The 109348-nt window shown below is 64.7% G+C and carries 121 protein-coding genes, 1 tRNA gene, 1 pseudogene and 1 riboswitch (2 of these 124 cut by a window edge); of the genes and pseudogenes, 62 read left to right on the forward strand and 61 right to left on the reverse strand.

Features of this window, described 5'->3' with window-relative positions; all coding sequences use genetic code 11:
- The 3 genes in view from HAP40_RS10545 to HAP40_RS10555 are tightly spaced (each overlapping or abutting the next) and all read right to left on the reverse strand, a layout consistent with a single transcriptional unit that may run on beyond the window.
- Positions 1-485, reverse strand: partial view of a YfbR-like 5'-deoxynucleotidase gene (locus HAP40_RS10545; RefSeq protein WP_166817864.1) — the 5' portion only. 133 nt of this gene lie to the left of the window's left edge; 485 of the gene's 618 nt are visible here — the first part of the coding sequence; the start codon lies at positions 483-485; its stop codon lies off the left edge, out of view.
- Positions 482-1108 (reverse strand): DNA-3-methyladenine glycosylase I, encoded by a 627-nt coding sequence (locus HAP40_RS10550; protein WP_166817863.1) that lies wholly within the window; start codon positions 1106-1108, stop codon positions 482-484. Before HAP40_RS10550 ends, HAP40_RS10545 begins: the two co-directional genes overlap by 4 nt.
- Entirely contained in the window at positions 1105-1986 is an 882-nt protein-coding gene (locus tag HAP40_RS10555; protein WP_166817862.1) for a YgfZ/GcvT domain-containing protein, read from the reverse strand. Before HAP40_RS10555 ends, HAP40_RS10550 begins: the two co-directional genes overlap by 4 nt.
- Before the next feature lie 101 nt (positions 1987-2087).
- Here HAP40_RS10555 and HAP40_RS10560 point away from each other — a divergent pair, with 101 nt between their 5' ends.
- The 5 genes from HAP40_RS10560 (at position 2088) to HAP40_RS10580 (ending at position 6180) form a co-directional block, all read left to right on the forward strand.
- Positions 2088-3422 carry a dihydroorotase gene (locus HAP40_RS10560; protein WP_166817861.1) on the forward strand — a complete coding sequence of 445 codons (1335 nt, stop codon included), beginning with the start codon at positions 2088-2090 and terminating at the stop codon, positions 3420-3422.
- 155 nt (positions 3423-3577) lie between these two features.
- Positions 3578-4447, forward strand: coding sequence for a sulfurtransferase (locus HAP40_RS10565; RefSeq protein ID WP_166817860.1), 870 nt, complete (start codon positions 3578-3580; stop codon positions 4445-4447).
- A gap of 94 nt (positions 4448-4541) precedes the next feature.
- Entirely contained in the window at positions 4542-5231 is a 690-nt protein-coding gene (locus tag HAP40_RS10570) for an RNA polymerase sigma factor (RefSeq protein WP_166817859.1), read from the forward strand.
- Positions 5232-5316: 85 nt separating this feature from the next.
- Positions 5317-5850, forward strand: coding sequence for a DUF4142 domain-containing protein (locus tag HAP40_RS10575; protein WP_166817858.1), 534 nt, complete (start codon positions 5317-5319; stop codon positions 5848-5850).
- A gap of 9 nt (positions 5851-5859) precedes the next feature.
- Complete coding sequence (locus tag HAP40_RS10580; RefSeq protein WP_166817857.1) at positions 5860-6180, forward strand: cupredoxin domain-containing protein; 321 nt, start codon at positions 5860-5862, stop codon at positions 6178-6180.
- Between the two features lie 175 nt (positions 6181-6355).
- On the opposite strand, the gene HAP40_RS10585 is transcribed toward HAP40_RS10580, so the two are convergent.
- The 4 genes from HAP40_RS10585 to HAP40_RS10600 form a co-directional block, all read right to left on the reverse strand.
- Positions 6356-6622 (reverse strand): hypothetical protein, encoded by a 267-nt coding sequence (locus HAP40_RS10585; protein ID WP_166817856.1) that lies wholly within the window; start codon positions 6620-6622, stop codon positions 6356-6358.
- Positions 6623-6832: 210 nt separating this feature from the next.
- The gene (locus HAP40_RS10590) at positions 6833-7210 is read right to left on the reverse strand and encodes a TIGR02301 family protein (protein WP_166817855.1); all 378 of its coding nucleotides are present in this window, start codon (positions 7208-7210) and stop codon (positions 6833-6835) included.
- Positions 7211-7256: 46 nt separating this feature from the next.
- The gene (locus HAP40_RS10595; protein ID WP_166817854.1) at positions 7257-7691 is read right to left on the reverse strand and encodes an NUDIX hydrolase; all 435 of its coding nucleotides are present in this window, start codon (positions 7689-7691) and stop codon (positions 7257-7259) included.
- Positions 7692-7694: 3 nt separating this feature from the next.
- Positions 7695-8195 (reverse strand): hypothetical protein, encoded by a 501-nt coding sequence (locus HAP40_RS10600; RefSeq protein WP_166817853.1) that lies wholly within the window; start codon positions 8193-8195, stop codon positions 7695-7697.
- A 63-nt stretch (positions 8196-8258) separates the two neighbouring features.
- Between HAP40_RS10600 and HAP40_RS10605 the strand changes: the two genes are divergently transcribed.
- Positions 8259-9023 carry an SOS response-associated peptidase gene (locus HAP40_RS10605; protein WP_166817852.1) on the forward strand — a complete coding sequence of 255 codons (765 nt, stop codon included), beginning with the start codon at positions 8259-8261 and terminating at the stop codon, positions 9021-9023.
- 103 nt (positions 9024-9126) lie between these two features.
- Here the strand turns inward: HAP40_RS10605 and HAP40_RS10610 are convergent, their stop codons facing one another.
- The 8 genes from HAP40_RS10610 to HAP40_RS10645 form a co-directional block, all read right to left on the reverse strand.
- On the reverse strand, positions 9127-10320 hold the full coding sequence (locus HAP40_RS10610) for a CaiB/BaiF CoA transferase family protein (RefSeq protein ID WP_166817851.1): 1194 nt from the start codon (positions 10318-10320) through the stop codon (positions 9127-9129).
- 36 nt (positions 10321-10356) lie between these two features.
- Positions 10357-11286, reverse strand: a complete 930-nt coding sequence (locus tag HAP40_RS10615; RefSeq protein WP_166817850.1) for a glycine reductase — start codon at positions 11284-11286, stop codon at positions 10357-10359.
- Between the two features lie 178 nt (positions 11287-11464).
- Positions 11465-11854: a hypothetical protein gene (locus HAP40_RS10620; protein WP_246741131.1), complete on the reverse strand. Its 390-nt coding sequence runs from the start codon at positions 11852-11854 to the stop codon at positions 11465-11467.
- Entirely contained in the window at positions 11851-12030 is a 180-nt protein-coding gene (locus tag HAP40_RS10625) for a hypothetical protein (RefSeq protein WP_166817849.1), read from the reverse strand. The genes HAP40_RS10620 and HAP40_RS10625 overlap by 4 nt, the downstream gene beginning before the upstream one ends.
- Positions 12031-12246: 216 nt before the next feature.
- On the reverse strand, positions 12247-12828 hold the full coding sequence (locus HAP40_RS10630) for an NUDIX domain-containing protein (RefSeq protein ID WP_166817848.1): 582 nt from the start codon (positions 12826-12828) through the stop codon (positions 12247-12249).
- Between the two features lie 10 nt (positions 12829-12838).
- Positions 12839-13300: a GNAT family acetyltransferase gene (locus HAP40_RS10635; protein ID WP_166817847.1), complete on the reverse strand. Its 462-nt coding sequence runs from the start codon at positions 13298-13300 to the stop codon at positions 12839-12841.
- Entirely contained in the window at positions 13297-14724 is a 1428-nt protein-coding gene (locus HAP40_RS10640) for an FAD-binding oxidoreductase (RefSeq protein ID WP_166817846.1), read from the reverse strand. The genes HAP40_RS10635 and HAP40_RS10640 overlap by 4 nt, the downstream gene beginning before the upstream one ends.
- 23 nt (positions 14725-14747) lie before the next feature.
- Positions 14748-15737: an L-threonylcarbamoyladenylate synthase gene (locus HAP40_RS10645; RefSeq protein ID WP_166817845.1), complete on the reverse strand. Its 990-nt coding sequence runs from the start codon at positions 15735-15737 to the stop codon at positions 14748-14750.
- A 68-nt stretch (positions 15738-15805) separates the two neighbouring features.
- Between HAP40_RS10645 and HAP40_RS10650 the strand changes: the two genes are divergently transcribed.
- A tRNA-Pro gene (locus HAP40_RS10650) sits at positions 15806-15882 on the forward strand.
- 314 nt (positions 15883-16196) lie between these two features.
- Positions 16197-16442, forward strand: coding sequence for a hypothetical protein (locus HAP40_RS10655; RefSeq protein WP_166817844.1), 246 nt, complete (start codon positions 16197-16199; stop codon positions 16440-16442).
- Between the two features lie 9 nt (positions 16443-16451).
- Here HAP40_RS10655 and HAP40_RS10660 read toward each other — a convergent pair whose 3' ends face one another.
- Together HAP40_RS10660 and HAP40_RS10665 are read right to left on the reverse strand one after the other, a co-directional pair.
- On the reverse strand, positions 16452-16778 hold the full coding sequence (locus HAP40_RS10660) for a hypothetical protein (RefSeq protein WP_166817843.1): 327 nt from the start codon (positions 16776-16778) through the stop codon (positions 16452-16454).
- Between the two features lie 125 nt (positions 16779-16903).
- Positions 16904-17128: a hypothetical protein gene (locus tag HAP40_RS10665; protein ID WP_166817842.1), complete on the reverse strand. Its 225-nt coding sequence runs from the start codon at positions 17126-17128 to the stop codon at positions 16904-16906.
- 259 nt (positions 17129-17387) lie between these two features.
- Between HAP40_RS10665 and HAP40_RS10670 the strand changes: the two genes are divergently transcribed.
- The 5 genes from HAP40_RS10670 to HAP40_RS10690 all read left to right on the forward strand — a co-directional run bounded on the left by HAP40_RS10670 (position 17388) and on the right by HAP40_RS10690 (position 22282).
- A complete protein-coding gene (locus HAP40_RS10670) occupies positions 17388-18344 on the forward strand; it encodes an N-carbamoyl-D-amino-acid hydrolase (RefSeq protein ID WP_166817841.1) in 957 nt (318 codons plus the stop codon).
- A 1230-nt stretch (positions 18345-19574) separates the two neighbouring features.
- A complete protein-coding gene (locus tag HAP40_RS10675) occupies positions 19575-20129 on the forward strand; it encodes a TetR/AcrR family transcriptional regulator (RefSeq protein ID WP_246741130.1) in 555 nt (184 codons plus the stop codon).
- 52 nt (positions 20130-20181) lie between these two features.
- Positions 20182-21375: an MFS transporter gene (locus HAP40_RS10680; protein WP_166817839.1), complete on the forward strand. Its 1194-nt coding sequence runs from the start codon at positions 20182-20184 to the stop codon at positions 21373-21375.
- A 139-nt stretch (positions 21376-21514) separates the two neighbouring features.
- Positions 21515-21934 (forward strand): DUF4118 domain-containing protein, encoded by a 420-nt coding sequence (locus HAP40_RS10685; protein ID WP_166817838.1) that lies wholly within the window; start codon positions 21515-21517, stop codon positions 21932-21934.
- Between the two features lie 138 nt (positions 21935-22072).
- The gene (locus HAP40_RS10690; RefSeq protein WP_166817837.1) at positions 22073-22282 is read left to right on the forward strand and encodes a hypothetical protein; all 210 of its coding nucleotides are present in this window, start codon (positions 22073-22075) and stop codon (positions 22280-22282) included.
- A gap of 210 nt (positions 22283-22492) precedes the next feature.
- On the opposite strand, the gene HAP40_RS10695 is transcribed toward HAP40_RS10690, so the two are convergent.
- Together HAP40_RS10695 and HAP40_RS10700 are read right to left on the reverse strand one after the other, a co-directional pair.
- A complete protein-coding gene (locus HAP40_RS10695; protein WP_166817836.1) occupies positions 22493-24883 on the reverse strand; it encodes a TonB-dependent receptor in 2391 nt (796 codons plus the stop codon).
- A 378-nt stretch (positions 24884-25261) separates the two neighbouring features.
- Positions 25262-26239, reverse strand: coding sequence for a LysR family transcriptional regulator (locus tag HAP40_RS10700; protein ID WP_166817835.1), 978 nt, complete (start codon positions 26237-26239; stop codon positions 25262-25264).
- Positions 26240-26358: 119 nt separating this feature from the next.
- Here HAP40_RS10700 and HAP40_RS10705 point away from each other — a divergent pair, with 119 nt between their 5' ends.
- The 9 genes from HAP40_RS10705 to HAP40_RS10750 all read left to right on the forward strand — a co-directional run bounded on the left by HAP40_RS10705 (position 26359) and on the right by HAP40_RS10750 (position 35809).
- Positions 26359-27396 carry a class 1 fructose-bisphosphatase gene (locus HAP40_RS10705; protein ID WP_166817834.1) on the forward strand — a complete coding sequence of 346 codons (1038 nt, stop codon included), beginning with the start codon at positions 26359-26361 and terminating at the stop codon, positions 27394-27396.
- A gap of 12 nt (positions 27397-27408) precedes the next feature.
- On the forward strand, positions 27409-28284 hold the full coding sequence (locus HAP40_RS10710; protein ID WP_166817833.1) for a phosphoribulokinase: 876 nt from the start codon (positions 27409-27411) through the stop codon (positions 28282-28284).
- Between the two features lie 28 nt (positions 28285-28312).
- Positions 28313-30331, forward strand: coding sequence for a transketolase (gene tkt / locus HAP40_RS10715; RefSeq protein WP_166817832.1), 2019 nt, complete (start codon positions 28313-28315; stop codon positions 30329-30331).
- A 12-nt stretch (positions 30332-30343) separates the two neighbouring features.
- Positions 30344-31426, forward strand: a complete 1083-nt coding sequence (fba, locus tag HAP40_RS10720) for a class II fructose-bisphosphate aldolase (RefSeq protein WP_166817831.1) — start codon at positions 30344-30346, stop codon at positions 31424-31426.
- Between the two features lie 38 nt (positions 31427-31464).
- Positions 31465-32925 carry a form I ribulose bisphosphate carboxylase large subunit gene (locus HAP40_RS10725; RefSeq protein WP_061849207.1) on the forward strand — a complete coding sequence of 487 codons (1461 nt, stop codon included), beginning with the start codon at positions 31465-31467 and terminating at the stop codon, positions 32923-32925.
- An 11-nt stretch (positions 32926-32936) separates the two neighbouring features.
- A complete protein-coding gene (locus HAP40_RS10730; protein ID WP_166817830.1) occupies positions 32937-33344 on the forward strand; it encodes a ribulose bisphosphate carboxylase small subunit in 408 nt (135 codons plus the stop codon).
- Between the two features lie 97 nt (positions 33345-33441).
- Positions 33442-34374, forward strand: a complete 933-nt coding sequence (cbbX, locus tag HAP40_RS10735; protein ID WP_166817829.1) for a CbbX protein — start codon at positions 33442-33444, stop codon at positions 34372-34374.
- Positions 34371-35108, forward strand: a complete 738-nt coding sequence (gene rpe, locus HAP40_RS10740) for a ribulose-phosphate 3-epimerase (RefSeq protein WP_166817828.1) — start codon at positions 34371-34373, stop codon at positions 35106-35108. Before cbbX ends, rpe begins: the two co-directional genes overlap by 4 nt.
- Positions 35109-35596: 488 nt before the next feature.
- The gene (locus HAP40_RS10750) at positions 35597-35809 is read left to right on the forward strand and encodes a hypothetical protein (RefSeq protein WP_166817827.1); all 213 of its coding nucleotides are present in this window, start codon (positions 35597-35599) and stop codon (positions 35807-35809) included.
- A 21-nt stretch (positions 35810-35830) separates the two neighbouring features.
- Here HAP40_RS10750 and HAP40_RS10755 read toward each other — a convergent pair whose 3' ends face one another.
- Together HAP40_RS10755 and HAP40_RS10760 are read right to left on the reverse strand one after the other, a co-directional pair.
- A complete protein-coding gene (locus HAP40_RS10755; RefSeq protein WP_166817826.1) occupies positions 35831-37198 on the reverse strand; it encodes an NAD(P)/FAD-dependent oxidoreductase in 1368 nt (455 codons plus the stop codon).
- A gap of 40 nt (positions 37199-37238) precedes the next feature.
- Complete coding sequence (locus HAP40_RS10760) at positions 37239-38042, reverse strand: GntR family transcriptional regulator (protein ID WP_246741129.1); 804 nt, start codon at positions 38040-38042, stop codon at positions 37239-37241.
- Between HAP40_RS10760 and HAP40_RS10765 the strand changes: the two genes are divergently transcribed.
- Positions 38041-38928: a transporter substrate-binding domain-containing protein gene (locus HAP40_RS10765; RefSeq protein WP_166817825.1), complete on the forward strand. Its 888-nt coding sequence runs from the start codon at positions 38041-38043 to the stop codon at positions 38926-38928. The two genes, HAP40_RS10760 and HAP40_RS10765, sit on opposite strands and share 2 nt — an antisense overlap.
- Before the next feature lie 21 nt (positions 38929-38949).
- On the opposite strand, the gene HAP40_RS10770 is transcribed toward HAP40_RS10765, so the two are convergent.
- Positions 38950-39786, reverse strand: a complete 837-nt coding sequence (locus HAP40_RS10770; protein WP_166817824.1) for a universal stress protein — start codon at positions 39784-39786, stop codon at positions 38950-38952.
- A gap of 208 nt (positions 39787-39994) precedes the next feature.
- Here HAP40_RS10770 and HAP40_RS10775 point away from each other — a divergent pair, with 208 nt between their 5' ends.
- The gene (locus HAP40_RS10775; protein ID WP_166817823.1) at positions 39995-41539 is read left to right on the forward strand and encodes a Do family serine endopeptidase; all 1545 of its coding nucleotides are present in this window, start codon (positions 39995-39997) and stop codon (positions 41537-41539) included.
- 271 nt (positions 41540-41810) lie between these two features.
- The gene (locus HAP40_RS10780) at positions 41811-42173 is read left to right on the forward strand and encodes a hypothetical protein (RefSeq protein ID WP_166817822.1); all 363 of its coding nucleotides are present in this window, start codon (positions 41811-41813) and stop codon (positions 42171-42173) included.
- Positions 42174-42179: 6 nt separating this feature from the next.
- On the opposite strand, the gene HAP40_RS10785 is transcribed toward HAP40_RS10780, so the two are convergent.
- Both HAP40_RS10785 and HAP40_RS10790 read right to left on the reverse strand, forming a co-directional pair.
- Positions 42180-42464, reverse strand: coding sequence for a DUF6496 domain-containing protein (locus HAP40_RS10785; RefSeq protein ID WP_166817821.1), 285 nt, complete (start codon positions 42462-42464; stop codon positions 42180-42182).
- A gap of 87 nt (positions 42465-42551) precedes the next feature.
- Entirely contained in the window at positions 42552-42746 is a 195-nt protein-coding gene (locus HAP40_RS10790) for a DUF3072 domain-containing protein (RefSeq protein ID WP_166817820.1), read from the reverse strand.
- A 116-nt stretch (positions 42747-42862) separates the two neighbouring features.
- Between HAP40_RS10790 and HAP40_RS10795 the strand changes: the two genes are divergently transcribed.
- From HAP40_RS10795 to HAP40_RS10805, 3 genes are all read left to right on the forward strand, one after another.
- Positions 42863-43084, forward strand: a complete 222-nt coding sequence (locus HAP40_RS10795; RefSeq protein ID WP_166817819.1) for a hypothetical protein — start codon at positions 42863-42865, stop codon at positions 43082-43084.
- 18 nt (positions 43085-43102) lie between these two features.
- A complete protein-coding gene (locus HAP40_RS10800) occupies positions 43103-43312 on the forward strand; it encodes a hypothetical protein (RefSeq protein WP_166817818.1) in 210 nt (69 codons plus the stop codon).
- A gap of 73 nt (positions 43313-43385) precedes the next feature.
- Positions 43386-43556 (forward strand): hypothetical protein, encoded by a 171-nt coding sequence (locus HAP40_RS10805; protein ID WP_246741128.1) that lies wholly within the window; start codon positions 43386-43388, stop codon positions 43554-43556.
- Between the two features lie 56 nt (positions 43557-43612).
- Here the strand turns inward: HAP40_RS10805 and HAP40_RS10810 are convergent, their stop codons facing one another.
- Positions 43613-43855: a hypothetical protein gene (locus tag HAP40_RS10810; RefSeq protein WP_166817817.1), complete on the reverse strand. Its 243-nt coding sequence runs from the start codon at positions 43853-43855 to the stop codon at positions 43613-43615.
- A gap of 96 nt (positions 43856-43951) precedes the next feature.
- Positions 43952-44209, reverse strand: a complete 258-nt coding sequence (locus HAP40_RS10815) for a hypothetical protein (protein ID WP_166817816.1) — start codon at positions 44207-44209, stop codon at positions 43952-43954.
- 139 nt (positions 44210-44348) lie between these two features.
- Here HAP40_RS10815 and HAP40_RS10820 point away from each other — a divergent pair, with 139 nt between their 5' ends.
- Positions 44349-44570, forward strand: coding sequence for a hypothetical protein (locus HAP40_RS10820; protein ID WP_166817815.1), 222 nt, complete (start codon positions 44349-44351; stop codon positions 44568-44570).
- Positions 44571-44658: 88 nt separating this feature from the next.
- Here HAP40_RS10820 and HAP40_RS10825 read toward each other — a convergent pair whose 3' ends face one another.
- Both HAP40_RS10825 and HAP40_RS10830 read right to left on the reverse strand, forming a co-directional pair.
- Positions 44659-46143, reverse strand: a complete 1485-nt coding sequence (locus HAP40_RS10825) for an HWE histidine kinase domain-containing protein (protein ID WP_166817814.1) — start codon at positions 46141-46143, stop codon at positions 44659-44661.
- A 13-nt stretch (positions 46144-46156) separates the two neighbouring features.
- A complete protein-coding gene (locus HAP40_RS10830; protein WP_166817813.1) occupies positions 46157-52462 on the reverse strand; it encodes a HAMP domain-containing protein in 6306 nt (2101 codons plus the stop codon).
- A gap of 262 nt (positions 52463-52724) precedes the next feature.
- Between HAP40_RS10830 and HAP40_RS10835 the strand changes: the two genes are divergently transcribed.
- Positions 52725-53009, forward strand: a complete 285-nt coding sequence (locus HAP40_RS10835; RefSeq protein ID WP_166817812.1) for a hypothetical protein — start codon at positions 52725-52727, stop codon at positions 53007-53009.
- A 6-nt stretch (positions 53010-53015) separates the two neighbouring features.
- Here HAP40_RS10835 and HAP40_RS10840 read toward each other — a convergent pair whose 3' ends face one another.
- Positions 53016-53528, reverse strand: coding sequence for a DUF4142 domain-containing protein (locus HAP40_RS10840; RefSeq protein WP_166817811.1), 513 nt, complete (start codon positions 53526-53528; stop codon positions 53016-53018).
- A gap of 94 nt (positions 53529-53622) precedes the next feature.
- On the opposite strand from HAP40_RS10840, the gene HAP40_RS10845 reads away from it, so the two are divergent.
- From HAP40_RS10845 to HAP40_RS10855, 3 genes are all read left to right on the forward strand, one after another.
- On the forward strand, positions 53623-53826 hold the full coding sequence (locus HAP40_RS10845) for a hypothetical protein (RefSeq protein WP_166817810.1): 204 nt from the start codon (positions 53623-53625) through the stop codon (positions 53824-53826).
- Between the two features lie 99 nt (positions 53827-53925).
- Entirely contained in the window at positions 53926-54057 is a 132-nt protein-coding gene (locus tag HAP40_RS10850; protein ID WP_256380444.1) for a hypothetical protein, read from the forward strand.
- A gap of 78 nt (positions 54058-54135) precedes the next feature.
- Positions 54136-54339, forward strand: a complete 204-nt coding sequence (locus HAP40_RS10855) for a hypothetical protein (protein WP_166817809.1) — start codon at positions 54136-54138, stop codon at positions 54337-54339.
- A 141-nt stretch (positions 54340-54480) separates the two neighbouring features.
- On the opposite strand, the gene HAP40_RS10860 is transcribed toward HAP40_RS10855, so the two are convergent.
- The 8 genes and pseudogenes from HAP40_RS10860 to HAP40_RS10895 form a co-directional block, all read right to left on the reverse strand.
- The gene (locus HAP40_RS10860) at positions 54481-54729 is read right to left on the reverse strand and encodes a hypothetical protein (protein ID WP_166817808.1); all 249 of its coding nucleotides are present in this window, start codon (positions 54727-54729) and stop codon (positions 54481-54483) included.
- A 494-nt stretch (positions 54730-55223) separates the two neighbouring features.
- Positions 55224-55694, reverse strand: a complete 471-nt coding sequence (locus HAP40_RS10865) for a hypothetical protein (RefSeq protein WP_166817807.1) — start codon at positions 55692-55694, stop codon at positions 55224-55226.
- The gene (locus HAP40_RS10870; protein WP_166817806.1) at positions 55694-56041 is read right to left on the reverse strand and encodes a DUF3147 family protein; all 348 of its coding nucleotides are present in this window, start codon (positions 56039-56041) and stop codon (positions 55694-55696) included. Before HAP40_RS10870 ends, HAP40_RS10865 begins: the two co-directional genes overlap by 1 nt.
- Positions 56038-56625: a phosphatase PAP2 family protein gene (locus HAP40_RS10875; protein ID WP_166817805.1), complete on the reverse strand. Its 588-nt coding sequence runs from the start codon at positions 56623-56625 to the stop codon at positions 56038-56040. The genes HAP40_RS10870 and HAP40_RS10875 overlap by 4 nt, the downstream gene beginning before the upstream one ends.
- Positions 56626-56709: 84 nt before the next feature.
- Positions 56710-57600 (reverse strand): SDR family oxidoreductase, encoded by an 891-nt coding sequence (locus HAP40_RS10880; RefSeq protein ID WP_208024790.1) that lies wholly within the window; start codon positions 57598-57600, stop codon positions 56710-56712.
- 202 nt (positions 57601-57802) lie between these two features.
- Entirely contained in the window at positions 57803-58354 is a 552-nt protein-coding gene (locus HAP40_RS10885) for a DUF4142 domain-containing protein (protein WP_166817803.1), read from the reverse strand.
- An 86-nt stretch (positions 58355-58440) separates the two neighbouring features.
- Positions 58441-58668 (reverse strand): hypothetical protein, encoded by a 228-nt coding sequence (locus HAP40_RS10890; protein WP_166817802.1) that lies wholly within the window; start codon positions 58666-58668, stop codon positions 58441-58443.
- Between the two features lie 116 nt (positions 58669-58784).
- Positions 58785-58979: pseudogene (locus HAP40_RS10895) on the reverse strand (thiamine pyrophosphate-binding protein); the annotation flags it as partial.
- A gap of 59 nt (positions 58980-59038) precedes the next feature.
- Between HAP40_RS10895 and HAP40_RS10900 the strand changes: the two are divergent.
- The 4 genes from HAP40_RS10900 to HAP40_RS10915 all read left to right on the forward strand — a co-directional run bounded on the left by HAP40_RS10900 (position 59039) and on the right by HAP40_RS10915 (position 62555).
- Positions 59039-59413: a PRC-barrel domain-containing protein gene (locus HAP40_RS10900; protein ID WP_166817801.1), complete on the forward strand. Its 375-nt coding sequence runs from the start codon at positions 59039-59041 to the stop codon at positions 59411-59413.
- A 23-nt stretch (positions 59414-59436) separates the two neighbouring features.
- Positions 59437-59595, forward strand: a complete 159-nt coding sequence (locus HAP40_RS10905) for a hypothetical protein (protein WP_166817800.1) — start codon at positions 59437-59439, stop codon at positions 59593-59595.
- Positions 59596-59784: 189 nt separating this feature from the next.
- Entirely contained in the window at positions 59785-60939 is a 1155-nt protein-coding gene (locus HAP40_RS10910) for an HlyD family secretion protein (RefSeq protein ID WP_166817799.1), read from the forward strand.
- The gene (locus tag HAP40_RS10915; protein ID WP_166817798.1) at positions 60936-62555 is read left to right on the forward strand and encodes a DHA2 family efflux MFS transporter permease subunit; all 1620 of its coding nucleotides are present in this window, start codon (positions 60936-60938) and stop codon (positions 62553-62555) included. The genes HAP40_RS10910 and HAP40_RS10915 overlap by 4 nt, the downstream gene beginning before the upstream one ends.
- A 132-nt stretch (positions 62556-62687) precedes the next feature.
- On the opposite strand, the gene HAP40_RS10920 is transcribed toward HAP40_RS10915, so the two are convergent.
- The gene (locus HAP40_RS10920; RefSeq protein WP_166817797.1) at positions 62688-63152 is read right to left on the reverse strand and encodes a winged helix-turn-helix transcriptional regulator; all 465 of its coding nucleotides are present in this window, start codon (positions 63150-63152) and stop codon (positions 62688-62690) included.
- A 167-nt stretch (positions 63153-63319) separates the two neighbouring features.
- Between HAP40_RS10920 and HAP40_RS10925 the strand changes: the two genes are divergently transcribed.
- From HAP40_RS10925 to HAP40_RS10945, 5 genes are all read left to right on the forward strand, one after another.
- Positions 63320-64057 carry an SDR family oxidoreductase gene (locus HAP40_RS10925; protein ID WP_166817796.1) on the forward strand — a complete coding sequence of 246 codons (738 nt, stop codon included), beginning with the start codon at positions 63320-63322 and terminating at the stop codon, positions 64055-64057.
- Positions 64058-64121: 64 nt separating this feature from the next.
- Complete coding sequence (locus HAP40_RS10930) at positions 64122-65123, forward strand: NAD(P)H-dependent flavin oxidoreductase (RefSeq protein ID WP_166817795.1); 1002 nt, start codon at positions 64122-64124, stop codon at positions 65121-65123.
- A gap of 109 nt (positions 65124-65232) precedes the next feature.
- The gene (locus HAP40_RS10935) at positions 65233-65652 is read left to right on the forward strand and encodes a hypothetical protein (RefSeq protein WP_166817794.1); all 420 of its coding nucleotides are present in this window, start codon (positions 65233-65235) and stop codon (positions 65650-65652) included.
- 114 nt (positions 65653-65766) lie between these two features.
- Positions 65767-67341, forward strand: coding sequence for an alkaline phosphatase D family protein (locus HAP40_RS10940; protein WP_166817793.1), 1575 nt, complete (start codon positions 65767-65769; stop codon positions 67339-67341).
- A 267-nt stretch (positions 67342-67608) separates the two neighbouring features.
- On the forward strand, positions 67609-68427 hold the full coding sequence (locus HAP40_RS10945; RefSeq protein WP_166817792.1) for an aldo/keto reductase: 819 nt from the start codon (positions 67609-67611) through the stop codon (positions 68425-68427).
- A 71-nt stretch (positions 68428-68498) separates the two neighbouring features.
- Here the strand turns inward: HAP40_RS10945 and HAP40_RS10950 are convergent, their stop codons facing one another.
- Positions 68499-68732, reverse strand: a complete 234-nt coding sequence (locus HAP40_RS10950) for a hypothetical protein (RefSeq protein ID WP_166817791.1) — start codon at positions 68730-68732, stop codon at positions 68499-68501.
- A 153-nt stretch (positions 68733-68885) separates the two neighbouring features.
- Positions 68886-69338: a hypothetical protein gene (locus HAP40_RS10955; protein ID WP_166817790.1), complete on the reverse strand. Its 453-nt coding sequence runs from the start codon at positions 69336-69338 to the stop codon at positions 68886-68888.
- Positions 69339-69497: 159 nt separating this feature from the next.
- Between HAP40_RS10955 and HAP40_RS10960 the strand changes: the two genes are divergently transcribed.
- The gene (locus HAP40_RS10960; protein WP_018648688.1) at positions 69498-69770 is read left to right on the forward strand and encodes a helix-turn-helix domain-containing protein; all 273 of its coding nucleotides are present in this window, start codon (positions 69498-69500) and stop codon (positions 69768-69770) included.
- A 3-nt stretch (positions 69771-69773) separates the two neighbouring features.
- Here HAP40_RS10960 and HAP40_RS10965 read toward each other — a convergent pair whose 3' ends face one another.
- The gene (locus HAP40_RS10965) at positions 69774-71006 is read right to left on the reverse strand and encodes a PLP-dependent aminotransferase family protein (protein WP_166817789.1); all 1233 of its coding nucleotides are present in this window, start codon (positions 71004-71006) and stop codon (positions 69774-69776) included.
- Between the two features lie 447 nt (positions 71007-71453).
- On the opposite strand from HAP40_RS10965, the gene HAP40_RS10970 reads away from it, so the two are divergent.
- From HAP40_RS10970 to HAP40_RS10985, 4 genes are all read left to right on the forward strand, one after another.
- Positions 71454-73184 (forward strand): cation:proton antiporter, encoded by a 1731-nt coding sequence (locus HAP40_RS10970; RefSeq protein WP_166817788.1) that lies wholly within the window; start codon positions 71454-71456, stop codon positions 73182-73184.
- Between the two features lie 174 nt (positions 73185-73358).
- Positions 73359-74435, forward strand: a complete 1077-nt coding sequence (gene ribB, locus HAP40_RS10975) for a 3,4-dihydroxy-2-butanone-4-phosphate synthase (protein ID WP_166817787.1) — start codon at positions 73359-73361, stop codon at positions 74433-74435.
- Between the two features lie 187 nt (positions 74436-74622).
- Complete coding sequence (locus HAP40_RS10980) at positions 74623-75837, forward strand: acyl-CoA dehydrogenase (RefSeq protein WP_166817786.1); 1215 nt, start codon at positions 74623-74625, stop codon at positions 75835-75837.
- A 137-nt stretch (positions 75838-75974) separates the two neighbouring features.
- Entirely contained in the window at positions 75975-76892 is a 918-nt protein-coding gene (locus HAP40_RS10985) for an MBL fold metallo-hydrolase (protein WP_166817785.1), read from the forward strand.
- A gap of 116 nt (positions 76893-77008) precedes the next feature.
- Here the strand turns inward: HAP40_RS10985 and HAP40_RS10990 are convergent, their stop codons facing one another.
- Together HAP40_RS10990 and HAP40_RS10995 are read right to left on the reverse strand one after the other, a co-directional pair.
- Positions 77009-77863, reverse strand: a complete 855-nt coding sequence (locus HAP40_RS10990; RefSeq protein ID WP_166817784.1) for a DUF1499 domain-containing protein — start codon at positions 77861-77863, stop codon at positions 77009-77011.
- A 209-nt stretch (positions 77864-78072) separates the two neighbouring features.
- Entirely contained in the window at positions 78073-79701 is a 1629-nt protein-coding gene (locus HAP40_RS10995) for a fatty-acid--CoA ligase (protein WP_166817783.1), read from the reverse strand.
- Between the two features lie 65 nt (positions 79702-79766).
- Between HAP40_RS10995 and HAP40_RS11000 the strand changes: the two genes are divergently transcribed.
- A complete protein-coding gene (locus HAP40_RS11000; protein ID WP_166817782.1) occupies positions 79767-80855 on the forward strand; it encodes an extensin family protein in 1089 nt (362 codons plus the stop codon).
- A 37-nt stretch (positions 80856-80892) separates the two neighbouring features.
- On the opposite strand, the gene HAP40_RS11005 is transcribed toward HAP40_RS11000, so the two are convergent.
- Positions 80893-81582 (reverse strand): L,D-transpeptidase, encoded by a 690-nt coding sequence (locus HAP40_RS11005; protein WP_166817781.1) that lies wholly within the window; start codon positions 81580-81582, stop codon positions 80893-80895.
- 325 nt (positions 81583-81907) lie between these two features.
- On the opposite strand from HAP40_RS11005, the gene HAP40_RS11010 reads away from it, so the two are divergent.
- On the forward strand, positions 81908-82885 hold the full coding sequence (locus HAP40_RS11010) for a magnesium transporter CorA family protein (protein ID WP_166817780.1): 978 nt from the start codon (positions 81908-81910) through the stop codon (positions 82883-82885).
- Positions 82886-83090: 205 nt separating this feature from the next.
- Positions 83091-83309 (forward strand): hypothetical protein, encoded by a 219-nt coding sequence (locus tag HAP40_RS11015; protein WP_166817779.1) that lies wholly within the window; start codon positions 83091-83093, stop codon positions 83307-83309.
- An 81-nt stretch (positions 83310-83390) separates the two neighbouring features.
- Here HAP40_RS11015 and HAP40_RS11020 read toward each other — a convergent pair whose 3' ends face one another.
- From HAP40_RS11020 to pdxH, 3 genes are read right to left on the reverse strand one after another with little or no spacing between them, the layout of a single operon-like run.
- A complete protein-coding gene (locus HAP40_RS11020; protein WP_166817778.1) occupies positions 83391-84161 on the reverse strand; it encodes a class I SAM-dependent methyltransferase in 771 nt (256 codons plus the stop codon).
- Between the two features lie 21 nt (positions 84162-84182).
- Entirely contained in the window at positions 84183-84935 is a 753-nt protein-coding gene (locus tag HAP40_RS11025; protein ID WP_166817777.1) for an SDR family NAD(P)-dependent oxidoreductase, read from the reverse strand.
- Between the two features lie 26 nt (positions 84936-84961).
- Entirely contained in the window at positions 84962-85603 is a 642-nt protein-coding gene (gene pdxH, locus HAP40_RS11030) for a pyridoxamine 5'-phosphate oxidase (protein WP_166817776.1), read from the reverse strand.
- A 119-nt stretch (positions 85604-85722) separates the two neighbouring features.
- On the opposite strand from pdxH, the gene HAP40_RS11035 reads away from it, so the two are divergent.
- On the forward strand, positions 85723-86124 hold the full coding sequence (locus HAP40_RS11035) for an RT0821/Lpp0805 family surface protein (RefSeq protein WP_334271022.1): 402 nt from the start codon (positions 85723-85725) through the stop codon (positions 86122-86124).
- A 165-nt stretch (positions 86125-86289) separates the two neighbouring features.
- The gene (locus tag HAP40_RS11040; RefSeq protein WP_166817774.1) at positions 86290-87255 is read left to right on the forward strand and encodes a DnaJ C-terminal domain-containing protein; all 966 of its coding nucleotides are present in this window, start codon (positions 86290-86292) and stop codon (positions 87253-87255) included.
- Between the two features lie 320 nt (positions 87256-87575).
- Here the strand turns inward: HAP40_RS11040 and HAP40_RS11045 are convergent, their stop codons facing one another.
- Both HAP40_RS11045 and HAP40_RS11050 read right to left on the reverse strand, forming a co-directional pair.
- Positions 87576-88349, reverse strand: coding sequence for an anti-sigma factor family protein (locus HAP40_RS11045; RefSeq protein ID WP_166817773.1), 774 nt, complete (start codon positions 88347-88349; stop codon positions 87576-87578).
- A gap of 103 nt (positions 88350-88452) precedes the next feature.
- Complete coding sequence (locus HAP40_RS11050; RefSeq protein ID WP_008551322.1) at positions 88453-88941, reverse strand: sigma-70 family RNA polymerase sigma factor; 489 nt, start codon at positions 88939-88941, stop codon at positions 88453-88455.
- A gap of 171 nt (positions 88942-89112) precedes the next feature.
- On the opposite strand from HAP40_RS11050, the gene fabI reads away from it, so the two are divergent.
- The 6 genes from fabI (at position 89113) to HAP40_RS11080 (ending at position 94665) form a co-directional block, all read left to right on the forward strand.
- Complete coding sequence (gene fabI, locus HAP40_RS11055) at positions 89113-89928, forward strand: enoyl-ACP reductase FabI (RefSeq protein WP_166817772.1); 816 nt, start codon at positions 89113-89115, stop codon at positions 89926-89928.
- A gap of 12 nt (positions 89929-89940) precedes the next feature.
- Complete coding sequence (locus HAP40_RS11060; protein ID WP_166817771.1) at positions 89941-90540, forward strand: histidine phosphatase family protein; 600 nt, start codon at positions 89941-89943, stop codon at positions 90538-90540.
- Between the two features lie 121 nt (positions 90541-90661).
- Complete coding sequence (gene aroC, locus HAP40_RS11065) at positions 90662-91750, forward strand: chorismate synthase (RefSeq protein ID WP_166817770.1); 1089 nt, start codon at positions 90662-90664, stop codon at positions 91748-91750.
- 62 nt (positions 91751-91812) lie between these two features.
- The gene (locus tag HAP40_RS11070; protein ID WP_166817769.1) at positions 91813-93003 is read left to right on the forward strand and encodes an adenylate/guanylate cyclase domain-containing protein; all 1191 of its coding nucleotides are present in this window, start codon (positions 91813-91815) and stop codon (positions 93001-93003) included.
- Positions 93004-93172: 169 nt separating this feature from the next.
- Positions 93173-93451, forward strand: coding sequence for a hypothetical protein (locus HAP40_RS11075; RefSeq protein ID WP_166817768.1), 279 nt, complete (start codon positions 93173-93175; stop codon positions 93449-93451).
- Positions 93452-93537: 86 nt separating this feature from the next.
- Complete coding sequence (locus HAP40_RS11080) at positions 93538-94665, forward strand: radical SAM protein (RefSeq protein ID WP_246741126.1); 1128 nt, start codon at positions 93538-93540, stop codon at positions 94663-94665.
- Between the two features lie 31 nt (positions 94666-94696).
- Here HAP40_RS11080 and clpS read toward each other — a convergent pair whose 3' ends face one another.
- From clpS to HAP40_RS11095, 3 genes are all read right to left on the reverse strand, one after another.
- Complete coding sequence (gene clpS / locus HAP40_RS11085) at positions 94697-95002, reverse strand: ATP-dependent Clp protease adapter ClpS (RefSeq protein ID WP_166817766.1); 306 nt, start codon at positions 95000-95002, stop codon at positions 94697-94699.
- Positions 95003-95203: 201 nt separating this feature from the next.
- On the reverse strand, positions 95204-95587 hold the full coding sequence (crcB, locus tag HAP40_RS11090; protein WP_166817765.1) for a fluoride efflux transporter CrcB: 384 nt from the start codon (positions 95585-95587) through the stop codon (positions 95204-95206).
- 28 nt (positions 95588-95615) lie between these two features.
- Positions 95616-96824 (reverse strand): MFS transporter, encoded by a 1209-nt coding sequence (locus tag HAP40_RS11095; protein WP_166817764.1) that lies wholly within the window; start codon positions 96822-96824, stop codon positions 95616-95618.
- A gap of 101 nt (positions 96825-96925) precedes the next feature.
- Positions 96926-97003, reverse strand: a riboswitch (Fluoride riboswitch).
- A gap of 229 nt (positions 97004-97232) precedes the next feature.
- Here HAP40_RS11095 and HAP40_RS11100 point away from each other — a divergent pair.
- Positions 97233-98111 (forward strand): DUF1194 domain-containing protein, encoded by an 879-nt coding sequence (locus HAP40_RS11100; protein ID WP_166817763.1) that lies wholly within the window; start codon positions 97233-97235, stop codon positions 98109-98111.
- Between the two features lie 177 nt (positions 98112-98288).
- A complete protein-coding gene (locus HAP40_RS11105) occupies positions 98289-98924 on the forward strand; it encodes a hypothetical protein (protein WP_166817762.1) in 636 nt (211 codons plus the stop codon).
- 7 nt (positions 98925-98931) lie between these two features.
- Here the strand turns inward: HAP40_RS11105 and HAP40_RS11110 are convergent, their stop codons facing one another.
- A complete protein-coding gene (locus HAP40_RS11110) occupies positions 98932-99705 on the reverse strand; it encodes an enoyl-CoA hydratase/isomerase family protein (protein WP_166817761.1) in 774 nt (257 codons plus the stop codon).
- A 16-nt stretch (positions 99706-99721) separates the two neighbouring features.
- On the reverse strand, positions 99722-100549 hold the full coding sequence (locus tag HAP40_RS11115; protein ID WP_166817760.1) for a nucleotidyltransferase domain-containing protein: 828 nt from the start codon (positions 100547-100549) through the stop codon (positions 99722-99724).
- Between the two features lie 216 nt (positions 100550-100765).
- Here HAP40_RS11115 and HAP40_RS11120 point away from each other — a divergent pair, with 216 nt between their 5' ends.
- The gene (locus tag HAP40_RS11120; protein ID WP_166817759.1) at positions 100766-101149 is read left to right on the forward strand and encodes a glyoxalase superfamily protein; all 384 of its coding nucleotides are present in this window, start codon (positions 100766-100768) and stop codon (positions 101147-101149) included.
- Positions 101150-101177: 28 nt separating this feature from the next.
- Here HAP40_RS11120 and HAP40_RS11125 read toward each other — a convergent pair whose 3' ends face one another.
- Entirely contained in the window at positions 101178-102236 is a 1059-nt protein-coding gene (locus HAP40_RS11125; protein ID WP_166817758.1) for a class I SAM-dependent methyltransferase, read from the reverse strand.
- Between the two features lie 222 nt (positions 102237-102458).
- Between HAP40_RS11125 and HAP40_RS11130 the strand changes: the two genes are divergently transcribed.
- A complete protein-coding gene (locus tag HAP40_RS11130) occupies positions 102459-103061 on the forward strand; it encodes a hypothetical protein (RefSeq protein ID WP_166817757.1) in 603 nt (200 codons plus the stop codon).
- Here HAP40_RS11130 and HAP40_RS11135 read toward each other — a convergent pair.
- From HAP40_RS11135 to HAP40_RS11160, 6 genes are all read right to left on the reverse strand, one after another.
- Positions 103058-104305, reverse strand: a complete 1248-nt coding sequence (locus HAP40_RS11135; protein WP_166819550.1) for a class I SAM-dependent RNA methyltransferase — start codon at positions 104303-104305, stop codon at positions 103058-103060. The two genes, HAP40_RS11130 and HAP40_RS11135, sit on opposite strands and share 4 nt — an antisense overlap.
- On the reverse strand, positions 104298-105032 hold the full coding sequence (locus tag HAP40_RS11140; RefSeq protein WP_166817756.1) for a TlyA family RNA methyltransferase: 735 nt from the start codon (positions 105030-105032) through the stop codon (positions 104298-104300). The genes HAP40_RS11135 and HAP40_RS11140 overlap by 8 nt, the downstream gene beginning before the upstream one ends.
- 27 nt (positions 105033-105059) lie before the next feature.
- Entirely contained in the window at positions 105060-105614 is a 555-nt protein-coding gene (locus HAP40_RS11145) for a nucleoside 2-deoxyribosyltransferase (protein ID WP_166817755.1), read from the reverse strand.
- 249 nt (positions 105615-105863) lie between these two features.
- Positions 105864-107792, reverse strand: coding sequence for a 1-deoxy-D-xylulose-5-phosphate synthase (dxs, locus tag HAP40_RS11150; protein ID WP_092259983.1), 1929 nt, complete (start codon positions 107790-107792; stop codon positions 105864-105866).
- 607 nt (positions 107793-108399) lie between these two features.
- The gene (locus HAP40_RS11155; protein ID WP_166817754.1) at positions 108400-108651 is read right to left on the reverse strand and encodes an exodeoxyribonuclease VII small subunit; all 252 of its coding nucleotides are present in this window, start codon (positions 108649-108651) and stop codon (positions 108400-108402) included.
- A gap of 74 nt (positions 108652-108725) precedes the next feature.
- Positions 108726-109348 carry the 3' portion of a histone deacetylase family protein gene (locus HAP40_RS11160; RefSeq protein ID WP_166817753.1) on the reverse strand. 307 nt of this gene lie beyond the right edge of the window, so the window shows 623 of its 930 coding nt (coding positions 308-930); its start codon lies beyond the right edge, outside the window; it ends in the stop codon at positions 108726-108728.

The raw sequence follows: 109348 nt of genomic DNA on the forward strand, positions 1-109348 counted from the left end.
TCGCTGAAGCCGGCAAGCTCGGTCGCTTCTAGATAGGCCGCGCCGCGATCGGCGGCCTTGATGGCTTGCGTGATCTCGTCCGGCAGTTCCGGCGGCAGGCCGAAGCGGATGTGGATGGCCCCGAGCAGGCGCTTCTCGACCGCCTTGTAGTGGCCATCGAGCACGGCCTTGAACGGCGAGATCATGTCGCCGATCACATATTCGGGCGCATCGTGCAGCAGTGCGGCAAGCCGCACACGTTGATCCACGCGCGGCATCTCGTGCCGCATCACGGTCTCCACGAGGAGCGTGTGCTGCGCAACCGAGAAGATGTGCGCGCCTGTCGTCTGCCCGTTCCAGCGCGCGACCCGTGCGAGGCCGTGTGCGATGTCGGCGATCTCGACGTCGAGCGGGGAAGGATCGAGCAGGTCGAGCCGCCGGCCGGACAGCATGCGCTGCCAGGCGCGGGACCGCGCATCGCGCGCCGTCTTCTTTCCGGATGTCATTTGGCCTTGAAGCGCGGCTTGCGCTGCGTCTTGCCGCAGGTCGCGTGGCAATGGCAGTCGACGAGATGGTCGTTGACCATGCCGGTCGCCTGCATGAAGGCATAGACGATGGTCGGGCCGACGAACTTGAAGCCGCGCGAGGACAGCTCCTTGGAGACCTGCACCGACAGCGGCGTCGAGGCCGGCACGCTCGCAGTGGTCTTGAAATGGTTGACCTTGGGCTTCCCGTCCATGAAGTCCCACAGCAGCTTCGAGAAGCCTGGTCCCTTCTCCATGATCTCGAGATACGACTTCGCGCTCAGGATCGCACCATCGATCTTGGCCTTGTTGCGCACGATGCCGGCGTCGTTCATCAGCGCATGAACCTTCTTGTCGCTGTAGCGCGCGATCTTCTCCGGCTGGAAATCGTCGAAGGCTTTGCGGAAATTGTCGCGCTTGCGCAGGATCGTGATCCAGGACAGGCCGGCCTGGAAGCCGTCCAGGATCAGCTTCTCGTAAAGCGCGCGGTCGTCATATTCAGGCACGCCCCATTCGGTGTCGTGATAGGCGACATAGAGCGGATCTTCGCCGGGCCAGGGGCAGCGCGTCTTTCCGTCGGGATGCAAGCGAGGGGCGCGGCTCATGCGGTGGGTTGCTTGGTTGGAATGCGCACGACTTCGGGTTCTGCCAGCGTCAGCTCAAGGCCGCCGGCGGTGAGCGGCTGGCCGGCATCGAGCGCATCGGCGACGCGATCGATGCGCACCAGCGCGATGCCCTTACCGCCAGCCGTCGAGCCGATGGTGCCAACCGGCTTGTCGCCGGCGAGAATGGTGGCGCCGGCCTCGGGCGACGGGCCGTCGAGCAACACCTTGACGCTGCGGGTACGCGCGGTGCCGCGATGCTGCATACGCGAGACGACCTCCTGGCCGACATAGCAGCCCTTGTCGAAATCGACGCCGGCAAGCCGGTCCATGTTGGTCTCGTGCGGGAACGCATCGCCGTACATGAAATCCAGCCCGCCGCGCGGCGCGCCGAGCGCGATGCGGTGGGATTCGTATTCGGCGGCATCGACGAGCTCGGCGCCGATGAGGTCGGACAGTTTCTGCTTGAGATCTTCCGGAATCAGGATGCGATAGCCGAGCTCGCCATTGCGCGGATCGGCAAAGGCGAGGTCCGGCTGCGCCGCGAGTGGGCCGCCCCAGGCCGCAAGTACGCCGAGACTGTCGGACAGGTTCTCCACCGTGACCTTGGCGCGCAGCTTGTAGAATTTCAGCTTGGTGGCGAGGCTCTCGGCCAGCGCTTTCGGGCAGTCGATCAGGAACCCGCCGCCATGGCCGGCGGGCGCCTCGGTGATCAGGAAATCGACGATGATCTTGCCCTGCGGCGTCAGCAGCGCACCGAATCGGCCCAGCCCCGGCTTGAGCCTGTCGACGTCGGTGGTGATGAGGCCGTTGAGGAAGTTGCGTGCATCCTCGCCGGCGACCTTGATCACGCCCCGGTCGGGAAGAAACGCTGATTTCATGCGAAAATCTCTTGCGACATGTTGCTCCGGAACGTAAGCCCGCAAGGCAAAAACGACAAGACCTCGAGCCCTGCGCTTGGGGATGACGGAGGCCTTTTGCCATGACCCAGCGTTTCGACGTGATCCTCAAAGGCGGCACCGTGGTCAACCAGGACGGCGAGGGCCTGCGCGATATCGGCGTCACGGGCGGCCGAATCGCCGAGATCGGTGCATTGTCGCAAGCCAGCGCCGCGGAGGTGATCGACTGCAAGGGCCTTCACATCCTGCCCGGCGTGATGGACACGCAGGTGCATTTCCGCGAGCCCGGGCTGGAGCAGAAGGAAGACCTCGAGACCGGCTCGCGCAGCGCCGTGATGGGCGGCGTCACCGCCGTGTTCGAGATGCCGAACACGTCTCCATTGACCGTGACCGAGGCCACCTTCACCGACAAGGTGAAGCGCGCCCACCACCGCATGCATTGCGATTTCGCCTTCTTCATCGGCGGCACCCGCGAGAACGTGCAGGATTTGCCGGTGCTCGAACGGGCGCCGGGCTGCGCCGGCGTCAAGGTGTTCATCGGCTCCTCGACCGGCGCGCTCCTGGTCGAGGACGACGAAAGCCTGCGCCGCATCTTCAAGGTGATCCGCCGCCGCGCCGCGTTCCATGCCGAGGACGAATACCGCCTCAACGAGCGCAAATCGCTGCGCATCGAGGGCGATGCGCGCTCGCATCCGGTCTGGCGCGATGAGACCGCCGCGCTGATGGCGACGCAGCGCCTCGTCAAGCTGGCGCACGAGACCGGCAAGCGGATCCACGTGCTGCACATCTCGACCAAGGAGGAGATCGAGTTCCTGCGCGATCACAAGGAAGTCGCCTCCTGCGAGGCGACGCCGCATCATCTCACGCTGGTCGCGCCCGAATGCTACGAGCGGCTCGGCACGCTGGTGCAGATGAACCCGCCGGTGCGCGGCGCCGATCACCGCGCCGGCATCTGGCGCGGCATCGAGCAGGGCATCGTCGACGTGCTCGGGTCCGACCACGCGCCGCATACGCTGGAAGAGAAGTCGAAGACCTATCCAGCCTCGCCCTCGGGCATGACCGGCGTGCAGACGCTGGTGCCTGTTATGCTCGATCACGTCAACGCGGGCCGCCTGTCACTGGCGCGGTTTGTCGATCTCACCAGCGCCGGTCCCGCGCGGCTCTACAACATGGCCTGCAAGGGCCGCATTGCCGCCGGCTACGACGCCGACTTCACCGTTGTCGATCTCAAGCGCAGCGAGACCATCACCAACAAATGGGTGGCGTCCAAGGCCGGCTGGACGCCCTATGACGGCGTCCGCGTACAGGGCTGGCCCGTCGGCACCTTCATCCGTGGCCGCCGCGTGATGTGGCAGGGCGAGCTGGTGACGGCGTCGCAAGGCGAGCCGGTGCGGTTTCTGGAGACGCTGAAGCAGTAGGGGATGTACGGGGACGCATAGTGCTTCCCCAGGCGTCATTGCGAGCGCAGCGAAGCAATCCAGAATCCCTCCGCGGTGGCAGTCTGGATTGCTTCGCTGCGCTCGCAATGACGAGGGGAGAGGTCTAACTTCCTCTCGAACGGGAGAGCAGTCCGATGACCCAGCCAAATCCCCTCATCACGACCGAGCAGCTCGCCGCGATCCTCGGCGATCCCAATCTGCGCCTCTACGATTGCACGACCTACAACGAGCCGGTGCCGCCGGGCAGCGACGTGCCCTATCGCGCCGTGCCGGGCGACAAGACGTTCATGGCCGGCCACATCCCGGGCGCCGATTTCCTCGATCTGCAGGGCGAGTTCTCCGACGTCGCGGCAGAGCAGTTCTTCATGATGCCCGATGTGGCCCAGCTGGAGGCTGCGTTCGGCCGGCACGGCCTCGATGCGTCCAGGACCGTCGTGCTCTACAGCATCGGCACGATGATGTGGTCGACGCGGTTCTGGTGGATGCTGCGCTCGCTTGGCGTCGATGCGCGGGTGCTCGACGGCGGCTTCGACAAATGGAAGGAGGAGGGGCGGCCGGTCGAGACCGGCGCGCCCAAGGGCTATCCGGCGACGACACTCAAGGCCACGCCGCGCGCGGGCTTCTTCGTCGACAAGAACACGGTGATGTCGCGGATCGGCGATCCCGGGACGGTCATGGTCAACGCGCTGGGGCCGCAGTTTCACCGCGGCCTCGAGCCGAGCCGTTACGGCCGGCCCGGCCGCGTTCCCGGCAGCGTCAACGTATCGGCCGCGAGCCTTACCAATCCCAACAAGACGCTGACGACGCTGGCGGACGCCGAGGCGAAATTCGCGGCCCAGGGCGTCACGCGCGACAAGAGCGTGATTCTCTATTGCGGCGGCGGGATCTCGGCGACGATCGATCTGCTGCTGCTGACGCAACTCGGCTACGACAAGCTGACGCTGTACGATGCTTCGATGGGGGAGTGGGCGAGGGATCCGGCACTGCCGATCGAGACGGACTAGGGGCACCAAACCTCCAGGAAAGGTCAGGAAGGCCGGGAACCTTTCCCGTGGCGGCGCATCCAATGTCTGGACGAGCGGAAACAGGTGATCGCCCATGCAACGGACCACAGCCGGCCTCGCCGCCGATGTCAGAACACTGGAAGCCGCGCTGATCGACCGCGCGCGGGGCCGGGACGAGGCCGCGCTGCGCGAGATCATGCAAGCCAACAACCGCAGGCTCTACCGCCTCGCGCGCGGAATCCTGCGCAGCGACAGCGAAGCCGAGGATGTGGTGCAGGAAACCTATGTCCGCGCCTTTACCCATCTCGACGGCTTCCGCGGTGAATCCGGATTGTCGACCTGGCTGTCACGCATTGCCATCAACGAGGCGCTTGGCCGGGCGCGCAGCGCCAGGCCGCAGGTCGAGCTCGGCTCGGTGCCGGAAGCCGCGCTCGAGGCGCAGATCATCAAGTTTCCCGTTTCTCCCGCAGGCGATCCGGAAAGGACCATGGCCCAACGTGAAATCCAGCGCGTCGTCGAGCGCGCCATCGACGAGCTGCCGGACGTCTTCCGTATGGTGTTCGTCGCGCGCGTCATGGAGGGCATGAACATCGAGGAGACTGCCGAACTGCTCGGCGTGAAGCCCGAGACCGTGAAGACGCGGCTGCATCGTGCCCGCACCATGCTGCGCGAGAACGTCGAGAAGGAAATCGGCCCGGTGATGATGGATGCGTTCCCGTTCGCCGGCTGGCGCTGCGAGCGCTTGACCGCGTCAGTGCTGAAGCGGCTCGGCATCGGCGGCTGAAATTGTCGGGAACGTTTGCGCGGCGATTCCATCCAACGCCTGTGGAGCCACGCCGGAACGGTCCGGCAGCACAGGAGTGTCAAACATGTTTACCCGATGGAATGCGGCGATCGCCGCGGCAATTCTATTGTCCAGCCCCGTGCTGCTGCAAGGCGCCGAGGCTGCTGACAAGCCCACCGATCCGCAGATCGCGCACATCGCCTACACCGCGGGCGTCATCGACATCAATGCGGCCAGGCAGGCGCAGAAGAAGGCCCGGAACAAGGACGTCAAGGCGTTCGCGAAGGATATGCTGCGCGACCACGAGGCCGTGAACAAGCAAGCACTCGCGCTGGTCAAGAAGCTGAACGTCACGCCTGAAGACAACGACACCAGCAAGGCGCTGTCGAAACAGGCGAGCGACAAGCTGGCCGAGCTGGACAAGCTGAGCGGGGCGGCGTTCGACAAGGCCTATGTTGCCAATGAAGTCGCGTACCACAAGGCGGTCAACGCCGCGCTGGAGACCCAGCTCATTCCGTCGGCGACCAATGCGGAGCTGAAGAGTCTGCTGCAGACCGGCCTGAAGATATTCCAAGGCCACCAGCAGCACGCCGAGCACGTCGCGGCCGAGCTGAAATAGGAGCGCAAGATGAGACCAGGACGCATCGCGGCGACCGCGCTTGCGGCCGTCTTCCTGCCGATGGCCGTCCCGGCGCACGCCGCGACCATCGAGATCACGATGGAGAACCTCGTGATCTCGCCGGCGGAGGTAACGGCGAAGGTCGGCGACACCATCTCATGGATCAACAAGGACGTCTTTGCGCACACCGCCACGGCGAAGAACGGCGATTTCGACGTGACGCTGCCGGAGAAGAAGTCGGCGACATCAATCCTGAAGAAGGCCGGAACGGTCGAGTATTACTGCCGCTATCATCCCAACATGAAAGCGATGCTCAAGGTCGAGCCGTGAGGAGGGCGCGTTCCCGGCACCGTCGGGAACATGTCCCGGTCATCGCGAGATTAATGCTCGTCTGCGTTCGAACGCTTCCGTGCGATAAAGGCGGCAGACTTCGCGACGCCTTTCGCAAAGTCATTCATCCGTAGACTGGCCCCGCCCGTGTGGCGGGGTCATTTTCGAGGCGGGCTTATTGCCTTGCGATGCTGACCGAGAATTCGCCGTTGCGGATGCGGCCGGGAAAGCCCTCGACGAATTTCGCCACCGCGTCCTCGCCATAGGTGCCGACGAGCTCGGCAAAGGCCGCGAACAGGCTCGCCTGTGCCAGGCAGTCGCCGTCGACGCCGTCATGGCGCGCTTCGGCCCAAGCCTCGTTGAGATAGGTCAGTGCGGCCTGTTTCTGCTCATGATCGGGCAGCGGCGCGCGGGCGGGGGCGTAGGAAATCGGCTGGCTCATGAAACTCGGTCAGGGCTGGGGCGCGATCCACGGCGATGCGCTGTGCGAGAGGTGTAGCACGGGTGTTAACGACCGCTAGGCCACATCTTTAGGAACGGTTAACGGCTGTGAACAAATTCGATGACAGGGTTCCAGCCGGGCGGGCCCGCGTCGACCCGCACCTGTCATTCCGGGGCGCGGCGAAGTCGCGAGCCCGGAATGACGGCGAGCTCAGTTCGCGTAACGCGCCGTCAGGTCGCGCGAGATCTTCGAGCCTTCCTCGATATAGCGGCGGATCGCCACCGTCGCCGCCGGCGTGCAGCTCCGGTAGGTCTGCTGAAAGCCGTTATAACCGCGGTTGAAGGCGGCGGTCATGCGGGTGCGGCGCTCGCCGGAGGGCGTTTCGGCGTCGATCAGCGCCTGCATCTCGCTGCGCCATTTGTTGCCCTCGTTGGACCCGCAGATGCCGCGCAGATAGTGCAGCCCGCCGAGGATCTCCGCCAGCCGCTGCAAATCGCCGTCAAACGGCGCCGCCACGTCCTGGGCCCTCGTAGGCACAGAGGCGCAGGCGAGAATTACGGCAAAAATGGCCAGAAATCGCGTGGACATCGGCGGGGTGTATGCCTCCTCGGGGCGATGGACGCAAGGCGGGGCGTCAGTGTCCGGCCAAGCGCGCGGCCGACTGGATGATCTCCTCCAGCCCCCCGGTCAGCTTGAGGTCGCCGAGGCCGGCGATGGCATCCGGGGCAATCCAGCGGTAGTCGTCGAGCTCGTCGTTGAGAGCCGGCTCCCTGGCCACCCAGCGGGCGGCAAAGGACATGATCAGGTAATGGCCGGCTCCGGCCGCAGCCGGCAGCACCTCGCGCCACCCGGCAAGGCCGACGATGTCGATGGCGAGCCCGGTTTCCTCGTCGACCTCGCGCAGCAGGGCCTGGTGCAGCGATTCGCCGAACTCGACCCGGCCTCCGGGCAGCGAATAGAACCCTTTTGCCGGCGAGCGGGCGCGGCGGGTCAGAAGCACCTTGCCATCGCGGAAAATCGCGGCACTGACCGCGATCTGGGGATGGGTGGGCTGGGCTGCCGACACCACGGCTCAGTTCGCCATGATGGAGTCGATGTCGGCTTCCGCGCCGCCATTGATGATGCCGCCGCAGGCCGCGATCAGCGGCTTGACCCAGGCCGTGGCCTGCTCGGCGAGCCGGATGCGGGTGGTGTCCTTCTCGACCTCGCGCATGGCCGAGCCGACCGCGGTCAGGATCGAGGTCATGGTGTCGGTGATGTGGTCGAACTGGGCGCGCACGCCGGGATCGGCCTTCTCATAGGCCTCGATCGCCAGATCCCGCGCCTTGAAATTCGACGCCGTGAAATGCTCGGCATAAGACAGCGGCGACCAGGTCAAGAAGTCTTCCGCGCATTCGGGCATGTCGGGGACCATTTCCAGCAGCATCACGGCTTCATTGAAATGGTTGAGATAGTCGGTGGCAAGCCCGGTCCGCGGGTTGATGTTGGCCACGCGCAGCCGTTCGGCCCAGGCAGCCGCCTCGGGGCCCGTCTGTACATGCGTCCGCGCGGGTTGGGAGGCCATTGAGCTCATCTGCCGCAGTGTTAACGTTCGGGGTTAAAAGGACCTGAACGGACCCTATATAGACGCTCTGGGATGTGTGGACGCTTCGTCATAACTTCGGCCCCCGCGGCTTTGCGGCAACTGTTCGGCTATGTCGAGCAGCCGAATTTCCCGCCTCGGTACAATGTCGCTCCGACACAACCGATTCCGGTCGTATGGGTCGAGAACGGCGCGCGTCATTTCCGCCTGATGCGCTGGGGCCTGTTGCCCACCTGGGTCAAGGACCCGCGCGGGTTCACGCTCCTGATCAACGCCCGTTCCGAAACGATCCTCGAGAAGCCCGCTTTCAAAAAGGCGATTCGCCGTCGCCGTGGACTGATTCCGGCGGACGGTTATTTCGAATGGAAGGCGGAGGGCGGCCGCAAGCAGCCATTCTTCATCCACCGTGCCGACGGCGCGCCGCTCGGTTTCGCTGCGGTGTTCGAGACCTGGATCGGACCGAACGGCGAGGAGCTCGACACGGTTGCGATCGTCACGGCGGCCGCCGGCGAGGATCTCGCCGCGCTGCATGACCGCGTGCCGGTCACCATCGGCCCGCGCGATTTCGAGCGCTGGCTCGACATTCGCGGCGACGAGGTCGATGCGATTCTTCCGCTGATGACAGCCCCGCGCATTGGCGAGTTCGCCTGGCATCCGGTCTCCACCCGCGTCAACCGCGTCGCCAATGACGACGAGCAGCTGTTGTTGCCGATCAGCGCGGAGGAGATCGAGGCGGAGGCAGCGGCGGCAAAGCCGAAGAAGGCGGCGCGGAAGGTTGCGGCGAACCCGGCGGATGACGGGCAGGGGTCATTGTTTTAGCTGCTGTCGAAATTCGACTGCGCCATTTGCTCCGCCGTCGTCCCGGCCCCCGTGCGCAATTGCGCACTACGCCGGGACGACACTGAGTGTGTGGCGCCGCCTTTCACACAATCTCCCTTGCCCTCAACGCCGCGATCTCGGCCGCATCGAATCCCAGCTCCCCCAGCACCGCATCCGTATCTGCGCCCAGCGCCGGCGCCATCCGGTCCAGCTTGCCGCCGCCATGCGCGAGCTTGAACCCGCTGCCGGCAAATCGGAGCCGGCCATAGGGTGTGTCCAGCTCCTGAATGGCTCCTCGCGCGGCAATCTGCGGATGGTCGATGATCTCCTCGACCTTCCAGATGCTGGCGCAGGGTGCGCCGGCGTCTTCCAAAATCGTCTCCCATTCGCGCGCCGGCTTTGCCGCCAGCGCGTCCTCGATGATGGCCCGCAGCGCCGGCTCGTTCTCGTTGCGGGAGAACCAGTCGGCGAAGCGCGGATCGGTCAGCGTGTCCTCGCGGCCGAGCGTCGACATCAGCGCGCGGTACTGCTTCTCGTTGTTGACGGCGAGCAGGATGTGGCCGTCGCCGCATTTGAACAAATTCGCCGTGGTCCTGCGGCTCACCGCCTGATTGCCCGACAATTGCTGGCGATGGCCGGCGACCGACCAGTCCGCGATCTGGCCGGAGAGGAATGCCATCGTCGCCTCCAGCATGGAGACGTCGATGAGCTGGCCCTTGCCGGTGCGGTCGCGCTGGTAGAGCGCGCTGGAGACGCCGAAGGCAGCCGTTGCGCCCGACAGCACGTCGCAGACCGCAAAGCCCGCGCGCGTCGGTCCGGTCTCGGGGTGGCCGGTGATCGCCATGATGCCCGACAGCGCCTGCATCTTGCCGTCATAGCCGGGCCGCAGGCGGTCCGGGCCGGTCTGGCCGAAGCCGGAGACCGCGCAATAGATCAGCTTCGGATTGATCGCCGACAGCGCCTCGTAGCCGATGCCGAGCTTGTCCATCACGCCGGGCCGGAAGTTTTCCATGACGACGTCGACCTGGGCCGCGAGCTTCTTCACGATCGCGATGGCGTCGGGTTTTTGCAGGTCCAGCGTCAGGCTTCGCTTGTTGCCGTTGATGGCCTGGAACGCAGGCGCGAGCCCGCGCTCGGCCCATTCGCGTGACAGCGGCGTGCGGCGCATGTCCTCGCCCTCGCGCCGCTCGACCTTGATGACATCGGCACCGAGGAGCGCGAGCTGGTAGCTCGCATAGGGGCCGGCCAGCACTTGCGTGAAGTCCAGGATCTTCACGCCCTCGAACGGTCGCGTCACGTCGCTCTCCCCTCTTGTTTTGGTTGTTGGAGGACGTCAGGCGGCGCGGTTGCCGCGCGCGATCTCCTTCTGCTTGTCGAATTCGGCGCGGCGGCGCGCCAGCTCTTCAGGGCTGAGCTGCGCGACGTTGTTGTAGTCGAGCTTCCAGGAGGCGTCCTCGCTCCAGCGCAGCGGCGATTGCATCGTGGTCTGCGGGCCGCTCGCGGTCTCCAGCAGCGTGAGCGCCAGCTCGAGCGTCTGAGCCTGCGAGGCGATGTCGTGCGGCTTGCCGGCGGCATTGCCCAGCGGGAAGTCCGAGAACAGGAAGCGCGGCACGGCCGCATGCTCGATGATGTCCTTGGCGCAGCCCATGATCACGGTCGGAATGCCGTTCCGCTCCAGATGCCGCGCCACCAGCGCGGTGGTCTGGTGGCAGACCGGGCAGTTCGGCACCAGCAGCGCGACATCGACGTTGTCGGCAAGGCAGCGCGCCAGGATCTCCGGCGCGTCGGTGTCGAGCGTGACGCGATGGCTGCGGTTGGTCGGCGCGCCGAAGAAGCGCGGGGCGACCTCGCCGATCCGCCCCGCAGCGCTCGCCTTCAAGAGCTGCGGCAGCGGAAACCAGGTGCCGTTGTCGGTCGCGCTCGTATGCTTGCGGTCGTAGCCGATGTGGGAGATGCGAAGGTCGTGCTGCTTCGACGTGTCGCCGTCATAGACCTGGTAGAATTTCGCGCCGCCATTATACGCCGCGCCGGGCCCCTGGTCGCCCTTGGCCGGATCGAACGGCGCAGCGGTGGTGATGATCGTCACGCGCGACTGCGAAAGCGGCTTCTTCAGCGGCTGAAACGGCGCCTCGCTGTAGTGCGCCCAGCGATACGGCGTGGTGTAGCCGATCGCCGCGTAATAGTCGCGCGTGCGCTGCATGTAGGGGACGGGGGAGTCATGGTCGGGCGCAAAGCCGAATTCGTCGTCGCGCGGAGCGGACATGGGCGCGTCTCCTGGTTCTTGGTTGAGGCCAGACTAGAGATAGTTGTCGGGTTGCTCAACGGGGGGCAGGAGGACGCAGGACAGAATTGCAGATGCGAATGGTGCGGCGTCGGCGCTGCGCTGCTTCGCGAACTGATGGTAGGGAGTCCTCACCGACGACAAGCCTGATGCAGGATCGCTAGTTACGAGTATCGATCAGTTGCGTTCGTTGGCCGGATATCCTGGCACGCCATCGCTGTTCAAAGGTGTCAGCTTCTTCCAGTGCCAACGCTTGCGCATCCAAGGGATTGCCGGGTTTGCCTGCCATGACAACGCCATCAGCTTTTCCGCGAGAACTGGGTTCGGGGGAGGCCTCTGTAGACCACGCCAGCAATGATTTCGAGAGCATGGGCTTGCCCGCGTACCAGCACTTTCGCCCGTCGATGAGACGATAAGACCACCATTGCCCTTGCGGATTTGCCGGCATTGCGGCGGCGCATGGTTGCTTGGCATGCACGCTTGTCATTTCGAATGATGCGAGCGCAGCAGTGCAAACGACCAGAGCAAACGATTGAAGCGGCCTGCTCATGGGCAACTGCCTTGTTGCCGCAATCGACCTACAGCAACAATCAAGGCGGGGCATTCGAGAACTTCCACCAATTTTTCGAGAATGCGCGCATCATCCTTGTGGCGGGGCTGAAGGTATTCTTCCAGTATGAGTTGCGCTTCGCTAATCGCTTGCAGTGCTAATTGCTGATCAGTCATCGCTGCTTACTCATCAATTAGTTGCGCTACGTGCATAGCGAAGGCAGAGATCAAGTCAGCTTTGCGGATTATCCCCGCTATTTTCTTCACTTTTTGTTTCAATTTCCGGCGTGCTGCGGTGGTAATGTACCGCGCGGCCTCGATCAAAACGCCGCCGCGGTAGGGGACACCGGCCTCCACCTTCTCCAAGGAAAGAAGGGAAGTGGCAGCCCGCGGCTACTTGAAAATATGCAGCGCCGCGTACTGCAGCAGCATGATCGCCTTGGCGTCGATGATGCGGCCGTCCGCGATCATCGCCAGCGCCTCGTCGATCGGGAGCTCCAGCACCTCGATGTCCTCGCCCTCATGCTCGAGGCCGCCGCCGTCGCTGACGCGCATCTCCGGCTCGTATTCGGCGACGAAGAAATGCAGCTTCTCGGTGATGGCGCCGGGGCTCATGAAGGCCTCGAACACCTTGTGGACGTGGTGCAGGCGATAGCCGGTTTCCTCCTCGGCCTCGGCGCGGATGCGCACCTCGGGCGCGGCATCGTCGAGCACGCCGGCGGCCGCCTCGATCAGGAGATCGTCGTAGCCGCGAATAAAGGCCGGCAGGCGGAACTGGCGCACCAGGATCACCGTGCGCCGTGCGCGGTTGTAGGGCAGCACCGCGGCGGCGTTGTCGCGCTCATAGGTCTCGCGGTGCTGCGTCTGCCACTCGCCATTGGTGCGCCGGTACTCGAGCGTGGTGTTCTTCAGGGTCGTCCAATTGTCGGAGAGCACGCGAACGTCCTTGATGCGGACGCGGTCGGAAATGGTCATGAGCGGGATCTCAATTGCTTGGCGTGGTCGCGCGGCCGTCGAGCCACTTCTGGAACATCACGGAGGCCGACAGCTCGAAGCCCAGCGATCCGTAGAACGCGTTGGCCTGCGCGTTCTCGCGCCGGACCAGGAGCTGAAGCTTGAGAATTCCTTGCTCGCGCAGCCAGTCCTCTGCGGCCGCCATGATGACGCGGCCATAGCCGCGCTTCTGGCAGCCAGGGTCGACGGCGACGTAATAGACCCAGCCGCGATGGCCGTCATGGCCGACCATGACGCTCGCGACGATCGCGCCATGGTCGCGGCCGAGCAGGATCGTGGAGTTGTCGCGCCGCCGCGCCAGCGCGATGTCGGCGTGAGGATCGTTCCAGGGACGCGTCAGGCCGCAGCGCTGCCACAGCGCTACGACGCCCTCGACGTCGGCATCGGCGATGGCGCCGATCGCGAGCGGAGCAGGCGGGGCCGACGCGCTCACAGCACCTTCCCCGGATTCATGATGCCGTGCGGATCCAGCACCGCCTTGATCGCGCGCATCAGCTCGATGGCGGTCTTGTCCTTTACTTCCGGCAGCTCGTCGCGCTTGAGCACGCCGATGCCGTGCTCGGCCGAGATCGAGCCGCCCATGCGCAGCACGATCGCGAACACCACCGCGTTCACATCGTGCCAGCGCGCCAGATAATCGGCCGTGTCGGCGCCGACCGGCTGGCTGACATTGTAGTGCAGATTGCCGTCGCCGAGATGGCCGAACGGCACCGGCCGCGCGCCGGGGATCAGCTTGACCACGGCAGCGTCGGCCTCGGCAATGAATTCAGGCACGGCGGCGATCGGCACCGAGATGTCGTGCTTGATTGAGCCGCCCTCGGGCTTCTGCGCCGCCGACATCTCCTCGCGCAGCTTCCAGAAGTCGTTGCGCTGGGTGAGGTTGGCCGCGATCACGGCGTCGTCGACGATGTCCTCCTCCATGGCGCGGGTCAGGATCGTCTCCAGCGGCGTGCGGGCGTCCTCGCCGGGGGAGGACAGTTCCATCAGCACGTACCAGGGATGCTTCTCGGCGAGCGGATCGCGCACGTCGATGCCGTGGCGGACCGAGAAATCCACCGCCATTTCCGACAGCAGCTCGAAGCTCGTCAGGGCATTGGCGGCTTCGCCTTGCGAGATCGTCAGCAGCTTCAAGGCCGCGGCCGGCGATTTCAACCCGACGAAGGCGGTCTCGATCGATCGCGGCTTCGGAAACAGTTTCAGCGTCGCCGCCGTGATGATGCCGAGCGTGCCTTCGGCGCCGATGAAGAGGTTGTGCAGGTTGTAGCCGGTGTTGTCCTTCTTCAGCTTCGACAGCACGTTGAGCACGCGCCCGTCGGCGAGCACGACTTCCAGCCCCAGCGCCATCTCGCGCGCCACGCCATAGGCGAGCGCGGCGGTGCCGCCGGCATTGGTCGAGAGATTGCCGCCGATGGTGCAGCTGCCTTCGGCGCCCAGCGACAGCGGAAACAGCCGGTCGACCTCGGAGGCCTTTGCTTGCGCGATCTGCAGCACCACGCCGGCCTCGCAGGTCATGGTGTTGGACGCGGTGTCGACCTCGCGGATCTTGTCGAGCCGGCGCAGCGACACCACGACCTCGCCATTGTGCGGCGTCTGGCCGCCGACGAGGCCGGTATTGCCGCCCTGCGGCACCAGCGCGATGTTGTGCGCGGAGGCGAGCTTGCAGATCTCCGAGACCTCCGCGGTCGAGCCCGGGCGCAGCACCAGCGGCGAGCGGCCGTGGAAGAGGTTGCGCTCCTCGGTGACATAGGCCTCGATGTCGGCGGCGTCGGTGATCGCGTGGCGCTGGCCGACGATTTTGCGGAATTGTTCGATCAGCTCGGGCGCGAGCGGCGGGATCGCGGATTTATTGATGTTCATGTCGTCTTCCTTCATTCCGCTTTCTAGCGCGCCACGGCCGCCCGGCGCAGCCGGTCGTTGATGGCTTCGCCAAGCCCTTCGTCGGGAATCGTCATGACGGCAATCGCCCGCGGTGCTCTCGCGTCAAGGGCGCGAAGATAGCCGAACAGATTGGCGGCGGCTTCATCGAGATCACCGGCGGGCGACAGGTTCATGACGGTCGTGATGGCTTCAATGCCGGGCAGGCGCGCCGGGCCGAACGCCAGCAGCGCTTCGCCCGGTGCCACCTCGTGCGCATCGAGCCGCACGCTCGCGCGTGGCGCATAATGCGAGGCCAGCATGCCCGGTGCCAGCGGCTGGCTGTCGTCGCTCCCGGCCTCCGCGGGGGGCCGCTCGAGGGGGGCGCCGAGCACCGTCTCGATTCGATCGCGCGAGAGACCACCGGGGCGGAGCAGCATGGAGGTCTCGAAGCAGCCGACAATCGTCGATTCGACGCCGACCTCGACCGGCCCGCCGTCGATGATCAGGTTGATGCGCCCGGCAAGGTCGCTTTCGACATGGGCCGCCAGCGTCGGCGAGACATGGCCGGAGATGTTGGCCGACGGTGCCACCACCGCCCCGCCAAAGACGCGCAGGATCGCCTGCGCGACCGGGTGGGCGGGAATGCGGATCGCGACCGTGTCGAGGCCGGCGGTGGCAAGATCCGCCACCGGGCAATCGTCCGTCTTCGGCAGCACCAGCGTGAGCGGCCCCGGCCAGAACGCCTTCGCAAGCGCCTGGGCGCGCGCATCGAACCGCGCGATTCGCCGCGCGGCGGAGAGGTCCGCGACATGGGCGATCAGCGGATTGAACGCCGGCCGCCCCTTGGCGGCGTAGAGATGGGCGATCGCGGTGGCATTGGCGGCGTCCGCCCCGAGCCCATAGACCGTCTCGGTCGGAAACGCGACCAGCCCGCCGGCCGCGAGCGCCCGGGCCGCGGCGGTGGCGGCAGCCTCGCCGGCCGGTAAAATCAGCGTTTCAAGACCTGTTTTCACAGGGATAAAATTCCTCAACTCGGCCGCTTGCGGTGCGCCAAACCCGACGCTATAAGCCGCCTTCTTGTCGGAGTGTGGCTCAGCCCGGTAGAGCACTGCGTTCGGGACGCAGGGGTCGCAGGTTCGAATCCTGCCACTCCGACCATTCTTCCAAAATCGACGTCTTCCTAAAGGCTTGGCGGGCCGGCCGCCGGCGCCTTGGCGCCGCCTTTCTGCAACGATTTTCGGGGCGGGTCCACGGTGGATTTGGTCCGGGCAGGGACGTCTGTGCGCGTGGCATGGCTCGCGCCAACCGATCCGTTCTTGCCAGCCTTGCCGGTTGTGATCGACGCCTGTGCAGGCCGCGCGCGATTGCGCAGGTTGGCGCATCTGCCTCGCCCGCCCTCTGGCACTCCGTTTGCTCAGTCAGGACCAAAGGCAGCCCCTAGCGGAGGGACTGTTTCAGGTTGAGGCAGACAAATGAAAGAAGTGTCCCGTTTCGGCTCCGATGGAGAGCTCCGGCTCAGCGCCCTGATTGCGGATCTGTGGTGGCGCGTTCAGCTGATGAATTCCGACATCCTCGAGGAAGAGGCCAAGGCCGGGGTGTTCGACAGGCGGGACCCGTCCTACCCTTTGCTCGCGACAAACCTTCGGGTGCGACGTGAGAACCTGGTCTCGACGATCAACGCGCTGGAGCAACGCGCGAAGCTGGCCCGCGCCGCTTGAAACGCGGCTTTACCGCCGCGCCACCAGCACGCCGACCAGGAACGCCACCATCAGCGATGGCAGCGGCGCCTCGCGCACCATGCCGCGGACGATGTCCGGCCAGTGCTGGTCCGGGACGAGTCCTGGTGACCTGACGTCGGCGAGCGGCGCCATGCCCCATTCCGAGGCAAGGCCGGTGATCTCGCGCGCGGCAAGGCGCGAGCCGTCGCGGACGCGGAAGATGGTGGCGTCGGATCGCTCGTGCGGCGCGAGCGCCATCAGCGTGGCGATCGCGGTGCGCAACGTCATCTCGCCATAGCCTTGCAGCCTCACCGATTCCTCGGGGTCGGACGTCATGCGCGATCCTCACAGCACGATGGCGCGCGATGGCGAATGCCGCCGCCGTCGCTCCATGTTCAGCATGGAAATGGTGGTGTGCGACGTTGGTTCCCTGCGGGATCAGCGAATCGCGAAAGTCCCGGTTACTTCCGCAACAGCTCGCTCAGGGCTGCCGTCGCCTCGGCGCAGCGAATATCGTCGATCTCGCGCGACAGGCTGAGCGCGCTCGATTTAAGTTCTTCGACCTTCCAGCTCTCCGGATGCTGGGTTTCGAGCTGGCCGAGCCGCTTGTTCAAATCATCCAGTCTCGACTGGAGCTGCCCGATGCTGGCGGCCCCATTCACTTTCCAAACGCGCTGTGCACGCATCGTAGTTCCCCTGCTAGTCTCACGGCGTTGTGAGAGCGGTTCGTGGCCGGATTGGGAGTTTCTTTTGTCCGGCTTCAGATCGCGGGGAACCGTTGCAGATTGGCAACTAGTTCGAGCTATTCGGCCTGCAGCGGGCCGACGCGACATGATGATACCCCGCAGGTACGGAATTTGAATGAGCGCCAGCGCGGTGCGCTGTCCGGGCAGTGCTGCGCCAGATAGGCTCTGCTGGACAGTTCGGCGAACGAAGGAAAAGCGCGTGGCAAGATTTGTGAATGTTGCGGCCGGCCAGCTTGGTTCGATCGCGAGAAGCGAGACGAGGACCGAGGTCGTGGCGCGGCTGATGGCCATGATGCGCCGCGCGCATGCCAGCGGCTGTGACCTGATCGTCTATCCCGAGCTTGCGCTGACCACGTTCTTTCCACGCTGGTATTTCGAGGATCAGGCCGAGATCGACGCATTCTTCGAGCGCGAGATGCCGGGGGCGGAGACGCGCGCCCTGTTCGACCTCGCGCGCGAGCTCGGCATCGGGTTCTATCTCGGTTATGCCGAGCTGACGGTCGAGGCCGGGATCGTCAGACGCTACAACACCTCCATCCTGGTCGACCGCAGCGGCGCGATCGTCCTGAAATATCGCAAGGTCCATTTGCCCGGCCATGCCGAGCACGAGCCGTGGCGCAAATTTCAGCATCTGGAGAAGCGCTATTTCGAGCCCGGCGCGGGCTTCGGTGTGACCAGCGCCTTCGGTGGCGTGATGGGCATGGCGATCTGCAACGATCGCCGCTGGAGCGAGACCTACCGGGTGATGGGCCTGCAGGGCGTCGAGATGGTGATGATCGGCTACAACACGCCGGTGCACAATCCGCCCGCACCGGAGCACGACGATCTCTCGCTGTTTCACAATCATCTGGTGATGCAGGCCGGCGCCTATCAGAACGGCACTTTCGTGGTCGGCGTCGCCAAGGCCGGCATCGAGGAGGGGGTGGACCACATCGGCGGAAGCTGCATCATTGCGCCCTCGGGCGAGATCGTTGCGAGATGCACGACGAAGGGGGACGAGATCGCGCTGGCCCGCTGTGACCTCGATCTCTGCAATTCCTACAAGCGCACGACGTTCAATTTCGACGTTCACCGCCAGCCGCAGACCTATGGGATGATCGTCGAGCGGAAGGGCGTGGCCACCAGGGCGGACGGAACGCCGGTGCCGCCGAGCTGACGCTCTTGCAGCCCGGGTGAGCGCAGCGACACCCGGGGCAATCATCCGCGTAACATCCCGGATGTCGCTGCGCTCATCCGGGCTACGGGGACCGATCATTGCCCGACGGGCAAAACACCCTGGTAGGTGTCAAGTCGCCGCTTGAAAATATTCCACTTTACCGAAATTCGGAAACGGCGTATGTGTCGTCCATCCCGGCTCGCCCTTGAGGGGCGGTCATGTGTCGTGTGATCGCAGAGCCGGGCTTGCGGTGGACGCAGCAGCGTCGTGCGCGAGAGGCGTGGGCAGGGCGGATTGCTCTCCGTGAGCCCAGGGCTTCGCGTGGACGAGCGGCGCTGTCAGGTTCGTCGCGTCACATTCCGATGGCAACGTGCACAACGCCGTCGGACCCTGTGGCGCCAACGGGCCGTGCGTACGGCAAAACCGTGTGGTCCTGGCCGTCGTTGCTACGGTCAAGCCCTGGCGGATGCGGCGCTCGCGTCAACCGGCGCGGTGCCGGCGACTTTCGCCGGGGTGAGGGAGGCCAGAAGGAATTCGGCTCCCGGGAGAGCACGGCATAAGCCGTCCGACCATCGCGCGGGGAAGGCCGTGTGTTGGGCTTCACCTGTATGCTGCTGTGCGGTTCTTCCTGCGTGTGCCTTTCGCGCAGTGGACCGCGGGTGCCGCCGGCACCCGGCCTTCCCTGCGCCCTCTTGGTTAGGGCGAAGTGACGAAGCAAAGCTCGGGCGAAATCAGTCGCGAGAACGGGAAGCCGTGTCTGTAGCCACGCACGCGCTGTCATCGTCCGGCTTGACCGGACGATCCAGTATTCCGAGGCGGCAGTGATTGCATCGAGACGCCGCGGCGTACCGGATTCCCCGCTCCAGTGCGCAATTGCGCACAAGGCGGGGAATCCAGTGGAGATTGGGCAGCCAACGATCGCCTCATACTCCGTCATTGCGAGCGCAGCGAAGCAATCCAGAGTCTTGCAACGGTGGGATTCTGGATTGCTTCGTCGCAAGGGCCCCTCGCAATGACGACTGCGGAGGCAGTGATGCGCGCCACGCCGCTCTCGCGCCCCGGACGCAGCGCGGCGCGTGCGGGACCCGAGAGCTGCCGGACCTCATTTCCCCATTCACAACCACGTGTCTTTATTCGGAAACGGTCATTCCCTATCATGCCGCGATGCACAAAACCGCTCTCAGATCTCAGTCCGCCGCCCGTCCGCCCGGCCGTCCCCGGGAGTTCGACATGGACACCGCGCTCGACAGGGCGGTGCGGGTGTTTCGCGAGCGCGGTTATCATGCCACCTCGATCGGCGACCTCACCGCGGCGATGCGGCTGGCGACGGGGAGCGTTTACAAGGCCTTTCGCGACAAGCATGCCGTGTTCCTCGCCGCCTTCGAGCGCTACACCAGTCTGCGTCAGGAGCAGACGCGCAGCGCAGCGGCGCGTGGCACGAACGGCCGCGAGCAAATCCGCAATGTGCTCTTGTCCTATGTCGCGCATTCCCAGGGCAGCGAGGGGCGGCGCGGCTGCCTCGTCGTCGGCAGCGCGGTCGAGATGTCCGCGCTCGATCCGGTCGTCGGCGCCCGCGTCAATGCGCAGCTCAAGGCCAACGAAAGCTTCATCGCGGGGCTCATCCGCGATGGGCAGGCCGACGGCTCGATTCCCAGCCATGTGGCGGCCGACGACACCGCGCGGCTGATGATCTGCATCACGCAAGGCCTGCGCGTCGTCGGCAAGGCACGCCTGCCGCTCGACGGCGACCGTCTCGTCGCCGTCGCCATGAAGCTGCTCGCCTGAATTTTTTGTCATAATAGGGAATGGTCATTCCCTATATCTGGAGTTTCTGTGAATGACGATGAATGCCACGATCGAGGCCGCGCCCGAACCGGATGCGATCTCGCAGCGCCTGACCCTCGTGCTTGCCGCGGCCTGTGGCATGGTCGCCGCCAACATCTACTATGCTCAGCCGCTGATCGCCCCGATCAGCGCCGTGCTCGGCCTCTCGCATGCGGCCAGCGGGCTGATCGTCACCATGACGCAGATCGGCTACGGCACCGGGCTCCTGCTGATCGTGCCGCTCGGCGATCTCGTCGAGAACCGCACGCTGATCTGCTCGGTGATCGCGCTCGGCGCCGCGTCGCTGCTTGCCGCTGCGTTCGCAACTCATGCGCTGCCGTTCCTGATCGCCTCGCTGTTCATCGGGCTCGGCTCGGTCGCGGTGCAGATCATCATCCCCTATGCCGCGCATCTGGCGCCGGAAGCCATTCGCGGCCGCGTCGTCGGCAACGTCTCCACGGGTCTGATGCTTGGCATCATGCTGGCGCGCCCGGTGTCGAGCTTCGTCACGGCGGCGCTGTCGTGGCATGCGGTGTTCTTCTGCTCGGCCGCGCTGATGATCGTGCTCGCAGCCGTGCTCTGGATGACGCTGCCGAAGCGCAGGCCGGTCGCGCGCATGCATTACGGCGAGTTGCTGCTGTCGATGCCGCAACTGGTGCGCACGACGCCGCTGCTGCGCCGCCGCGCGCTCTACCAGGCGAGCCTGTTCGGCTGCTTCACGCTGTTCTGGACGGTGGCGCCGCTGCAGCTCGCGAGCGAGTTCGGCTTCACCCAGCGCGGCATCGCGCTGTTCGCGCTTGCCGGCGTCGCGGGCGTGTTCGCCGCCCCGATCGCAGGACGGCTCGCCGATCGCGGCCATAGCCGCATGGCGACCCTGGTCGCGATGCTGCTCGCGGTCGCGGGATTCCTCATCACGCATATCGGCGCGGCCGGATCGGTGCTGAACCTCGCCTGTCTGGTCGCGGCCGCGATCGCCATCGACATCGGCGTTCAGGGCAACGTCGTGCTGGGCTTTCGCGCCATCTTCGTGCTCGGACACGAGCACCGCAGCCGTCTCAACGGACTCTACATGGCGACGTTCTTCACCGCCGGCGCCGCCGGATCCGCGCTCGGCGCCTACGCCTTCGCGCAAGGCGGCTGGACGCTGGCATCGGCCATTGGCCTTGCCCTGCCGGTGGCTGGCCTCGCTTATGCGGCGACCGAGTAGCCGCCGGCAGGGTCGAAAATTGTGCGATGCGAGCCGTTTACCACCCCCGCGAGGATGCAATTTCCGGCTCGCGGTCCGTTCGCCGCTGTAGTATTTTGGTCGCAAGCGACCTGGTTAACGGGGCGGCAAGGGGAGGCAGATGAGGCGTGCGGGGCTGTTTGGCGTACCGTGGGTACGGCCATGGTCATGGCGGGCGTTTCTGCTTGGGCCGGTCGTCGTTACGATGTCGGCCGTGCTCCAGGGGATATGCGTCGCGTTCGGCGCAAAACTCTATTTCGCGGCGTTCCTGCCCGGCCTGTTCGTGCTCGCGCTGGTCGCGGGCGTGCCGACAGCGGCGCTCGCTGCGCTCTTGACCATTCCACTGGTGTGGTGGGCGTTCATGCCGCCCTTCTTCGCGTTCAGTGCGCTGACCAGCGAAAATGCCGATTCCATCAACCTGTTCTGCCTGCTCGCGGTGCTGGTGATCGGCCTTGCCGATCTTTGCCGAGAGACGATGGCGATCGTCAGCCGCGGCGGGCTGAAGCACTCGGGCGAGAGCGCCGCAACGAATCCGCGATAAATCGGCTGTGCGCGGCGACGCGCGTTGCGCGCGCGCAACAGTTCGGCAACCATCCGCGAGCTTGCCGCGCGCCGCTAACTTTTCGAAAAAGATTTGGCCGCAGTTTCTCCCCCGGGAATGACGAGGGAGTTTTCGGACATGAACGGCCACATCACCGGTCACGCCATCTTGGAGAACGTGCGCCGTTACCGCGGCATCGCATCGCTCTATCGCCAGACCGCTGCATTCCGCCCGGGCCAGAGCTGGTCGCTGCTGGAGCAGGCGAAGGATTGGGAAGCGCGGGCCCTGTCGGAGCTGGAAGCCTATTTCGCGGCGCGCGCGGATTGCGCCGGCCCGCTCGCGGCCTGATCGTTAACCATCGCTCACGCGTTGATCATCAGATCCGCGCGGACAGCCCGCCCAGCCGAACCTCCGCCAGCTGGTCGATGACTTCGTCCTTCGGATTCCGGGCCGCCGATGTCCGCCGTCTCCAGAACGTGACTGCGGACGTGCCGGCCATCGGGTTCGAGGCCGGCACGGACCGCAATCTCGCCTGGTGGATCGATCGCCTCGCCCCCGTCAGAACCGGTAGCTCGCCTGAACCCTCATGGTGCGGCCCTGGCCGGGCGAGATGTTGTTGTTGCCGTCGGCGGATGCCCAATAGCCGCGGTTGAAAATGTTTTCGATCGTGAGCTGCGCGCGCCAGTTGGCGTCTATGGTGGCGTAAACGCCAGCATCGAAGCGCACGAAGCCCGGTAGCCTCACGGTGTCGTCCGACGATGCAAAGGAATCGCCGAAGTAGATGATGCCGAGCGCGGCCGCCCACATCGGCGTGAACTGATACTTGTTCCACCAGGCGAATTGATTGTACGGCACGAGCTGCACGCGATTGCCGGGCACGACGGTCGCCGAGGTCGCGCTGGTGATCTTCGCGTCGGTATAGGCGTAACCGAGCGAGGACTGCCATTGATCGGTGACGTAGCCGACGAGGCTCGCCTCGAAGCCGCGCGTCAGCGTCGCCCCGGACGGCAGGAAGAAGCCGGGATTGTTGCCGTCGGCGATCGGCTGGTTGGTGCGGTTGAGGTTGTAGATCGCGGTCGAGAACAGCAGCCTCGGGTTGATGTTCCACTTCATCCCGACCTCGGTGTTCTCGAACTTCTGCGGCTGGAGGATCAGGGTGCCGTCGTTGAGCGAGGAGAACTGGTCGCCGGAGGCGGGCAGGTACGAGATGCTGTAAGCCGTGTAGACCGACATCGCCTCCATCGGCTTGACGACCACCGCCGCCTGCGGCGACACAAGGTTATCGGTCCGGTTGCGGTTGATGTTGGTGTTCATGTCCAGCGCCGACATTTCGAAGCGGTCGAACCGCGTGCCCACGATGAGCTGGAGCGCGCGGGAAAACTCGATCGTGTCGCGCAGATAGCCGGACTCGACGTTCAGGCGGTATCTGCTGTTGGAGTCCGGCGTCGTGACGCCATCGCCATTCACGCCGGTGAAGTGGTGGATGAAGGTCACGGGCCCAAAATAGGTCGGCGCGAACGGGTTCTGGACGATGGTGTTGGTGCCGTTGGGGAAGATGCCGGTGTTGCGGATGTCGACGCCGGTCTGACGGCCGAACTCGGTGCCGAAGCCCACGGTGTGCGCGACCGGTCCGGTCCAGCCCTTGTAGGTGAAGTCGGTCTGGTTGAAGACGTTGTCGCGGTTGGTTGTGTGCTGGTAGGCACCGAGATTGACCGCCGTGTCGGCCGCGTTGACAGCGCCGGCGAGCGGCCCGCCGGTCGGATAGACGTTCTGGTAGAACTTCTGGTAGTCGGCCGCGATCGTGCCGTTGCGCACCGACAGCCCGTTCTGGAAATCGTGCTCGATGATCGCCATGCCGGTCTGCACCGTCGCCTGCGCGGTATTGAGGCTCGGGCTGCCAAAGAAGGTCTGCAGATTTCCGTTCGGCGCAAACGGCGTCGTCGGGTTGAAGCGGGTGACGCCGCCGGGAAGGCTCTGGGAAGGGTTGCCGCGATCTGCGGTGCGGCCGTCGTGATAATATTCGTAAGAGAGCTTGATCCTGGTGAAGTCGTTAGGCTTCAGCGTGACGGTCGGGTTGATGCCGTAGCGTTCGAGACGGTTGAAGTCGCGGAACGCATCGCTGCCCTCGTAGAACACGTTCAATCGCGCCGCCACGTTCTCGTTGACGGCTTGCCCTGCGTCGAGCGAGACGCGGCGATCGCCCCATGATCCCGTCTGCGCGGTCGCTTCGTAGATGCGGGTGCCGTCGGCCTCCTTGAGGGTGCGGTTGAGGACGCCGCCACCGGCGCCGCGGCCGAACGTCAGCGCGCTCGGGCCCTTCAGCACCTCGATGCTCTGCGCGTTGTACATATCGCGGAAATATTGCACGTCGTCGCGAAAACCGTTGACGAAGAAGTTCGCGCTGGAATCGACCCCGCGGATGACGAGCTCGTCGCGATTGCCTTCGCCCTGGTGGACGGCAACGCTCGGCACGTAGCGGGTGACGTCGGTCAGGCCCTGGTAGTTCTGGTCGCGGATCTGCTCATGGGTGATGACGGCCAGCGACTGCGGGATGTTGACGATCGGCGTGTTGGACTTGGTGGCGACGGAGGTGCTGTTGGCGAAATATCCTTTTGTGCCGGTGCGGGCGTCCTGCGACTGCGCGAAGGGTTTTGGCTCCGCCGCAGTTTCGGGCCGCCGCGCGGTCTGGCTCCGACGCGTCCGTGTGCCGCTCGACCGGCGCGCCGGCGAGATCGGATTGGAGTGGCGCTGCGTCTTCGGCGCGGTGACGGTGACCGACGGAACCGTCACGCTTGGTGCAGACGGTGACTGTGCCAAGGCCTGCGGGTTGCCGAAGAACGCGGCCGACGCCATCAGCGCGGTCATCACGCCTCCGATCCCCGGAATCTTGCGCATGGAATTGTAGTTCGCGGCAGACAAAAGCTTCCCCGCGGCGGCGATGTGGTTCATCGCGCCCTCCCTCGACTCTTTCAAAACTCGCCCGAATTCCCCATTGCGCGGCCAGATGCGGGGCAAGGCGCATCCGTGCACGCGAAGTCACTGTGTGGATGAACACAGCGAGCGTGCGACCATTCCGCGCAGGAAGCTTTGAATCGTTCGAAACTTGTTGGGTTCCAGCAGCGGCTGCGCGCCGGTGCTTTCGTGGCGACTACGGAGTTACCCTGACATTTGCTTGTGATAGCAACGTGCCCGTCCAGACATCTGATTCCGGCCGGGGCAAACGATGACCGCTTTCAACCGCATCTTCACGACTGAGCGTCTGCTCCAGATCATCGTCATTCTGGCGGCGACGGTCGCGATGAAGCTGATGGCCTGAAGGCCGGCCGGCTATCGCTCACCGAAGTCGGGCACGTCGGGCAGATAATTCGACCCTTCCGACCCCAGGAAATCGAACATCGCCTGCGCCGGCGGCAGCAGCACCTTGTCGCTGCGGCGGATCACGTACCATTGCCGGACGATCGGCAGACCGGCGACGTCGAGCACGACGAGCCGACCCTCGGCAAGCTCGTGCGCCACGGTGTGGGCGGAGATGAAGGCGATGCCGAGGCCGGCAATCACCGCCTGCTTGATGGTCTCGTTGCTGCTCATCTCCATGCCGATGATCGGCTCGAGATCCGTCTTCTGGAACATGCCCTCCATCAGTGTTCGCGTGCCCGAGCCGGGCTCGCGGGTGAGGAAGGTCTCGTGCACGAGGTCGGTCAGGTTGAGACCGGAATCCTTCTCCAACCAGTGTCCCTTGCGGGCGACGATGATGTGCGGATTGCGCCCGAGCTGGCGGACGTCGACCGTGACGTCGGCCGGTGGCCGACCCATCACCGCGAAATCGAGGTCGTAGCCGTGCATGGCCTCGCGAATCTCCTCGCGATTGCCGATGGTGAGCTTGATCTCGATTTTTGGATGCCGCTTCGAGAACGCCGCGATCGCATGCGGCACGAAATATTTGGCGGTCGAGACCGCGCCGAGATGCACCGTGCCGCCGGTCCGCCCCGCGAGCAGGTCGAGTGCGCCCTGACAGTCCATGATGGCGGCCTCGACGCGCTCGGCCAGCGCCAGCACCTCTCGGCCCGCCTCCGTCAGCAGCATGCCGTCTCCGGTCCGCTGCACCAGCGGCAGGCCGGCGAGGTCCTGAAGCTGCCGCAGCTGCTGGGTCACGGCGGGCTGCGTCAACCCGAGCTGGCTCGAGGCCGCCGTGACGCTGCCCTTGGCCGAGAGCGCCGCAAGCGAGCGGAGCTGCCGGATCGTCAGATGCCGGAGCTGGGCCGCCCCATGGCCGGGGGCATTATAAGAAAATTCTTTGGCGCTCATTATGAATAGAAATTTTCCTTATTAGACCGGGCCTGTCAATCTCAATCGTGCCGGGACTGACCGCATCGACCTCCATGGGGAGGGAAACGAATGCGGCGCCCGCAAGGGGATGGACGCAGATGACCGGGCAACTCAGGCTGGACGACCACCTTCAGCGGTATTCCGAGACCGCACCCCATGCGCTCGCCGTGGCGGCCGCCGTCGATGCCATCGCGGTAGCGGCGGTCGAGATCGCCGATCTCATCGCCTCGGGTGATTTCGCCGACGCCTCGGGCCTGACCACTGGCCGCAACAGCGATGGCGATCTCCAGCGCGATCTCGATGTCCAGGCCGACGCGATCCTGCGCCGCTGCCTCGGCAGGCTGCCGATCGCGGCGCTGGCGTCGGAGGAGATGCGCGAGGCGCAGATCGTCAACCGCGACGGCCGCATCTGCATCGCGATCGATCCGCTCGACGGCTCCTCGAACATCGACATCAACATGACCGTCGGCACGATCTTTTCGATCCTGCCCGCGCCCGACGATCTCTCGCTCGCCTTCCATCAGCGCGGCTCGGCGCAGCTTGCGGCGGGCTTCGTCACCTACGGCCCGCAGACTTCGCTGGTGCTGACCCTGGGCGAGGGCGTCGACGTCTTCACGCTCGACCGCAAGGCAGGTTGCTTCCGCCTCGCGCGCAGCGACGTGCAGATCTCCGAGGCGTGCGAGGAGTTCGCGATCAACGCCTCGAACCGCCGGCACTGGGATTCGCCGGTGCGTGCCTTCATCGACGAATGCCTCGCCGGTGTCGAAGGGCCCGCCAACCACGACTTCAACATGCGCTGGATCGGCTCGCTGGTCGCGGAGGCCTATCGCATCCTCACCCGCGGTGGCGTGTTCCTCTATCCCTCGGACGCGCGCCCCGGCTATGGCGACGGCCGCCTCCGCCTCACCTACGAGGCGCATCCGATGGCGATGATCATCGAGCAGGCGGGCGGGTCGGCCTCGACCGGGCGGGAGCGCATCCTCGAACTGTCCGCGCAAAGCCTGCACCAGCGTGTTCCGCTGATCATGGGCTCGAGCAATGAGGTGCGCCGCGTCGAGGAGCTGCACTGCGATCCGCTGCTGGTCGCCAGCGTCTCCGCACCGCTGTTCGCGCGGCGCGGATTCTTCCGGGTCTGAGCGAGGCGACGCATGTCCAGGAAACACCCGATCATCTCCATCACCGGCTCCTCCGGCGCCGGCACCACCTCGGTCAAGAAGACCTTCGAGCAGATATTCTTCCGCGAGAAGGTCAATGCTGCCTACATCGAGGGCGACGCCTTCCATCGCTACGACCGCGCCGAGATGCGCGCGCAGATGGCGAAGGAGGCCGAGCGCGGCAACAAGCATTTCAGCCATTTCAGCCCCGAGACCAACCTGTTCGAGGAGCTGGAGCGCGCCTTCCGCGACTATGGCGAGACCGGTACCGCGACGACGCGTCACTACGTGCACGATGCCGAGGAATCGGCGTTGCATGGCGCGCCTCCCGGCACCTTCACCGACTGGGAACGGCTCCCGGAGAGCTCCGACCTGCTGTTCTACGAGGGCCTGCACGGCGCCGTCGTCACCGACAAGGTCAATGTCGCGCGCTATGCCGATCTCAAGATCGGCGTCGTGCCCGTGATCAACCTCGAATGGATCCAGAAGCTGCACCGCGACCGCAGCGCACGCGGCTATTCGACCGAGGCTGTCACCGACACCATTTTGCGGCGGATGCCGGATTACATCCACTACATCTGCCCGCAATTCACCGAGACCGACATCAACTTCCAGCGCGTGCCGACGGTGGACACCTCCAATCCGTTCATCGCGCGGTGGATCCCGACGCCGGACGAATCGATGGTCGTGATCCGCTTCAAGAATCCGCGCGGTATCGACTTTCCCTATCTGCTCTCGATGCTGCCGCAAAGCTGGATGTCGCGCGCGAATTCCATCGTCTGCCCCGGCGCCAAGCTCGACCTCGCGATGCAGCTGATCCTGACGCCACTGATCATGCAGCTCATCGAGCGCAAGCGGAGCCTGAAGTGATCCGCAAGACCAACGATTGGAGGATCTGATGAACATCTCGGTCCATGCCGAAGCCGACCTCTATGCCGTCGCGCATAACGACCTCGCCAATGCCGTGCGATTCCTCGCGGTCGACGCCATCGAGACCTCACAGTCCGGCCATCCCGGCCTGCCGATGGGCATGGCCGACGTCGCAACCGTGCTGTTCTCGCGTTTCCTCAAATTCGACTCGGCGCATCCGAACTGGCCGGACCGTGACCGCTTCGTGCTGTCGGCGGGCCACGGCTCGATGCTGCTCTATGCGTTGCTGCATCTGACCGGCGGCGATCTCAGCCTGGACGACATCAGGGCGTTCCGGCAGTGGGGTTCGAAAACGCCGGGTCATCCGGAATATGGCCATACGCCAGGTGTCGAGACCACGACCGGTCCGTTGGGGCAGGGGATTGCCACGGCTGTCGGCATGGCACTCGCAGAGCGCATGGCCAATGCGCGGCACGGCGACGGCCTCGTCGATCACTTCACCTATGTGATCGCCGGCGACGGCTGCCTGATGGAAGGCATCAGCCAGGAAGCAATCTCGCTTGCCGGTCATCTCCAGCTCGGCCGGTTGATGGTGCTGTTCGACGACAACGGCATCTCCATCGACGGGCCGACCTCGCTGGCGACGTCGGATGACCAGCTCGCGCGCTTCGCCGCGTCCGGCTGGTCGGTGCGCCGCGTCGACGGGCACGATCCCGAAGCCGTCGCGCAGGCGATTGCCGAAGAGCGCGAAACCGCAAAACCATCGCTGATCGCCTGTCGCACCATCATCGGCTATGGCGCGCCGGACCGCCAGGGCACCGAGAAAGCGCATGGCGCGCCGCTCGGCACCGAACAGACCGCGGCCGCGCGCCGGACGCTGGGTTGGGATTATCAGCCGTTCGTGGTGCCGATCCCGATCCTGAAGGCGTGGCGGATGATCGGACAGCGCGGACAGGTCGATCGACTCGCATGGCTCGATTGCTATGAAAACGCGACACCTGAGCAGCGCGACCTGTTCGTCGAGGGCAAGGCCGTCGCCCTGCCGGGCGCCTATGCGCTGGCTGCGGCGAAACTGCGTGAGCGCTTCGCCGGCGAGCGTCCGAAGATCGCGACACGCCAGGCCTCGCAGCAGGTGCTCGACGGCATCGCCGGGACGATCCCCGGACTGGTCGGCGGCTCGGCCGACCTGACGCACTCGAACCTCACGCACGCCAAGGCGCAGGTCCCCGTCACACGCGGGTCGTTCGCCGGCGACTACATCCATTACGGCATTCGCGAGCATGGCATGGCCGCCGCGATGAATGGCCTCGCGCTGCATGGCGGCTTCATCCCCTATGGCGGCACCTTCCTGGCCTTCTCCGACTATAGCCGGCCCGCAATCCGCCTCGCGGCCCTGATGCGGCTGCGCGTCATCCACGTGATGACGCACGACTCCATCGGGCTCGGGGAGGACGGTCCGACACATCAGCCCGTCGAGCATGTGGCGGCCCTGCGTGTCATTCCGAATCTTTTGGTGTTCCGCCCCGCCGATGCGGTGGAGACGCTCGAGGCCTGGGACTGCGCACTCAGCTCCGAGAGCCGCCCGTCCGTGCTGTGCCTGTCGCGCCAAGCCTTGCCCACTTTCCGCAGCGACGCCCGCGGCAGAAACCGCGTTTCGCGCGGCGCCTATCTCGTGGTTTCCCCTGACGGCGGCCGCGACGTGACGTTGATCGCAACGGGCTCGGAAGTGTCGATCGCCTTGGAAGCCGCCCGCCTGCTTGCAACCGAGCACATCCGCGCGGCCGTGGTCTCCGCGCCCTGCTTCACCCTGTTCGACGAACAGCCGGACGATTACCGCGCCACGGTGCTCGGTGCTGCGCCGCGTGTCGGGATCGAGGCGGCCGTGCAGGGCGACTGGGCGCGCTGGATAGGTGCTGACGGCGAGTTCGTCGGCATGCGCGGCTTCGGCGCCTCGGCGCCGGCGCCCGTGCTGTACCGCGAATTCGGCATCACGCCGCAAAGCGTTGCGGAAGCCGCCCGCCGGACCATTGCCGGCAAGAGACAATAAGGAGGATTTCTCGTGGCCCGTATCACCCTTCGCCAACTGCTCGATCACGCCGCCAGCCACGGCTACGCCGTGCCGGCCTTCAACATCAACAACATGGAGCAGGGTATCGCGATCATGCAGGCCGCGGCCGAGGTCGATGCCCCCGTCATCATCCAGGCCTCGCGCGGCGCGCGCAGCTATGCCGGCGATCTCATGCTCTCGCACATGATCGACGCGCTGGAGCGGACCTATCCCGATATCCCCCTTTGCATGCACCAGGACCACGGCAATGACGAGGCGACCTGCGCCTCCGCCATCGCCCATGGTTTCACCTCGGTGATGATGGACGGCTCGCTGAAGGCCGATGCAAAAACCGCGGCCGACTACGATTACAACGTCGCGATCACTCGCCGCGTCGTCGACCTCGCCCATTGGGTCGGCGCGTCCGTCGAGGGCGAGCTTGGCGTGCTCGGCTCGCTCGAGCATGGCGGCGGCGAGCAGGAGGATGGCCATGGCGTCGAGGGCAAGGTCAGCCACGATCAGTTGCTGACCGATCCCGACCAGGCGGTCGACTTCGTCCGCGCGACGAAGGTTGATGCGCTCGCGATCGCGATGGGGACCTCGCACGGCGCCTACAAGTTCAGCCGCAAGCCCGACGGTGACATCCTGGCGATGCGCGTGGTCGAGGAGATTCACCGGCGGCTCCCGAACACCCATCTGGTCATGCACGGCTCGTCCTCGGTGCCGCAGCCGCTCCAGGACATGTTCAACCAGTTCGGCGGCGAGATGCCGCAGACCTGGGGCGTGCCGGTCGAGGAGATCGTCCGCGGCATCCGAAGCGGCGTGCGCAAGGTCAATATCGACACCGACTGCCGGTTGGCGATGACCGCGGTGTTCCGCAAGGTCGCCGCGCAAACGCGCTCCGAATTCGATCCGCGCAAATTCCTCAAGCCCGCGATGGATGCGATGCGCGAGCTTTGTCGCGAGCGCTTCGAGCAGTTCGGCACGGCCGGTCATGCCAACAAGATCAAGGTCATTCCCTTGAGCGAGATGGCCCGGCGCTATCGCGCGGGCGAATTGGATCCCCGCATCGCCCGCGAGCCCGTTGCGGCCTAATCGATCAGAAAGAGCAGAGAACAGAGCAGGAGAGAGACATGAACGCACATGCAGGCACGGTCCGCGGCAAAGAACGCTATCGCTCCGGCGTGATGGAATACAAGCGCATGGGCTATTGGGAGCCCGACTACACGCCAAAGGACACCGACGTGATCGCGCTGTTCCGCGTCACGCCGCAGGAAGGCGTCGATCCGATCGAGGCGTCGGCTGCGGTGGCCGGTGAATCCTCGACGGCGACCTGGACCGTGGTGTGGACCGATCGCCTGACCGCTGCCGAAAAATATCGCGCCAAGTGCTATCGCGTCGATCCGGTCCCGGGTACGCCCGGCTCGTACTTCGCCTACATCGCCTATGATCTCGACCTGTTCGAGCCGGGCTCGATCGCGAACCTGTCGGCATCCATCATCGGCAACGTGTTCGGCTTTAAGCCGCTGAAGGCGCTGCGCCTGGAGGACATGCGCTTCCCCGTCGCCTATGTGAAGACGTTCCAGGGGCCGGCGACCGGCATCGTGGTCGAGCGCGAACGCCTCGACAAGTTCGGCCGGCCGCTGCTTGGCGCCACGGTCAAGCCGAAGCTCGGTCTTTCCGGGCGCAACTACGGCCGCGTGGTCTACGAGGCGCTCAAGGGCGGGCTCGACTTCACCAAGGACGACGAGAACATCAACTCGCAGCCCTTCATGCACTGGCGCGACCGTTTCCTCTACTGCATGGAGGCGGTGAACCGGGCGCAGGCGGCATCCGGTGAGGTGAAGGGTACATACCTCAACGTCACCGCGGGGACGATGGAGGACATGTATGAGCGCGCGGAGTTCGCCAAGGAGCTCGGCTCGGTCATCGTCATGATCGACCTCGTGATCGGCTACACCGCGATCCAGTCGATGGCGAAGTGGGCGCGCCGCAACGACATGATCCTGCATCTGCACCGCGCCGGCCACTCGACCTATACGCGGCAGAAGAGTCACGGCGTGTCGTTCCGCGTCATCGCCAAATGGATGCGGCTCGCCGGTGTCGACCACATCCATGCCGGCACGGTGGTCGGCAAGCTCGAAGGCGATCCGAACACCACGCGCGGCTACTACGACGTCTGCCGCGAGGAGTTCAACCCGACCAGGCTCGAGCACGGCATTTTCTTCGACCAGTCCTGGGCGAGCCTGAACAAGATGATGCCGGTCGCCTCCGGCGGCATTCATGCCGGCCAGATGCACCAGCTGCTCGATCTCCTGGGTGAGGACGTCGTGCTGCAGTTCGGCGGCGGCACCATCGGCCATCCCATGGGCATTGCGGCCGGCGCGATCGCCAACCGCGTGGCGCTGGAAGCGATGATCCTCGCCCGCAACGAGGGCCGCGACTACGTCCATGAGGGCCCGGAAATCCTGGCCAAGGCGGCGCAGACCTGCACGCCCCTGAAGTCCGCGCTCGATGTCTGGAAGGACGTCACCTTCAACTATCAATCCACCGACACGCCGGACTTCGTGCCGACCGCGCTGGAAACCGTCTGAGGAGATTTGACATGAAACTGACCCAGGGCTGCTTCTCGTTCCTGCCTGATCTCACCGACGACCAGATCTATAAGCAGGTGCAATACTGCCTCGCCAATGGCTGGGCGGTGAACATCGAGTTCACCGACGATCCGCATCCCCGCAGCACCTATTGGGAGATGTGGGGCCTGCCGATGTTCGATCTCCAGGATGCCGCCGGCGTGATGATGGAGCTCGCCGAGTGCCGCAGGGTGTACGGCGACCGCTACATCCGTATCAGCGGCTTCGATTCCAACCATGGCTGGGAATCCGTGCGCATCTCCTTCCTCGTCAACCGGCCGCCGCAGGAGGCCGAGTTCGAACTGGTGCGGCAGGAGGTCGGCGGCCGCGCGATCCGCTACACCACCGTGCGCAAGCCGGCCGCGCACGCCTCTCACTAACCGTTCTCCTCCGCGCGGAGCACTCCCTGCTCCGCTTCCTTGGCGGACCACTGCTTCGCCGCTCCCCGCGGCGAAGCTCTTTTCTTCGAGGGTAGCCATGCTGGATGTCCCCCATGCAACCACGACCGAACCCGGCGAGACCCAATTCGATCTTCGCAAGGAGGCCGAAGCGGCAGGGATTACCGGGACGCTTCAACAGCTGGAGCAGGAGCTGATCGGACTGAAGCCGGTCAAGAGCCGGGTACGCCAGATCGCCTCGCTGTTGCTGATCGAGCGCATCCGCCAGCGAGCAGGCCTCGCCGCTGCGCCGCCGACGCTGCACATGTCGTTCACCGGCAATCCCGGCACCGGCAAGACGACTGTCGCGCTGCGCATGGCAAAAATCCTGCACGGCCTCGGCTTCGTGCGTCGCGGGCAGGTGATCTCGGTGACGCGCGACGATCTGGTCGGTCAGTATATCGGCCACACCGCCCCGAAGACCAAGGAGATATTGAAGAAGGCGATGGGCGGCGTGCTGTTCATCGACGAGGCTTATTATCTCCATCGCCCCGACAACGAGCGCGACTACGGCCAGGAGGCGATCGAGATCCTGCTCCAGGTGATGGAGAACCAGCGCGAGGATCTGGTCGTGATCCTCGCCGGCTATGGCGAGCGCATGACGAGCTTCTTCGCCTCCAATCCCGGCTTCCGCTCGCGTATCGCGCACCACATCGAATTCCCGGACTATGCCGAAGCCGAGCTGCTCGTCATCGCCGAGCTGATGCTGAAGGAGCGCGGATATCGCTTCTCGGCGGCGGCGCGCGAGGCGTTCGAGAAGTACATCGAACTGCGCCGGACCCAGCCGTTCTTCTCCAACGCGCGCTCGATCCGCAACGCCGTCGACCGCATCCGCTTGCGGCAGGCCGATCGCCTGGTGTCCGATCTCGACCGCATGCTCGAGATCCCCGACCTCGAGACCATCGATCCCATGGACGTCCTGGCGAGCCGGGTCTTCAGCGGCGGTGCCGACGCGCGGAGTGCAAAGCCATGACCGGCGAGATCATCATCGCTCCCTCGATCCTGGCCGCGGATTTCGCGCGCCTCGGGGAGGAGGTCGCGGCCATCGACGCCGCCGGTGCCGACTGGATCCATTGCGACGTCATGGACGGGCATTTCGTGCCGAACATCAGTTTTGGTGCCGATGTCATCAAGGCGATCCGGCCGACGACGAAGAAGATCTTCGACGTGCATCTGATGATCGCTCCTGTCGATCCCTATCTCGAGGCGTTTGCGAAGGCCGGGGCCGACGTCATCACGGTGCATGCGGAAGCCGGCCCGCATCTGGACCGCTCGCTCCAGGCGATCCGCGTGCTCGGCAAGAAGGCGGGCGTCAGCCTGTGCCCCGCGACGCCGGAGAGCGCGATCGAATATGTGCTCGATCGTCTCGATCTCGTGCTGGTGATGACGGTCAACCCCGGCTTCGGCGGCCAGTCTTTTCTCGAATCCCAGTTGGAGAAGATCGCACGGATCAAAAACATGATCGGCGGCCGACCGATCCGGCTCGAGGTCGATGGCGGTATCACACGTGACAACGCCGCTGCCGTGGCCGCAGCGGGTGCCGATACGCTCGTGGCGGGTTCCGCGGTGTTTCGCGGCAAGAGCGCCGCGGAATACGCGGCCAATATTGCAGCCATTCGCACTGCCGCAGAGGCCGGCAGGGTTCCCAAACTGCAGGACAGTTCTGCGCAGCGGATGCGCGTCAGCGACGGAGGCCGTGCCCGGTAGACTACGGGAGGCGCGAGCATCCGAAGATCGACGCGCAGGCTGTCCCAAGGCGCGGCAATTTCCCCGGGGATCTACGGAATTAGCGCGATAAGAGTTATCAGGTTTTTCAGGCCCCGCGGTCCTGAGCCTTGCACATGCCCTGAAGATTCCAGTCATCGCCGAGGATGTTGAGACGGAGGCGCAGCGTGGCTTCCTGGCGCGGGAGGCCTGCGAGGAGATGCAAGGTGACCTGGTCGGCCGGCCGGATCTGATCGAGCGCTATCTCGACCGCGTCGGCGTGACCGTCGAGCGTCGCCTCTACGCCTAGCCTCGGCAGCGCACGATAATTCGGAGCGTAATTCCGCCTCGACTGGAACTTTGGCTTCGCTCGGCATTTCCTAGAATTGACAAGGGTGGAAGCGCGGTGGGCGCAACAAAACTTTTGCATGGCCGCCATCGCCCTGACGCAAATCTGAGCAATAAGCCGAGTGAATGCGAGGGAGGGTCTCATGGAGAACGTACGTCGCTACCGCGCGCTGGCGTCCCTCTGTCGCCAGCAGGCCGCCTACCGCCCCCTCCAGAACTGGCAGCTCCTCGGCCAGGCCGAACATTTCGAATATCTCGCGGAAGTCGAGCTCAAGGCGCACTTTGATGCGTGCAACGCAAAAAGCGACGAGCACGGCGATGAAGCCGTGGCATGGAAGAGACCTGCCGCGGCGTAAGGACGTGAAGCTCCTGGATGATCAGAGCAGGCCGCGGCTTTCGGCGCTATTGAGTTCGTCCATCAGCACCTTGTTCTCGTAACGTGCGAGCGAGAGAACACTTGCAAAGGGCGGTGAGGGAGCACCCACCACGGCCCGCGCGCAGAGATCTCCGGCCGCGCCGGCTGACATCGTTCCATAACCGGACAGCGCAGCTGTCAGGAACACGCCCGGCGTCCTGGCCGCGCCGATCAACGGCCAGTTTTCCATCGTCATTGGATAAAAGCCGCCGTAATGGATCCGGTCGCGGGGCAGGGCGCCGAGATATTGCCCGAGCGCGGGCTGGAGGCGGCTGGCGGCGCGCAACACGATTTCCGGGAAATACGGATTGAGTTCTGGCTCGCGGGTGGGTTCGGACGGTTCGGAATTGAACGCCCAGCCAAGCTTGATCCACTGACCGTGATCGCCGCCGTCGGGGCGGCAGTGAATGCTGCCGGGCATGGGCGCCAGCAACCGGGCCAACTCGGGCGCAGCTGCCAGCGCCTCGCGTTCCTCGGGTGTCCAGGCGAGCGTCTGGCCGTCGAGATCAATCGCAAACGGCATCTTGCGATCGACGGCGCGATTGCGATCGACGAAGGCGATCTTCTGCTGAAGGACATTGTGGATCGGTAGCTTCTCGCCATGCATCGCCGAGATATGCGAGGCGAAGGGCCCCGCCGCATTGACGATGACATCCGTCTTGATGGTCTGGCGAACGCCGTCGGCGATGACGTCCACCTGGAACCGATCGGCCTTTGCGATGCCGACCACACCGGCCTGCTGAAACTGCACGCCCAGCGGACGCATCGTCTCCAGCATGTACTGGCCGAGCTGCTGACCGCTGATATCGCCGGCCCGGCGGATGTGAAGCGCGGTCGCGATGGTGTCGTCGAACGCCGGATAATGCCGGTGGATCAGATCGCGACCAAGCAGCACATCGACGCCATCCGGCGCGGTCTGCCAGTCCGCCGACAGAGGTGGCGAATAGGTCCGGCTCGTTCCCTCGTGCTGGCGGATCAGTTTTGCGGACGAGGCGCCGTAGCCGGCGTCCAATTGACGGAGAAGCTCGTCCGGCCTTTCATCGCGCGTCACGAGCAGATAGCCGCGCCGCGTCATGTGGATGCGGTTATCGGTACGGCGCGCGATGTCCTCCATCAGGTCCGTGCTGTGGTCAGTAAACGCCGCCATCGTCGGATGCGGCCACCAGTTGCGATAGTTCTCGCCGGACTGCGCCGACGTCAGCGCCATCGGTTGACCTTCGTCCACGATCAGGAGGCGCGAGCGCTTGTGCTCGACGGCGAGGTAATAGGCTGTGGCAAGGCCCGCCATGCCCGCGCCGATCACCAGGATTTCGACATCGTTCGTCTTCAAGAATAGTCTCCTCAACTCGATGGCGTGATCGGTTTCCCGATCAGTCGGTCTTGTCCCGCGACGCATGACGTTGTGCCGATCGCAGCGTCTTCTGCGTCTGCACGATGTGCTCGCGCAACAGGCGCACGGCCTTCTCGACTTCGCCGTCGCGGCAATATTCGAGCAGTTGGTAATGCTCGCGTTGCGGCCGATCCTTTCCAGTTGCCCGCGACACGAGCGCGCGCGTGAAGCGGCTCACATGGCCGTAATTGGCCTCGATCATCGCAAGCAAGCGAGGGCGATTGCAGGGCACGTAGAGCGCCTTGTGGAAGCGCCAGTTGAACGCGCCCCATTTTTCCGGATCAGGCTCATCGTCGTAGGAGCGCAGAATCTTTGTTGCGTCGTCGTGATCGATGTCGCTCATCGCGGGGATGGCAAGGCGCAATGCGTGGCATTCGAGCGCAATGCGGATCTCAAGCAATTCCACGACTTCGTCGATGGAGAGATCGGAGACGACCGCTCCCCGATTGGGCAGGAACGTCACGAAGCCTTCGGCCTCAAGCTGCCGCAAGGCTTCCCTGACCGGGATGCGGCTGGTGCCGAACTTTTCGGCAAGCTCGTCCTGCCGGAGCTGAAGGCCGGGCGCCAGTTCGCCCGCGCTGATTGCACGCCGCAGCGCCTCGCGCACGGCGTCAGGTGCGGAGCCGTGACTGCCGCCACTCCGTTGTTTTGTCGCGGCTTCCGATTTCATACGGGCATCCCGTCGCAGCTGGTCCAGGTCAGATTGTATAAAATCACTTTGTAGATTATGCAACGGGGCGTATAAAATATCGAGTGATTGTATCCATTGCGGGAGTAGGAGCATGAAAGGGTCGTTGTTTTCGCTGATGGTTTTGGCTGCGATCGTCGCGCCAGCGGAGGCTCAAACGCCGGGCGGGACGCTGGCCAAGATCAAGGAGGTCGGCGAGATTCGCCTTGGGCATCGCGATGTTTCGGTCCCGTTCTCCTATCTCGACGGCAACCAGAAGCCGGTTGGCTTCGCGATGGACCTCTGCGCGCGCATCGTCGACGCAGTGAAGGAGGAGCTGAAGCTCCCGGCGCTTCAGACCAAACTGCAACCGATCCAGCTCAGCACGCAGATTCCGCTGATCGAGAACGGGACCATCGATATCGTTTGCGGCCCCGCTACCAACACGCTGGAACGTCAGAAGGTGGTGGCCTTCAGCAACACGATTTTCGTTTCGAGCATTCGTGCGGTGGTCCGGAAGGATGCGCCAATCAAGACCTTCGAGGATCTCCGAGACAAGCCGGTCGCGCTGACCACCGGCTCGACGTCGATTGGCCTGCTGCTGGCACGCAGCCAAGAGAAGAAGTTTGAGGTCAAGCAGGTGCTGTCACCGGACCACGCCGCGTCGTTCCTCGCACTCACGACCGGCCGAAGCGAGGCCTTCGTCATGGACGACATCCTGCTCGCGGGGCTCATCGCGGGCAGTCCGATGCCGGACAACTGGCGGATCATCGACGATAGCCTGCGCACCGAGCCTTACGGGCTGATCATTCGCAAGGGCGATCCGGAATTCAAGGCACTGGTCGACAAGACGCTGGTTGCGATGATGAAGAGCGGCGAGTTTGCGGAGCTCTATGCGAAATGGTTCACAAAACCCGTTCCGCCCAAGAATGTGAACCTGAACTTTCCGATGCCGGCGCCGCTCAAGGACGCGGTCGCCAATCCGAACGACAAGGGCGTTTGATCGGTCCGCCGATCATGTCGCTCAATGCGTCATCAGCGTCGGAACCGTCATGGCTTCCAGCATGGCGCGGGTGACCCCGCCGAGAAATCGCTCCTGCAATCGGGAATGTCCGTAGCCGCCCATGACCAGGAGGTTGAGGCTCTCATCGGCAGCCAGCGACAGGATGGTGGGCTGGATGTCGGCCCGGGCGGCTGACAGGCTGGCCGTGCGGGTCGAGAGCCCGCGCCGGCCGAGATGTCTGGCCAGATGGGACGCTGAAGCTTCGCCACGGGACGCATCGGTTTCGTTGATCGTAATGATCACGATCTCCTGCGCACGCGCCAGCAACGGGGCTGCGTCACGCATCGCGCGGGCAGCAAGACGGCTGCCGTCCCAGCAGATGCCGATCCGGTTCGCCTTGAATGCCCCGCTGAAAGTATAGGGCAGGAACAGCACCGGACCGCCCGCCTGGAACAGGATCTCGCCGGGCATGTCGTTGTCGAACGAGCGTTGCGTCGGATTGGGCTGGAGCACGATGCTGAGATCGTGCAGTCGTGCCATTTCGCCGAGCGTGCCGGCTGCATCGATCGGGATTGAGCCAAGCGGGTGGCATGCGTGGCGGATGCCTGCGCGTACCGCTTCGCTTCTGAAGACGGCGAGCGCAGCCTCGGCCCTCTCCATGGCGCGCTCGCGCTCCAGCTCGAAAACGGCCGCCGCGGCGCCACCGCCCTCCATGACGTAGGCCGCACTGGTTGCGACATAGCCGACCGCGACCGCGTCGAGATGCGCGTTGAGATGTGCGGCGAGCGAAACCGAGCCGTCGACTGCAGAACGCATCGGACGTTCGGTCGGGATGTGGACCAGAATATCCTTGTACATGGCGCCTCTCCGATGAACACCGTTCGGTGATGCCAGTTTTTCACTGCACGAAAGACCCGCGTTGAGCTGCATCAATGCTTGGCGACGAACTTGCCGCGGCGCTGCCCGCCAATCTTTGCCAAGATTTAATCGCCTGGACGGGACGTCGTAAGGTGGCAACGCCCATGTTGCGTGCAAGGCGACACCTGCTCAACATGGACATTTCGACATGAACGATCCCGTCAATTTCGACACCCCCACCTCCCGCAAGATCCTGAGGCCGCGCCGGCTGGCGCTGCTCGGCACGGTGGCCGCGCTTGGCGTGGCCGTGCTGGTAGCTGCTCCCGGCGCCTCGCCATTCGGCATGACCTCCTTCGTCGCGCCGGCCCAGGCCGCCGAGACGGCCGGGACCCCGCCGGGCTTCGGCGATCTCGTGGCCAGGGTCAAACCCGCCGTCATCTCGGTGCGGGTCAAAATCGACCGGGACAACGACAAGAGCGCGATGCTGCAGCAGAACCGGATGGATTCGGACGAAGATTCGCCGTTCGACCAGTTCTCGCGACAGTTCGGCTTCCGCTTCCCGGGTGGCATGAACGGCATGCCGCGTCAGCGTCACCAGGTGATCACGGGTGAGGGCTCGGGCTTCTTCATCTCCGCCGACGGCTACGCCGTCACCAACAACCACGTGGTCGATCACGCCGAATCCGTGCAGGTGACCATGGACGACGGCACGACCTACAAGGCAAAGGTCGTCGGCACCGATCCGAAGACCGATCTCGCGCTGATCAAGGTCGACGGCAAGAAGGATTTTCCGTTCGTCAAGTTCTCCGACCAGAAGCCGCGGATCGGCGATTGGGTCGTCGCCGTCGGCAATCCGTTCGGGCTCGGCGGCACCGTGACCGCGGGTATCGTCTCGGCCAGCGGCCGCGACATCGGCAATGGTCCCTATGACGACTTCATCCAGATCGACGCGCCGATCAACAAGGGCAATTCCGGCGGTCCGGCTTTCGACATGAACGGCAACGTGATCGGCGTGAACACCGCGATCTTCTCGCCCTCCGGCGGCTCGGTCGGCATCGGCTTCGATATTCCGGCCACGACCGCAAAGCTCGTGGTGGCGCAGTTGAAGGACAAGGGCGCGGTCACCCGCGGCTGGCTGGGCGTGCAGGTGCAGCCGGTGACGTCTGATATCGCCGACAGCCTCGGTCTGAAGGAGGCACGCGGCGCGATCGTTGACAATCCGCAAGCCGATAGCCCGGCGGCGAAGGCCGGCATCGAGGCAGGCGACGTCATCACCGCAGTCAACGGCACCGCGATCAAGGATTCCCGCGATCTCGCCCGTACCATCGCCACCTTGCCGCCGGGCAGCTCGGTCAAGCTCGATGTCTTCCACAAGGGCGAGAGCAAGACGGTGACGCTGGCGCTCGGCGAGCTGTCGAACGAACGGCAGGCTAAGGGAAAAGGTCGGGATAACGACAAGGTGCAGCCGGACACCGGCACGCCGCGTCTCGGACTCGGTCTGGCGCCGGCTGGCGAGGTTCAGGGTGCCGGTCAGAAGGGCGTCGTCGTCACCGAGGTCGATCCGGAAGGGCCGGCGGCTCAGCGCGGCATCCAGACCGGCGACGTCATCCTCAATGTCGGCGGCAAGGCCGTCAGCAATGTCGGCGAGGTCCGCTCGGAGCTGGCGCAGGCCAAATCGTCCGGCAAGCGCAGCGTGCTGTTGCAGGTCAAAAACGCGGATGCGACCCGCTTCGTTGCGGTGCCACTCGCGTAAGGCCAACCTCGATTGGCGCAAATCCCAAAGGCGGCCCTCGGGCCGCCTTTCCTGTTCGCTTTCGAGATTTCCAGTGCGTCGATAACATTCTCGTTAACGGCAGCAAGGGCGACCCGGTTTCGTCCGAAAAAGCCGTGTTCACTGATCACAGTTCCGGACAACATGTGCTCGGCGGCAACGCAGCCGCGGAGTCAGGTTGCAAGCGTGGAACTTCGAACCTTCCCGCCGCTTTGTGAAGCTGGCCGGTGGTTCGCATTTGATCGGTGCCGACATGGATCGATTGAAGCTCTCGCTGATGATGGCGCTCCTCGTGGCGTCGTTCGCGCTGCCGACTGGAAGCGCCCTTGGGCGCGACGACGGCCGCTATGCCAACTCGCCCCTCAAGCCGTGGTTCGACAGCCTGCGCAGCCATCTCGGCCCGTGCTGCTCGGATGCGGACGGATTTGCTGTCGCCGATCCCGATTGGGAGTCGCATGACGGGCACTACCGTGTCCGGCTGGACGGGCAGTGGATCGACGTGCCGGACGAAGCCGTCATCACCGAGCCGAACCGCGCCGGTCGCACCATGGTGTGGCCGGTGAAGACTGCGTTCGGGATTTCGATCCGCTGCTTCATGCCGGGCAGCATGATCTGACCGAGGTCAGCGCGAGCGCTTGGCGGATTTGCGCTTCGATGTCGTCTTGGAAGATTTCTTGGCTGTCTTCTTCTTGGACGCCTTCCGCTTCGACGCCTTCTTCGGGACCTTCTTGCCTTTCTTGCGGGCCTTCGACAGTCCGATTGCAATCGCCTGCTTGCGGCTCTTCACGCGTCCGCCGCGCCCGCCACGTCCGCTCTTCGCGGTACCTTTCTTGTAGCGCCGCATCTCGCTTTCGACATCGCTGCCCGAGCTGCGTGAGTAGCGGCGCTTCTTTGCCTTGCGTGCCATGCCTGCTCTCCCTTGGCGGGGGAAGAACCGTTCGATACAGGCATGGTTCCGAAAGCACGGGTGCAACGGCCCGGAGGTGGCGGCAATCTAGAACGAATTTGCCAGCTCGATCTCCGCTTCCAGCACCTGGATGCGCCGCGCCGCCTCGGCGAAGGACAGATCCCGCGCATATTGCGCCGGCTGATACGTCTCTTCGCTCAGCCGCTTCAATCTCAATCCCTGCGCCCGGGTCATCTGCTCGCTCAGGAAAACCCTGGCGTTGTATTTTGCCTGAACCTGCATCTCGCTGCTCCCGTCCTGAAATCGCGACTTGACTATATGTTCTTATTTTGTTCTAACAAGCCATGGACAACAGAATTAATGAAATTCGACGTAAAATCAGCGCCTTGAGGCTGGAGATGGCCGATGTCGAGGCGTCGGTGCGCGATCTCGTCAACCGCGATTGCGACTGCACCGACCAAGCTCTGGCTCAGATCAATCTTCGGCGGAAGATCAATCTGCTCATCGAGCAATGGAAGGCGGCCGGAGGCAGCGATGTCTTGCCTGATGTCCGCGACCGGATGCGTCTTCGCTTCGTGAAGAAGGCCGACAGGCCGGCGGGCGCATTGGCACGCCGCTGAGACATTGGGGGCCGCGCGATGGAGGAAGACCCGGGCGATTACCGGATCCTGAAATTGCGCGCCGAGATTCTCGAATTGGGCTCCGCGATCCGGCAATTGCAGCGCGAGGGTCTCGATGATGCTACGGCCCAACTCCTGATCTCACGCAAGCGTGCGCAACTCGAGCAGCTCGCGAAAGCGACGCTTGCGGCGAGCTGCCTCAACATCACTGACATCCGACGCAGCTAAGGCGTGCGCGCAAGCGACGTGCTGGAGATCGGCAATCCCGTCGGACGGCGAACTGGCCGCCCTGCTGCGGGCGGTGCTCGACGAGGTCTGCGTCAACGTTCCTTCATCCGACGCGATGACGCGCCGGCGTGTTGCCGCGAAACTGCGCGAAGCCCTGCGCGGCAATCACCACTCGCTGGAGGCGTTGAAGCGGACCGGTCGCGATGCGCTGGTCAGCGCGCCGACCATGTGGCGCGCAGACTGAATCAAGCGAAGAGTCCCGCGCCGAACGCGGGACTCTGGAATCGCCGGGCAGCGAACTCACTTGGCGTTCATGCCGCCCTTGTTGTTGGTGATCGTGCCGCCCTGATCGGAACCGGGACCGGAGCCGCCTTGACCGGAGGGATCGGCGCCCTTGGATGTCTTGGTGTTGGCGCCCGTGGTCTGCGATGATGACATCGAGGATCCATGTTTTGCCTTGTGCGACTTCGCCTGCGCGGCGAAGGGGGCGGCGGCGAGGCCGGTTGCCAGCATGATGGCGACGGCGAGCTTGACAGTCTTCATGCGCGGGAACTCCCTGAGTTAAATTGACGCAGGCGCCCAACTGCCGTTGGTCGCGGGAGTTCCCCACAAAAGCTCCTTCCTAAGGTCACGCGCGCTTCAAGATTGCTTGTTCTCTTCCAGGATGAACACGACGCCCGTAAGCGTCGCGCCGATCGCAAAGGTCGCCACCAGGGTGAGCACGAAGACGATCGTGGCCTGGCTTCCGCCATGACTCAGCAGATTGGCGACGGCTGGATTGAACAGAACCAGTGCGAGGCCGAAGGCGAGGCCAAGGGCAGCGCCCATCATCGCGTGTGTCATCAGCTTGATGAGGCCGGTGGGAGAGATCAGGTCCGACGACTTTTTCGCGCGCATGGAACAAAGTCCCGATCTGGCATGCAAACGCGCGCCCCGTTCACTGGTTCCATTCGGATAAAGGAATCGTCATCGTCGGCTTCATCCGGCGTTCATGCCGGACTTGCGATGATGAGCCCATCAACACAGGACATACGATATGGGCAAGGTAGTCTTTCTGTACCGCTCGCTGGCCTATCGCAACGCGGCCGCGGACATCCTGCGCAAGGCGCGCAAGCTCCCGCGCGGGGCCGAACGAAGCGCGGCTCGCCGCTATGCGAAGGCGTTGCGCGATCTCGCCCGAACGGAAGCCTGGCTCGAAGGACGCGTCGCGCGAGACCCGCGGACAGAGCCACGCATGACGCGCGCAGCGTCAGGCTAGAGCATGATCCGGAAAACGGCGCAGCGGTTTTCCGAGCTTAGACGATGAGCTAATGCGAGATGACAATTCATCCTGATCGCAGCGCGCACTAACCGGACGCGCGCTGCAACTCGGCCGCGGCATCGACTTTGCCGGGTGCCGTCGTCGCCGCCGGCTTGCGTGTCAACGGCACCTCCAGGCGACACAACAGGCCCTCGGCGCGCCAATCGAATTGCGCCCGCCCGCCGAGCTGGGACTCGACGCTCGCGAGCAGGCTGCGCGTTCCGAAGCCGCGGGATTTCGGCGTCCTGACCAGCGGGCCGCCGGATTCCTCCCAGGTCAGCGTGAGGCGGTCGTCCTCGGCGTGCCAGGCGATCATGAGCCGCCCGGATCGCGTCGAAAGCGCGCCATACTTGGCCGAGTTGGTGAAAAGCTCGTGCAGAGCGAGCGCCAGCGTCTGCGCGGTCGCCGGCAGCAACTGAACTTCGGGGCCTGCCAACCTGATCTGGCCGCCCAGCGAATAGGGTGCAAGCTCCTCGTCGATCAGCTTGGAGAGCTCGGCGCCCTGCCAGCTCGACAGCGACAGGATGGTGTGCACGCGCGCGAGGGCATTGATGCGTCCCTCGACGGCATTGACATAGGCCTTGACCCCGTCGGCCCGGGTGAGGCGCACGATCGACTGCGCCAGCGCCAGCGCATTCTTGGCGCGATGATCGACTTCCCGCGCGAGGAGATTCTGCCGCTCTTCGGCGCGCTTGCGTTCGGTGATGTCCACCGTGACGCCGCTCACCCGCACCACGCGGCCGCTAGCGTCGATGGTTGCGGCCGCCGTGCCGACGCACCAGCGCACCTCACCGTCGGGCCGCACGATACGGAACTCGGTCTCATAGGCGCGCGTGCCGCTGTTGAATTCGGCGATCGCCTTGCGCAGCTGATCGACGTCATCGGGATGCAGCAGTGCCTGAACGTTGGCCGGATTGACTTCGAAGATCTCCGGGCCGACGCCAAAGATGCGATACTGCCCCTCGTCCCACATCCAGTCGCCGGTGATCCAGTCCCAATCCCAGGAGCCCATCTTGCCGGCGGCGATGGCCATGCTGCGCCGCTGCTCGCTTTCGCGCAGCTTGGCGGTGGAGTTTTCCAGCTCGGCGGTGCGGGCGCGAACGCGGTCCTCGAGCTCCTGGTTCAGCCGTTCGAGCTCGCGGGTCTTGCGGTAGAGTTCGGAGAACACCTTGATCTTGGCGCGCAGAACCTCCGGCACGACAGGCACCGGAACGTAGTCGACCGCGCCCATCTCGTAGCCGCGCAACCGATCGATGTCGCTCACCTGAATGGCCGAGATGAAGATCATCGCGGTCTTCTGGAAGCGCGGATGCTCGCGGATCATCGCGGCGAGCTCGAAACCGTCGAGCTCGGGCATGCAGACGTCGACCAGGATCACCGCGATCTCGGTCTTGAGCAGAACCTCGAGCGCCTCGCGTCCGGACGAGGCGATCACGAGGTTCTCGCCGAGATCCTTCAATATTACCTCATAGGCGAGCAGCTTGGCGGGCTGGTCGTCGACGAGCAGGATGTTGACCTTTTCGTGGTCCATTCGCGGATCCAACTCAGCGGTGCAGCCACATGCGGATCGCAAGCAGCAATTGATCGGTGTTGACGGGTTTGGCGAGATAGTCGGAGGCGCCGGCTTCCAGGCATTTCTCACGGTCGCCCTTCATCGCCTTGGCAGTCAGCGCGATGATCGGTAGTCGAGCGAAGGCCGGATTCTCGCGGATCACGCCCATGGTCTGATAGCCATCCATCTGCGGCATCATGATGTCCATCAGCACGATGGCGATTTCCGGGTTGGACTCGACCAGCGCGACCGCCTCGCTGCCGGTCGTGGCCGTCAGCACCTTCATGCCACGCCGTTCCAGCACGCTCGACAGCGCGAAGATGTTGCGGGCGTCGTCGTCGACGAGCAGGGCAGTCTTGCCGATCAGGTCCTCATCGGAACTGTTCAGCTTCTCCAGCATGCGCTGCTTCTCGACCGGAAGTTCCGTGATGACGCGGTGCAGGAACAGCGCGGTCTCGTCGAGCAGGCGTTCCGGCGATTCCACGCCCTTGACCACGATGCTGCGCGCCATGGTGTGGAGTTCCGCATCTTCCTCCGCCGACAGTTCGCGGCCGGTGAACACCACGACCGGGACGTTCGACAGCGCCTCGTCGTTGCGGATCTGGTCCAGCACCTCGAAGCCGGTCATGTCCGGCAGCCTGAGGTCGAGCACCACGCAATCGCAGGGCTGCTCGCGCAGGGTCGAGAGCGCGCCGGCGCCGGTATCGGTCGCGACGATCTCGATGTCGTCGTGATGCAGCAGCTCGCGGATCGAGAGCTGCTCGGCCTCGTTGTCCTCGACGATCAGGAGGCGCTTGCGCCGCGGCCGTGCATATTCCTTGATCTGCGTCAGCGCGGCGGAGACGCCTTCCGTCGTCGTCGGCTTGTTGACGAAGGAGAAGGCACCGCGCGCCAGCGCGTGCTGGCGGTCCTCGTCAAGCGTGATGATCTGCACGGGTATGTGGCGGGTCAGGGGATTATGCTTGAGCTGGCTCAGCACGGTCCAGCCCAGCATGTCCGGCAGGAATACGTCGAGCGAAACCGCTCTCGGCTGGTACTGCTTGGCGAGTTCCAGCGCTTCCGCGCCGCGGGCTGCGACCAGCACCTTGAAACCCTTGTCGCGCGCCAGGTCGACCAGCACGCGTGCATAGTGCGGGTCGTCCTCGACGATCAGGAGGATGCTGTCGCCGGGCTCGAGGTTGAGCCGGTCGTCGGGAAGCTGCTCGATGACGCGCTGCTGCTGCTGCGGGTCGGCGGCTGCCGGCTGTAGCGCCGGCGGCTGGCTGTATTGCTGAGGCGCAGGCGCCGCGCGGGGTGCGAGCGTCGGGCCGGAATATTTCAGCGGCAGATAGAGCGTGAAGGACGAGCCCTTGCCCGGCGAGCTGCGCAGATGGATCTCGCCGCCGAGCAGGCTTGCGAGCTCGCGGCTGATCGCGAGGCCGAGGCCAGTGCCGCCGTATTTGCGGCTGGTGCCGGCGTCCGCCTGCTGGAACGCCTCGAAGATCAGCTTCTGCTTCTCCAGGGGAATGCCAATGCCGGTGTCGGACACTTCGAACGCGATCACGGCCGGCGCGGAATTCAGCACCGGGTGATCCGTGCCCCAGCCGCCGACCGCTCCGGCGACCGTGAGGCGCACCTCGCCTACGGCGGTGAACTTGAAGGCGTTGGAGAGCAGGTTCTTCAGGACCTGCTGCAGGCGCTTGGAGTCGGTGACGATGCTGCGCGGCAGGTTCGGATCGACGTCGATCTTGAACGACAGATCGCGATTGTCCGCTTCATGACGGAACGGCCGCCCGACGGTCTCGAGCAGGTTCGCGGTCAGGATCTCCTCGGCGTCGACCGTCACCGTGCCGGACTCGATCTTGGACAGATCGAGAATGTCGCTGATGAGGTTGAGCAGGTCGGTGCCTGCGCCGTGGATGGTGCGGGCAAATTCGACCTGCTTGGCCGAGAGGTTGCCGTCCGGATTGTCGGTGAGCTGCTGTCCCAGGATCAGGATCGAGTTCAGCGGCGTGCGCAGCTCGTGGCTCATATTGGCGAGGAATTCGGACTTGTACTTCGAGGTCAGCGCGAGCTCGGTCGCCTTTTCCTCCAGCGCGCGGCGGGCCTGCTCGATCTCCTGGTTCTTGCGTTCGACCTCGACGTTGCGCTCGGCGAGCTGCTGCGCCTTCTGTTCGAGCTGGTCGTTGGTCTGCTGCAGCTCGCGCTGCTGGGTCTGAAGCTCGCCGGCGAGTTGCTGCGATTGCTTGAGCAGGCCCTCGGTCTGCATCGTCGCTTCGATCGAATTGAGCACGATGCCGATGGAGTCGGTGAGTTGCTCCAGGAACGTCATTTGCGAGGTCGTGAAGGAGACGAGCGAGGCGAGCTCGATCACCGCCTTGACCTGGCCCTCGAACAGCACCGGCAGCACCACGAGGTTCTTCGGCGCGACGCGGAACAGCGCCGAGTTGATCGGCACGACGTCGGACGGAATGTCGCCGACCACGCGCGGCCGCCTGTCGAGGGCACACTGGCCGATCAGGCCTTCGCCGAACTGAAGCACGCGCTGATAGGGATAGATGCCGTCGCTGGCGTAGGACGCAAGCAGCAGGAGCTGCGGATTGTCCTCGCTCTCGACCTGGTAGATCACGCCGGTATGGGCGTTCACCAGTGGCGACAATTCGGTGAGCAGCAGCCGGCCGACGGTGGTGAGGTCGCGCTGGCCTTGCAGCATGTTGGTGAATTTGGCGAGGTTGGTCTTCAGCCAGTCCTGCTCGGTGTTCACGTCCGTCGTCAGACGGAGATTCGTGATCATCGTGTTGATGTTGTCTTTCAGCTCCGCGACCTCGCCGCGGGCGTCGACCTGGATCGACCGCGTCAAGTCGCCCTTGGTCACGGCGGTCGCGACCTCCGCGATCGCGCGCACCTGCGAGGTGAGGTTGGCCGCGAGCAGGTTGACGTTGCCGGTGAGGTCCTTCCAGGTGCCGGCGGCGCCGGGCACGTTGGCCTGGCCGCCGAGGCGGCCTTCGACGCCGACTTCGCGCGCCACCGACGTCACCTGATCGGCGAAGGTCGCGAGCGTCTCGGTCATGTTGTTGATGGTATCGGCGAGAGCGGCGACCTCGCCGCGCGATTTCATCGTCAAGTTCTGCTTGAGATCGCCGTTGGCGACCGCGGTCACGACCTTGACGATGCCGCGCACCTGCTCGGTCAGGTTCGCGGCCATGAGGTTCACGGTATCGGTGAGATCCTTCCAGGTGCCGGCGACGCCGGGCACCTGCGCCTGGCCGCCGAGCTTGCCCTCGGTGCCGACCTCGCGCGCCACGCGCGTGACTTCGCCGGCGAAGGCGTTGAGCTGGTCCACCATGGTGTTGATGGTGTTCTTCAGCTCGAGAATCTCGCCCTTCACGTCGACGGTGATCTTGCGCGAGAGGTCGCCGCGCGCGACCGCCGTGGTGACCTCGGCGATGTTGCGGACTTGCGTCGTCAGGTTCGCGGCGAGCAGGTTGACGTTGTCGGTCAGGTCCTTCCAGGTGCCGCCGACGCCGGGCACGACGGCCTGACCGCCGAGCCGGCCCTCGGTGCCGACCTCGCGCGCCACGCGCGTGACTTCGGCGGCGAAGGAGCGGAGCTGCTCGACCATGGTGTTCAGCGTGTCCTTCAAGAGAAGGATCTCGCCGCGCACGTCCACCGTGATCTTCTTCGACAGGTCGCCGCCGGCGATCGCGGTCGCGACCTCGGCGATGTTGCGGACCTGGGCCGTCAGGTTGGAGGCCATGAAGTTGACGTTGTCGGTGAGGTCCTTCCAGGTGCCGGCGACGCCGGGCACCTCGGCCTGACCGCCGAGCTTGCCCTCGGTGCCGACCTCGCGCGCCACGCGCGTCACTTCGCCGGCAAAGCCGTTGAGCTGGTCCACCATGGTGTTGATAGTGTTCTTCAGCTCGAGGATTTCGCCCTTCACATCCACGGTGATCTTGCGGGACAAGTCGCCGCGCGCCACGGCGGTCGTCACTTCGGCGATGTTGCGGACCTGGGCGGTGAGGTTGCCCGCCATCGAGTTCACGGAGTCGGTGAGGTCCTTCCAGGTGCCGGCGACACCAGGCACGTTAGCCTGACCGCCCAGGCGTCCTTCGGTGCCGACCTCGCGCGCCACGCGCGTCACCTCGCCCGCGAAGCGGTTGAGCTGGTCGACCATCGTGTTCAGGGTGTCCTTCAGCTGAAGGATCTCGCCGCGCACGTCCACGGTGATCTTGCGGGAAAGGTCGCCGCCGGCGATCGCGGTCGCGACCTCGGCGATGTTGCGGACCTGGGCGGTGAGGTTGCCCGCCATCGAGTTCACGGAGTCGGTCAGATCCTTCCAGGTGCCGGCGACGCCGGGCACGCCGGCCTGACCGCCGAGCTTGCCGTCGGTGCCGACCTCGCGCGCGACGCGCGTCACTTCGCCGGCGAAGGCGTTGAGCTGGTCGACCATGGTGTTGAGCGTTTCCTTCAGCTGAAGGATCTCGCCCGAGACGTTCACCGTGATCTTCTTGGACAAATCGCCCTTCGCCACCGCGGTCGCGACCTCGGCGATGTTGCGGACCTGGCCGGTGAGGTTCGAGGCCATCGAGTTGACGCTGTCGGTCAAGTCCTTCCACGTGCCGCCGACGCCGCGCACGACGGCCTGGCCGCCGAGCTTGCCTTCGGTGCCGACCTCGCGCGCGACGCGCGTCACTTCGCCGGCGAAGGCGTTGAGCTGGTCCACCATGGTGTTGATGGTGTCCTTCAGCTCCAGGATCTCGCCGCGAACGTCCACGGTGATCTTCTTCGACAGGTCGCCGCCGGCGACCGCCGTCGTCACCTCCGCGATGTTGCGGACCTGCGCCGTCAGGTTCGAGGCCATCGAGTTGACGCTCTCGGTCAGGTCCTTCCAGGTGCCGGCGACGCCGAGCACGTTGGCCTGGCCGCCGAGCCGCCCGTCGGTGCCGACCTCGCGCGCCACGCGCGTCACTTCGCCGGCGAAGGCGTTGAGCTGGTCGACCATGGTGTTGAGCGTCTCCTTCAGCTGAAGGATCTCGCCCGAGACGTTGACGGTGATCTTCTTGGAAAGGTCGCCGCTCGCGATCGCGGTGGCGACGTCGGCGATGTTGCGGACCTGAGCCGTCAGGTTCGACGCCATGAAGTTGACGTTGTCGGTGAGGTCCTTCCAGGTGCCGGCCACGCCGGGCACCTGGGCCTGGCCGCCGAGCTTGCCTTCGGTGCCGACCTCGCGCGCCACGCGCGTCACTTCCGAAGCGAACGAGTTGAGCTGGTCCACCATGGTGTTGATGGTGTCCTTCAGCTCCAGGATTTCGCCGCGCACGTCGACCGTGATCTTGCGCGACAGGTCGCCGCGCGCCACGGCGGTCGTCACATGGGCGATGTTGCGCACCTGTGCGGTCAGGTTGCCGCACATCGCGTTGACGGAGTCGGTGAGGTCCTTCCAGGTGCCGGCGACGCCGGGCACGATCGCCTGACCGCCGAGCTTGCCGTCGGTGCCGACCTCGCGCGCCACGCGCGTCACTTCGGAGGCGAAGGAGCGGAGCTGGTCCACCATCGTGTTGATGGCTTCCTTGAGTTGGAGGATCTCGCCGCGGACGTCGACGGTGATCTTCTTCGACAAGTCGCCGTTGGCCACCGCGATCGTCACCTCGGCGATGTTGCGAACCTGGTTGGTCAGGTTGTTCGCCATCGAGTTGACGCTCTCGGTGAGGTCCTTCCAGACGCCGGTCACCTCCAGCACCTGGGCCTGTCCGCCGAGCTTGCCCTCGGTGCCGACCTCGCGCGCCACGCGCGTCACCTCGGAGGTGAACACGCCGAGCTGCTTGATCATGGTGTTGACGATGTTGGCCGATTGCAGGAATTCGCCCCGCAGCGGCCGGCCGTCGACATCGAGCTTGACGGTCTGGAGCAGGTCGCCTTGCGCCACCGCCGCGACCGCGCGCGTCACCTCGCGTGTCGGCCACAACAAATCGTCGATCAGCGTGTTGACCGAGCCCTCCATGTCGGCCCAGGAGCCGGAGGCGAGGCCGAACTTCACGCGCTGCCGGGTCTTGCCTTCGCGTCCCACCACCTGACCGACCAGCTCGAGCTGCTGTGCCATGCGCTGGTTGGCCGCGATGATCTCGTTAAAAGTGTCGGCAATCTTTCCGTCGATGCCGAGATAATCGCCACTCATTCGGACGGAGAAGTCGCCGCTGCGCATGGCCTGCAAGGCGAGCAGCAATTCCGCCCGGGAATCCGGGTCCGACATATCGCTGTTTTTTGGCTTTGGGACGCGACGACCGGAGCGTGATGCAGTTCCGGGATCGAGGTCGCTCATACTGTTTCCCCCGCAGGCGTCGGCCGAATCTAAGGCGTGACGCGATTGGTCAAAATAGAGCGTCAGCCCAATTCGAAATCAAGCGCCAAGGTGCGGCGCGAGAAGTTGGAACCTGCTTTGCTCAGCCCGGTGTCAACAACTTCGATCCCCCCGATTGGTTCCACACCGGTTCAAAAGAGATTCGGTAGCTCTCCTCCGGGCACACTCCTTTCGGAACGGAGCAGCAGCCCTGCTGTTAGCCAGCACAGACAGGAGTGCGCAAATGAAAGCTGGATTGGCTGCGATCATCGTCATGTTGTTTGCCGGACCGGCCCTTGCACAGGGCGGCGAGCCCAGCGGCCGCGGGGCCGTGACCGGCGATCCCGCCGCAAGCTCGGCGACGCCCCGTGCGGATACCCCGACCACGGGGACGGCCAACCGATCGAACCCGAGCGGCAGTGGCACCTCGACCTCGGGCGGAAAGGATGACAACGGGGATGGAGGCCGGGACAGGATGCCCGAGAGCAACCGGACGGTGCGGCCGGAGAGCCAGCAACGCCCGAAGTAAAGGCGGTTACTTGTCCGCCATGGTGCGTTCGGCCGCCTTGACCTGCGCACGCAGCATCGGGAGCTGCTCGCGTGCGAATGCCGCAAGCGCGGCATTGTCGGGCGCCTTCAAATAGCGTTCAAGCAGATCGATCGTTGCTTCATATTCGGGAATCTGCGAGGCATAGAAGCTTCTGACGTAGGTTGGCCCGTCCGAGGTTTCGGGTTCGACGAGGCTCGCACTTGCCGACGCCGCCTTGCTGACGCGCGGCTCCGCACCGATCGCTTCTTGAATCTGTTTCAGCGCCTTGTCGCGCTTGGCGGCCTCTTCGGCGCGTAGCGCGGCAAGGTTCTTCACCTCTGCATTGCCCTTGAGGTCGGTGCTTTCCAAGAGACCCTGCTGGAATCGGCTGAAGGCGTAGAGCCCGCTGATGACGTCGGTTGCATTCGGCATGCGGTCGCCAGGCTTGCGCTCGCCCGTACTGTCTGCAAGCGCGGCCGTGCCGAGGAATGCCAGGACTATCGCGACGAAAACTCGCATCGATATCAATGTCGGATCACGCGCGAAGTTCCCCGAACGTTACGATCCGTTAATGGCATTGCGACGGGAGAGTTCCGTCCCCACGTCTTCTTGCATGAAACAGTCTGACATTTTCAGGGATAACGCCGACAACTGCCTTCAGCTCGCCGAGCGAGCGGAAGGGAAGCCCGCTTACAAGCGGTATTCGCGCATGGCCGACGCCTGGACGGCCCTCGCGAAGGAACAGGATTGGCTCGACGGAGAAGTCCCTCCCGTAAAGGTCGTCAACGGCCAAAGCGGGGACGGCAGCCGCTCGTGAGGTTGTGTGTGAGACCGCGCACGGAACGCAGGAGATCAATCCAGGATCATCCGTGAACAGTCGATCGCGTTCATTTTCGACTCCAGAAGGAGGATCGCAATGGCTCCACGTCTGGCCCTTCTCTCGCTCATTGTCGCTTTTGGCGTCTCGGTCGCGTTCGCGACCGTGACGACTGTGCGGCAGGTGCATCTGGAAAATGCATCGGCCGCGGTCCACGCGGTGCGTAGTTAGCCTCACACTTTCTCGCCCGGAACAATCGACGTGCCTGCGCGTAACCGCTTCGAACATCGAGAGAGGCGAGAGGACGTCATGGCGAATTCGCATCAGGGCATAGTCCGAGACAAGCGTGGCGAAGAACAGCCGCGTGACAAGCAACGCGCGCAGACCGTTCACAAGACAAATCCGAAGGGCTCGCCCTCACGGGAAGCAACGCGCGATCCCAAGCTGAACGACGAAAGCAAGACGCCGGGCTCCGGCGCGATGCCGGATGGGTCAAGCGACTCCACGGGCTAGCCCGAACGAGGAACGAATCCCGGCGCGAAGCGTCGACGGATTGCTTTCGGCTGTCATGCCCCCGGTGCGCCGGAAGCAATCTCCAAGGACGGCCCTGGCACCCTGTGCCGGGGTCGTTTGCTTTTGGACCGGGCTACGGGGTCAGGTCTCGGGCTCGGCGTCCGGATCGCCCTGAGTATGTCCGTCGGGGCCGCGGCCGAATACGCCGAAACTGCTCGACTTCACACCGGCTGCCGCATCGACGCCCACCGCGGCCAACCCGAACTTGAGAAGTTCGCGAACCGCTGCCGCTCGGGTCGGCATGCGATGCTTGAACCGGAAATCGTCAACAGCGGCCAGTTCTTCCGGGGAGAGCATGACCTGAAGGCGCTCGGCGCGAAGGTCGTTCATGGTCGATCACGCAAATTGAGCAAGTTGAGTAGTTTACTCAATCGACGAGAAGGCAGTGAGTTCCATAAGAGTCGCAAAAATTGCCAGTTGAGTAAAAATATCAAGGAAAATCAATATGTTAACGTGAAACGAGTCGCGCGCTGGTGCATTTCCCTTGAGAGGGAGAGAGGCCATAACGGACGAAGTCAGGTTACCCCGCAAGCTTTCGGAAGAAATCGGCGCGCCGAAACCGGTGCGTCCGAGCCACCAGAAGGTCATCGAGGAAGTCGAGCGCTGGGTGAACAGCCCGGGGCTGCAGCCACCGAGGACGGATGATGCGAAGACGCTCTGAGCCACACACATTCGAGCAACGCCTCGCGGCGCAAAAGCAGCGGCTCGAGCACGAGATGGCGAGGTTGCCGGACGGGCAGCAACGCAATTCCTTTGTTGCGCGCCTCGAACAGCTCCAGACGGCCGCCGAGATGTACGATTTCCTGATGCCACGGCAAGAAACTTCAGCCCCGCGCTGATCGAACCCCGTGTTCGGCCCCTGCATGGTCTGAGGTGGTACGAAGCTTCCGCCTCAGCCACCATGCCGATACGGACACCAGCGCCCAGGCCAGGATGGCGCTGACGAATGCTCCGATGGTGCTTGCCGATATCACGACGTAAAAGGCCGCCGCGAAGGCTGCGAGGCCGATGCTTCCGAGACCCGCGCCGGCTGCGTCCAAAGCTGCGGCTTGCTGCCCGCGTCTTCGCCCGCTGAGGCCAGCCTTTTCCTTGGCACGTCGTTCATGGCTCTCGATCAGCGTTGCACTGGCGCAAAAGATGGCGGGAAGCGCGAGAAAGAGCCCTCCGATCGCGACGCCAAAATGGCTGCCGATGAGCCCCGCCGCGACCGTGGCGAGCCCGCCAAGCGCGAAGCGCACCGCGTATTCGTACCAGTGCGTCTGCTTGAGTACGGACGATGACAGCTTGACCAGCATCAGGCGGAGCCTCCGAGACCCGCGAGCAGGCCGAAGGCGACCACGAGCCAAACCGCAAAGGCAAGGATAGTGGCGGGCAGCGCCGCGACACGGAATCTCATCAAGAGATGGCACACGGCGACGCTGTAGCAGCCGAGAGCGATCGCGCCGTAGATCATGGTCCAGCTCGCGGCCGCCGCATATTGCGGGCCGTGCTGAACCACCGCAATGCCAAGCGTGGCGAGCGCGACCGACGGCGCGGCGCCGAGGAGCCCGGCAAAGCTCTTGGGCTTGAGCATGTCTCCCAAGGACGCGAAGGCGGAGACGATGACGCCGCCCGCGATGAAGCGCAGGATATATTCCGTCATGGCCGGCCCCGCGCGGCTGTGGATCGTTCCTGCCGTGACCTTGCCAGCGTGAACGGCCTGAAAAGCCGCTCGACGACGATGCCGAGGGTGAAGCCCGCCGCCACGTCGCTGGCCCAATGCGCGAGCAGCGCCACGCGCGTCAACGACAACGTTACTGCCAGTGTGCGCGCCAGGTGGCGTGAGAGTGGTGGCAACAGGCCGGCGGCCGAGGCGAGGGCGCCCATGTGCGCGGCATGACCAGAGGGAAACGCATCGCGGGGGCGCCCCGAATAGGGAACACCGTGCCGGTGCCCGCTGACCGTGAGCCGGTCCGGCCTTGTCTGATCGAACAGGGATTTCAGAACATGCGGCAGCACGGCAGTCGCCAGCGACACGGTCAGGACGTGATCGGCGATCCGACGCTTCTGCGGTTTGCGCAGCCGGGTGTAGAGCCATCCTGCCGCGGCGAGCGCGACGAGCACATGCTCGTCGGCACCCCAGGTCATTGCCTGGGCAGCATGCTCGAGCCCAGAGTTGGTGTTGTGCGCGATCTCGTTGGCGATCGCCGTATCGATCCGGGTGGGTTTGACTGTTACGAGCGCCATCGGTTCGCCGGCGACATTGTCTCCACGACAGTTTTGTAAAAGATGTGCGACAAAGATGGTTCCTGAAACGCGACCACCTCGGTTCTAGGGCTGACCTGATCCTCCTGCCGAGCCATATACCTGCCCGGTCGCATAACTGGCGTCGGCCGCGGCAAGCTGCACGTAGATCGAAGCCAGCTCGACCGGCTGGCCGGGACGGCCGAACGGCGTCATGCCGCCGAATTTTTCCAGCTTCTCCATCGTGGCGCCGCCGGAGACCTGCAGCGGCGTCCAGATCGGCCCGGGCGCGACCCCGTTGACGCGGATGCCCCGGGAGGCGAGCTGCTTCGCCAGTGACTTCACATAGTTCATCGTCGCCGCCTTGGTCTGCGCATAGTCGTAGAGATCAGGCGAGGGGTCGTAAGCCTGCTCGGAGGTGGTGCCGATGATGCAGGAGCCGGGCTTGAGATGCGGCAGCGCCGCCTTGATGATCCAGAACGGCGCGTAGATGTTCGTCTTCATCGTCGCATCGAAATCCTCCGACGAGACCTCGAGAATGGAGGCGCGCGTCTGCTGGCGTGCTGCGTTGTTGACGATGATGTCGAGGCCGCCGAGGCCCTGCACGGCCTGCTCGACCAGCTGCTTGCAAAAGGCTTCGTCCTTGAGGTCTCCGGGGATCGCAAGTCCGGTGCGGCCTTCCTTCTTGATCAGTGCGATCACCTCCTGCGCATCGGGCTCTTCCGCGGCCAGATAGTTGATGGCGACATCGGCGCCTTCGCGCGCATAGGCGATCGCGGCGGCACGGCCCATGCCGGAATCGCCGCCGGTGATCAGGGCCTTGCGACCGGCGAGCCGGCCGGAGCCCTTGTAGCTGGTCTCGCCATGGTCCGGCCGCGGCTCCATCTTGCCGGCCAGACCTGGCCAGGGCTGCGACTGCTTCTTGAACGGCGGCTTCGGATAGCGGCTGACGGGATCGATCAAGGCGTGCTCGGCCATGGACGTATCTCCTTTCGCTGTGGATGCCAGCGAAGCCGCCGCGAGCGTTGCGCTCGCGGCGTGGACGACGTGCCGGCGGGACAAGGAAGTTTTGCTGGGGTTCGACATCATGCTCTCCGCGATGGTCGAAGCTCAATGCGCGGAGACGGCTGTCGTTGCTAAGCGAAGGACGCCGGAGGGGCCGGCGTCCCTCAGCAATGCGTTACTTGGTCTGGCCCACGCTCGGGGCCTTGCCGAGCTCCTTGGCCATGTCGAGATGGTGCTTCAGCGCCGGCAGCGTCTTGCCCGCCCAGTCCTTCAGCGCGGCATTTTCACCGCCCTTGGCGTAGCGCTCTAACAGCGAGACGGCGTCCTCATGGGCGCTGACCTGATAGGAGTTGTAGTCCGAGCTGAAGTCCTTGCCGCTCGTACTCTTGAGCTTGTCGAGCTTGCTCTGGTGCGGGCTGTCGAGCGCTGTCGGCAGGGTCGCCTCCACCTTGCCGCCGCTGACGAGCCCTTTGAGCTCGGTGCTGGTCTTGGTGTGATCGGTCACCATCTGCTGCGCGAAGCTCTTCTCCTGCGCGTTGCCCTTCTGCTCGGCGAGCTTGCTCGATTCGATCTCGAACATGTCGCTGATGGCGACCTGCTTGACGAAGTCGGCTGTGGACGGCGCGACCCCGAGCGCCGAATTGACGCCGGTCTTTTCGCCCAAGGATTGCGCCAGTGCAGGGCCTGCGAGAAGCATGCAAGCAATGGCGATGATGGTTCGTTTCATGGTCCGGTCCCTGAATTGATGGCGCGGCCGTGTGCCGCGCCATGTTGCGCCGTTCAACACGCCGCGCCGACCGAGGTTCCTAACGACTAGTCCGTGGGATTGCGGCCCGTGCGTGGATTGATCGGATCGGTCGGCTTGCGTCGAAGCCGCTCGGGCAGAAACGGTTCGGACGGCGCGGCGGTGGCTTCGGCGCGCACGTCGGCATGGCGCTGCGCCCGCTCATGCGGCGTCCGGTTGTCGTTGAAGTGCTGCTTCACGTCGACGCCGTCGACCGGGTCGTTGACGCCGTGCTGGATATCGCGGAAGTCGCTCATGGTTCACCTCATCGCTTTCCGGGCAGGATCGATTCGAGCACCTGCCGCGCTGCGCCTTTGATCATCCCGCTTCCGTTCGGATCGCCCTTCATCAGGGCGAGCGAGAAATTCTTGGCCTGGCCTGAAAACTTCGCGTAGGCGGTCGCCAAGAACGCCGCCATCTCCTCGTGCCGCGCCTGGACGAACCCTATCTTGCCGTCGGCCCGGTTCATCGCGCCGAACACGCCGTTGATGCCGTCGCCGGGATAGCCAAAGAACGGCGCGTTGCCGGTGATGTTCCTTTTTGGTTGCGAGATGACGCACCGCGCCATCTGGAACGATCGGCCCGACCTGCAAGTTGATTCATGTGTTGGCTGAGTGGAGACATGAGATGTTGAATCAAGGTGAGCTGGATCGCAGCGAGACCGGACGGCTGATCGGCAGCGACAAGGTCGAGGGAACATCGGTCTACGGCGCCGATCGCAACCGGATCGGTTCGATCGAACGGTTGATGATCGATAAGGTCAGCGGCAAGGTGTCCTATGCGGTCCTTGGCTTTGGCGGCTTTCTGGGTCTTGGCAATGACCATTACCCCCTGCCATGGCAGTCGCTGAAATACGACACCGAACTCGGCGGCTATGTCACTGGCATCACCACCAAGGAGTTGGAAGGCGCGCCGAAATATGGCGATCGCAGTGACTGGAACTGGGGTGATGATGCCGCGGTTCGTGGCATCAACTCCTACTATGGCGTTCCCTTCGCATAGGCGTTGCACGGAAAGGCAGATCGATGAGCAAGGAACGGCCCACCGACGATCCCCGCGATCAGAACGACTGGGGTTCGCACAGACAGACGGACAAGCCCTGGAAGGGCAATCCAGAGAAAGAGCAGGGATCGGACGAGGTGAAGCCCGATCTCGAGAAGTGGCACGAGACCAAGACGCACTGAAGTGCCGCTCGCGAGACATCATCGAGAAGCGCGGCACCGGTGTCGCGCTTCTTTTTTGCGCACCGCGTTCACGAATCGCAGAGCTGCTGAGCACAGCGGAACCATGCTCTGGCACTGCGGTTGGCCTCCCGGCGCGCGAGCCTGGTTCAAGCCGCTTGCTGCCGGTAGTCCCGACAAAAGGTGTTCGCCGTGGATGCTCAAATCCGGGAGCGTGGGCCGTCCGCGGAGCAGCCGCAGAGGGCGAAGGAAGCTCCAAGACCGAGTCCCGATCAGGTCAGCGACGTCAAAGATCAGTCGGATAAGCCGGCGCCGTCGCTGCGAGACCGGCTCCGCGAGCATTGGCTGGTCGCAACCGTGGGCGCCATTGCGGTGATCGCGGCGCTGGCCGGCGGCCTGCTTTATTGGCTCGAGGTCCGTCACTACGAGTCCACCGACGACGCCTTCGTCGCCGCGCGCAGCTTTTCCGTGGCTTCGAAGGTGAGCGGCTACGTGACGGACGTTCCGGTCACGGACAACCAGCACGTCAAGGCGGGCGACCTTCTCGCCAAGATCGACGAGCGCGACTACCGGATCGCGGTCGAGCAGGCCAACGCGCAGGTCGCGGTGTCCAAGGCGAACATCGACAATGTCGAGGCGCAGATCGTTTCCCAGGAGGAGCAGATCAAACAGGCCCAGGCCCAGCTCGAGCAGGCGCAGGCCCAGCTTCAGTTCTCGCAGGAGGAGTTCAAGCGCGCGGAAGAGTTGGCCGAGAAGGGCGCCGGCACCGTGCAGCGCCAGCAGCAGACCCGCTCCGATCTTCAGGCCCAGCAGGCCAATACCGAACGCGCCAGGACGGCCGTGACGTCGGCGCAGCTTGGCATCAAGACGCTGCAGGCGCAGTTGGAAGGCGCCAAGGCGCAACTCGAGCAATCGCAGGCCCAGCTCGATCAGGCCAAACTGAACCTGCAATACACCAGCGTGGTCGCCGCGCAGGCGGGCCGTGTCGTCAAGCTCTCCGGTGCCAAGGGCACATTCGTCACCGCGGGCCAAAGCCTGATGATGTTCGTCCCGGACCAGGTCTGGGTCGTCGCCAACTACAAGGAGACCCAACTCAACGACATGCGCCCGGGCCAGCCGGTCGAGATTCGCATCGATGCCTATCCCGGCCGCAAGCTGACCGGCCACGTCGATTCCGTGCAACCGGGCTCCGGCACCGCGTTCAGCCTGCTGCCGGCGGAAAACGCCACCGGCAACTACGTCAAGGTCGTGCAGCGTGTGCCGGTGAAGATCGTGGTCGACAATTGGCCGCCGGACCTGCCGGTCGGACCCGGCATGTCCGTCGTGCCCTGGACCAGGGTGCGATGACGGACGCAACGCAAGGCGGCGCGTCCGCCGGCGGATGGTCACCGGAGCGGTCCGCGGCGGGCGGGCACAATCCCTATCTGATCGCCTTCGTGGTCTCGATCGCGACCTTCATGGAGGTGCTCGACACCACCATCGCCAACGTCGCGTTGCGCCACATCGCCGGCAGCCTGGCGGTCGGCATCGACGAGAGCACCTACGTCATCACCAGCTATCTCGTCGCCAATGCCATCGTGCTGTCGATCTCGGGCTGGCTGTCGACGGTGATCGGCCGCAAGCGCTTCTACATGATGTGCGTCGCGACCTTCACGCTGGCGTCGCTGCTCTGTGGCTTCGCCTGGAATCTGGAATCGCTGGTGCTGTTCCGGATCTTGCAAGGCCTTGGCGGCGGCGGGATGGCGACCAGCGAGCAGGCGATCCTCGCCGACTCCTTCCCGCCGCATAAGCGCGGCCAGGCCTTTGCGGTCTACGGGGTCGCCGTCGTGGTCGCGCCGGTGATCGGCCCGACGCTCGGCGGCTGGATCACCGACACCTACACCTGGCACTGGGTGTTCCTGATCAACGTTCCCATGGGATTGCTGTCATTGTTCCTGGTCGGCTCGCTCGTGAAGGAGCCGTCGGGCGCGGTGGAGGAGAGGGCAAAGCTGCTCAGCCGGGGGCTGCGCGTCGACTATGTCGGTTTCGCCCTGGTCGCAATCGGGCTCGGCTCGCTCGAATTCGTGCTCGACGAAGGCCAGCGCAAAGACTGGTTCGGATCGAGCATGATCGTCGTCTTTGCCGTCCTCGCAGCCGTCTCGCTGCTTGCATTGATCCCGTGGGAGCTGACGCGGGAGGAACCCATCGTCGATCTTCGCCTGCTTGGCCGGCGCCAGTTCGCCGCCTGCTTCCTGGTCATGCTCGGCACAGGCGCGGTGTTGATCTCGACGACACAGCTGCTGCCGCAACTGCTCCAGACCGAGCTGAACTACACCGCCATGCTGGCCGGCCTCGCGCTGTCGCCCGGCGGGGTTGCGACGCTGGTGCTGATGCCGGTGGTGGGTCGCCTCGTCGGCATCGTGCAGCCGAAATATCTCATCATGTGCGGTGCCGCCATCGTCGCCTTCTCGATGTGGCATCTCACCGGGCTGACCGGCGACATCACTTACGGCTACGCGGCGTTGTCGCGTATCTTCCTTGCGCTTGGTCTTCCCTTCCTGTTCCTGCCGGTGACGACGGCCTCCTATGACGGCATTCCCCCGGACAAGACCAACCAGGCCTCGGCGCTGATCAACGTCGCCCGCAACATCGGGGGGTCGATGGGAGTTGCGCTGGCGCAGACCATGCTGGCGCAGCGCCAGCAATTCCACCAGAGCAGGCTGGTCGAGCACGCCGCGCCGTCCGATCTCGGCTATCAGCAGACCATCGACGCGATGACGCGCTACTTCCAGGCGCAGGGTTCGAACGCAAGCGATGCCGCCGCGCAGGCAGTCGCCTGGGTCGGCAAGACCTTGCAGCGGCAGGTGGACTTGCTGGCCTATATCGACGTGTTCTGGACGCTCGCGATCGTCGCGCTGCTGATGATCCCCACGGCGGCGGTGCTGCGCCGGATCGACCTGGGAGCGCCGGCGCGCGGGCATTGAGGCAAACTCGCCACCACTCCCGTCCTTTCGAGCGCAGCGAAGCAATCCAGACTGCGTCTGCGGAAGAGTTCTGGATTGCTTCGTCGCAAGGGCTCCTCGCAATGACGGGGTTGAGAGGCGCGCCCGCCTGGCTCATGCCACCGCTTTCCGCCGCCCCGGCCCCGCATGCACATGCACCTGCTTGGCATGCAGTGGCTCGCCGCATTCCGAGCACACCATCACGGGATCGAACAACTTGCCGCAAGTCTTGTGCTCGTGGAGCAGCGGGCGGCCGCGCTCGTCGCCCATGTGGGCGTCGCCCCAATGCACCATCGCCATGATGATCGGGTAGAGGTCGAGGCCTTTCTGGGTGAGAATGTACTCGTAGCGCTTCGGCGCTTCGGAATAGGGCACGCGGCGCAGGATGCCGAAACGAACCAGCTTCTTCAGCCGCTCCGACAGCAGGTGCCGGGTGATCTGGAGCGAGGACTGGAACGCCTCGAACCGTCGCACGCGCAAGAAGCACTCGCGCAGGATCAGCAGCGTCCAGCGGTCCCCGATCACGGCGATGGTGCGGGCGAGCGAGCAGGGCTCTTCGTCCAGCGCGTCCCATTTCATGTGCGGTCTCCGCGGGCAGTCAGTCTGAAAAAGGAACTGACTTGAACGGTCAGCGTAATTGGTTAGGCAATCTACCATTTATGCCCTAGGTTTGACAGTTCTATTTTAGAACTATAGCCTTCAACACACGCCGCGCGCCCATGCGTGGCTCACCAGAGGAGGCGACCTTGCCCAAGCGAAACGCCACTGCGGCCGTCATCGGGGCCGGAGACTTCATCGGCTCGGAGATCGCCAAGAAGTTCGCCGCCGAAGGTTTCACGGTCTTCGCCGGCCGCCGCAACGGCGACAAGCTCGCGCCGCTGGTGAAGGACATCGAAGCTGCCGGTGGTGAAATCCACGCGCGTTCGCTCGATGCGCGAAAGGAAGACGAGGTCATCGCCTTCCTCGACGACGCCGACAAGCATGCGCCGCTGGACGTCTGCATCTTCAACGTCGGCGCCAACGTCAATTTCCCGATCCTCGACACGACGGAGCGCGTCTTCCGGAAGGTGTGGGAGATGGCCTGCTATTCCGGCTTCCTGGCGGGGCGCGAAGCGGCGCGGCTGATGCTGCCGCGCGGCGGCGGCAACATCTTCTTCACCGGCGCCACAGCCTCCTTGCGCGGCGGCAGCGGCTTTGCCGCCTTCGCCAGCGCCAAGTTCGGCCTGCGCGCGGTGGCGCAGGCGATGGCGCGCGAGCTCGGGCCGAAGAACATCCACGTCGCTCATCTCATCATCGATTCCGGCGTCGACACCGAATGGGTGCGCCAGCGCCGGCTCGAGGCGCTCGGGCCGAATGCGCTGGACGATCCCGATCTCCTGATGCCGCCATCCTCGGTGGCTGACGCCTATTGGCAGCTCTACCAGCAGCCCAAGAGCGCCTGGACCTTCGAGATGGAGATCCGCCCGTTCGGAGAGAAATGGTGACCGCGGCACGCGACTGCGGCTAGACTGAATCCGACATCAAGCAAAAGCCCCCGGAGGAAACGACGTGAAGACCGCGATCACCGAACTGTTCGGCATCGAGCACCCGATCATCCAAGGCGGCATGCATTTCGTCGGCTTTGCCGAACTGGCCGCTGCCGTCTCCAATGCCGGCGGGCTCGGCATCATCACCGGCCTCACGCAGAAGACGCCCGAGCTGCTGGCCAAGGAGATCGCGCGCTGCCGCGACATGACCGACAAGCCGTTCGGTGTGAACCTCACCTTCCTGCCGACCTTCTCGGCGCCGCCTTATCCCGAATACATCGCGGCAATCGTCGAGGGCGGTATCAAGGCCGTCGAGACCGCGGGCCGCAGCCCGGAAGCCTATATGCCGGCGCTGAAGGCGGCCGGCATCAAGGTGATCCACAAATGCACCTCGGTCCGTCACTCGCTGAAGGCGGAACGCATCGGCTGTGACGCCGTCAGCGTCGACGGCTTCGAGTGCGGCGGTCATCCCGGCGAGGACGATATCCCGAACATGATCCTGCTGCCGCGCGCGGCGGAAGAGTTGAAGATCCCGTTCGTCGCCTCCGGCGGCATGGCCGACGGACGCAGCCTCGTCGCGGCGCTGTCGCTGGGCGCGGCGGGCATGAACATGGGCACGCGCTTCATCGCCACCAAGGAAGCGCCGGTCCATCAGAACGTGAAGAACGCGCTGGTCGCCGCGACCGAGCTCGACACTCGTCTGATCATGCGGAGCCTGCGCAACACCGAGCGCGTGCTGAGGAACGCCAATGTCGATCGCCTCATCGAGATCGAGCGCGAGAAGGGCGACAGGCTCAAGATCGACGACATCCACGACCAGGTCGCGGGCGTCTATCCCAGGATCATGCTGGAGGGCCAGATGGATGCCGGTGCCTGGAGCTGCGGCATGGTCGCCGGCCTCATCCACGACGTCCCCTCCTGCAAGGAACTCGTCGACCGCATCATGGCCGAGGCCGAGCAGATCATCCGCAGCCGCCTGATGGGGTTCCTGGATGGGACGGGAACGACGCGAAAGGTCGCCTGACACCACCAAACTTCTTAACCACGGCGGCAACTGACCGCTGGAATCGCGCGTGGCGCCTCCTAGATAAGGGTAAATTACCCCTTTCATAATCGATTTCAGGAGGCGTCCCGTGGTCCTGAAAAGTGTTCCCTTTGCAGTTGCCATCGCCCTCGTTCTCGCGGGGGCCGGCATCGTGCGCGCTGACGACTACAAGCCCGACGAATATCTGAGCCTCGATCTTTCCAAGGCCGTGCTGTCGCCGAAGCGGCTCGGTCCGGAGACGCAATTCGCGCCGGTGGCTTTGGAGGCGCGCGGCGGCAACGAGGCGCAGGCGCATGCCAGGCCACTCGACGTGCCGAAGAAAGTTGCAGCTGAACGCGTGCACATTCCGGAGCCGAAGGTTGCCCATACGAAGAGCAGCCAGCCGCGCGGCGCAGCGCGCACCAGGCTGTCGCATCGCCATGGCAATCCGCTCGACGCGCAGGCGATGGACACGCGTATCCAGACCTGGCCCTGCCGCTCCGGCGGCATCTGCAACTGGAAGCGCTAGCTCCCGGGCGTCATCCCCGCGTCGCAAAACCGTCGGCACGGAGTCAAAAAACCATCAGGGTAGGAGTCAAGGAGCGCAGGCACCTTCCGTCGCGATTCGACGAAGGTCTCCTGAATGGCAACGCTCCGCGCCTCGCGCGCATGGACCCGGCGGCAGTTCCTGGTCCGCTCGACCTCCAGTCTCGCCGTAGCCTCGCTCGGCACGCTTGCAAAGCCTCATCTCAGTCGCGCGGCCGATCGCCCGCAGATCGCTGGCGGCTTCCAGTCCGGCGATGTCTCCGACGGCTCAGCCGTGATCTGGGCCCGGGCCGACCGGCCCGCGCGGATGCAGGTGGAGTGCTCGACCGTGGAGAGCTTCAAGACGATCATTGCGTCGGCTTCGCGCGATGCGCTGCCCGATGCCGATTTCACCGCAAAGCTGCTGCTGAACGACCTGCCACCCGGGCAGGACATCTTCTATCGCGTGCGCTTCGACGACATTGCGACCGGCATCTCCGGTGAGAGCCGCACCGGTCATTTCCGCACCGCGCCGGCAGCGGGCCGGTCGATCTCGTTCCTGTGGTCCGGCGACACTGCGGGGCAGGGCTGGGGCATCGACGTCTCGCGGGGCGGATATCGCTGCTATCGCACCATGCTCGACAACCGTCCGGATTTCTTCATCCACTCCGGCGACCACATCTACGCTGACTGCACGGTTCCTGCCGAGCAGAAGCTGCCGAACGGCGAGACATGGCGCAACCTCGTCACCGAGGAGAAATCCGAGGTCGCGCATACGCTGGCGCAGTTCCGCGGCAATTACAAATACAACCATCTCGACGAACATTTTCGCGCCTTCCACGCCGAAGTGGCGATGTTCGCGCAATGGGACGACCACGAGGTCACCAACGACTGGTCGCCGACCGGGAGCTACGATGCCGCCGGCTATGAGGACGACGGCACGCCGCGCCTGGTCGCGCGCGCCCGCCGGGCCTTCTTCGATTTCATGCCGATCCGCGACCTCGGCGCGCGGCAGGGCCGGGTCTATCGCAAGATCGCTTACGGCCCGCTGCTCGACGTCTTCATGCTCGACATGCGCAGCTATCGCGACGATAGCTGGAACAAGGGCAGCGACCATCGCGGCTGGGTCCTCGGCACAGAGCAGCTTGCCTGGCTCAAGCGCGAGCTCGCCGCCTCGCGCGCGACCTGGAAGGTGATCGCGGCCGATCTGTCGATCGGCTTGATCAGCCTCGACGCCGTTGCGCTCGGCGACGGGCCGCCCGACCGACGCGAGCATGAGATCGCCGACCTGCTCGGCTCCATCAAGCGCGCCGGCATTCGCAACATCGTCTGGCTCACCGCCGACATGCACTACACCGCCGCGCATTACTACGATCCGAGCAAGGCGCAATTCCAGGAGTTCGAGCCGTTCTGGGAGTTCGTCTCCGGCCCGATCCATGCCGGCACCTGGGGGCCGGGCGAACTCGATGACACCTTTGGCCCGGTCGCGATGTATCAGCACGGCTGTAGCGCCGAGCAGGGCGAGAACCTGGCTCCGTGCTTCGGCCTGCAGTTCTTCGGTCGTGTCGACATCGATGGCGCGACCGGCGTGATGACCGTGACCCTGAAGGACGTCGAGAACCGCGACCTCTGGTCGGTCGCCATCGAGTCGCAGCCGCAGACCCGACCGGCCGTGGTGGCGCAGCACTCGTGAAAGCACGTTCTCCCCGCCGTCATGGCCGGGGTTGTCCCGGCCATCCACGCCTTGCCGCCGGCACGAAGAGCGTGGATGCCCGGGACAAGCCCGGGCATGACGGTAGAGAGGCCTTGTGAGCTCCAGGAGCTAGCCCGATCTTGATTGCCCCGCCGCGCCTCCCCGCTATAGTCACCGTTCCCGCCATTTCGTTTCCATCACCGAAGAGTCTGTCGCCGCGGCCCGTCCGCGCCTCTGGCGGGATGGAATGACGTCAGGAGCCTGTTCATGGACCATCTGAAGACACAGGGCATCAGCATGCCCAAGCTCGGCCTCGGCACCTTCCGCATGCAAGGCGATGCCTGTCGTGCCGCAGTCGAGAGCGCGCTTGCGCTCGGCTATCGCCATGTCGACACGGCCGAGATGTACGCCAATGAGGAGCCGATCGGCTCAGCCATCGCCGCCTCGCGCGTGCCCCGCGGCGAGTTGCACGTCACCACGAAGGTCTGGCACGAGAACCTCAGCCCGGATGCGATCCGGCGCGCGTTCGATGCCAGCCTGAACAAGCTCCGGCTCGATCATGTCGACCTCTATCTCGTGCACTGGCCGTCGACATCCGCGAACTGGGGCGCGGTGTTCGAGACACTGATGAAGCTGAGGGAGGAAGGGCGCACACGAGCCATCGGCGTTGCCAATTTCACCACGGCGCTGCTCAAGATCGCGGTCGAGGACATCAAGGCGCCGATCGCCTGCAACCAGGTCGAATATCACGCCATGCTCGATCAATCGAAGCTGCTGGCCTATCTCAAGGCCAAGTCGATCCCGCTGGTCGCCTATTGTCCGCTGGCGCAGGGACGTTTCGCGAGCGATCCGGTGCTGGCTGACATCGGCGCCAGGCACGACGCGACCGCAGCGCAGGTCGCGCTGAAATGGCTGCTCGACCAGGACGGCGTCGCCGCGATCCCGAAGGCATCGCGCCGCGAAAGCCAGCAGGCCAATCTCGATGCGCTGAAGATCACGCTCGACGATGCCGACCGCAGGAAGATCGCCGCGCTGGCCAAGGACACGCGCTGCGTCAATCCGGGCTTTGCGCCGGCGTGGGACTAGGCGAGGAAGACGTTGTCGAATGCGCATAAGAAATGGCCCCGTGAGGGGCCATTTCCATCTTGCGTTGCGCATTAGTCCCAATGGTGGTGGCGATGGCTGCGCTTGATCACGACGACCTTGTTGCCGCGATGATATCCGCGATGCCAGCCGTGGTCATGATGCGTGCGATATTCGGCACGGGCGCCGTACGGGCCGTGGTGATGATGATGACCGCGCTTGATCACCACCGTCTCCGCACTTGCCAGCGTCGGCGCCGCGATCACGAGCGCACCCAGAGCCGCAACCATATAACCAAGCTTCTTCATGATGTCCTCCTCCAATCGAATGCAAAACTAAACCGCGCATTCGGGCGAACGTTCCGGAGGAACGGGAAGAGAATTCTGAACGGATGTTCAGCTGGGCATGATTTGGAAAAGTGTGCAGCGGTTCTGCGATGAGATCATGCCAAAAAATGAGGATCAATCGCAGCGTTGTTGTGCGGGTGTGGGCGCGCCGGTCGCGACGTATCTGCCGTCCCTGATCGTGTACTCGCCGCGCTCGCTGCGATTGTAGAGCGCGCGCAGGCTGCCGTCCTTCTGCAAGAGGAGTCCAAATTCGCGCGTCTGATGCATCGAGGGGAAGAACACCATCACGTTGAGCAGGCCCTCGGCATTGACCGTGGCGGAGACGACCTCGCTCTCGTCCTTGGCGTCGCCGAAATTGCGCCGGTACATCACCCTGCCGTCCTTCCTGATCTCGTATGTCAGGAGCGCGCCCTTGTCGCGGTCGGGACGAACCGTGCAGTCGACCGCCCATGAGCCGAGCAGGCCCCATTGCTCGACCGTCGCAGCAAGCGTTTCGGCGCGCGCCGTGGACGCGAGTACGATCCATAGCAACGCAGCCGCGGTCCGGCGGCTCAAACAACCCGTCATGTGTCGGCAAGTCCCCGCCTCGAAGAATTCCAGAATGTAGCATCCCGCGCGCAGCCGTCCATGCCGGCTGTCGATCGCGCGCGAATTTGATCCGCGTCAATGAGGCCGGCCGCATCCGGGGTAAGATGCGCTTCCCGAAGGCGATGCGTGGATAGATCAATGCTCAATCAAGTCATGGATTTTGCGGGCGAGGTGCTTCCCGGGAGCTGCGCGGTGCCGCCATATTCCGAGACCGCGTTTCTGGCCGAGCTGGGCGATCGCCTGCGGTCGTCGCGCACGCGCTGTGACCTTTCGCGCCGCGAGCTGGCCCGCCGCTCCGGCATTTCCGAGCGCTACATCGCCCAGATCGAGGCCGGCAAGGGCAACGTCTCGATCGTCCTGTTGCTGCGGCTGGCCTCCGCGATCCACAGCAGCCAGCCCCAGGCGGCCTGAGTATCAGGCCCGCTTCTCTACATTGGCGCTGCGGGCCGGCACGCCGAACTCGCGGCGGCAGACCTCGGCCAGCACGGCGACGCCCTCCCGGATCTGCTGATGCGTGGGGCTTGCAAAGCACAGCCGTAGCCGCGAACCGGAATGGCTCTTGTTGGTCGACCATTCCGGCCCCGGATTGATCGAGACGCCGGCGGCGAGCGCGGCCTGATAGAGCTTCAGCGTGTCGACCTGGTCGGGCAGCTTCACCCAGAGGAAGATGCCGCCCTTGGGCTCCTCGAACTCGGCCGCCGTTCCGAACTGCTCGTTGAGCGCTTCCATCAGCGTATCGAGCTTGGTGCGCAGCGCCTTCGTCAGCGCCGGCACGTGGGTCGAAAAATGTGGCTTGCAATACGTCGCAAGCACCATCTGCTCCAGCGCCCCCGAACCGGCATCCGTCTTCAGCGCCAGCATCCGCGACATCACATCCCAGGGCGCGACGATGAAGCCGACGCGCAGCGCCGGCGCGATCGATTTCGAGAACGAGCCGATATGGATCACGCCGCCGTTCGGGCTCATCGCGTGGATCGCGGGCGGCCGCTGTCCCGACCAGACGAGGTCGGCATAGCAATCGTCCTCGAAGATGGGCACGCCGTATTCGGATGACAGGCGCAGCAGCTCGGCACGCCGGCTCTCCGGCATGATGCTGCCGGTGGGGTTCTGCACCGTCGGGATGGTGTAGATGTATTTCGGCCGGATGCCGCGGCTTTTCAGGTCGGCGAGCGTCGAGGCGAGGACGTCCATGCGCATGCCGTCCTTGTCGAGCGGAATGCCCACCACGTTGACGCCGAGCCGTGCCAGGCGCGTCAGCGAGCCCTGATAGCTCTCCTGCTCGAAGATCACGGTGTCGCCGCGGGCCAGCAGCGTGGCGTTGACGAGATCGAGCGCCTGGAGCGAGCCCGAGACGATCAGGAGATCGTCCACCGTGCAGGTGATCCCGGCATCGCGCTTCAGCTTCGTCACCAGGAATTCGCGCAAGGGCAGGTAACCCTGCGGGCCGTGCGCCAGCCCGTAGGTGGCGAGTGAGCGGCCCTCGCGTTGGAGCGCGAGGTTGGTGGCCTCGATCAGGCCCTCGAGGGGGATCTGTTCGGAATCGTTGTTGCCGCCGACGAAGCTGTATTTGGCAAGGCCCGTCCAGCGTGCAGAAGGGGCCGGCAGCCCTGCCGGAAACAGGGGCGCGAAATCGAAGCTGGACGTCATGGGGAGTTCCTCGTTTTGTTCTTGTTGAGCAGCCGGCGTTGCAGCGGCTGGCCGGGTCAGTTCTCGCCAGCCGTCCGGGTCGGACGTGGCTGATGAAAGCGTAATGCGCATTGCCGACGCCGCCAAGCATCAAGGCTTGAACAAAGGGGCTCGGCAATCCCGCCTTCCGGACCTCCCGATAGCTCTCGACCTGCTTGCTTGCGGTGTCGAAATAGGCGATGCGTTGGGCCGCCAGCGGCTGGGTCTCGGAGGCGTTGTGCACGCTCGGTGAGCGAATCGGCAAACTTTTGTTCGATACTGATCTTGGATTGCGCGGCGGCGGGCACGGCAAAGGCGAGGGGGACTGCAGCATGGCTGCGCGGAAGCCCTTTATCCCCATGTGACGAATTGCTCGCTTGTCGCACCGCAACCCGTCTCTAGGGTGCGGCAAAAACGGACCAATTTGGCATGCACGAGTTCATTCGCGACATCACTCTCTGTATTCTGTTCGCCTGGATGCTGGGTCTGCTCGCCCATTTTTCCCGGCAACCCCTGATCCTGGCCTACCTTGTCGCCGGCTTCTGCATAGGTCCCTTTGGCGCCGGGTGGGTCCACTCGCAAGAATCGATCAGCGTCATCTCCGAGCTCGGCCTGATCTTTATGCTGTTCATGATCGGGCTTGAGATCGACCTCAAGAAGATCGTACGGGCGGGCAAGGTGATTCTGTTCGCGGCGGGCGGCCAGCTGCTCGGAGGCTGCCTGCTCGGGGTCCTGTTCTTCGTCGGAATCGGCCTGTCGCTGGGCGGCGGGCGTTTCGATGCGATCTATCTCTGTGTCGCCTGCGCGTTGTCGAGCACGGTCATCATCGTCAAGGTGCTCTATGAGAAGCGCGAGCTGGACACGTTGCCGGGCCGCATCACGCTCGGCGTGCTGGTGCTCCAGGACATCTTCGCGATCCTGTTCCTGGCGGTGCAGCCGAGCCTCGCCAATCTGCAGGTCAGCGTCATCGTGCTCTCGATCGGCCGCGTCGCGGTGCTGGTCGCCGCCGCGCTGCTGGTTAGCCGCTACGTGCTGCCGCGCCTGTTCCATCAGATTGCCCGCCGCCCCGAGTTGATCTTGCTCGGCGCGCTGGCCTGGTGCTTTCTGGTCGCCGAGACCGCGGAGCGGCTGTCGCTGTCGCGCGAGATGGGCGCGCTGATCGCCGGCGTCTCGCTCTCGACCTTTCCTTACGCGCTCGACGTCACCGCCAAGGTCACCACGCTCCGCGACTTCTTCATCACGCTGTTCTTCGTCACCCTCGGGATGACCATTCCCGTGCCCGGCCTCTCCGTGATCGGGCTCGCATTGATGATCGCGGCGTTCACGGTGGTGAGCCGCCTCGTGACCACCTTCACGCCGCTCTACCTGATGAAGCAGGGGCTGCGCGCGAGCCTGTTGCCGGCGCTCAACCTCGCGCAGATCTCCGAGTTCTCGCTTGTGGTGATCCAGACCGGCATCGCCGACCATCACATCGCGCCGGAGACGGCGAACGCGGCCTCCTTCGCCTTCGTGGTGCTGGCCGTGCTTTCGACCTTCGTGATGACCCGCAGCGACGAGATCACCCGCTGGGCGATCGGTCCCTTGAAGCGGATCGGCCTGCGCGACCTCGATCACGGCAACGGTCATGGCGAAGATGGCCATGAGGGCGCCCATGGCGAGGCCCGCCGCATCGTCATTCTCGGCTTTTTCCGTGCGGCGAGCGCGCTTCTCGCCGAGATCGAGCGGCAGGCCCCGGTGCTGCTGGAGCAGATCACGGTGGTCGATTTCAACCCCAATGTGTACCAGACCCTGCTCTCGCGCGGCCTGCACGTGATCTATGGCGATATCAGCAATGTCGACACGCTGCTCCATGCCGGCGTCGGCAAGTCCGAGATGATCATTCTCAGCGTGCCGGATTCGCTGCTGAAGGGCGCCACCAACGAGAAGCTGGTCCGCCACGTCCGCGCGCTCAATCCCACTGCCCTGATCGTGGCGACTGCCGATCTCCTGGCCGATGTCGGCGAGCTCTACGAGGCCGGCGCCAGCTATGTCACCGTGACCCGGCTCAGCGACGCCCACGAGCTGTTTACGGTGATCGAGGCGGCCCAGGCCGGCCTTCTGGCCGACAAGCGTTCCGAGCTCGATCAGCGCCTCGGCGAGCGGCGCGAAGTGCTGCCCTGACCGGCCCGGCCGCTTCCTCTCCGGCGCGCGGCACCTATATCCTTGGTATCTTCGGTGCAAGGGTGAACCACCCCGGCAGGCTTGCCGTCCGGCATAAGTGGTTGCGCTGGGAACACTAGCGCCCCGGCTCAAGTCCGGCTAAGCCTCCCGGCCATAACCGATAGAGATTGGGAAATGCCCGATAGCGTTCAGGAAGTCTTGCAGGCCTTTGCCCGGGGCGAGCTCGTGGTCGTCACCGACGACGAGGATCGCGAGGGCGAGGGCGATCTGATCGTCGCCGCCTCGCTCTGCACCGCCGAGAAGATGGCGTTCATCATCCGCCACACCTCCGGCATCGTCTGCGCGCCCGTGACGACCGAGGACGCGCGCCGGCTGCGGCTCGATCCGATGGTCGCCCACAACGATTCCGCGCACACCACCGCGTTCACGGTCTCGATCGACTACAAGCCTGACGGCGGCACCGGCATCTCGGCCGAGGAGCGCGCCTCGTGCTGCCGGGCGCTGTCCAATCCCAATGTCGGCGCCAACGATTTCGCGCGGCCCGGCCACATCTTCCCGCTGATCGCCAAGGACGGCGGCGTGCTCTTGCGCTCCGGCCATACCGAGGCCGCGGTCGATCTCTGCAAGCTTTCCGGCCTGCCGCCGGTCGGCGTCATCAGCGAGCTCATGAACGACGACGGCAGCGTGATGAAGGGGGAACAGGTTTCCCGCTTTGCCGCCCAGCACAAGCTCAAGCACGTCACCATCGCGGATATGATCGCCTACCGTCAGGCGCGCGAAAAGCTGATCGAGCGGGTTTCGACCTTCGTCACCGAGAGCCCGATCGGTCCCTTGCAGGGCTACGCCTATCGCTCCCCGTTCGATTCCATCGCCCATGTCGCCTTCGTCTACAACGGCGTCGGCGACGGCAAGAACGTGCTGACGCGCTTCCACAAGCCCAACATCGTCAAGGACACCTTTACCGGCCACAAGCGCATGGCAGTGGTGCTCGAGCACTTCAAGAAATCCGGTCGTGGCGTCCTGGTTTACTTGCGCGACGGCGCAGCCGGTGTTCCCGTGTCACCGCTGCCCGACGAGAGCGCGACCGAGGCGGACCGCAACCGGCAATGGCGCGAGGTCGGCGTCGGCGCGCAGATCCTGCGTGACCTTGGCGTCACCTCGATCCGGCATCTCACCTCCTCGGTGCACGACTACAAGGGCTTGTCGGGCTTCGGCATCGAGATCGTCGCCAACGAGCAGCTCGAAGGCTAGCGCTGTCATTCCGGACCGGCGCTGAAAGCGCCGGACCCGGACTCTCGATGTTGCAGACGAGGAGATTCCGGGGTTCGACGCTTCGCGTTGTCCCGGAATGACTGAACAGGATGCAATTGCACTTGTTGCCGCGGCGCTTTAATTTGTCGGGCAAATTTTGACGGAACCAGACGCGAAAGGACGTTTCATGAGCGTGCGCCCTCAGACCAAGGACAAGCCGGCTGCGGCTTCTTTCCAGTGGGACGATCCGTTCCTGCTCGACGAGCAGCTCACCGAAGACGAGCGCATGGTGCGCGACACCGCCCGCGCCTATGCCCAGGACAAGCTGCTGCCGCGTGTCTCCAAGGCCTATCTCGAAGAGAAGACCGATCGCGAGATATTCAACGAGATGGGCGAGCTCGGCCTGATCGGCATCACGCTGCCCGAGGAATATGGCTGCGCCAATGCGAGCTACGTCGCCTATGGCCTCGTCGCGCGCGAGATCGAGCGGGTCGATTCCGGCTACCGCTCGATGAATTCGGTGCAGTCCTCGCTGGTGATGTATCCGATCTACGCCTATGGCGACGAGAACCAGCGCAAGAAGTACCTGCCGAAGCTCGCCAGCGGCGAATGGGTCGGCTGCTTCGGCCTGACCGAGCCGGACGCCGGCTCCGATCCGGCGGGCATGAAAACCCGCGCCGAGAAGGTGGCTGACGGTTATCGCCTGACCGGCAGCAAGATGTGGATCTCGAACGCGCCGATCGCCGACGTGTTCGTGGTCTGGGCCAAGTCGGCGGCGCACGACAACCAGATCCGCGGCTTCGTGCTGGAGAAGGGCATGAAGGGCCTCTCCGCGCCGAAGATCGGCGGCAAGCTCTCGCTTCGCGCCTCCATCACGGGTGAGGTCGTGATGGACGGCGTCGTGGTTCCGGAAGACGCCTTGCTGCCCAACGTCTCCGGTCTCAAGGGTCCGTTCGGCTGCCTCAACCGCGCCCGCTACGGCATCTCCTGGGGTGCGCTCGGCGCCGCCGAGGACTGCATGCATCGCGCCCGCCAGTACACGCTCGACCGCAAGCAGTTCGGCAAGCCGCTCGCGGCGACCCAGCTCGTGCAGAAGAAGCTCGCAGACATGGAGACCGAGATTGCGCTGGGCCTGCAGGGCTCGCTTCGGGTCGGCCGCCTGATGGACGAGGGCAAGTTCGCGCCCGAGATGATCTCGATCATGAAGCGCAACAATTGCGGCAAGGCGCTCGACATCGCCCGCACCGCCCGCGACATGCACGGCGGCAACGGCATCTCGATCGAGTACCACGTGATGCGCCACGTCCATAACCTCGAGACGGTCAACACCTACGAGGGGACCCACGACGTTCACGCCCTGATCCTGGGCCGCGCGATCACGGGCATTCAGGCGTTTTTCTAACCACGTCTTCTGTCATTCCGGGGCGCGCGAAGCGCGAACTCAGGTGCGCAATTGCGCACCTGAGAATCTCGGGCCGTATCGCGAGTCTGGCCCTCGCGGGCCATCCCGGAATGACGTCAAAGAACAAAGAAGAAGCCATGTCCGACAACGACGACGTTCCGTTCAACCGCAACTTTCCGCTGAAGCCTGGAATCGTCGAGGAAGTCCGCCCCGGCGTGCGGCGCGTGCTCTGTAACAATCCGAGCCCGTTCACCTTCACCGGCACGGTCAGCTACATCGTCGGCACCGGCAACGTCGCGATCATCGACCCCGGCCCGGACGATGCGGCGCATGCGGCAGCACTGCTCGATGCCGTGCGCGGCGAGACGGTGAGCCACATCTTCGTCACCCACACCCACCGCGACCATTCGCCGAATACCGCGCGGATCAAGCAGGCGACCGGCGCGCCCGTCTATGCCGAAGGCCCGCACCGCGCCTCGCGTCCGCGTTTCGAAAGCGAGAAACATAACCCGGAATCCGGTGCCGACCGCGACTTCGCCCCCGATATCAGGATCGCGCATGGCGACGTCGTCGAAGGCGATGGCTGGCGGCTCGAGGCGGTGGCAACGCCCGGCCACACCGCCAACCATCTCGCCTTCGCCTGGTTCGAGCGGAAGTTCAACTTCGTCGGCGATCACGTGATGGGCTGGTCGACCTCGATCGTAGCGCCGCCCGACGGCTCGATGACCGACTATATGGACTCGCTCGATCGCCTTGCCGCGCGTGAGGAGGATCTCTACTTCTCCGGCCACGGCCCCGAGATCCCCGACGGCCCGCGCTTCGTGCGCTTCCTGATCCGTCATCGCAAGGCGCGTGAAGCTTCGATCCTGCATCGCCTCGCCAAGGGCGAGACCGACATCCCGACCATGGTGCGCGCGATCTATATCGGCATCGATCCCCGGCTCACGACGGCGGCCGGCTATTCCGTTCTGGCGCATCTGGAAGATCTGGTCGCGCGCGGCGTGGTGGCAACGGACGGCGATCCCGTCATCGGCGGGTCGTATCGGATGGCTTAGCTCGTCATTCCGGGGCGCGTCAGCGCGAACCCGGAATCCATCGGGCCGCAGCATTGGTGTGGATGAATGGATTCCGAGCTCGGTCCTGCGGACCGCCCCGGATTGACGCTAGCGCGTCACTTCTTCACCGTCTTCGCCGGCGCCTTGGGCGGTGCGACCGGCGTCTTCTTCACCGGCTTCAGCGCATCGGCATCGGCAGCCGTGTTGAGATCCTCGATGAATTTCTTGACGCGGGCGGCATTGCTGCCGAGGTCGCTGTCGAAATAGCGCGAGGAGGAGCGGATATCGACGCGGGAATCCTCGCCATCGGCCACGACCCGTATCGAGACGTCCTCGCGGAAACCCATGATCGGCGTGCGCGCCACCGCCTCGATGCGGCCGATCCGTCGCGGCGGCTGCGGCGCGCGCTCGTCGATGACGAGCCATTTGCGCTTGTTGACGAGCTGGCGCGCGATCGCATAGGCGCGGTCGACCGGGATCTCCAGCTCGATCGGCTCGATGTCGGGATAGAACTGGCGCTGTTGTTCAGCCGAATAGAGGCCGGCATAGACCGCGGTGTTGGTGCCGTCGCCGGTGCGTACGGGCGCCAGCGCGTCGAAGCGCGGCGGGTCGATCGGGTTGGTGGTGATGTCGTGGATCGCCGGCAGCTTGCGATATTGCAGGGCGAGATAGGCGGGATAAGCGAGGATCAACGCATTGATCAGGAAAGCGAGCAGGATACGCCCCATGCCACGCGAGCCGTTCTGCCAGATCGCGGCAAAGCCGGCGAGCCCGACCAGAATCGAGAGGCCGGCGATCACGAGCCCGCCGAAGAAGGTCATCAGCGCCGGCTTCATCTCCAGGAAGTCGAAGCGGACGATGATGATCGAGACCACGACCGCCACCACCGCGAACACGGCCAGATTGCGCGCCCAGGTCGCGAGGCTGGACACGGGCTCCGACTGGTAGGGAGCGGAAAACCTGCGGGCCATCGGGTTAAGCTCTGCCGGGGTCTGGGAGGTGGCGCCGGCCGATCTGGCGCGACGATGTGCCGTTGAGACCACGGCCGGAGGCCAAATTCAAGGGTTCCGCCACCCATCTCGCCGTCATGGCCGGGCTTGACCCGGCCATCCACGCCTATCTTTTCCGCGGTCGATATGTGGATGCCCGGGTCACGCCCGGGCACGACGCCCGTCAGGAACTACGCCGCCGCGTTCGGGAAGCGGTAATCCTTGAACTGGTCGCGCAGCGCGGTCTTCAGGATCTTGCCCGTCGCGGTATGCGGGATGCCTTCGACGAAGGCGACGTCGTCCGGCATCCACCATTTGGCGATCTTGCCGTCCATGAACTTCAGGATGTCCTCGCGCGTGGCCTGCTGGCCCTGCTTGAGCTGCACGATCAGCAGCGGCCGCTCGTCCCATTTGGGGTGGAACACGCCGATCACGGCGGCTTCCGCGACGGCGGGATGGCCGACCGCGAGGTTTTCGAGGTCAATCGAGGAAATCCATTCGCCGCCGGACTTGATCACGTCCTTGGAGCGGTCGGTGATCCGCATGTAGCCGTCCTCGTCGATGGTCGAGACGTCGCCGGTGTCGAAGAAGCCGTCCTCGTCGAGGATGTTGGCATCGACCCGGTAGTAGGCCTTGGCGACGGCCGGGCCGGAGACCTTGAGACGGCCGAAGGTCTTGCCGTCCCACGGCAGCTCCTTGCCGGCATCGTCCGTGATCTTCATCTCGACCGCGAAGGGCGCATAGCCCTGCATCTGGAGCACGTCGAGCCTGGCATCGCCGGTTGCGTTCTGGAACGGCGGCTTCAGCGCCGCGACGCTGCCGATCGGGCTCATCTCGGTCATGCCCCAGGCGTGGCGCACGTTCGAGCCCATGTCGAGGAACGCCTTGATCATCGAGCGCGGCATCGCCGAGCCGCCGCAGATCACCATCTTCAGTTCGGGCAGCTTCAGATTGTTCGCAGCCATGTGCTGGAGCAGCATCAGCCACACCGTCGGCACGCCCGCGGTGTGCGTCACCTTCTCGGTCGAGAGCAGCTCGTACACCGAGGCGCCGTCGAGCTTGGCGCCGGGCATCACCAGCTTGGTGCCCTGCGAGGGCGCGGAGAAGGCGATGCCCCAGCTGTTGGCATGGAACAGCGGAACCACCGGCAGCATTGTCTCGGACGCGCTGGTACCGAGCGCGTCGACATTGTTGGCCATCAGCGCGTGCAGCACGTTGGAGCGATGCGAATACAGCACACCCTTCGGATCGCCGGTGGTGCCGGACGTGTAGCACATGGCGGCTGCCGTGTTCTCGTCAAAGTCCTTCCATTTGAATTTGCCGTCGGCCTGCGCGATCCAGTCCTCGTAGGCCACCACATTCTTCAGCGTGGTCTGCGGCATGTGCGCCTTGTCGGTGAGCACGACGTAGCGTTCCACGCTCGGCAGCTTGTCGGCGATCTTCTCCAGGATCGGAATGAAGGTGAGGTCGGTCACCACGATGCGGTCCTGCGCATGGTTGACGATCCAGGCGATCTGCTCGGGGAAAAGGCGAGGATTGACGGTATGGCAGATGGCGCCGATCCCCATGATGCCGTACCACACCTCGAGATGGCGCCAGGTGTTCCAGGCGATCGTTGCGACGCGGTCGCCGAGCTTGATGTTGTCGCGCTCCAGCATCTGCGAGACCTTGAGCGCGCGCCCGTGGATTTCGGCGTAGTTGGTACGATGGATCGGTCCCTCGACCGACCGCGTGACCACCTCCTGCTTGCCATGAATCCTGGCAGCGTGTTCGATGATCCGGTGGCAGAGCAGGGGCCAATCTTGCATCAAACCGAGCATTCTCACGTTCCTCCGAGAAGTCGCTGGGCGCGTTATCGCTCTCAGCGTTGGGCCAAAGAATTGTCATGAGTTTTAGCCTGCCGGACTCTCGCCGCAAATGGTCTTGTCGCGGCTATATGTCCGCCAGAGCGGCAATGGTTACCGCCGCGCTCGGGCTGTCACTTGTGCTCGTCGAGAGGGCCGAGGCGCGGAGATATCCAGCGCCGCTCGATATCTTCAATTTTGGTACACCACGGCCGCGCGCAGCTCATTCTGCCCGGACGCCGGTCAGGATACCGCTACCAAAACCGCGTCCCGAAGAGGCCCCCAAGGTGACCGACAAGTCCCTTCCGGAGACCGAAGGAAAACCTGCCGCCGACAAGCCGAACGCCACCAAGCCGGCCGAGGCTGCGCCGCCGCCCGAGAAGCAGGCCTCGGCCTGCCGCCTCGCGCTGACCGAGGAGATCGCGATCGCGCCTTCAATTCCGGATATTCGTGGCCCCGGCGCCTGCGGCGGCGAGGATCTGGTGCGGCTCGAGGCCATTGTGCTGCCGGACAAGCGCAAGGTGACGGTCAAGCCGGCGGCCATCCTCCGCTGCACCATGGCGTCCGCCATTGCCGACTGGGTGCGCAAGGACATGGTGCCGGTGGCGGCAAGCCTCGGCTCGACCATCGGCGATCTCGACAATTTCGATAGCTTCGAGTGCCGTGGCCGTAACCGCGTCGTCGGCGCAATGCTGTCCGAGCACGGCAAGGCCAATGCGATCGACATCCGCGCCATCAAGCTCACCAACGGGCAGTCGATCGGCCTCACCGACCGCACCATGCCGCGCGAGGTGCGCGAACGCGTGCTGCATTCGGTCTGCGCGCGCTTCTCCACCGTGCTTGGTCCGGGCTCGGACTGGTATCACGAGGACCACATCCATCTCGACCTGGCGCAGCGGCGCAACGATTACAGGATCTGCCAGTGGAACGTCTGGGACCCCCTGCCGCATGTCGCCCCGCTGCTGCCGGCGATTCGTCCCGAGGAGGCGCCGCCGCGCGAGATCGCGGCCAAGCCTGACGCGAAGGACGAAGCTGACGACGGGCCCGCGGAAAAATCGGCTGCGCCCGCGGGGAAACCGGATGGCAACAAGGCCCAGTTTCCCAAGCGCGCAACGAAAAAGCGCCGGTGAAACCGGCGCTTTCGCATGTCAGAGATCGGGAAGCAGATCAGTAGCTGCCGCCCGCCTGGCCGGTCTGGCTGGCGCCGAGCGCAAGGCGCGAATTGTAGGGCGAGTCGCCGTGCTTCGGCTCGAGCACCACGACGAGGGTGCCGAGTTTGACGCGATCATAGAGATCGATGGCGTCTTCGTTGGTCAGGCGGATGCAGCCCGACGAGATCGAGGCGCCGATATATTCCGGCTGGTTGGTGCCGTGGATGCGGAACAGCGTGTCCTTGCCACCCGAATAAAGATAGATCGCGCGGGACCCCATCGGATTGTCCGGGCCGGGTGCGACATAGGTCGGCACGCCCAGACGCGAAATTTCGCCGGGGGTGGGGTGCCAGGCAGGCCACTCGGTCTTGCTGCCCACCTTGGCGATGCCGGACCAGGCCATCGCCTCTTCGCCGACGGTGATGCCGTAGCGGATCGCCTTGCCGCCATCCAGCACGTAGTAGAGGTAGTGGTTGTCGGAATCGACCACGATCGAGCCAGGCGATTCCTTGCGGTGGTACTGGACGATGGCGCGGCGGAACGGCTCTGCGACCGGGGTATTTTCGTACCTGACCTTGGCGAGGAGTTCTTTGTCCTTCGGCTTGAAGGCCTTGGTGTCGGTCGCCTCGTAATGCGTGGCCTGCATGCAGCCCGAGAGCATCAGGCCGGCGGCCAGAATTCTCAACTTAACTTTCAGCGACGACATGATTTGGTTCCAATCAAAACAATACCGTGCGGAAGGCATGGGCTTACCGCCCAAGTTCCTCGACTCCGTTAATCCCATTATCGTTGAAATCTGCCACAATTCCAGCACTGAAGGCCTTATCCCGCGCTGCGAGACCCAAGCTGTGGCTTTTCTGCCGCAAATTTTGCGAGTCTACGGGGGTTTTGGGGCCACGGGGGGCGGCACTGTCGATTCCGTGCCACAGTTGAGCCGTAAATCCCAACGCTCTGTTAATCCAGTTGTCATCGTGAACCTGTCAGAATCGCGCTAAAGGCTGTCGTTCTGTCGCAGGTTCTCTGGAGTCGTCATGTTTTCGGTGTTCGTTCCCTCCGAGTCCTCCCTCAAGAAGGCGGTCATCGAGGATCTCGCCACGCTGCCCGAGAGCGCGGTCTGGATCGACCTCGTCAACCCGAGCGCGGCCGAGGACAAGGCGGTAGAGCGGCTGGCAGGCATCGCGATCCCGACCCGGGAGGACATGCAGGAGATCGAGATCTCCAGCCGCCTCTATATCGAGAACGGCGCCCGCTACATGACCGCGACGCTGATGTGTCATTCCGATACCGACATGCCCCGGACCACGGCCGTGACCTTCATCCTCGGTGACCACCGCCTGGTGACGGTCCGCTACGATCTGCCGAAGCCGTTCGCCCTGGTCGAGGCCAAGCTCGCCCGCTCCTGCACGCCGGCGATCACCGGCGAAATGGTGCTGATGGAACTCCTGGACGCCGTGATCGACCGCTGCGCCGACATTCTGGAGCGCTGCGGCGCCGAGATCGACCAGGTCTCGCACGACATCTTCGAGCCCGAGAGCGAGCGCCACGGCCACGCCAAGCAATATTCCCAGATCCTGATCTCGATCGGCCGCAAGGGCGATCTGACCTCGAAGGTTCGCGAGAGCCTGGTCTCGATCGGCCGCGTCGTCACCTTCCTCTCGGCGGTGGTCGAGGGCGTGAAATGGTCCAAGGACATGCGCGAGCAGCTCAAGACCATGCAGCGCGACGTCGCCTCGCTGACCGACCACGCCTCCTATCTTTCCAGCAAGATCACCTTCGTGCTCGACGCCATGCTCGGCGTCGTCAATCTCGAGCAGAACAACATCATCAAGCTGTTCTCGGTCATGGCCGTGGTCCTGATGCCGCCGACCTTGATCGCCTCGATCTACGGCATGAACTTCAAGGTGATGCCGGAACTCGAATGGGTCCACGGCTATCCGATGGCGCTGGTGATGATGCTGATCGCCGCGATCGTCCCGTACTGGATCTTCAAGTTCAAGAAGTGGCTGTGAGACGGCCTGAGCTCGGAAAATAGCTACCGAGACCTTACGTCGAACGCGGCGGCAGGACTGATGGTGTCGCAGAATAGATCGGGATTGCGGCCGCGCCGTGATGTGTGCGCTGTGCCCCAATTCCTCCGGTAAAATTTGAGCGGTGGGCTGAACGTTTGCGCGAAACTTGTCTGCGATAAGCAGTGCGTAGCCGCGAGGAACAACCATGGTTGAAAAACACATAACGTCGCGCCGCAACGTCATCGACCTGGCGAACTATCGTCAGGTCCTGGCGAACGGCAAGGCGACGTCGATGTCGGCACGTCTGTGCCGGCACTGTGGTGCTCCGCTGCTCGATGGCGAGAACGACGACGACTGCTCGACTGCATTCAGTGCGGCCGCTCCCCGGCCGCGCGATAGGTCGCGTCGGATTCGAGTCGATTGAGGAACGGAAGGAAGGGCGGGCGATCCAGGTCTTGCGGCGGCGTTGTCTGGATCGCCTTGCTTCCGTCCTTCGGCAAATCAGTTAGCGCGTCACGATCTGCGCCGTCGAGACAATGGTCTCGGCGATCGCGCCGTCGCGGTGGAACGAGGCCAGATGGCTCTCGACATCGCGTAGCGCCGCCTCGACATTGTCGCCCAACGCTTCGGGCGAGGATGACGAGTAAGTGAGCACACGTTGTGTCAGGTCTTGCACGCTGACCGCGTGGCGGGTTTCGACCGCGATGAGTTCAGTGGGGGCAAAGGCGCTGCCGCGAAAAAACCTGGGCAAGTCGCGATGGGTGCGCGTGCCCCGGCCTGCCTCCTCCCAGAGCCTCGTCGGCGACCAGCGGCGGCGGATCTCGTTGTAGCCATCAAGCCATGCGTTGCTGCCGTCCGTCGCCGAGAACGAAGCGCAGATGACAATTGCACTGTCGCGCGCGACCAGCCGGTCGAGCCGTGCCAGCGTCGGTTCGCGGTCCATCCAATGCAGCGCGCGACCGATCGTCACGACGTCGAAGCTGCCGATGTCGTCGGCAAGCGTTTCGGCTTTGCCTTCGATTAGCGTGAGCGCTTGGCCTGCGCTCGCAGCCGCGCGTCGCGCCGCCTCGATCATGGCGGGCTCCGGATCGACACCGACGACGCGGCCGACATAGGGCCCGAAGCCGAGTGCCAAGAGCCCAGGGCCGGTGCCAAGGTCGATCAGGCTGCTCTCTCTGGAGAGGCCGAGCTTGCGCGCGACGCGGTGGAAGAAATCGCTCGGGTAGGGCGGGCGCAGATGCTCGTAGAGTGATGCGGTGCTTGCGAACCGGCCCATGCCTTCGCCTGCGTGTTCGGCCTACACGTGCTGGCCGCCGTTGATGTGGATCTCGGCGCCGTTGACGTAGGAGCTGGTGTCCGTGCACAGCACGTAGATGATCTTGGCGACCTCGTCGGGTGTGCCGAGGCGGTGCATCGGGATCTGCTGGTCGACGATCTTCTCGGTACCGGGTGACAGGATCGAGGTATCGATCTCGCCCGGCGCGATCGCGTTGACGCGGACGCCGACACGGCCGAAATCGGAGGCCATTTCGCGCGTCAGCGAAGCGAGCGCGGCTTTGGAGGTCGCGTAAGCGGCGCCCGCAAAGGGATGCACGCGCGAGCCCGCGATCGACGTGACGTTCACGACCGATCCCTTGGCCGCCTTTAATTCCTCGATCAGTCCGCGCGCGATCATGATCGGCGCGAAGAAGTTGACGTGGAAGACGTGCGTCCAGGTCTCGAGATCGGTGTCGACCGAGCCGAGCCGCCCGCCGCCCGGGCCCTTCGGCGAGATCGCGGCGTTGTTGACCAGCGCATGCAGCGTGCCGCCCTCGAGCCGGTTGCGGATCTCGGTGATCGCGCGCGCGGTATCCTCGGGATTGCCGAGATCGACTTGGATGTGGTCCTCAGGGCCTGCGTCCCACGGACAGTCCTCCGGGAAAGGATGCCGCGAGCAGGTGATGACGCGCCAGCCGGCCGAGGAGAACCGGATCACGGTGGCGTGGCCGATGCCGCGGCTGGCGCCGGTCAGGAGCAGCGTACGACGCGGCAGATTGGACGAATGCGGCATGGACATCTTTCAGGTCGGCCCAAAGCTTACGGATACATCCGCGTCTTGGACCACGGTTGGCCGGCCGCGTCACGGCGAAATTCGATGCGGTCGTGCAGGCGGAATGGGCGGTCGTGCCAGAACTCGATGCGGACCGGCGTGATGCGCCAGCCGCTCCAGCCCGGCGGCCGCGGCACTTCGCCGATGACGTATTTGGCGGCCACCTTTGCAATCGCCTGTTCGAACGCGAAGCGGCTCTCCAGCGCTTCGGACTGCTTGCTCGCCCAGGCGCCGATCTGGGCCTGCTTCGGTCGCGTCGCGAAATAGGCATCGGCCTCGGTGTCGGTCACCGGCGTCACGTTGCCGCGGATGCGGACCTGACGGCGCAGCGACTTCCAGTGAAAAAGTAACGCTGCCTTAGGATTTGCGGCGAGTTCGCGGCCCTTCTGGCTCGCGATGTGGCTGTAGAAGACAAAACCTTCGGTGTCGAAGCCCTTCATCAGCACCATGCGCACATCAGGCAAGCCGTCGGGGTCGACGGTTGCGAGCGCCATCGCATTCGGATCGTTCGGCTCGCTCTTGATCGCCTCGTTCAGCCAGGACTCGAACAACGCAAATGGCTCGTCGGCGGCGGTGAAATCACCGGATGTTAAGGGTGTCTGGTGTTTCATCGAGGTCGTGTCGGTCATGTCCGGAGTCCGAGTTGCGTCCCGCGGCCCAGAACGCGTTGTTGTCCGCTACCGCCCTATATAGGGCATGGGGACGCGTTGGCCTATCGGCGATCCGGCCGTCCGGCTTTGTCGTGACGATGATGCTGATCGGGCTTGGTGCCGGCGGCTGCAGCTTTTCCCGCAATGACACCAGTCCCTATGCCAAGGCCGAGGACAGCGACCTGACCGGCTCGATCTTACGGCCCGCGAAGGACGGTCCGCCGACCGAGACCGATCTCGCCTTCACCCGCAATGCCGCCTCCGACGTCCTCAGCAAGGGCGACAAGGATTCCAGCCAGCACTGGGAGAATCCGGAGACCGGCGCGCGCGGCTCGGTGACGCCGATCGCGCAGTCCTATGCCGCGGAGGACGGCCGCAAATGCCGCGACTTCCTGGCGAGCTATGTCAACGGCAATACCGAAAGCTGGCTCCAGGGCGCCGGCTGCCAAAGCAGCCGTGGCCGTTGGGAGATTCATACGCTAAAGCCGTGGCGGAGCTGAGCATGATCCGGAAAGGCGGGAACCGGTTTTCCGATAAGATCATGCTCGAACCGTAAAGCGTCGGCCAGCCCGACTAGTTGCAAAAATGCCACTCCGCCCCCACATGGATCGCAAATGGGGCGGGAAGCCCTTTGACCACTCGATTTCCTGAAGGAGACGTGACGGATGCGCGACCCCTATGAGGTCTTGGGGGTGCCGCGGAGCGCCAACGCTGCCGCCATCAAGAGCGCCTATCGCAAGCTTGCCAAGAAGCACCATCCCGACAGCAACAAGGGTGACCCGAAGGCCGCCGAGCGCTTTGCCGAGATCAACTCGGCCAACGAGATTCTCGGCGACGAGGACAAGCGCAAGCAGTTCGACCGCGGCGAGATCGATGCCGACGGCAAGCCGCGCTTCCAGGGGTTTCCGGGTGGCGGCGGGCCGCGCGGGCGCGCGGGCCCCGGCGGGTTCGAGAGCTATACGTTCCGGAGCGGCGGCGCGGGTGCTGGCCCGGGCGGCGGCGCGTTCGAGGACATCCTCAACAGCATGTTCGGCGGTGGGGCGCGTGGCGCGCGGCCCGGGGCGGGCAGTGCCGGGCAGTTCGACTTCGACACCGGCGGGATCGGGCTCGATCTCGACGTCAACGTCGCCATGTCCGTCTCGCTGGAGGAGGCGGTCAAGGGTGGCGAGAAGCGCGTCCGGCTGCCCACCGGCAAGGAGCTGAACGTCAAGGTGCCGCCCGGCGTCACCGAAGGCCAGCAGATCAGGCTGAGGGGGCAGGGCGAGAGCGCGCAGGGCCATCCGCCCGGCGATCTCCTGATCACCATCAACATCGCGCCCCACCCGTACTTCAAGGTCGAAGGCGCCGATTTGCGGATCGAGCTGCCGGTCACGCTCTACGAGGCGGTGCTCGGCGGCAAGGTCCGCGTGCCCACTCTCGGCAACGCCGTGGAGCTGTCGGTCCCGAAAAACACGTCCAGCGGCCGGACCTTCCGCCTCAAGGGCAAGGGACTGCCGAAAGCCGGCGGAACCGGAGACCTCTTCGTCGTCATCAGGATTATGCTACCGGACGGGAACGATGCCGAGCTTGAGGCATTGATGGAAAAGTGGCGGGACCAACACCCCTACAATCCGCGTAGTGGGTTGGGTTAGGCGCGAAACTGAAGGGGTTCTCCTAGAGGTCTAGAGCATCGTCCGGCAGATGATGCTCATCATATGCCTGAGGCGTGGTAGCGCTTCTCGGCTGATATGCTCGACGTGTCGGCTGTCCGGCGGGGCAGCTGAAGTAGGGGTGCGGCCTCGAGAGGGGGACCAGCGCGGTACCAAAAACCCCAATCGAGGCCGCCCGCGTCGATCGGCGGATCGAACGCTGCTCATTTTCGCGTGATCATCCGGTGCGATAATGAGACGCGCCGATGTCCTGATTCCAAATTTTCAATGTCGGAATCGAGGCACCGCGTTCATGCGGTTGCTCAGGTGCCATTTTTCTCGGCCTGGTCGTACACCGCTTGCGCTACCTTGGTCAGCCGGTCACGGTCGGCACCGCCGCCGCTGACGACATAGCCGACACCGCGTTCGGCCCAGAACAGCGCGCCGTCCTTGTCGGTCTTGGCATAGCGCATCTGCGTCGCGCCGTTCTCGGTCTTGGTCGCGTAGATCGTGTATCGCTCGCCCGAGGCGCTCTCGTACATCAGGAACGACGCCGGACCGTTCGGTCCGGGCAGAAGCCGGCCGCCGACGAGCTTCAGCCCGCTCGCCTCCAGGTTCGGTGCGAACACGGTCCAGCCGCAGCGCCGGCTCAGCCAGGCCTGGAGGTGGTCGCGCTCGTTGCCGCCGACTTCGACGGGGTGGCGGACCTCGACGACGTAGAGGCGGTGGGCGTCGAGCGCGTCCGCCGTCAAACTCTGGAAAGTCGAGGGCGCGTTGGCGGCGCCATGTGCGACCCAGCCGGCGGTGCCGCCCGCGACGAAGGCGACCAGCACGGCCGCGGCGGCGCCATAAAACCATTGCCGGGGGCGGCGCTCCAGCCGTTCGAGCTCCAGCCGCGCCGGCACCGGCTCCTGGGCGACGGAATCGTAGCGGGCGTGCAGCATCTCGGCCATGGTGCGCCAGGACTGCACACGCTCGCCCTCCTCGGGATTGGCGGCCAGCCAGGCCTCGACGTCGGCGCGACGTTCGGGCGGAAGCTCGCCGTCGACATAGGCGTGCAGCTCGTCTTCGGTGATCGGAATGTTGCGGTCGTTCATATCGGTCGTCTCTGGCTCTGCGGCCCAAAATGTTCTTCGTGGCTCAACGTCGCTCGCTCCATCGGCATGCGGGCGGACAACACGCGATGCATCAACCCTGCCATCATTTCACTCGCCTCAGCGCCGGGCGCTCGCCCTCCAGCGAGGCTTTGACGTGCGCGCGGGCGCGTGCCAGGCGCGACATCACGGTGCCGATCGGCACGCCCTGGATGTCGGCGACCTCGCGATAGCTCATGCCCTCCAGCATCACCAGCAGCAGCACCGAACGCTGCTCCTCGACGAGGGTGGCCAGCGCCTTCTCGATGTCGCGCCCTTCGGCCTCGGTCCCGCTGGCATCCGGGTTGTTGTCGGTCAGCGGCATGAATTGCGGCCGCCTTGCCAGCGAGCGCCGCCGGTTCTTGTTGAGGTTGGTCAGGATGGTATAGAGCCAGCTCCTGACGTCGCCGCCGAGGAACAGGCGCTCCGAACGCAGCGCGCGCACCAACGTATCCTGCACCAGATCGTCGGCCGCATCCGCATCGCGCGTGAGCGCGCGAGCGTAGCGGCGCAACGCCGGGATCATGGCTTCCACACTCTGGCGAAACGCATTCATTGCGATCTTGACGTCCCGGTATCAGGCGCGAGCGCCTCAACGATGATAACACCCGAATGGAACGGCTATTCCTGCGCTCGAAACAGCGTTAACGCCGCGTATTAGGACTGTACCGCGAAGGAGGGCTGGTGTACCTCCAGACCTCAACCCGCTCGATGGGACATTGAGAAAATGGCGCAGAATTCAGGTCTGATGCAGGGCAAACGGGGTGTGATCCTCGGCGTTGCCAACAACCGCTCGATCGCCTGGGGCATCGCCAAGGCATGCCACGCGGCCGGTGCCGAGCTCGCCTTCACCTATCAGGGCGATGCGCTGAAGAAGCGCGTCGAGCCGCTCGCTGCGGAGATCGGCGGCCTCGTGCTCGGCCATTGCGACGTCACGGACGCTGCGACCATCGACGCCGTCTTCGCGGTGCTGAAGGAGAAGTGGGGCAAGATCGACTTCCTGGTGCACGCGATCGCCTATGGCGAACAGCTCGACGGCCGCTATGTCGACACCACGCAGGAGAATTTCTCCAAGTCGATGCTGATCTCCTGCTATTCGTTCACCGCGGTGGCGCAGCGTGCCGAGAAGCTGATGACCGATGGCGGTTCGCTCATCACGCTCAGCTATTACGGCGCCGAGAAATGGATGCCGCATTATAACGTGATGGGCGTGGCCAAGGCCGCGCTGGAAGCCAGCGTGCGCTATCTCGCCGCCGATCTCGGCGAGAAGAACATCCGCGTCAACGCGATCTCGGCAGGTCCGATCAAGACGCTCGCGGCGTCCGGCATCGGCGATTTCCGCTACATCCTGAAATGGAACGAGGCCAACGCGCCGATGCGGCGCAACGTCTCGACCGAAGACGTCGGCGGCAGCGCGCTGTATTTCCTCTCCGACCTGTCGCGCGGCGTAACCGGCGAGGTGCACCACGTCGATTCCGGCTATCACGTGCTCGGCATGAAGCGCCCGGACGCGCCTGATATCTCGTTCGGCGGGAAGGACTAATCTTCACCTGGAATGCCTGTGCCCACGATCTACTACCTTCGTCACGGCGAGACCGAATGGAATGCGCTCGGCAGGCTTCAGGGCGTCAAGGACATTCCGCTGAACGCGCGCGGCCGGAGCCAGGCCGTGCAGGCGGGCGGTATCCTGGCCGATCTGTTCAAGCGCGAGCGCCGCGACAAGGCGGCGCTGCCCTACGTGTCGAGCCCGCTCGGCCGCGCGCGCCAGACCATGGAGCTTGCGCGCGGCAAACTCGAACTGCCGGTGGCGGACTACACGCTCGACGATCGCCTGCGCGAGATCGGCTATGGCACCTGGGAGGGGCTGACGCTTGCCGAGAGCGAGGCGACCGATCCTGACGTCTATGCCAGGCGCCTGGCGGACAAATGGATGGTGGGTCCCGCAGGCGGCGAAACCTATGCCGATGTGCAGGTCCGCGTGCGGGCCTGGTACGATCAGCTCCAGACCGACACGGTCGCTGTTGCCCATGGCGGCACCTGCCGGGCCCTGATGGTCTCGCTCGGCCTGGAAACGCCGGCCAGCGCCGCCGAACTCTATATCGAGCAGGGCGCCGTCTACGTGTTCCGCGACGGCCGGCTGGAGAAGTTCAGTTGATTCCACCCGCCGTCATTCCGGGTTCGATGCTCCGCATCGCACAGAAGGACGGCAACAGGGGTTGAATGCGGTGTTTCCGGGCGCTACCACAAGCCAGATCTGACTAATGAGCTAGAGACGGATGTCCTTCAACACCTTCGGCCACATGTTTCGCGTCACCACCTTCGGCGAGAGCCATGGGGTGGCGATCGGCTGCGTGGTTGACGGCTGTCCGCCGATGATCCCGCTCACCGAGGCCGACATCCAGCAGGATCTCGACCGCCGCCGGCCCGGCCAGTCGCGCTTCACGACCCAGCGCCAGGAGCCGGACCAGGTGAAGATCCTGTCCGGCGTGATGGCGCATCCGGAGACCGGCGTGCAGGTGACGACGGGCACCCCGATCGGGCTCCTGATCGAGAACACCGACCAGCGCTCCAAGGACTATTCCGAGATCAAGGACAAGTTTCGGCCCGGTCACGCCGACTTCACCTATGAGGCGAAATACGGTCTGCGCGACTATCGCGGCGGCGGACGCTCCTCGGCGCGCGAGACCGCCATGCGCGTTGCCGCGGGCGCGATCGCGCGAAAAGTGCTCCCCGACGTCAGGGTGCGGGGCGCGCTGGTGCAGATCGGCCCGCACAAGATCGACCGCGCGAAATGGGACTGGGACGAGATCGCGAAAAACCCGTTCTTCTGCCCCGACAAGGACAAGGCGGCGTTCTTCGAGACCTATCTCGACGGTATCCGCAAGAGCGGCTCCTCGATCGGCGCGGTGATCGAAATCGTCGCCGAAGGCGTGCCGGCGGGCCTGGGTGCGCCGATCTACGCCAAGCTCGATTCAGATCTCGCGGGTGCGATGATGACCATCAACGCGGTGAAGGGCGTCGAGATCGGCGCCGGCTTCGGCGCGGCCGAGCTCACGGGAGAGGAAAACGCCGACGAGATGCGCACCGGCAATGACGGCACGCGCTTCCTGTCCAACCATGCCGGCGGCGTGCTGGGCGGCATCTCCACGGGACAGCCGGTGGTGGTGCGCTTCGCAGTGAAGCCGACCTCGTCGATCCTGCAGCCGCGTCTCACCGTCGATCGCAAGGGCGCCGATACCGAGATCTTCACCAAGGGCCGCCACGACCCCTGCGTCGGCATCCGTGCCGTCCCCGTCGGCGAGGCCATGATGGCCTGCGTGCTCGCCGACCACTTCCTCCGCGACCGCGGGCAGGTGGGGCGTTGATGTCGCGGTACTAGCCCACCGCGCAGCTTGACGACCCCGCAACTTCGCCCGCAAATGCGGGCATGGAAAGCTCGGAGCTTCAGCGTGTCTCCAACTGGCTGATCGATGGCGCCTGGTCGTCGATGGCGCCGCCCGAGATGATCGCCGATTTCTGCGAGCGTCTGGTCGCGGCCGGCCTGCCGCTGTGGCGGTTCGGGATCTTTATCCGAACGCTGCACCCCGAAATCTTCGGTCGCAACTTCATCTGGCGGCGGGGTCAGGATCTCGAAATCGGCAGCGTGGATTTCGACATCCTGGACACCCCCGAATTCGGCCGCAGTCCGCTCCGCATCGTTTTCGAGCAGGGCGTTGAGGTCAGGGGGCGCGTCGACGATCCCGACAGCAAGCGATTTCCGTTCGTCGACGACATGCGTGCTGAAGGCGCGACCGACTATATCGCGCTACCGGTCCCCTTTCTCGACGGCTCCATCCACGCGACGAGCTGGGTCACGCAGCATCCCGGCGGCTTCAGCGACGGCGACATCGCGGCGATCCGGTCCATCATCGCGCCGCTCGCCCGCGTCAGCGAGATCATCAGCCTGCGCCGCACCGCCGAGATGCTGCTCGACACCTATGTCGGCAATCGCGCCGGCGCGCGCATTCTCGGCGGCCAGATCCGCCGTGGCCACAACGACACCATGCAGGCCGCGATCTGGCTCTCGGACCTGCGCGGCTTCACCGCGCTGTCGGATCGGCTCCCGGCCGAGACGGTGGTCACGATCCTCAACCATTATTTCGACTGCCAGGTCACCGCGATCCGCGGCCATGGCGGCGAGGTGCTGAAATTCATGGGCGACGGCCTGCTCGCCGTGTTTCCGATCGACGAATATGTCGGCGATGCCGCTCATGTCTGCACGCGCGTGCTGGAGGCGGCGCGCGAATCCCGGGCCAGCGTCGAGGCGCTCGCCGTTCCGGTCGGCGATGCCGTCGAGCGCTTCCGCTTCGGCGTCGCGCTGCATGTCGGCAACATCCTCTACGGCAATATCGGTGGCGGCAATCGCCTCGACTTCACCTGCATCGGCCCCGCCGTCAATCTCGCGGCCCGGCTGGAGAAGATCACGGGCCGGCTGGGGCGGACCGTCGTCGCTTCGGAAGGATTTGCCAATGTCTGCCGCGAAGGCTGGCACGAACTCGGCGAGTTTCCGATCGCGGGATTTTCCAAGGCGCAGCGCGTGTACGGGCTCGCGGAGGAAACGCCCGTGGTGATGGCTTAGGGGCTCTTTCCAGGAGCGATGCCTGCTCCATGAGGTGGAGCAGACCAACCGGTCCCGACACATTGCCGCAACAATGGAAAAGGTATAGTGTTCATCATTGCTCAGCCGGCTCGATAGTCCGGCCTTTCGTTCGATCCCTGCATTGCGTCGCGAAAAAGGGAGCATCATCATGCCGATTACGACGCTGAAGGTTTTGGCAAGCCTCGTACAGTTGCATGGGCCTGGCGCAACCATTCAGAGCGACCATCAGGGTATCGATGCATTGCTGAACGATCTGCGGGGACCGGGTGCGGAGCAGGGCGTCGTCACCGACGCCCCCGTGGCGACCCAGGTTGCTTTCAGACGAGGCGCTTTTGCTAAAGGCGCCAACGCAGGTGCCTTCCGCAGGGGGGCATACGCTCCGGGTGTGGGCGCGTTCCGCCGCGGCGGATTCGTTCGAGGGTACTAGTTAAACTTACTCCAGCTCGTCTCGGTGTCGGCATGTCGGCTGACGGTCCAGATTGTGTCTCTTTCCAGGATCAGCCGATCACTCAATTGCTGGTCAAGGTCGCAACGAGATGTAACATCGATTGCTCTTATTGTTACTGGTTTCGCGACGCGTCCGTTTACACCAAGCCGAAGCTCATGAGCCCTGACGTGCGGCATCGTCTGCTGCAGCGCATCGAGGAGCACGTCGTCAGGTTCTCACTCGCCGATTTTCCCGTCATTCTGCATGGCGGCGAGCCTTTGCTGTGGGGCGTCGAGAATTTCCACCGCTTTGCCGAGGCCTGCGAGGCCATTTCATCACGGACCGGATGCGTCATACCGATCGCGGTCACGACCAATGGTGTGTTGATCGATGATGAATGGCTGGCCTGCTTCGAGGCCCGCAACATTTCGGTTGCGATCAGCGTGGACGGACCGGCACATATTCACGACCTTCATCGCAGGACGTTTCAGGGGACGGGCACCCATGCCGCCGTGGAACGTGCCGTTCGCATGCTGGTGTCGCGCAACATTGGCGTCATCGCCCTGGCCGTCTGCAATCCCGCTTACGCGCCGCAGCAATACGCAGATTTTTTCGCCAGCTGTGGAATCTCCAACTACGACATCATGATTCCCGATGCGACGGTGGATGAGACTCCGCCCTCCATTGGCGCTTTCTACAAGGGGCTGTTCGACCTGTGGCTGGAGGCAAATCGCTCGACGGCGGCGACCGATATCCGCATCGTCTCGGACATGATCACCGCCCTGCTTGGCAACAATTCACCGACCGAGGGCGTGGGCCACAAGCCCGTCGAGCTTTGCACCGTGATGACCGATGGCACCGTGGAGGCCCACGATGTGCTGCGGATCGCGGGCGACGGCTTCACCAACACCGGGTTCAACATCTTCGATCACGCGATCGATGAGGTCAGGAATGAGCCGCGCTGGAAAGCCGCGCGCGATGCCTCAATCAATCTTTGTGCGAAGTGTCGCCAATGCAAGTTCATGAACGCCTGCGGGGGAGGCTATCTTCCGCATCGTTTCTCCAAGAAAAACGGCTACGACAATCCGTCAGTCTATTGCGACGATCTCTACTCGATGTTTGAGAACATGCAGTCCGTACTGGAGAGTCATCTCTATGTCAGCAAGCCGGACGGTGTGCGCGTCAACTTGCGCGACACGCTGGCAGGCGCCTGATGGATGTTGCTGCGTTGTCCGGCTCGTATCCCTATTCCTCCGGCTCCGTCGTGAACAGCAGCGGATAGCCCTTGGCGCGGCCGGCATCGGTGGCGCGCGTCGCCTTGGTCTCGGCGACGTCCCGGGTGAACACGGCGACGACGCAGGTCCCCAGCTTGTGCGCGGTGATCATCACCTTGTAGGCCTGATCCTCCGTCATGCGGAATTCAGCCTTGAGGATCATCGTGACGAACTCGCGCGGCGTGTAGTCGTCGTTGATCAGGATGACCTTGTGCAGCTTCGGCCGCTCGACCTTGGTCCTGGTCCTGGTTTTCGGTTTGGTGACGGTATCGTTCATCGTGTCCTGAAACGCCCGGTCCTGATGAGCTCCAGCCGTCTCATCATATGGCAGGCGCCCGGACTCCTCCAAGATGGTCGGTGCGGCCGCTCATGCCGCTGCCGATGGGCAGGGATGCACCGATCGCGCGTGCGCTGCGCTGGATTATTGCTCGAGCATGATCCTTTCGGAAAGCCGCTGCACACGTTTCCGGATCATGCTCTAGGGAAGCGCCCGAACGACCTGCAGGGCGGCGATCAGCGCCCCCACGGACAGCACCACCGATGCAATCATGTAGACGGCCGAGGCGAGGGTCTGACCGCGCTCGATCAGATACCAGGCATCCAGCGAGAAGGTCGAGAATGTCGTGTATCCGCCACAGATGCCGACCGTCAGAAATAGGCGTGCGGCCTGCGGCAGGTTCCATCGCGTCGCGAACAGCGCGGTGAAGATTCCGATCAGGAATGATCCCGTCACGTTGATGATCAGCGTGCCCCAGGGAAAATCGGTGCCGAAGGCGCGGCCCGAGCCGATTGCGACGAGATAGCGCACGACCGCGCCGAGCGCTCCGCCGGCGGCGACAGCCAGAATGTATTGGGTGTTCAACGTCGTGTTTCCTGGTTTGCAGCCTGCATCATCCGTTCTTTACCGCCAGCCTGCCGCCGACCGCGAACAGCCCGACCAGCGAGACCAGCGCGAAGCCGAGCCCCGCGAGGAACGTGCCTTGAGGACCATAGGCGTCCCACAATGCGCCGGCGATCACGCTCGCGGCCAGCAGGGCAAGCCCTGTGAACAGGTTGAAATAGCCGAAGGCGGTGCCGCGCAGGCTCGGGGGGGCGGCATCGGCGACCATGGCCGAGAGCAGGCCTTGCGTCAGTCCCATATGCAGTCCCCACAGCACGACACCGAGCGCGAGGCCCGCAAGGCTCGGGAGCAAGGCCAGCGCGAGGTCGGCCGCGGCGAGGAAGACCAGACCGAGAGCGAGCAGGCCGGTCCGGTTGATCCGGTCCGACAGCACGCCGGCCGGATAGGCCGACAGCGCATAGGCAATGTTCATCAGCACCAGCACCGCCGGCACCCACATCACGTTGAGTCCGATGTTCTGCGCGCGCAGGATCAGGAAGGCCTCACTGAAGCGCGCCAGCGTGAAGACGATCCCGACCGCGACGACGCGCCAGTACACCGCTCCGAGCTGCCGCATCGCGGCGAGATTGAGCGGGTTCTTCGCAGGCTCCCGGCTCGGGTCCGGCTCCGGCTCGCTCACGGCGAATGCGATCAAGCCGAAGGACAGGAAGGCCGGAAGCACCGCCACCCAGAACACGATGGTGAAATTGTCCGCCGTCCACCACATCAGGCCGATCGCAACGAGCGGCCCGAGGAAGGCGCCGATGGTGTCGAGCGATTGCCTTAGCCCGAAGCTCGCGCCGCGCAGGCCGACCGGGGCGATGTCGGCGATCAGCGCATCGCGCGGCGCGCCACGAATGCCCTTTCCGACGCGGTCGATGAAGCGTGCCGCCACCAGCCATCCGACGCTTGGCGCCAGCGGAAAAAGCGGTTTGGTGAAGGCGGCCAGCCCATAGCCGAGCGCGGCAAGCAGCTTGCGGCGGCCGAGCCAGTCCGACAGGGCACCCGAGAATATCTTGGTGATCGAGGCGGTCGCCTCGGCAATACCCTCGATGAAGCCGACGGTCAGCGTGGAGGCCCCGAGCACGGTGACGAGATAGATCGGCAGCAGCGCATGGATCATCTCGGAAGAGATGTCCATCAGCATCGAGACGAAGCCGAGCACCCAGATTCCCCTGGGCAGGGCGGCACGTGCAACATTCGGTGTCGTCGTGGTCACGCCTTCGCGTTCTCCTTGGCCATTCTTCAGGCAACAAAAAACCCGCCATCGGCGGGCCTGTCCATGCTCCCGCCAAAGGCAGAGGCTCAAAGATTGCCTCACCTCAAGCAGGAGTCATCAGCCCATTACGGTTACGGACCGCCGGGCGCTTGTCGGGGGACTCCATCCCCATCTGTGCGCCCAGCCTAGCATGGAAATTGTGCCGGACAAGTGGGTGGGGTGCGTGTCTCCACACTGCGCCGTCAATTCGGTCGCGCGTGTTCCGGTGACGCAAGCGCGGCAACATGGCGGCAGCTTTGCGTGGGCCGTGCAAATTCCTAACTCGAATGTGAAGTGCAAGCGATCTTCGCACTTTGCGGCAAGCCGTTTGCATGTCACCATCACGTCATACGACGGGAGACTGCTGCGATGCGCTTGCTGTTCTCGATCGGGGCTGTGCTGGTGGCCGGTATGCTTGCCGGAGGGGATGTCGCGGGCATCGCGGCGCCAGGACCTAAATTTGAGCCGCCCAAGAATCCGCTGTCCAAGAATCAGCCGCAGCGGCTGGCCGCCGACAAGGACGCACAGGCCGTCGACGTCGAACTGATCCTGGCGGTCGACGTGTCCTACTCGATGGACATGGACGAGCTCGCGATCCAGCGCGAGGGCTACGCGCAGGCGATCCAGTCGAAGGAATTCCTCCAGGCGCTGAAGCTTGGTCCGAACGGCCGGATCGCGGTGACCTATTTCGAGTGGGCCGCCTCCAGCGACCAGAAGATCATCATCCCCTGGCGGCTGGTCGACGGTCCCGAGACGGCGGATGCGGTCGCCGCCGAGATTATGAAGACGCCGATCCGGCGTGCCTCGCGCACCTCGATCTCCGGAGCGATCACCTTCGCGATGCCGCTGTTCGACGAGGATCCGTATCGGGGCTTGCGCCGGGTGATCGACATTTCCGGCGACGGCCCGAACAATAATGGGGGGCCGGTCACGGTGGCGCGCGATGCCGCGCTCGAGAAGGGCATCGTCATCAACGGTCTGCCGATCATGGTCAAGGAGCCGTCCTATTCGACCATGGATATCGACAATCTCGACTTCTACTACGAGGACTGCGTCATCGGCGGTCCCGGCTCTTTCGTCATCACGATCAAGGAGCGGGAGAAGTTCAAGGAAGCGATCCGCACCAAGCTGCTGATGGAGGTCGCGGGCCGCACGCCGGAACGCCCCGTGATGCGGGTTGCGGACAGGGAGCCGCGCGTCAATTGCATGATCGGCGAGAAGATCTGGTCGGATCGCTGGGGCCGCTGATAGCCTGCCCGCGGTTGAGACTTTTCGCCTCATCTCGCCCAGTCATCGCGCTTAACCCCTCGTTAACCGGCACGTGGCCCTAATCGGACGGTTTCTGTTTGTTTCCAGGCGGCGTCTGACATGCCGGCAGGCGAGCGAACGAAGGCGGGTTTGTCAGGCCCGTGTCCGAGCAGTCCAATGGCCATCGTCACGTCGAGCACCAGCCAGATTTCGCCCGCCAACGAGCGGGTCTTTCACCAGAGCAGGCTGCTCGGTGAATGGAAAGGCAATTGGGTGGGCAACAACCAGCCCGTCAGCTTCAACGTCGTCAACATCCGCGGTGCCCGGGCGCAGGTCGAGTACACCCATAACGGAAAGACCGAGCGGGGTTTTGGCGAGGTCAACGGCGCGCTGATCACCTTCGGCGGGGTCACGGTCGGCACCAAGGACGGCAAGAACATGGTGCTGTTGTTCTCGGCGGGCGGCGCCGGCAAGCAGACCGCCAATCTCGAGAAGCAGGACCCGCCGCCGTCCGACAGCCGGCTCATGGGAAGCTGGGGCGGTTATTCCAGCGACAACGGCAAGAGCGCGAGCTTCAAGGTGCTGTCGGTCAACGGCAAGGAAGCCGAGGTCAGCGTCACCACCGACGGCATCACCCGCCAGGGCACCGGCATCGTCTACAAGAACGTCATCATGTTCGGGCAGGCGCAGATCGCGACCGACGACGGACAGAACGGCAGGATTATCTACCAGGTCGGCACCAAATCCTTCATGGTGCCCGTGACCAAATATCCGCCGGCCGATTCCTCGTCGACGCTCGACAAAACCGCCTGAGCCCGCCTCACCATTTCGCCGGCCGCTTCTCCACGAACGCTCTCAAGCCCTCCTGCGCCTCGTCCGATGTCGCGACGTTGCAGAAATCGTCCACGGCGCTTGCAATGCTGCGCCGGTAGTCGAGATCGATCTGGCGCATGAAGGCGGCGCGGCCCATCCGCAGCACCGCCGCCGATTTTCCCGTGAACTGCGCTGCGAGCTTTGCGACCTCGGCCTCGAGCTCCGCATCGCCGACGACGCGGTTCACCACGCCGAGCTCGCGCGCCTCCGCCGCGCTGAAGACGCGGCCGGTGAACAGCAGTTCGAAGGCGCGATGACGTCCGACGATGCGCGGCAGATGGGCATAGTGAATCGCCGGGATGACGCCGACGTCGATCTCGGGATAGCCGAACGTCGCGCTCTCGGCCGCCAGCACCACGTCGCAGGACACCGCCATGGTCATGCCGCCGCCCCGCGCAGCGCCGCCGACCGCGGCGATGGACGGCTTTCCGAGCCCATACTGCGCGTCGTAGAGGTCGATATAGAGCGCCTGCAGGAACTCGCGGATCTCCGCGCCGGACCTGCCCAGCAGAATGTCGAGATCGAGGCCCGCCGAGAAGCGCTTGGCAATCGCGCTTCCCAGCACGACAACGCGCGCCTCCGTATCGTCGGCGGCGCGGCGGAGCGCGGTGACCACCGCGCGGATGACCTCGAGGCTCAGCGCGTTGACGGGTGGGCGGCGCAGCGTGATGCGGGCGATGTTGCCTGCGCGTTCGTAAGTGACGAGGCTGTCGGGTGTCACCTGGTTCTCCATGCTGTCAAGTCGTCATCAGCTTCAACTGCCGGTCCATCCCGCGCACGGCTTCGCAGGCGGGGGCCAGGGCGCCGGCGCCGATCATCTGCCAGACCTCGCTTGTCTGCTCGGCCAGACCCGGGATCGTGAGCGGCAGGCGGGCCGCCTCCTGGAGCGCGCCCTTTTCGTTGATGAGATAGCGCTCGTTCAGTGCGTACAGGACCTGTGCGACGCAGGCGAGCGACCTGTAGAGGCATCCTGCGACATGGGTCTGCTCGCCACGTGCCACCGCGAGCTCCGCATTCTCGATGCCAAACGAGATTTCCCACTGGAAACGCTGGATCAACGCCTGACGCAGTGGCGGCGGATAAGGCAGCGCGATGGATTTGAGCCGGGCGATCACGCCGTTCGGATCGTGCAAGGGCTGACAATACGCGATCTCGCCCATCCAGATCGCCGAGCAGAAGCCGTGCGGATGGCCTGGCTGGTAATCCATGGTGACCACGCCGGCGCGGCAGGATTCCATCACGGCCTTGACCGCATCGGCGTTGCGGTAGAGCAGGTCAACCTTGCGGCCTTCCACCGAAAGCCAGGCGCCGCCGACGATCCACGGGCCCCATTCTCCGACCGGCGTCACGGCCGTGGCGGCGGGATCGTCGGCGATCTCCTTCGCGGCGGCCAGCAAGCGTTCGGTATCCAGCGGAACCGCCGACTTGAAATAAAGACCGATATCGTAGTCCGACGCCGCATGCGCGCTGCCCCGCGCGCGTGAGCCACCGAGGACGACTGCTTGCACGCCCGGTACTTCGGCAAAGGCAGATGTCAGGCGGGTGAGGAGCGGATCGTCGGGCATGAACCGTACGATGCCATCACTTCGCCGCCGGGAGCGCGCGATCGTTCGGCGCCACCGCCTGCGGTGCCGAGCCTGGACGTTTCATCGTTATCCTCCCATTCCGGCAGACTCGTGCGGCCGTGCGATGGCCAGCTTATGTTGCGGCCCGGCGCGTGCAAGACCTCGGGAACGCATGCTAGGCTGCGTGCAGGGGATCGCTCGCGAGATGGACGATTGATGACCAACGAACAGCCGATGATGGCCGGCTCCGCCACCGTTTTCGTCGTCACCGACATCACGGCGAGCCTCGCTTATTACCGTGATGTATTCGGCTTCGAAGTCACCTTCGAGGACGGCTCGCCCCCGGGCTATGTCTGCCTCTGTCGAGAGGAGGTGTCCCTGCATCTGCTGGCTGCGGCCAGAACGAAACGATTGCCCGGGCAGGGCGGTCTCTGCGTCTTTGTCCGGGACGTGGACCAGCTTTATGCCGAGCTGGCGGAGCGCGGGGCGACGCTGGTCAACCAGCCGCAGGACCGCCATTACGGCATGCGCGACTTTGACGCGGTCGATGCCGACGGCAACCAGATCACGTTCGGGATGGGCGTGGGCGCCGCGGCCTGACAATATCAGCCGCGGCGTTCCTGCCGGGTCAGATCCGGGCCTCTAGGATCAGATTGAACGGAGTCTCGGCGGCGCGGCGGAAGCGAGACAGGCCGCCTTCACTGGCGACCTTGCGCAGCCTTGCCTCGCCGGCCTGCGCGCCGAGGGCGAGACCCACCTCCTGGTCGAGCGAGGCTGGCGTGCAGATCATGGTCGACGCCGCGTAGTAGACGCGTCCGACCGGATTGAGGTTGTCCTCGAGTCGGTCGTTCGCGAACGGCTCGACCAGCATGCAGGTGCCGTCTTTCGCCATGCTCTCGCGCACATGGTTGATCGCGCCGACCGGATCGCCCATGTCGTGCAGGCAATCGAAGAAGCAGACGAGATCGTAACCTTCGGCCGGATAGGTCTTGGCCGAATGAACCGCGAAGCTGACACGGTCGCCCAGCTTCGCCTCATTCGCCGCCTTTCGCGCCGCCTCGATCGAGCCCTCGTGATAGTCGAAGCCGTAGAAGCGTGACTTGGGGAAGGCTTCCGCCATCAAACGCGTCGAGACGCCGTGACCGCAGCCGACATCGGCGACTTTGGCGCCGCGCTTGAGCTTGTCCACGACGCCGTCGAGCGCGGGCAGCCATTCCTGCACCAGGTGATGCATGTAGCCGGTGCGGAAGAAGCGGGCCGTGCCGCAGAACAGGCACTCGCTGCGCCGGTTCCAGCCAACGCCCTTGCCGGACTTGAATGCCTCCGAAATCTTCGGTTCGTCGAGGAATGTCGAGGCGATGACGTTGCCGAACGCGCCGAGGAAGACCGGGCTGTCCTCGTCGGCGAGCGCCATCGCCTGCTCGGGCAGCATCGAGAATTTGCCCGAGGCTGAATCGTACTCGATGTAGCCGGATGCGGCCTGGCTCGCGAGCCATTCGCGGATATAGCGCTCCTTCGTTCCGGTGGCGCTCGCGAGCTCGGAAGAGTTCATCGGTCCCTTGGCGGCGAGGGCGCGGTAGAGACCCAGCTTGTCCCCGAGCAGGACCAGCGATGAATTCATCGCGGCGCCGAACTCGGTGACCATCTTGCCCATAAAGGCATTCAACCTGTCGGAATCGACATTCATGACAGCCTCCGTTCAATGTTGGGCACTTCCAGGGGTCTGCGCACTCACGAGAGGGAGCGCGCTTGGGTGCCTTGCAAATGGGTCAACCGGTCACAGGGGAGGTTCAAGGCGTCAGGAAAAGGTGATCCCGGAACCGGACGCCGCGATCAACCGGCATTGCCGTCACTGGCATTTGCACGATACCGGACGTATAGTTTGCGGAGCTCTTGACGGTTACCCAGTATGCCCAGCCTTGCTCGTTCCTGTGGTCTTGCAACTCTCCTCGCCGTGCTCTGCCTCGGCGGAGCACATGCGCAGGTCGCGCCCCTGCAATATTGGATCCCGGGCGGGCCTTTCGGCTTTGGCGGCAGCGCCGTCCAGAGCTTCGACAGCTTCGACAGCTATGGCAGCTTTCCGAGTTTCAATGCCGGCGATGCCAGCGGCTACGATTTTCGCCCCGGTTTCTTTGTCGGAAGCCAGCGCGGCAATCTTGGTTTGAGCGGCCTCAGCCAGAGCGCGCTCGCCGGCAATTTCAGTTCGCTCAATTATGACAGCACGCAGTTCGGCTACAACAGCAAGACCGCGGGCGGCATGCCCGTGACGTTCTTCGCCGGTTTCAACACGCTGAAGTACGGTGACGGTATTGGTAGCTCGCTGGCCCCGCTGACCTCCAGCGCCGCACCTGGCTATGGCGCGTTCGCGGGCGTCGAGTTCAAGCCGACCTCCAACCTCAGCCTGTCGTTCGGCGCCGGTTTCACCCAGCAGGACTCGAGCCGTATGGACAGCGACATCAGATCGAACATGCTGCCCGGGGAGTCGCCGGCGCTGAGCGGGCTTCGGCGCTAGCGCTTGAACTTCGCCACCAGCTCCACATGCGGCGTGTGCCGGAACTGGTCCACCGGCACCACCGTTTCGAGCTTGTAGCCGCCGTCGATCAGCAGCCGCGCGTCGCGGGCGAAGGTCGCGACATTGCAGGATACCGCGACCACGACGGGCACCTTGCTCTCGGCCAGCTTCAAAGCCTGCGCCTGCGCACCTTGGCGTGGCGGGTCGAACACCACGGCGTCGAAGTCGCGCAGCTCCTGCGGTACCAGCGGGCGGCGGAACAGGTCGCGGGGCTCGGCCTTGATCGGCTTCAGGCCCGGTGTGCGCGCCGCTTTCGCGAGCGCGGCGACCGCGCCGGCGTCGCTGTCATAGGCTGCGATGCGCGACTTCTCGGCCAGCCTCAGCGCGAACGGGCCGACGCCGCAGAAGAGGTCGAGCACCTCCCTGGCCTTGCCGACGCGTTCGGCGACGAGAACCGCAAGCATCTCTTCGCCCGCCACCGTCGCCTGCAGGAACGAGCCCGGCGGCAGCGTCACCTCGGCACGGCCTATCCTCAGCGTCGGCGGCAGGCGTTGCAGCACCAGCTCGCCATGCCGGGTCAGCCGCGCCAGGCCGTGCTGCTCGGCGACGCGCGACAGCACGGTCACCAGCGGCGTCGGCAGGGGGCCGGAGCCGCGTACGTCGACGTCGAGGCCGTTGGCGGTCGCGGTGACCTGGATGTCGAGCGGCTTCGTGACCGCCATTTTCGACGTCAACTGTTCGGCGAGCGCCCAGGCGGCCTCGAGCGCGCCCTCGAGTGCGGGATCGAGGATGGGGCAGCGATGAATCGGGATGACGTCGTGCGAGCTCGTCGCGGAGAAACCGACCTTGAGAACGTCGTGCGTGCCGAAGCGGCCGTGCAGCGTGATGCGCCTGCGCCCGGCACCGTGGGCATCGACCAGCGGCGCCACCTCGCAATCGAGGCCGGCCTGCGCCAGCGCCTCGACCACGATGCCGCGCTTCCAGGCGTGATACGGCTCGGCGGCCCAGTGCTGGATCGCACAGCCGCCACAGACGCCGAAATGCGGACAGAACGGCTTGATGCGCTCGGGGTTCGCGACGTCCACGGCGAGCAGCTTGCGGCGGTCGGGATGATGGCCGACGACGTGGTCGACCTCGACAGTCTCGCCGCCAAGCGCATAAGGCACGTAGATCGCTTCGCCCGTCGCGAGCGAGACGCCGTCGCCGCGATGGCCGACATGATCGATGGTCAGGCGCTCAACCACGGCGCGCGCCCAGGAAGAATTCGACATTGCCGTCACCGCCGGTGATCGGTGAGGGGAATATCTCGATGTCGGTGCAGCCGAGCGAGGCGGCGAAGGCCGCGATGTCGTCGCAAATCTCCCGGTGCACGGCGGCGTCGCGGATGATGCCCTTCTTGTTGTGCTTTCGCTCGGCTTCGAATTGCGGCTTGATCAGCGCCAGCAGGCTCATGGGTGCCGCCGCCAATGACAACGCCACCGGCAGCACCGTCTTGAGCGAGATGAAGCTGACGTCGATGACGACGATGTCGGGCCGCGCCGGCAGACGCTTGCCCTCGTAGCTGCGGATGTCGGTCTCCTCCATCGACACGATCTTGGGATGATCGCGCAGCGAGGGATGCAATTGGCTGGTGCCGACATCGATGGCGAACACGAGGCTCGCGCCGTTGGCCAGCAGCACTTCGGTGAAACCGCCGGTGGAGGCGCCGACATCGAGGCAGACATGGTCCTCGATCTCGATGGGATAACGTTCCAGCGCGCCGGCGAGCTTGACGCCGCCGCGGGAGACGTAGGGGTGCGCAGGCTCGGCCTGGATCACGGCATCCTCCGCGATCGTCTCCGACGGCTTTGCGACCTGCCTGTCGTCGGCCGTGACGAGGCCGGCCTCGATCGCCGCGCGCGCCCGCGCCCGGCTTTCGAACAGGCCGCGCTCGACCAGCAATACATCCGCGCGCTTGCGGGCAGGGGGCATCGGATCTCCGAAGAACGACTGGAAGGCTTATGTAGCGATCAATCGCGCGGCCGCCATCCGGACGCAAGTCTCGAACGCCGCGAGATCGTGCCAGACATCGATCGGCATCGTGGCCGGCGTCACCAGCGGGCAGCCGTGCAGCTCCAGCGCATGGATCATCATGAGGTTGTCGACGAGACCGAAATCCTCGACCGTCAGCCCCTGTGCATCGACCAGCCGTCCGTCCTCGGACGCGACGTCCATGAAGCGGCCGACGCGGTCGGCATAGACGGCACCGTCGTTGGAGTAGGCGAGGCAGAATTTGCGCCGCCCGGCCATGTAGCCGAGCTCGTAGACGGTGCCGGGATCGGCTCCGGCGCCCCGGAACGGGGTGAGGTTCGCGATGATGGCGTCGGCCTCATCCATCATCGTCTCATTGCCGCAAAAGATCTGGCGCGAGGCATCCGGTGCGGTGAGGTCGATCGCGTTGTCGAGAGGATAGAGGCCGGTGAGCCCGTGCGCGGAGCAGATTGCGACCTTGCGCCGGCCAATCTCAACCGCATCCGGCAGGAACACGTCGGGGCCCGCCAGATAGATTTTCATGGAATGACCGTTCGAATTCAGACGAGCTGCGAACCGCGCCGAAAGCTGCGCTCCCGCCCCCGCTTGCGGGGGAGGGTTGGGGAGAGGGTGTCTCCGCAAGCGAGAACCCCCAAGAGGAGAGAGCCCTCACCCGGATCGCTTTCGCGACATAGCCGAGGCTCCGCCTCGGCGTTCTCAGATACGGCCGCCTAAGGCGGCCTTTGCCTCTCCCGCAAGCGGGAGAGGTAAGGGGCAGCGCCTGCTCGGCAATCAGGCCAGCTTGACCGTCTCGGCTTTGACGTCCTTGCCGAGCGCCTCGAACACCTTGGCGACGATGCCCTTGGCGTCGAGACCGGCACGGCCGTACATCGCGGCCGGCGTGTCGTGGTCCTGGAACACGTCGGGCAGCACCATCGAGCGGAACTTGACCATGCCCGTGTCGAGCACGCCCTGATCGGTCAGGTACTGCGCGACGTGGGAGCCGAAGCCGCCGACCGAGCCTTCCTCGATCGTGATCAGGATCTCGTGGTCGCGGGCGAGCTTGAGCACCAGCTCGGTATCCAGCGGCTTCATGAAGCGCGCATCCGCGATCGTGGTCGAGAGGCCGTGGGCTGCGAGCTCGTCGGCCGCCTTCTCGCATTCGGCCAGACGCGTGCCGAAGGAGAGCAGGGCGATCTTGCTGCCCTGGCGGATCACGCGGCCCTTGCCGATCTCGAGCGGAATGCCGACCTCGGGCATCTCGATGCCGCGGCCTTCGCCGCGCGGATAGCGCAGCGAGCTCGGACGGTCGTCGATGGCGACCTGGGTCGCCACCATGTGCACGAGCTCGGCTTCGTCGGCCGCCGCCATGATCACCATGTTCGGCAGACAGCCGAGATAGGCGTTGTCGAACGAGCCGGCATGCGTCGCGCCGTCGGCGCCGACGAGGCCGGCGCGGTCGATGGCGAAACGCACGGGCAGGTTCTGGATCGCGACGTCATGCACGATCTGGTCGTAGCCGCGCTGCAGGAAGGTCGAGTAGATCGCGCAGAACGGCTTGTAGCCTTCGCTGGCGAGACCGGCGGCGAACGTCACCGCGTGCTGCTCGGCGATGCCGACGTCGAAGGTGCGGTCGGGGAACGCCTTGTTGAAGATGTCGACGCCGGTGCCCGACGGCATCGCCGCGGTGATGGCGACGATCTTGTCGTCCTTCTGCGCTTCCTTGACGAGGCTCTGGCCGAACACGTTCTGATAGGCCGGCGCGTTCGGCTTGGCCTTGGCCTGGGTGCCGGTCGCGACGTCGAACTTGACGACGGCATGGTACTTGTCGGCGGACGCTTCCGCAGGCCCGTAGCCCTTGCCCTTCTGCGTCACGACGTGAACCAGGATCGGGCCGGTCTCCATGTCGCGCACGTTCTTGAGCACGGGCAGGAGATGGTCGAGATTGTGGCCGTCGATCGGGCCGACATAGTAGAAGCCGAGCTCCTCGAACAGCGTGCCGCCGTCCATCATGAAGCCGCGGGAATATTCCTCGACGCGGTTGGCGCGGTTGGCGATGATCTTGGGCAGGCGCTTGTTGATCTGCTTGGCCGCATCGCGCAGCGTGCGATAGGTCTTGCCGGAGTAGAGGCGCGACAGATAGGCGCTCATGGCCCCGACCGGCGGCGCGATCGACATGTCGTTGTCGTTGAGGATGACGATCAGGCGCGAGTTCATCGCACCGGCATTGTTCATGGCCTCATAGGCCATGCCCGCCGACATCGCGCCGTCACCGATCACCGCGATAACGTTGTTCTTGCCGCCGGAGAGGTCGCGTGCGACCGCCATGCCGAGGCCGGCGGAGATCGAGGTCGAGGAATGCGCAGCGCCGAACGGATCGTAATCGCTCTCGCTGCGCTTGGTGAAGCCGGACAGGCCGCCGCCGGTGCGCAGGGTGCGGATGCGGTCGCGCCGGCCGGTGAGGATCTTGTGCGGATAGGCCTGATGGCCGACGTCCCAGATCAGCCGGTCGCGCGGCGTGTCGAAGACATAATGGATCGCGGTGGTGAGCTCGACCACGCCGAGACCCGCGCCGAAGTGACCGCCGGTGACCGAAACGGCATCGATGGTCTCCTGCCGCAGCTCGTCGGCAACCTGACGAACCTGCTCGATCTTGAGCTTGCGCAGGTCTTCCGGCGTCCGGATGGTGTCGAGAAGCGGCGTTTTACTGTATGCGTTCACGGCGATTTCCAATTTGTCAGCGCCGGAAGGTCGTTCCGGTGCGCGATGGGTTTGCACAATTTCGGCGCAGCGCGAGTCCTCAAACCGTCGGAGCCACCTGCATGGGGCAAGGCCCCGTCTTCAAGCTTAGGTAAGCTTAAGTGCGCTCCGGTTCAGTCTCTGTGATCCCTGTCACTTAGATCGGCTTCGCCCGTCCCAGCCAATTCATCAGCAGTTTGAAGCCCTTGTCGTCGGTGATCTGTGCCCACGCAAGGCTTGCAAAAAGCCACACTCCGCGCAGCTTTACACCAAAGCTTGGGCCAAAGCCAACCCGCCGGGCCGATTGGGGGTTATGCAGTGCAACCCGCGGGCCAGAGTGGTTAACTGCGGCCCGCTACGAGGGGTTCCCGGTCGGCGCGGTCTGTTGGCGGGCTTTTTCGCCAGAATCAGAACTTTTTTGTCCTCGGACGCCGTTTCCAGACCGGGGATCGAGCGTGTTCCCGATGGATGGAACCCGTAACGTCGCAGGGGATGTTGCCGTGCGATCATGAAAACGCGGCCGACTGTGACCCCCGTGCACTAGGGCTGGGATCAAGCGCGGTCAGATCCGGAGAGGGGAACCCTTGGCTTACTGAACGTCGAGCGGCGCCGCGCCGGTGGCCTGGCCGCTGGCGTCGGTGGTGATCTTGTCGACGCGCGCCTCGGCCTGGCGCAGCAGATCCTCGCAGCGGCGCTTCAAGGCCTCACCGCGCTCGTAGATCGTCACGGATTCCTCGAGCGGCACCTTGCCATCCTCGAGGCGCTTCACGATCGTCTCGAGTTCCTCGATCGCGCGCTCGAAAGTGAGCCTGGAGACGTCGACTTGAGTATTTTCGGCCATATCCGTTTCCGATTGCCCGATTCGATTGCCCCGCACTGAAGGCGGGTTTTGCGGGCTTAATGTGGCGGGCGTCGTCAGGCGCCCATCAGGGCGCCGACATGCGCCGTAACAGATTCTTTCAATCCTTGCAGGTCATAGCCGCCCTCGAGCACCGAAACCACCCGCCCTCCGGCGCTCTTGTCGGCGAGGTCCATCAGCTTGCGCGTCACCCACGCATAGTCTTCCGCGCGCAAATTCAGCGAGGCCAGCGGGTCGCGGTAATGTGCATCGAAGCCGGCCGAGATGATGAGCAGCTCGGGGCTGAATTTTTCCAGCTGCGGCAGGATCAGATTGTCGAACGCGCTGCGAAATTCCGGTCCGCCGTCCTCGGAGGCGAGCGGCGCGTTGACGATGGTGTCGTGGTCGCCGCGCTCGCTCTTGGCGCCGGTGCCCGGAAACAGCGGCATCTGGTGCGTCGAACAGTACATCACGGTCGGATCCGACCAGAAGATGTCCTGCGTGCCGTTGCCGTGATGCACGTCGAAATCGACGATGGCCGCGCGCTTGATGCCGTATTTGCGCTGGGCGTGGCGCGCGGCGATCGCGACATTGTCGAAGAAGCAGAAGCCCATCGGCTTGCCGATCTCGGCGTGATGTCCGGGCGGTCGCACGGCGACGAAGGCGTTGCGATGCTCGCCGGCCATCACCGCTTCGGTGG

Source organism: Bradyrhizobium sp. 1(2017) (assembly GCF_011602485.2).
GTDB lineage: Bacteria > Pseudomonadota > Alphaproteobacteria > Rhizobiales > Xanthobacteraceae > Bradyrhizobium.

Excerpts from the sequence above, each read along its gene's own strand:
- HAP40_RS10555 (WP_166817862.1), bottom strand. The coding sequence starts at position 1,986 with ATGAAATCAGCGTTTCTTCCCGACCGGGGCGTGATCAAGGTCGCCGGC.
- HAP40_RS10760 (WP_246741129.1), bottom strand. The coding sequence starts at position 38,042 with ATGCTCCTACTCCCGCAATGGATACAATCACTCGATATTTTATACGCC.
- HAP40_RS11025 (WP_166817777.1), bottom strand. The coding sequence starts at position 84,935 with ATGCCGCATTCGTCCAATCTGCCGCGTCGTACGCTGCTCCTGACCGGC.
- HAP40_RS10855 (WP_166817809.1), top strand. The coding sequence starts at position 54,136 with ATGGCGAATTCGCATCAGGGCATAGTCCGAGACAAGCGTGGCGAAGAA.
- HAP40_RS10960 (WP_018648688.1), top strand. The coding sequence starts at position 69,498 with ATGCTCAATCAAGTCATGGATTTTGCGGGCGAGGTGCTTCCCGGGAGC.
- HAP40_RS10795 (WP_166817819.1), top strand. The coding sequence starts at position 42,863 with ATGGCCGATGTCGAGGCGTCGGTGCGCGATCTCGTCAACCGCGATTGC.
- HAP40_RS10680 (WP_166817839.1), top strand. The coding sequence starts at position 20,182 with ATGACGATGAATGCCACGATCGAGGCCGCGCCCGAACCGGATGCGATC.
- HAP40_RS10800 (WP_166817818.1), top strand. The coding sequence starts at position 43,103 with ATGGAGGAAGACCCGGGCGATTACCGGATCCTGAAATTGCGCGCCGAG.
- HAP40_RS11145 (WP_166817755.1), bottom strand. The coding sequence starts at position 105,614 with ATGAAAATCTATCTGGCGGGCCCCGACGTGTTCCTGCCGGATGCGGTT.
- HAP40_RS10565 (WP_166817860.1), top strand. The coding sequence starts at position 3,578 with ATGACCCAGCCAAATCCCCTCATCACGACCGAGCAGCTCGCCGCGATC.
- HAP40_RS10575 (WP_166817858.1), top strand. The coding sequence starts at position 5,317 with ATGTTTACCCGATGGAATGCGGCGATCGCCGCGGCAATTCTATTGTCC.
- HAP40_RS10675 (WP_246741130.1), top strand. The coding sequence starts at position 19,575 with ATGGACACCGCGCTCGACAGGGCGGTGCGGGTGTTTCGCGAGCGCGGT.
- HAP40_RS10955 (WP_166817790.1), bottom strand. The coding sequence starts at position 69,338 with ATGACGGGTTGTTTGAGCCGCCGGACCGCGGCTGCGTTGCTATGGATC.
- HAP40_RS10695 (WP_166817836.1), bottom strand. The coding sequence starts at position 24,883 with ATGAACCACATCGCCGCCGCGGGGAAGCTTTTGTCTGCCGCGAACTAC.
- HAP40_RS10640 (WP_166817846.1), bottom strand. The coding sequence starts at position 14,724 with ATGAACATCAATAAATCCGCGATCCCGCCGCTCGCGCCCGAGCTGATC.
- HAP40_RS10730 (WP_166817830.1), top strand. The coding sequence starts at position 32,937 with ATGAAACTGACCCAGGGCTGCTTCTCGTTCCTGCCTGATCTCACCGAC.
- clpS (WP_166817766.1), bottom strand. The coding sequence starts at position 95,002 with ATGAACGATACCGTCACCAAACCGAAAACCAGGACCAGGACCAAGGTC.
- HAP40_RS10845 (WP_166817810.1), top strand. The coding sequence starts at position 53,623 with ATGAAACAGTCTGACATTTTCAGGGATAACGCCGACAACTGCCTTCAG.
- HAP40_RS11035 (WP_334271022.1), top strand. The coding sequence starts at position 85,723 with ATGATGCTGATCGGGCTTGGTGCCGGCGGCTGCAGCTTTTCCCGCAAT.
- HAP40_RS10780 (WP_166817822.1), top strand. The coding sequence starts at position 41,811 with ATGGATCGATTGAAGCTCTCGCTGATGATGGCGCTCCTCGTGGCGTCG.
- fabI (WP_166817772.1), top strand. The coding sequence starts at position 89,113 with ATGGCGCAGAATTCAGGTCTGATGCAGGGCAAACGGGGTGTGATCCTC.
- HAP40_RS11155 (WP_166817754.1), bottom strand. The coding sequence starts at position 108,651 with ATGGCCGAAAATACTCAAGTCGACGTCTCCAGGCTCACTTTCGAGCGC.
- HAP40_RS10690 (WP_166817837.1), top strand. The coding sequence starts at position 22,073 with ATGAACGGCCACATCACCGGTCACGCCATCTTGGAGAACGTGCGCCGT.
- HAP40_RS10615 (WP_166817850.1), bottom strand. The coding sequence starts at position 11,286 with ATGTCCGCTCCGCGCGACGACGAATTCGGCTTTGCGCCCGACCATGAC.
- HAP40_RS11100 (WP_166817763.1), top strand. The coding sequence starts at position 97,233 with ATGCGCTTGCTGTTCTCGATCGGGGCTGTGCTGGTGGCCGGTATGCTT.
- HAP40_RS11120 (WP_166817759.1), top strand. The coding sequence starts at position 100,766 with ATGACCAACGAACAGCCGATGATGGCCGGCTCCGCCACCGTTTTCGTC.
- HAP40_RS11020 (WP_166817778.1), bottom strand. The coding sequence starts at position 84,161 with ATGGGCCGGTTCGCAAGCACCGCATCACTCTACGAGCATCTGCGCCCG.
- HAP40_RS10985 (WP_166817785.1), top strand. The coding sequence starts at position 75,975 with ATGTCCGACAACGACGACGTTCCGTTCAACCGCAACTTTCCGCTGAAG.
- HAP40_RS11000 (WP_166817782.1), top strand. The coding sequence starts at position 79,767 with ATGAGTTTTAGCCTGCCGGACTCTCGCCGCAAATGGTCTTGTCGCGGC.
- HAP40_RS10920 (WP_166817797.1), bottom strand. The coding sequence starts at position 63,152 with ATGAAATGGGACGCGCTGGACGAAGAGCCCTGCTCGCTCGCCCGCACC.
- ribB (WP_166817787.1), top strand. The coding sequence starts at position 73,359 with ATGCCCGATAGCGTTCAGGAAGTCTTGCAGGCCTTTGCCCGGGGCGAG.
- HAP40_RS11140 (WP_166817756.1), bottom strand. The coding sequence starts at position 105,032 with ATGCCCCCTGCCCGCAAGCGCGCGGATGTATTGCTGGTCGAGCGCGGC.
- HAP40_RS10725 (WP_061849207.1), top strand. The coding sequence starts at position 31,465 with ATGAACGCACATGCAGGCACGGTCCGCGGCAAAGAACGCTATCGCTCC.
- HAP40_RS10885 (WP_166817803.1), bottom strand. The coding sequence starts at position 58,354 with ATGAAACGAACCATCATCGCCATTGCTTGCATGCTTCTCGCAGGCCCT.
- HAP40_RS10950 (WP_166817791.1), bottom strand. The coding sequence starts at position 68,732 with ATGAAGAAGCTTGGTTATATGGTTGCGGCTCTGGGTGCGCTCGTGATC.
- HAP40_RS10905 (WP_166817800.1), top strand. The coding sequence starts at position 59,437 with ATGAGCAAGGAACGGCCCACCGACGATCCCCGCGATCAGAACGACTGG.
- HAP40_RS10750 (WP_166817827.1), top strand. The coding sequence starts at position 35,597 with ATGGAGAACGTACGTCGCTACCGCGCGCTGGCGTCCCTCTGTCGCCAG.
- HAP40_RS10580 (WP_166817857.1), top strand. The coding sequence starts at position 5,860 with ATGAGACCAGGACGCATCGCGGCGACCGCGCTTGCGGCCGTCTTCCTG.
- HAP40_RS10590 (WP_166817855.1), bottom strand. The coding sequence starts at position 7,210 with ATGTCCACGCGATTTCTGGCCATTTTTGCCGTAATTCTCGCCTGCGCC.
- HAP40_RS11125 (WP_166817758.1), bottom strand. The coding sequence starts at position 102,236 with ATGAATGTCGATTCCGACAGGTTGAATGCCTTTATGGGCAAGATGGTC.
- rpe (WP_166817828.1), top strand. The coding sequence starts at position 34,371 with ATGACCGGCGAGATCATCATCGCTCCCTCGATCCTGGCCGCGGATTTC.
- HAP40_RS10550 (WP_166817863.1), bottom strand. The coding sequence starts at position 1,108 with ATGAGCCGCGCCCCTCGCTTGCATCCCGACGGAAAGACGCGCTGCCCC.
- aroC (WP_166817770.1), top strand. The coding sequence starts at position 90,662 with ATGTCCTTCAACACCTTCGGCCACATGTTTCGCGTCACCACCTTCGGC.
- HAP40_RS11010 (WP_166817780.1), top strand. The coding sequence starts at position 81,908 with ATGTTTTCGGTGTTCGTTCCCTCCGAGTCCTCCCTCAAGAAGGCGGTC.
- HAP40_RS10560 (WP_166817861.1), top strand. The coding sequence starts at position 2,088 with ATGACCCAGCGTTTCGACGTGATCCTCAAAGGCGGCACCGTGGTCAAC.
- HAP40_RS10810 (WP_166817817.1), bottom strand. The coding sequence starts at position 43,855 with ATGAAGACTGTCAAGCTCGCCGTCGCCATCATGCTGGCAACCGGCCTC.
- HAP40_RS10710 (WP_166817833.1), top strand. The coding sequence starts at position 27,409 with ATGTCCAGGAAACACCCGATCATCTCCATCACCGGCTCCTCCGGCGCC.
- HAP40_RS10970 (WP_166817788.1), top strand. The coding sequence starts at position 71,454 with ATGCACGAGTTCATTCGCGACATCACTCTCTGTATTCTGTTCGCCTGG.
- HAP40_RS10770 (WP_166817824.1), bottom strand. The coding sequence starts at position 39,786 with ATGTACAAGGATATTCTGGTCCACATCCCGACCGAACGTCCGATGCGT.
- HAP40_RS11005 (WP_166817781.1), bottom strand. The coding sequence starts at position 81,582 with ATGTCGTCGCTGAAAGTTAAGTTGAGAATTCTGGCCGCCGGCCTGATG.
- HAP40_RS10850 (WP_256380444.1), top strand. The coding sequence starts at position 53,926 with ATGGCTCCACGTCTGGCCCTTCTCTCGCTCATTGTCGCTTTTGGCGTC.
- HAP40_RS10765 (WP_166817825.1), top strand. The coding sequence starts at position 38,041 with ATGAAAGGGTCGTTGTTTTCGCTGATGGTTTTGGCTGCGATCGTCGCG.
- HAP40_RS10865 (WP_166817807.1), bottom strand. The coding sequence starts at position 55,694 with ATGCTGGTCAAGCTGTCATCGTCCGTACTCAAGCAGACGCACTGGTAC.
- HAP40_RS10775 (WP_166817823.1), top strand. The coding sequence starts at position 39,995 with ATGAACGATCCCGTCAATTTCGACACCCCCACCTCCCGCAAGATCCTG.
- HAP40_RS10785 (WP_166817821.1), bottom strand. The coding sequence starts at position 42,464 with ATGGCACGCAAGGCAAAGAAGCGCCGCTACTCACGCAGCTCGGGCAGC.
- HAP40_RS10820 (WP_166817815.1), top strand. The coding sequence starts at position 44,349 with ATGGGCAAGGTAGTCTTTCTGTACCGCTCGCTGGCCTATCGCAACGCG.
- HAP40_RS10585 (WP_166817856.1), bottom strand. The coding sequence starts at position 6,622 with ATGAGCCAGCCGATTTCCTACGCCCCCGCCCGCGCGCCGCTGCCCGAT.
- HAP40_RS10655 (WP_166817844.1), top strand. The coding sequence starts at position 16,197 with ATGAAAGAAGTGTCCCGTTTCGGCTCCGATGGAGAGCTCCGGCTCAGC.
- HAP40_RS11105 (WP_166817762.1), top strand. The coding sequence starts at position 98,289 with ATGGCCATCGTCACGTCGAGCACCAGCCAGATTTCGCCCGCCAACGAG.
- HAP40_RS10830 (WP_166817813.1), bottom strand. The coding sequence starts at position 52,462 with ATGAGCGACCTCGATCCCGGAACTGCATCACGCTCCGGTCGTCGCGTC.
- HAP40_RS10665 (WP_166817842.1), bottom strand. The coding sequence starts at position 17,128 with ATGCGTGCACAGCGCGTTTGGAAAGTGAATGGGGCCGCCAGCATCGGG.
- HAP40_RS10880 (WP_208024790.1), bottom strand. The coding sequence starts at position 57,600 with ATGGCCGAGCACGCCTTGATCGATCCCGTCAGCCGCTATCCGAAGCCG.
- HAP40_RS11045 (WP_166817773.1), bottom strand. The coding sequence starts at position 88,349 with ATGAACGACCGCAACATTCCGATCACCGAAGACGAGCTGCACGCCTAT.
- pdxH (WP_166817776.1), bottom strand. The coding sequence starts at position 85,603 with ATGACCGACACGACCTCGATGAAACACCAGACACCCTTAACATCCGGT.
- HAP40_RS10860 (WP_166817808.1), bottom strand. The coding sequence starts at position 54,729 with ATGAACGACCTTCGCGCCGAGCGCCTTCAGGTCATGCTCTCCCCGGAA.
- HAP40_RS11015 (WP_166817779.1), top strand. The coding sequence starts at position 83,091 with ATGGTTGAAAAACACATAACGTCGCGCCGCAACGTCATCGACCTGGCG.
- HAP40_RS10605 (WP_166817852.1), top strand. The coding sequence starts at position 8,259 with ATGTGTGGACGCTTCGTCATAACTTCGGCCCCCGCGGCTTTGCGGCAA.
- HAP40_RS10940 (WP_166817793.1), top strand. The coding sequence starts at position 65,767 with ATGGCAACGCTCCGCGCCTCGCGCGCATGGACCCGGCGGCAGTTCCTG.
- HAP40_RS10620 (WP_246741131.1), bottom strand. The coding sequence starts at position 11,854 with ATGAGCAGGCCGCTTCAATCGTTTGCTCTGGTCGTTTGCACTGCTGCG.
- HAP40_RS10945 (WP_166817792.1), top strand. The coding sequence starts at position 67,609 with ATGGACCATCTGAAGACACAGGGCATCAGCATGCCCAAGCTCGGCCTC.
- HAP40_RS10600 (WP_166817853.1), bottom strand. The coding sequence starts at position 8,195 with ATGAGCTCAATGGCCTCCCAACCCGCGCGGACGCATGTACAGACGGGC.
- HAP40_RS10980 (WP_166817786.1), top strand. The coding sequence starts at position 74,623 with ATGAGCGTGCGCCCTCAGACCAAGGACAAGCCGGCTGCGGCTTCTTTC.
- HAP40_RS11060 (WP_166817771.1), top strand. The coding sequence starts at position 89,941 with ATGCCTGTGCCCACGATCTACTACCTTCGTCACGGCGAGACCGAATGG.
- HAP40_RS11070 (WP_166817769.1), top strand. The coding sequence starts at position 91,813 with ATGGAAAGCTCGGAGCTTCAGCGTGTCTCCAACTGGCTGATCGATGGC.
- HAP40_RS10900 (WP_166817801.1), top strand. The coding sequence starts at position 59,039 with ATGTTGAATCAAGGTGAGCTGGATCGCAGCGAGACCGGACGGCTGATC.
- HAP40_RS10815 (WP_166817816.1), bottom strand. The coding sequence starts at position 44,209 with ATGCGCGCGAAAAAGTCGTCGGACCTGATCTCTCCCACCGGCCTCATC.
- HAP40_RS11115 (WP_166817760.1), bottom strand. The coding sequence starts at position 100,549 with ATGCCCGACGATCCGCTCCTCACCCGCCTGACATCTGCCTTTGCCGAA.
- HAP40_RS10915 (WP_166817798.1), top strand. The coding sequence starts at position 60,936 with ATGACGGACGCAACGCAAGGCGGCGCGTCCGCCGGCGGATGGTCACCG.
- HAP40_RS10870 (WP_166817806.1), bottom strand. The coding sequence starts at position 56,041 with ATGACGGAATATATCCTGCGCTTCATCGCGGGCGGCGTCATCGTCTCC.
- HAP40_RS10825 (WP_166817814.1), bottom strand. The coding sequence starts at position 46,143 with ATGGACCACGAAAAGGTCAACATCCTGCTCGTCGACGACCAGCCCGCC.
- HAP40_RS11075 (WP_166817768.1), top strand. The coding sequence starts at position 93,173 with ATGCCGATTACGACGCTGAAGGTTTTGGCAAGCCTCGTACAGTTGCAT.
- HAP40_RS11040 (WP_166817774.1), top strand. The coding sequence starts at position 86,290 with ATGCGCGACCCCTATGAGGTCTTGGGGGTGCCGCGGAGCGCCAACGCT.
- HAP40_RS10625 (WP_166817849.1), bottom strand. The coding sequence starts at position 12,030 with ATGACTGATCAGCAATTAGCACTGCAAGCGATTAGCGAAGCGCAACTC.
- HAP40_RS11130 (WP_166817757.1), top strand. The coding sequence starts at position 102,459 with ATGCCCAGCCTTGCTCGTTCCTGTGGTCTTGCAACTCTCCTCGCCGTG.
- HAP40_RS10630 (WP_166817848.1), bottom strand. The coding sequence starts at position 12,828 with ATGACCATTTCCGACCGCGTCCGCATCAAGGACGTTCGCGTGCTCTCC.
- HAP40_RS10995 (WP_166817783.1), bottom strand. The coding sequence starts at position 79,701 with ATGCTCGGTTTGATGCAAGATTGGCCCCTGCTCTGCCACCGGATCATC.
- HAP40_RS10965 (WP_166817789.1), bottom strand. The coding sequence starts at position 71,006 with ATGACGTCCAGCTTCGATTTCGCGCCCCTGTTTCCGGCAGGGCTGCCG.
- HAP40_RS10685 (WP_166817838.1), top strand. The coding sequence starts at position 21,515 with ATGAGGCGTGCGGGGCTGTTTGGCGTACCGTGGGTACGGCCATGGTCA.
- HAP40_RS10790 (WP_166817820.1), bottom strand. The coding sequence starts at position 42,746 with ATGCAGGTTCAGGCAAAATACAACGCCAGGGTTTTCCTGAGCGAGCAG.
- HAP40_RS10990 (WP_166817784.1), bottom strand. The coding sequence starts at position 77,863 with ATGGCCCGCAGGTTTTCCGCTCCCTACCAGTCGGAGCCCGTGTCCAGC.
- HAP40_RS10875 (WP_166817805.1), bottom strand. The coding sequence starts at position 56,625 with ATGGCGCTCGTAACAGTCAAACCCACCCGGATCGATACGGCGATCGCC.
- HAP40_RS10700 (WP_166817835.1), bottom strand. The coding sequence starts at position 26,239 with ATGAGCGCCAAAGAATTTTCTTATAATGCCCCCGGCCATGGGGCGGCC.
- HAP40_RS10840 (WP_166817811.1), bottom strand. The coding sequence starts at position 53,528 with ATGCGAGTTTTCGTCGCGATAGTCCTGGCATTCCTCGGCACGGCCGCG.
- HAP40_RS10890 (WP_166817802.1), bottom strand. The coding sequence starts at position 58,668 with ATGAGCGACTTCCGCGATATCCAGCACGGCGTCAACGACCCGGTCGAC.
- cbbX (WP_166817829.1), top strand. The coding sequence starts at position 33,442 with ATGCTGGATGTCCCCCATGCAACCACGACCGAACCCGGCGAGACCCAA.
- HAP40_RS10705 (WP_166817834.1), top strand. The coding sequence starts at position 26,359 with ATGACCGGGCAACTCAGGCTGGACGACCACCTTCAGCGGTATTCCGAG.
- HAP40_RS10660 (WP_166817843.1), bottom strand. The coding sequence starts at position 16,778 with ATGACGTCCGACCCCGAGGAATCGGTGAGGCTGCAAGGCTATGGCGAG.
- tkt (WP_166817832.1), top strand. The coding sequence starts at position 28,313 with ATGAACATCTCGGTCCATGCCGAAGCCGACCTCTATGCCGTCGCGCAT.
- HAP40_RS10835 (WP_166817812.1), top strand. The coding sequence starts at position 52,725 with ATGAAAGCTGGATTGGCTGCGATCATCGTCATGTTGTTTGCCGGACCG.
- HAP40_RS10570 (WP_166817859.1), top strand. The coding sequence starts at position 4,542 with ATGCAACGGACCACAGCCGGCCTCGCCGCCGATGTCAGAACACTGGAA.
- HAP40_RS11050 (WP_008551322.1), bottom strand. The coding sequence starts at position 88,941 with ATGAATGCGTTTCGCCAGAGTGTGGAAGCCATGATCCCGGCGTTGCGC.